The sequence below is a fragment of the Nonomuraea sp. NPDC050783 genome, from assembly GCF_040802095.1.
Taxonomy (GTDB): domain Bacteria; phylum Actinomycetota; class Actinomycetes; order Streptosporangiales; family Streptosporangiaceae; genus Nonomuraea.
Genome location: NZ_JBFAHK010000002.1, coordinates 1 through 111259, shown reverse-complemented (window position 1 = coordinate 111259; position 111259 = coordinate 1). Strand labels below are relative to the sequence as shown.

Sequence of the window (111259 nt, the reverse complement as noted above, 5' to 3'; positions counted from 1 at the left end):
TGACCAGGGAGCCGACCGCCGAGGAGCGGCGCGTCCTCGGCCTGCTCGACCCCGGGCGGGCCCGCGAGCGCGAGGTGCCGGCGTGAGGACCGCCCTGACGGCCCTGGTGGGCTGCCGGCACCCCATCGTGCAGACCGGCATGGGCTACGTCGCGGGCGCCCGGCTGGCGGCGGCCGCCTCGCAGGCCGGCGCGCTCGGCGTGATCGGCGCGGCCACCCTGTCGGTCGCCGAGATGACCGCGGCCATCCGCCGCGTCAAGGAGCGCACCGACCAGCCCTTCGGCGTCAACCTGCGCGCCGACGCCGACGACGCCGCCGAGCGGGTCGAGGTGCTGGTGCGCGAGGGCGTGCGGGTGGCCTCCTTCGCCCAGGCGCCCCGGCGGGACCTGATCGCCCGCCTCAAGGACGCGGGCGTGGTCACGATCCCGTCGGTGGGCGCCCGGCGGCACGCCGAGAAGGTGGCCGCGTGGGGCGTGGACGCCGTCATCGTGCAGGGCGGCGAGGGCGGCGGCCACACCGGCCCGCTCGCCACCACCCTGCTGCTCCCCCAGGTCGTGGACGCCGTGGACATCCCGGTGATCGCGGCCGGCGGCTTCTTCGACGGGCGCGGCCTGGTGGCGGCGCTGGCCTACGGCGCCTGCGGCGTGGCGATGGGCACCCGCTTCCTGCTCACCAGCGACTCGCCGGTGCCCGCCGAGGTGAAGGAGTTCTACCTGGCCGCGCGGGAGACCGTGGTGACCACGAAGGTGGACGGGGTGCCGCACCGGGTGCTGGCCACGCCGTTCGTGGCCGGGCTCGAACGCTCCCGCCTGGCCCGCGCCGTGCTGAACGGCGCCCGCTTCAAGCGGCTGTCGGGGCTGTCGTGGGCGGCGCTGCTGCGCGAGGGCCGCCGCATGCGCCGCGGCCGGGAGCTGACCTGGGCGCAGGTGCTCCAGGCGGCGAACACGCCGGTGCTGCTGCGCGCGGCCATGGTGGAGGGGCGCGTGGATCTCGGGGTGATGGCCTCGGGACAGGTGGTGGGCGTGATCGACGACCTGCCGTCGTGCCGGGAGCTGGTGGAGCGCGTCATGGCCGAGGCGGCGCGGACGCTGGCCCGGCTCACAGGACCGTGATGCCGCGGGCGGCGAGGATGGCGTGGGCCTGCGCCTGGTTGATGATCGCGCCGGCGAGGGCGCGCAGCTTGGCGTCGTCGGGCTGCCCGAGGTCGGCGCCCCGCAGGTCGGCCCTCGTGAAGGTGGTGCCGAGCAGGCGGGTGCCGAGGAGCCGGCAGTCGCTGAAGGTGGCCTCGGTGAAGTCGCAGCCCGACAGGTCGGCGTCGTCGAAGCGCACGCCCTCGACGAGCTGCTTGCGCAGGGAGCAGCCGCCCAGGTTGGCCAGGGTCAGGTTGGAGCGGGCGAGCCGGAAGCCGGTGCCGCGCGAGGCGGTCAGCGAGGCGCCGATCATGCGGCAGCCGGTGAAGGCGGCGTCGGTGAGCAGCGCCCCGGCGAACTGGGCCGAGGACAGGTCCACGTCGGTGAAGGAGGCGTCGATGAGGTCGGCGTCGTTGAAGCGGGTGCGCATCCCGCCCCCGCCCCTGAACACCGCCCCGTCGAGGTCGGCCCTGCGGAAGTCGGTGCCGTCGAGGACGCACGCCTCGAACGTGGCCCCGCCCAGCGAGGCGCCCCACAGGTCGGCCTCCGTCAGGTCGCAGCCCCGGAAGGCGTGCGTCTCGCCGGGCGGCAGCCGGTCGCCCAGCGCCTTGTGGGAGAGGTCCTCGCCGTCGAATTCCACGGCCTAGAGCCTACCGGTGAGCACCTCCGCGGCCGCCTGCCCGCAGACCCGGGCCGAGCCGTACGTGGCGATGTGCACCGCGCCGAGGTCGGAGCGGGCGGGCAGGCCCATCTCGACCACGACCGCGTCCGGGCGGGCGCACAGCAGGTGCCGCAGCGCCTCGCCCTGCCAGGGGTGGCGGTGCGCGTCGCGGACCACGACCACCAGCGGCCGGCCGGTGGCGGCGGCGATCAGGCGCTCCAGCTCCGCGCCGGTCGTCTCGCCGGCGGTCAGGCGGGTGACCTCGGTGCCGGGCAGCAGGCGCGCCAGCGGCTCGCCGACGCCCCAGGGGGTGCCGCCGTCGATGGCGAGGTTCATCTCGGGCGACAGCTCCACCACGCGCGCGGGGCCGGACAGCGGCAGCACCGGCGCCGTGGAGCGGCGGGTGACGCGCACCGCCCGCCGCGCGGCGACCAGCCCGAGGCCGAAACCCGGCCCGCCGCTACCGTCCGGGGCCGCCGGGCCGGAGCGGGCGTCCCGCGCGCCCGGCCCGCGCGGATCGTCCAGGGCCGCCGGGCTGCCCGAGGAAGCGGACCAGGCGGCCAGCTCGCGGACCCGGCGGGCGGCGTCGGCCAGGCGCTCCTCGGGCAGCAGCCCCTCGGTCACGGCGGCGGCGATGGCGTCGCGGATCCCGGCGGCGGTCGCCTCGTCGGCCCGCTCGCCGCCCACGCAGATCGCGTCCGCGCCGGCGGCGATGGCGCGGGCGGAGGCGCCGCCGATCCCGTACGCCGCCGTCACCGCCGCCATCTCGATGCCGTCCGTGACGATCAGCCCGTCGAAGCCCAGCTCCTCGCGCAGCAGCCCGGTGAGGAGCTTGGGGCTGAGCGTGGCGGGCAGCTCGGCGTCGTACGACGGCACGAGCAGGTGCCCGGTCATGACCGCCTTGACGCCCTCCCTGATCGCCTCGCGGAAGGGCAGCAGCGCCTCCTCGACCCTGTCGCCGGCGACCACGGGCACGCCGTGGTGCGAGTCGACCGAGGTGTCCCCGTGCCCGGGGAAGTGCTTGACGCAGGCCGCCACGCCGGCCGCCTGGAGCCCGCGCACGAACGCCCGGGTGTGCCGGGCGACCAGCGCCGGGTCCGCGCCGAAGGCCCGCAGCCCGATGACCGGGTTGTCCGGGTTGGAGTTGACGTCGGCGGACGGGGCGAAGTCGATCGTGATCCCGGCGCGGGCCAGGTCCGTGCCGAGGTCGCAGGCCACGGCCTCGGTCAGCGCCGGGTCGTCCACGACGCCGAGGGCGTAGCCGCCGGGGCGGCTGCTGCCGCTCGCCACCTCCAGGCGGGTGACCTCGCCGGACTCCTCGTCGGTGCCGACCAGCACGGCGGGGTTCTCGGCGCGCAGCGCGGCGGTCAGCCGGGCGACCTGCTCGGGGCTCTCGATGTTGCGCGAGAAGAGCACCACGCCCGCCAGCCCCTGCCCGAGCCGGCGGCGCAACCAGTCGGGAGGCGTGCGGCCGGCGAATCCGGGGAGGAGCACGGCGTCGGCGAGGCGAAGCAGGTCACCGCTCTGTGGCATGCTCCAGAATCTAATAGGAAAGTTTCTTATTTTCTAGAGCCGTTTTCTGACGTCAGCCCGTTGCCCTCGGTGAGGCGTTCGATGACGGTGACGTTCGCCTGGCCGCCGCCCTCGCACATCGTCTGCAGGCCGTACCTGCCGCCGGTCCGCTCCAGCTCGTGCAGCAGCTTGACGGCGAGCACCGCGCCGGTCGCGCCGAGCGGGTGGCCGAGCGCGATCGCGCCGCCGTTCGGGTTGACCCGGGCCGGGTCGGCGCCGGTCTCCTTGATCCAGGCCAGCACGACCGGCGCGAACGCCTCGTTGACCTCGACGGCGTCGAAGTCGTCGATCGACATGCCGGTCCTGCCGAGGGCGTGCGCGGTGGCCGGGATGGGCGCGGTGAGCATGGTGATCGGGTCGTCGCCGCGGGCCGAGAGGTGGTGGACGCGGGCACGCGGGGTCAGACCGTGGTCGCGTACCGCGCGCGGGGAGGCGACGAGCAGCGCCGCGGCGCCGTCGGAGAGCTGCGAGGCCAGCGCGGCGGTCAGCCGGCCGCCCTCGGTGAGGGGCCTCAGCGCGGCCATCTTCGCGGGCGTGGTGTCGCGGCGCGGGCCCTCGTCGTCGGCCACGCCGGCGCAGGGGACGATCTCGCGCCGGAAGTACCCGGCGTCGATGGCGCGCAGGGCGCGCCGGTGCGACTCGTGGGCGTAGCGCTCCATCTCCTCCCGCGACAGGCCCCAGCGCTCGGCGATCCGCTCCGCGCCGGCGAACTGGGAGACCTCCCCCGTGCCGTACCGCGCGCGCCAGCCCGCCGAGCCGGTGAACGGGTCGGGGTGCCCGAGCGGCCGCCCGGCGAGCATGGCCGAGGAGATGGGGACCATGCTCATGCTCTGCACACCGCCCGCCACGACCAGGTCGCTCGTGCCCGACAGCACGGCCTGGGCGGCGAAGTGCAGCGCCTGCTGGGAGGAGCCGCACTGGCGGTCCACCGTGACGCCGGGCACCTGCTCGGGCAGCCCGGCCGCCAGCCAGCAGGTACGCGCCACGTCCCCGGCCTGCGGCCCGACGGTGTCCACGCAGCCGAGGATGACGTCCTCGACGGCCGAGGGGTCGGCGTCCACGCCGTCCATCAGCGCCCTGAGCACGTGGGCGCCGAGGTCGGCGGGGTGGACACGGGCCAGGCCGCCGCCGCGCCGCCCGACGGGGGCGCGGACGGCGCCGACGATGTACGCCTCGCTCATCCCCGTATCGTAGCAAGCGCTTGGTAGAGTAAGGAACGCCCGATGAGCTGCGCTCGTCACGCGAACAAGCGATTGTGCGAGGGCTCATAATGGGAACGTGACCACGCGAAAGAACTCCGGCACCACCACACCGGCGAAGCGCCAGCGGGCGGCCGCCTCCGGGGCGGCGTCCGAGCGCCGTGACCACCTCGTCAAGCTCGCCGCGGAGCTCTTCGCGCGCAAGGGCTTCCAGGCCACGACCGTACGCGAGATCGCCGACGAGGCGGGCATCCTCTCCGGAAGTCTGTACCACCACTTCGACTCCAAGGAGACGATCGTCGACGAGGTGCTGTCCACCTTCCTCGACGACCTCATCGCCCGCTACCGCGCCGCCGTCGACACCAGCGCCGACCCCCGCACGGTGCTGTCGGAGATGGTCCGCATCGGCTTCGGCACCCTGGAGCCCCACCGTGCCGCCATCACCGTCATGCAGAACGACTGGAACTACCTGCGGCAGTTCGAGCGCTTCAACTACCTCGTCAAGGCCGAGGACGAGGTCGAGCAGATCTGGGTCACCCAGATCAAGGCCGGCCAGGCGGCCGGGCAGTTCCGCGCCGACGTCGATCCCAAGCTGACCTACCGCATGATCCGCGACACCATCTGGGTCGCGGTCCGCTGGTTCCGCCCGGGCGGCAGGCTCAACACCAACGGCCTGGCCGAGCACTACATCACGGTGTTGTTCGACGGCCTCGCCACCGGCGAGCGGACGACCCAGCCCCAGGGATGAGCCTGGGCAAGGCGGTCCGGCTGGCCCTGCGGGAGGCGGCCGAGCCGGACAAGGCCGAGACGATGCGGGCGTACATGAAGTCCGACATGCCCTTCCTGGGCGTGCAGGCGGTGCCCCGGCGGGCCGTGCTGCGGCGCGTCTTCGCCGAGCACCGCATCGACAGCGCGCCCGAGTGGCGGCGGGCCGTGCTTGCGCTGTGGCGCGAGGCCGAGTACCGCGAGGAGCGCTACGCCGCCATCGACCTGTCCGGTCACCACTTCTACCGGCGCTTCCAGTCCCTCTACACGCTGCCGATGTACGAGGAGATGATCGTCACCGGCGCCTGGTGGGACCTCGTGGACGAGCTGGCCACCCACCGCATCGGCGGACTCCTGGCCGCCTACCCCGACGCGATGCGCCCCCTGGTGCTGCAATGGGCGCACGACCCCGACCTGTGGAAGCGCCGCACCGCCATCCTCTGCCAGAACCGCTTCAAGAAGCGCACCGACACGGCCCTGCTGTACGCCTGCATCGAGCCCAGCCTGTCCGACAACGACTTCTTCGCCCGCAAGGCCATCGGCTGGGCCTTACGCGAGTACGCCAAGACCAACCCGGCCGAGGTCCTGCGCTACGTCAGGGCCAAGGGCATCTCGGGCCTGAGCCGCCGCGAGGCGCTCAAGAACCTGCCGGCGAGCTGACTCCGGAGCACGACGTCCCGGCCACGGCACCGCGGGCGGCTGGGGCTCACCGCGTCCACAGGGCGTCCTGGACGGCCTGCACCAGGGCCATCAGCTCGGGCGTGACCCGCTCCCTCGACCACGCCAGCGCGTAGGTGATCCGCAGCTCCCCCGCCTCCAGCGGCACGAACCGCACGTCCTCCCGGCGCACGGCCCGGACCAGGAGCTGCGGGATCGGCAGCAGGCCGGCGCCGGCGGCGACCTGGTCGAGGGCGGCGGCGAAGTCGTCGTCGGGGACCAGCCGCGAGCGGCCCGGCAGCCCGGCCCACGGGCGGCCGTACGGGGTGAGCAGCACCTGTCCGGCCAGGTCGTCCGGGGCCAGCCGGGCGCGGGCGGCGAGGCGGTGACCGGCGGGGACGGCCAGGTGGTCCACGGTGACGTGGAAGCGGGCGGCGGTGACGAAGGCGGCCGGGGCGGGGGTGGCGAGGATGGCCGCCGAGACCTCGCCCGCGGCCAGCGCCCGCGCGGCCTCCCCGCGCCCGGCGGCGCGCAGCTCCACCCCGATCGACGGGCTGCGGCCGGCCAGGCGGCGCACGACGCGGGCGGCGAGCGTGCCCACGAGCGGTGGATAAGCGAGGTGAATGGTCGGGCGGGCGAGCCGGGCCGCTTCGGCGGTGAAGGCGGCGGCCGACTCCAGCGCCTGCTCGGCGTAGGGCAGCAGGGCCTTGCCCTCGGCGGTGAGCCGCACCTCGCGGGCGGTGCGCTCGAAGAGCCGGAGCCCGGTGGCGCGTTCGAGCCGGGTGATGGCCTGGCTCATGGCGGGCTGCGACATGCCCAGGTCGGCGGCGGCGGCCGAGAAGCTCAGCCGGGCGGCGACCCGCGTGAAGCAGTGGATCTCCCTGAGCATAAGCAGCATCGATCCATGGTGCACGACTCCGCCGCCCGTCGGCATGATCACAGCCGATCAGTCGTCCACCTGACAGGAGTCGATGAGATGTTTCCCGCATCCACCGTGCTGGGGTATCCGCGGATCGGGCCGCGGCGGGAGCTGAAGCGGGCGCTGGAGTCGTACTGGGACGGGCGCTCGACGCGGGCCGAGCTGGAGCGGGCCGGGGCCGGGCTGCGGGCGCGGACCTGGCGCCGGCTGGCCGAGCTGGGGCTGGAGGGCCTGCCGTCGAACACGTTCTCCCTCTACGACCACGTGCTCGACACGGCGGTGCTGCTGGGCGCGGTGCCGGAGCGCTACCGGGAGGCCGCCGACCCCTACTTCGCGATGGCCCGGGGCACCCAGGGGCTGGCGCCGCTGCGGATGACGAAGTGGTTCGACACGAACTACCACCACCTCGTCCCGGAGATCGGCCCGGACACGGTGTTCAAGCTGGACGCCGCCAAGCCGCTCGGCGAGGTGCGGGAGGCGCGGGCGCTCGGGTACGACACCCGCCCGGTGCTCCTCGGCCCGGTGACGTTCCTGCTGCTGGCCTCGGCCCTCGACCGGCTGGACGACGTGCTCGGCTGCTACGAGGAGCTGCTGGGCGAGCTGGCCGCCGAGGGCGTGGCCTGGGTGCAGCTCGACGAGCCCGCGCTGGTGGCCGACCGGACGCCGGAGGAGCTGGCCGCGGTGCGCGCCGCCTACGACCGGCTGGGCGGGGCGCGGGCACGGCCCGGGCTGTTCGTGGCGTCGTACTTCGGCGACCTCGGCGAGGCGCTGCCGGTGCTGGCCGCCACGCCGGTGGAGGCGATCGGCCTGGACCTGGTGCGCGGCGGCCTGCCCGCCGCCGACCTGACGGGCAAGACGGTGGTCGCGGGCGTGGTGTCCGGGCGGGACGTGTGGCGCACCCCGCCGGAGCGGGCGCTCGCCACGCTGGCGGCGATCCGGGCGGACCGGGTGGCGGTGAGCACGTCGTGCTCGCTGCTGCACGTGCCCTACGACGTGGACGCCGAGCCGGAGCTGGACCCGGCGCTGCGGGCGCGGCTGGCCTTCGCCGAGCAGAAGGTGGCCGAGGTGGTGGCGCTGGCCGGCGCCCTGGCCGGGGGCGGGCTTCCCGCGAGCGCCCCGGCGGCGCCGTCGGTGGCGCTGCCGGGGCCGGTGCCGGCCGAGGGCCGCTCCCCGTACCCGGTGCGGGCCGCGGCGCAGGCCGCCCACCTCGGCCTGCCGCCGCTGCCGACCACCACGATCGGCTCGTTCCCGCAGACCGGCGAGCTGCGCGCGGCGCGGGCGGCCGTGGCGGCCGGGACGCTGGCCCCCGAGGAGTACGACCGGCGCGTCGAGGCCGAGATCGAGCGGGTGATCCGGTTGCAGGAGCGGCTCGGCCTGGACGTCCTCGTCCACGGCGAGCCCGAGCGCAACGACATGGTGCAGTACTTTGCCGAGCACCTCGACGGCTTCGCGGTCACCAGGAACGGCTGGGTCCAGTCGTACGGCTCGCGCTGCACCCGCCCGCCGATCCTGCACGGCGACGTGCGCCGGCCGGAGCCGATCACGGTGCGGTGGGCCTCCTACGCGCGCTCGCTGACGGACAAGCCGGTCAAGGGCATGCTGACCGGACCGGTGACGATCGTGGCCTGGTCGTTCCGCCGCGACGACCTGCCGCTGCGAGACGTGGTGTTCCAGGTCGCGGAGGCCGTCAGGGCGGAAGTGGCCGACCTGGAGGCCGCCGGGGTGCCGATCGTCCAGGTGGACGAGCCGGCGCTGCGCGAGCTGCTGCCGCTGCGGCGGGCGGCGCAGGAGGAGTACCTGGAGTGGGCGGTGGCGGCCTACCGGCGGGCCACCTCGGGGGCCGGGGACCGCACGCAGATCCACACGCACCTGTGCTACTCGGACGCCGACCAGATCCTGGCCGCGATCGACGGGCTGGACGCCGACGTGACCACCATCGAGTCGGCCCGCTCGGGGGCGCGCATCCTGGGGGCGGTGGCGGGGTTCGGGCGCGGGCTCGGGCCGGGCGTCTACGACATCCACTCGCCGCGGGTGCCCTCGGCGGAGGAGGTCGAGGAGCTGCTGCGGCGGGCGCTGCGGGCGCTGCCGGCCGGGCGGGTCTGGGTCAACCCGGACTGCGGGCTGAAGACGCGTACGTACGAGCAGGTAGAGGCGGCGCTGGCCAACGTGGTCACGGCCGCCCGCCGGCTGCGTGCCGAGCTGCCCAGGCCGTAGAAGCGGATGCGCTCACGGTCGTCGCGGTCCAGCGGGAAGGCGTAGTGGGCGACGACCAGGTCGAGGACGTCGGGGCCGAGGTCGCGCAGGAGGCGGGCGAAGTCGTGGGCCGGGTCGGTGACGGCGGCGTCGCTCCAGCCGATGACGCCGGTCACCGCGCCGCTCGCCGGGTGCTCGTTGAGCGGCTCGCCGGCGACCGCCAGGCGGGCGGCCTCCATATGGGGCTATTTGACCGCTCCGGCCGTCAGCCCGGCCTGGATCTGGCGCTGGAAGACCGTGTAGACGACCAGCATCGGCAGGATGGCCAGCGTCAGGGCCGCGAACAGGGCCGACCAGTCCTGGTCGTAGCCGGCGGCGGTGGAGATGTCGGCGATGCCCTGCGGCAGCACCCACTTGTTCCGGTCCTGCAGCAGCACCAGCGGGAGCTGGTACTGGTTCCACTGGCCGAGCACGTTGAAGATCGTGATGCTGACGATGCCGGGCCGCGCCATCGGCAGCATGATCTGGAAGAACACCCGCGTGTGCGAGGCCCCGTCCACCATGGCGGCCTCCCCCACCGCCGTCGGCAGCGTGCGGAAGAAGGCCGACAGGAAGAAGACGGTGAACGGCATCGAGTACGCGATGTAGACCAGCACCAGCCCGGCGTGCGTGTCGAGCCCGATGAGGGGGCCGACGACCGGCAGGTTCCCCATGTTCTGGACGACGAAGAACAGCGGGGTCAGCGCCAGGTAGACGGGGAAGGCCAGGCCCGAGACGAACAGCAGGTAGACGGCCCGGTTGCCGCGAAAGGGGTAGCGGGCCAGCACGTACGCCGCCATCGACCCGATGAGCATCGTCCCGAACGTGCTGAACGCCACCACGACGACGCTGTTGAGCATGTACTGCCCGATGTGCGCCTGCTCCCAGGCCCGCCCGAAGTTGTCCCAGCGCAGCGCGGCGGGCAGCGACCAGGCCGCGCCGAAGATCTCGTCCTCGCTCTTGACCGAGGCCAGGAACGTCCACAGGATCGGCACGACCACCAGCAGGGTCCAGATCGCCAGCGCCACGTGCGTGAGCACGCCGAGCGGGCCGAGCCGCCGGCGGCGCTCCCGGCGGGCCGTTGTGCGGGAGTCCATCAGTACTCGATTCGTTCGCGCCGCGACACGCGCAGCGACAGGATGGCGAAACCGACGGTGAAGAAGAACATGACGACGCCGAGGGCGGAGGCGTAGCCGAAGCGGAAGTACTGGAAGGCGTTGCGGTAGATCTCGGCGGCCATGACCGTGGTCGAGAAGTCGGGGCCGCCGTGCTGGTCGGTCATCACCCACACGATCGCGAACACGTCCAGCGCGAGGATGCCGAGGTAGACCCAGGCGACCTGCACGGTGTCCCAGAGCAGCGGGAGCGTGATGCGGAAGAAGAGGCTGAGCCGGCCGGCGCCGTCGATCTGGGCGGCCTCGAACATGTCGCGCGGGATGCCCGCCAGGCCCGCCGAGAACAGCACCACGTAGAAGCCGACCGCCTGCCACACCAGCACGCCGAGCACCGACCAGAACGCCACGCCCGGGTCCGACAGGAACCCGACCGGCCTGATGCCCAGCGCCATGAGCGGCCCGTTGAGCATGCCGCTGCCGTCCGGCCGGAACACCTGCTGGAACAGCACCGCCACCACGGTGACGGCCAGGACCTGCGGGAAGAAGAACACCACCCGGTAGAACCTGGACCCGCGTACCCCGCTCACGCCGTGCGCGCCGCCCACGTTGAGCAGGAAGGCGAACAGCAGCGCGAGCACGATCGTGATCAGCGGCAGCAGCACAAGCAGCGCCAGGTTGTGGGTGACGGCCTTCCAGAAGATGCCGTCGCCGAAGAGCCGGACGAAGTTGTCCAGGCCGATGAAGGCGGGCGTGGCCGTCACGCCGCGCCAGTCGGTCGTCGCGATGTAGAACGCCTGGGCGTACGGGGCGATGACGTAGACCAGGTAGAGAACCACCGGGGCTGCCAGGAACGAGGCGATGAACAGCCCGCGGCGATACCTGTTGAAGAGCATCAGCGCTTGTACTTCTTGATCGAGGAGTCGTTCTTGATCTCGTCGGCCTTCTTCTGGATGCGTTCGAGGTACTGGTCGGCGGTGAGGTTGCCGGACATGAGCTGGCCGGTGGCGGCGATGGCCTCGTCCTTGAGCGGGCCGTACCAGTTGTTCCAGCGGTAGTAGACGGCGTTGGCGCCGGCCGCGGTGACGGCCTGGCTCGCGCTGGTGACGCCCGGGGAGATGTCGCGGCCCTCGGTGGCGCCCTTGACGACGGTCAGGGTGCGGACGAGCTGGCTGAACTCGCCGGCCGCCTTCTTCGACAGCATGGCCCGCAGGTACTCCATGCCGGCCTGCGGGTTGGGGCTCTTGGCGGAGACGATGAAGTTCTCGCCCGGCTGGGTGTGCAGGGTGCCGTACGGCAGCTTGTCGGAGCCGGTGACGTCGGGGATGGGGAACATGCCGTACGCGAAGTCGGGCGGGGTGGTGGTCTTCTGCTCGTTCTCCAGCCAGGAGCCGGAGGGCAGCATGGCGACCTTGTACTTGTTCTGGGCGGTCTGGGTCTGCACGTGGTCCAGGCCGGTGGTGCCCTCCATGAGGTACTTGGCGCCGACCTCGGCCCAGGCCGCGGCGGCGGTCTTCACCGGCTCGGCGGTCCAGGCGCCGTCCTCCAGGTTGTCGATGTTGACCAGCACCTCGTTGCCGCCGATCTTGGCGGCCATCGTGAGCAGCGGCTCGTAGAGGTACTGGGGGAACTTGCCGGCGTAGGTGAAGGGGGCCATCTTGCCGGACTTCTTGATCGTCTCGCAGAGCTTGAGGAAGTCGTCCCAGGTCTTGGGGACCTGCCAGCCGTTGTCGCGGAAGACCTTCTGCGAGTACCAGATGCCGTGGATGTAGTTGACGTAGCCGAGGACGCTGAACTTGCCGTCGTAGGTGCCGATCTCCACCACCGACGGGTCGATGGTGTCCCTGACCTTGACGTTGGGGTCGTCCCAGCTCGGCGCGTCGAGCAGCGGGGTCAGGTCCTGGAGCTGGCCGTCCTGGGAGAGGGCGCCGAAGTCCATGAAGTTGGCGCCGGAGTTGTCGATCACCTCGGGCGGGTTGCCGCCGGCGAAGCGGGGCTGGAGGACCTTGGTGATCTCCTTGGTGGCGTTGTGCTTGATCTCGACGCCGGAGTACTTGCTCTTGAACAGCGGCTCGTGGATGTTCTTGGCGTAGTCCTGGCCGAAGCCGCCGTCGAAGATCCACACCTCCAGCGGCTTCTTGCCGTCCACGCCGAACGGGTTGGCGGCGCTGGTGGCGACCGGCGCCGCCGAGCCGGACGCGCCGGGCCGGGCGGCGGGGGTGGCGCACGCGGCGAGCGCGCCGGCCACGGGCACGAGGGCCGCGCCGCGGAGGAGTTCACGCCTGCTGATATGGGGGGTGGTAGGCATAACGACTACTCCTGACTTTTCATGATCTGCGGATTGTTGTCATGATCCGCGGCGGATACGCCCCTGGTAGCGGCTCTCCAGCGCCTGGTTGTGCTCGTCGCCGCCGGTCACGTTGACCGACAGGTAGACGGGCGGGGTCTCCCCCAGGGCCACGAGCTCGTCCACCGCCTCGGTGACCACCATCTGCGCCAGCAGCGCCGAGGTGATCGTGGAGACCGCACCGTAGCTGCCGCCGCCGGGCAGGTCGAGGATCGCGTCCCCGTACGGCGCGCCGTTGTCCAGCACGACGTCGGCCAGGTCCATGAGCTTGGCCCCCGACGGGTGGCGCGAGGCCATCCGGGTGCTGTGCCCGACCGAGGTCAGCGCGACGAGCGGATGGCCGCGCTCCTTGACGAGCCCGGCCAGCTCGACGACCGCGCCGTTGACGCCGGAGCTGGAGATCAGCACGAACACGTCCTGCGGCTCGACCGGCGCGAGCGCGTAGACCTCGTGCGCGACGGCCGGGTCCCGCTCCAACTCGGGGGTGAGCACGCTCGGCGGGCGGCCGCCGTACAGGACCAGGTCGCGCGGCGACAGGCGGTTGCTCGGGACCAGCCCGCCGGCCCGCCCGGCGATCTCCATGGCGATGGCCTCGGAGTGGCCCGAGCCGAAGGCGTTGACCACCCCTCCGGCCCTGAGCGAGGCCACCACCAGCGCGGCGGCCCGCCGGACCGGCCCGGCCTGGCTCTCGGCCACCCGGCGGGCCAGCTCCAGGACCTCGTTCACGTACGACATTCAGCCTCTCTCCACCCGGTGGCTCTCCACGGCGCTGATCGTGCGCTCGAACGCCTCGTTCGTGCGCTCGTAGGTGCGCTGGGCGACCGCCACGTACACGGCGTCCAGCACGAAGACCTGCGAGTGGACGGCGGCCAGCCCGCCCAGCCGGAACGTCGTCTCCCTGCTGGCGGTGGTCAGCACCAGGTCGGCCAGCTCGGCCAGCGGGCTGCGCGGGAAGGAGGTCACCGCGACCGTCAGCGCGCCGTGGCTGCCGGCCTCGGCCAGCGCCTCCATGACCTCGCGGGTGCGGCCCCGGTGGCTGATGCCGATGGCCACGTCGCCCTCCTTGAGCAGCGCCGCCTCCGACAGGGCCACGTGGGCGTCACCGGCGCTCCAGCCGGGGATGCCGATGCGGCGCAGCCGCCCCTCCAGCATGGTGGCGACGTCCCCGCTGGTGGAGACGCCGACCAGGAGCACCCGCGAGGCGGCCACGACGGCGTCGGCGACCCGGGCGACCACGTCGAGGTCGAGCTGGGCGGCGGTGTCGGCGATGAGCCGGGTGTCGGCGGCGGCCATCACCTCGATGGCGGTGTCGAGCGGGTCCTCGGGACCGATCTCGTGGCCCACGCCCGCGCCCCAGCCCGCCTGGGCGGCGCGGCCGGTCTCGGTGGCCAGCGCGACGCGCAGCTCGGCGTAGCCGGAGAAGCCGAAGGCGCGGCAGAACCTGGTGACGGTCGCGGGCGAGCTGCCGGCCCGCTCGGCCAGCGCGATGATGGTCGACCGCGCGGCCTCGGCGGGGTCGCCGAGGATCACCTCGCCGACCCTGCGCAACGCCTCCGGCAAACCGGGTAGTTCCGTCTCGACGCGCCCGAGCGCTCCTGAAGTCACGAATATTCCTTCCGAATACCCGGTCTTGCGGCGAAAATTATTCTTGCTTTCGGACGGAGTCAACCCCCAGACTCGGACCGTGACGAAATCGCTGGCGACCGGATCACTGGTGATCGGCGTCGACGCCGGCGCCACCTCGACACGGGTGGCCGTCCACACGCTCGACGGCACGCGGGTGGGCTACGCGCGGGCCGGGGCGGGCAACCCCACCGCGCACGGGCTGGCCAAGGCCGTCGCGGCCGTGCGGCAGGCCCTCGCCGCCGCGCTGACCGGTCACGACGGCACGCGGGTCGTGGCGTCGCTGGCGGGGGTGGCCGGCCTGGCCGCCGAGACGGAGCCGGAGCTGGCGAAGGTCTGGGCCGAGCACGGCATCGCCGAGGGGCCGCGTTGCGAGGGCGACCTGCTCATCGCCTACGCCGCCGGATCGGCCGAGCCCGACGGGGCGCTGCTGCTGTCCGGCACGGGCGCGGCGGCGGCCAGGATCGCCGGCCTGCGGCTCGACGCGGTCGCCGACGCGCTGGGCTGGCTGCTGGCCGACGCGGGCTCCGGGTTCTGGATCGGGCGCGCGGCGGCGATGGCCGTGGTGGACGCCTTCGACCGCGGCCTGCCGGTCACGGCGCTCGACGAGCCCGCCGACGGGCTGGTGGCGCTGGTGGGCCGGAGCTTCCTGGGCGACGAGCGGCCCGGCACGCCGCGCGCGGTCGCCTCGCGCATCGTGCGGCTGGCGCAAGCCGACCACATGCGGCTGGCGGCCCTGTCCCCGCTGGTCGGCAGGGCCGCGACGGCGGGCGACCCGGCGGCGGAGAAGATCGTCGCCGAGGCCGCCGACCGGCTGGCCGCCACCCTGGGCCGCGTCTACACCTCCGGCCCGGTGGTGCTCGCCGGCAGCGTGCTGACCAGCGACGGCCCAGTGCGCCGCGCCGTGACCGCCCGCCTGCCCGCCGGCACGGCCGTCATGACGGCCCGCGACGCGGCGGGCGCGGCGGCCTGGCTGGCGGCCCGCTCCGTGCTCCCCGAGGAGGTGGCGAGGGCGCGGCACGGCACGTTCGTCACCGCCGGCGAGGCCACCTCCTGACCGCTCCCGCCGGCGTCACCCCTTGGCCGCTCCCGCCGGCGTCACCCCTTGACCGCTCCCGCCGTCATCCCGGTGCCCACCCGGCGCTGCAGGAACAGGAAGAGCAGCAGCGCGGGCAGCGCGAACAGGCTGGCCGCCGCCATCGTGGCCCCCCAGTCGGTGCCGAAGACGTCGCGGAACGACGACAGCCACACCGGCAGCGTGCGCTTGTCCTGGTCCTTGATGATGAGCACGTTGACGAAGGCGAACTCGTTCCAGGCCGTGATGAACCCGAACAGCGAGGTCGCCATGAGCCCCGGCGCCAGCAGCGGGAACACCACCCGCCGGAAGGCCGCCGGCCGCGAGCAGCCGTCCACCTGCGCCGCCTCCTCCAGCTCCAGCGGGATCGCGGCCAGGAACCCGCGCAGCGTCACGATCGTGAACGGCAGCGTGATCATGAAGTAGACGCCGGTCAGCATGGCCAGCGAGTCCAGCAGGTCGCTGTCCCTGGCGATGATGAACACCGGCACCAGCAGCGCCTCCCACGGCGCCATCTGCGCGGCGAACACCGCGACCACGAACCCCGCCCGCCCCCGCCACCGCATCCTGGCCACCGCGAACGCCGCCAGCAGCGCCACGACCAGCGCGAGCGCCACCGCCGCGACGGTCACCACGAGGCTGTTGCGCCAGTAGGTCCAGAAGCCCGGCGCGTTGACGGCGGTCACGAAGTGCTCCAGCGTCGGGTGCTCCGGCCAGAACGACGGGGTGGCCGCCTGGATGTCCCTGGTCGGCTTGAACGCGGTCAGGAACATCCAGTAGACCGGGAAGATCGTCGTCACGAGCACGGCGAGCGCCGCCGCGTTGAGCAGCAGCCGCCGCACCGGCCGTCCCATTGGTCCTCTCACTGGCGCACCATCCTTCGCAGGTTGCTGACCAGGGCGACGGCCAGGATGACGACCGTGACCATGGCGACCGCCGAGCCGAGGTCGTAGCGGTGCAGCACGCGGGCGACCTTGAAGGCGTACACCGGCAGGGTGGTGGTGGCGCCGTCCGGGCCGCCCTGGCTGAGCACCCAGATCTGCGGGAAGCACTTGGCCACCCAGATCACCTCCAGCGAGGCGACCAGGGCGAAGAGCTGCCGGAGCATGGGGAAGGTGACCTTCGTGAAGATCTGCCGGCCGGTGCCGCCGTCGATGCGGGCCGACTCGTACAACTCGGCCGGGATCGTGGTGAGCCCGGCGTAGAGGGTGAGGGCGGCGAACGGCACCGACTGCCACACGACGAGCACCACCAGCACCGCGAACGTGGCCGTGCCGTCGGCGAACCACGTGTAGCCCCGGAAGGAGTCGAGGCCGAGCGTGACCAGCAGCCAGTTGACCACGCCCAGCTCCGACTGGAACAGCCACTGGAAGACGGTCGTGGCCGCGATGATCGGGGTGGCCCAGGCCAGGGCCAGCGCGCTCATCAGGGCCAGCCGCAGGCCGCGCCGCAGCCGCTCCAGCATGAGGGCCACGCCGGTGGACAGCGTCACGATGAGCACCACGTTGATCGCGGTCCAGGCGGCGGTGCGGCCCAGCACCCGCCAGAACTCCTCGCCGGCCAGCAGCTCGGCGTAGTTGTCCAGGCCGGCCAGGACCGCGCCGCCCCGGATCAGCTCGCCCATCCGGAAGTGCTGGAAGGAGATCACCGCCGCCTTGAGCAGCGGATACAGCAGGAGGAAGGCCCCGCCTGCCACCGCGGGCGCGATGAGCAGGTAGGGCCAGAGGGCACTCGTCCTTCCTCGCATCAGGATCCGCTGTTCAGCGTCGCGGTGATGGACGCGGAGGTCTTCTTCGCCTCCGTCGCCGGGTCGGCGCCGGTCAGCACGGCGGTCATGTACTGCTTGATCACGGAGGTGGCCTCGACCGCCGCCCAGTTGGGGGTGTTGGGGGTGGCGCGGCCGTTGGCGGCGGCCCTGGCCATGGCGGCGGTGCCCGCGTCGCCGGAGAGCACGCCGGCCAGCGAGGTGCGGTTGGGCACGAAGCTCATCGCCTTGGCCAGCTCGGTCTGGAACTTCTCCCCGGCCAGGGCCTTGACCAGCTCGTACGCCTCCTCCTGCCGCTTGGAGGCGGCCGGGATGACGAGGTCGGAGCCGCCGGTGAAGACCGTGCCCGGCTTGTCGGGGGTCTTGCCCGGGATCGGGAAGAAGCCCATCTTGCCCTTCATCGCCGGCTCCACCTCCAGCACCCGGGCGGCGACGCCGGGCACGGCGATGATCTGGGCGACCTTGCCCTGCGCGAACACCTCGTGCTGCGGCGGGTTGGCCTCGTCGGCGTCCTTCGGGCCCCTGCCGAGGGCCTGGAGGCGCTTGTAGAAGTCCATGCCGGCCAGGGCCTGCGGGGTGTCGAGGGCGCCCTTCCACTTGCCGCCCTCCTGGACGGCGAGGTCGCCGCCCTCGTCCCAGATGAAGCCGGCCAGGGCGTACCAGGTCTGGCCGGTCAGGTAGATGCCCTGGTCGCCGCCCTTGTTCAGCTTGGCGGTGACCTCCAGCCACTCCTCGCGGGTCTTCGGCGGCTCCTTGACGCCGGCCTTGGCCCACAGGTCCTTGTTGTAGACGACGACGCGGTTGGCGGCGTACCACGGGACGCCGTACTGCCGGCCGCCGATGTTGCCCGGCTGGGCCAGGCCCGGCAGCCAGTCCTCGCCCTTGAGGTCGGCGATCTTGCCGGTCAGGTCGGTGACGCCGCCGCTGGCGGAGTACTGGGCGACCTGGGTGTTGCCGACCTCGATCACGTCGGGGGCGTCGGTGCTGGCCAGGGCGGCGGTGACGCGCTCGCCGATGCCGTCCCACGCCTGGATCTGGATGTCGAGGTCCACGCCCTTGTGGGCGGTCTCGTACTCGGTCTCGAACGACTTCAGCAGGTCCTGGGTGACGCTGCCGTCCATGATCCAGACGGTCAGCCTGACGGGGCCGGAGGAAGCCTGGGGCTGCTCCGAGGCGCCACAGGCGGCCAGCGCGAACACGGCCGCCAGCGCCAGGATGCGGTTGTTCATGGCGTTCTCTCAGGGATCGGGGCTCAGGAGGTGGGGACGGTGTCGCGGAAGGCGGTGCCGGCCGAGCGCAGGGCGCCGACCCGGCTCACCACGTCGGCGGGGGTGACGACCTCGTTCTTGCTGTAGTAGAGCCAGTCCACCTGCTGGCGGTAGGTACGGGTGCCCGTGGCGCCCTGGAGATCGATGAACCACTGGTTGAACATGATCCACATCGGCGTCTCGGGGTAGTAGATGTCGCCGTGGTCGGCGAACAGCCGGCCGTCCACGTAGTACCTCATCCGGCCGCCGGAGACCTGGATCACCAGGTCGTGCCAGCCGGCGAAGCTCGCCCGCTCCTCGGTGTGGGTGTTGACGGCCTGCCAGGGGTCGGCCTGGTAGGTCTCCCAGCTCGTGGTGTAGAGGATGTTCGACGGCTCGCCCCAGCCGCCGTTGGGCAGGTACTCGAAGTCCAGCTCGCCGTAGTCGGGGTCGAGGTTGTAGCGCAGCGGGGTGATGGTGAAGAACGTCTGCACCACGTGCTCGCCGTCCGGGCCGCTCGTCGGCGCGTCGCTGAAGCGGACGCGGGCGGCGTAGGTGCCCTCGAAGAACTTGCGGTTGGCGGTGGACAGCTCGGTCTGGACGGTGCCGGCGGCGGTGCCGTTCGTCGAGGAGTCGAGCGTCAGCAGGCCGCCGGGGAACGAGACCGCCGACGGCGACCAGGTCGCGCCGGGCACGCCGGGGCCGCCCGAGCTGGAGCGGACGGTCCAGCCGCGCTGGGCGAGCAGCGGGTCGGCCGGGCCGGAGTAGCTGAAGTCGTCGAACAGGACACCCGCCGAGCCGGTCGGGGTGCCGGTCGGGGTGCCGGTGGGGCTGGTGGTCGGGGTCGGCTCCGTGCCGTTGGGCTTGCCCCAGGCGAGCGTGCCGTTGACGTGCACGGTCACCTTGTCCCAGTTCGCGTACGACGTGCCGGGGCCGTAGGAGTAGTCGTCGCTCTGGGTGAAGCTCTGCCAGTCGGCGCGGTAGAAGCGCAGTTGCAGGTCACCGGTGTTCGCGCCGGGGGCCAGGCCGCCGGCGGTGAAGCCGACCTCCAGGTACTGGTCGGCGCCCGACTGGCGGACGAACTGGCCGGTCACCGTCGAGCAGCCCACCACCGCCCAGGAGCAGGCGAAGCGGTAGGTCTCGGTGCCGGTCAGGTAGTAGCGGATCTTGACCTGGTTGAGCGGGATGGTGGTGGTGCCGTCGTTGAAGAGCTTGAACCAGGGCTCGGCCTGGGCGGTGGTCGGGCCGGGGGCGCTGGTGCGGTACTGGAGGCGTACGGCCTGGGCGGCGCCGGCCGGGGCGACCAGGGCGCCGATGACGAGGGCGAGGGGAAGGGCTACCGCAAGGACGATTTTCACGACATTTCTGGACATGGGGGGTGTCTCCTTGCATGCCGAACCGGCCCGATGGCGGCCGGCGGGGCGAAGGGGTGATCAGGCGCCGCGCCGGATGCGGCCGACGTAACGCGCTTCGAGCCGGAGATTGTGGGCGTCGCCCTCCGGGACGTTGGCGGACAGGTACACCGGCGGGGTCTCGCCCGCGTCGAGCAGGTTGCGCACGGTGCGGGCCACGACGAGCTGAGCCAGCAACGCGGAGGTGATGGTGGACACGGCCCCGACGGCGCCGCCGCCGGGCAGGGGGAGCACGGCGTCGCCGTAGGGCGCGCGGTTGTCCAGGACGACGTCGGCCAGGTCGATGAGCCGGTGGCCCGAGGGGTGGCGGGAGGGGACGGCCTCGCTGTGGGCGCGTGAGGTGATCGCGACCAGGTCGTGGCCGCGCTGCTTGACCAGCGTGGCCAGCTCCACGACCACGCCGTTGACGCCCGAGTTGGAGATGACGACGAACAGGTCGTGCGGATGGACGGGGGCCAGGTCGAGGATCGTGCGGGCGACGGCCGGGTCGCGTTCGAGGTCGTAGCGGTCCAGCTCGGCGCGGGGCGCGTCGCCGTACAGGACGATGTCCCTGAGCGCGAGCCGGTTGGTGGGGACGAGGCCGCCGGCCCGGCCGGCGATCTCCATGGCGACGGCCTCGGAGTGGCCGGAGCCGAACGCCTGGATCACGCCGCCGGCGGTGAGGGCCTTGGTGAACAGGTCGGCGGCGCGGTCGAGCTCGGGGTCGGCGGGGACGGCGCGGACGAGCTCGGCGACGTGGTTGGCGAAGTCCTCTGGATTTATTGTCATAAGTCCCCTTCGGGTAGGCGGTGTCCGGCGACCGCGCGGACGGTGACGTCGAACGCCTGCCGGGTGCGCTCGTACGTGCGCTGCGCCACCGACACGTACACGACGTCGAGCACCAGGAGCTGCGAGTGGATCGCGGCGAACCCCTCCGACCGGAAGCTCGTCGCCCGGCTGGCCGTGGTGAGCACCAGCTCGGCGACCTCCGCCAGCGGCGAGCGTGGCTGCGAGGTGACCGCCACGGTGATCGCGCCGTGGCTGCTCGCCTCGGCCAGCACCTCGATGACCTCGCGGGTACGGCCGCTGTGCGAGATGCCGATCGCCACGTCGCCCTGGCCGAGCAGCGCGGCGTCGGTCAGCGCGCTGTGGGCGTCGGACCTGCTCCAGGTCGGCACCCGCATGCGCTGCAACCGGTACTCCATCTCGCTGGCCACGGCCGCGCTGCTCGACACGCCGAACAGCAGCACCCGCCCCGCCCTGGCCACCGCCTGCGCCACCTTGTCCACCACGGCCAGGTCGAGCTGGTCGGCGGTCTCCTGGATCAGGCGGATGTCGTTGCCGGAGACGACGCCGAGCACCTTGTCGAGGCTGTCGTCGGGCAGGATCTCCTGGCCGATGTCGGTCTGCCAGGTCTGCCGCGCCCGGCGGCCGGTCTCGGTGGCGACGGCCACGCGCAGCTCGGCGTAACCGGCGAAGCCGAGGGCCCGGCAGAAGCGGGTGATGGTGGCCGTGGAGGTCCCGCTCCGCTCGGCGAGGTCCACGATGGTCAGCCGGGCGGCCTCAGCCGGGGCGGCGAGGATGGCCTCGGCGACCTTGCGGAGGGCGTCGGGCATGTCGGGGCGCTCGGCCTGGATGCGGGCGAGAAGTTCCACGCCGTGAAAATTATGCACGGGATCTGGCGCCGTCAAGAGGTTTGGGCAATAATTTTTTACATGAGTGATGGGCTGGTGCTCGGGGTGGACGCGGGCGGCACGGCGTCGCGGGCCGCGCTCCTCACCCTCGACGGGACGGCGGTGGGGCGCGGGCGGGCCCCCGGGGCGAACCCGGTGACGCTCGGCCGGGACGCCGCCCGCGCGCATCTGGCGGCGGCGGTGCGCGAGGCGCTGGGAGGGGTGTCCGCCCAGGTGAACGGGGTCGTGGTCGGGCTGGCCGGGGATCCGGGGCGCTGCCGGGAGCTGGCGGTGGAGGTGCTGGCCGCGCTGCTGCCCTGCGGGCCGCCGGTGCGGGTGGTCGGCGACGTCGTGACCGCCTTCGCCGCCGGCACGCCCGCCCCCTCGGGGACGGTGCTCATCTCGGGGACGGGGGCCATCGCGGCAAAAATTACCGGCCACGCGGTGGCGGCGACGGCCGACGGCTACGGCTGGCTGCTGGGCGACGAGGGCTCCGCCTTCTGGCTCGGCCGCGCCGCCGCCCGCCACACCCTCCGCGCCCTCGACGCCCGGCACCCGGCCGGCCCTCTCGCCTCGCTGGTCACCGCCCACCTGCTCTCCTGGACCGGGGAGCCGGACCGGACGGCGGGGGCGGGGGTGGAGACGGGAGCGGGAGCGGGGGCGGGAGCGGGGGTGAGGGCGGAGACGGGAGCGGGGGTGGAGGCGCGGGTGGAAGCGGAGGCAGGCGCGAGGGTGGCGGAGCTGGCGGCGGCGGTGTACGGGCGGGCGCCGCTCGCGCTGGCCGAGCTGGCACCGCTGGTGAGCCGCGCCGCCGAGGCGGGGGACCCGGCGGCGCTGGCCATCGTCGCCGAGGCCGCACGCCGGCTCGCCCGGACCGCCGCCGAGGTACGCGAGCCCGGCCTGCCCGTGGTCCTGGCCGGCGGCGTGCTCACGGCGGACGGCCCGATCCGGCGCGCGGTCCAGGCCCTCCTGCGCACCCCGCCGAGCGACACGGCGGACCACCCCCAACGCGACACGGACACACCCGTGACGGACCGGCCGGAAGTGGGAGCGGGGGACCCGGCGGGGACAGGGGACGCGGTAAGGAGTGGAGACGCGACGTGGACAAGGGACGTAGTGAGGACGAGGGACGTGGCGAGGACGAGGGACCCAGTGGTGGCGAGGGACGTGGCGGGGACGAGGGACGTGGCGGGGACAAGGGGCGTGGCGGGGACGAGGGACGTGGTGGTGGCGGGGGACGCGGCGGGGGCCGCCGCGTGGCTGGCCGCGCTTCCCCTGGTCGGCCCCGAACGGGCGGCCCGAACACACGTCCGCTTCACCACCCCGCCGCCCTGACCACCCACCGCCCTCGGCCACCCGCCGCTCCGGGCCACCCGCCGCTCCGGGCCACCCACCGCTCCGGGCCACCCACCGCCCCGGACCACCGTCACCCCGAGACCATCCCGTCACCCTGAGACCATCCCGACGCCCCGGGGCCGTCGGGCGTCCTTCGGCCGTGCCCGGCCCTGGGTGCCGTTCAGGCGGTGAGGAGGGCCGCGCTTCCGTAGCTGCCGCCGAACCCCGTCACCAGCGCCACCTCGTGCCGTCCCGTCCGCAGTTCCCGTACCGCCTGGGCCACGTTGTTGAGGCCGTGCACGTAGCCCTCCGACAGCAGGCCGCCGTGCGGGTTGAGCCAGGCGTGGCGGCGCTCCAGCAGGTACGCCCCCAGCTCCCCCCGCCGGACCAGCCCGAAGTCCTCGAGCTGCCGGGGCACCAGCCACGAGTACGCGTCGTAGGGCAACATCACGTCCACGTCCGCCGGCCGCAGGCCGGAGGCGTCCCAGAGCATGGGCGCCACGTACGCGGAGAACACGGCCGTGACGTCGGCCGACCGGTCCATGGACGAGCAGCCGGGCCCGCCGCCGCGCACGGCGGCCCGGATCCTGGGCCCGTCCAGCACGCCGCTGACCAGCAGCGCGCAGGCCCCGTCGGTCTCCTGACAGCAGTCCACGGTGCGCAGCGGCGTGGCGACGTACGGCCGGGCGAGGTAGTCGGCCAGCCCCAGCGGCTCGCGGCGCAGCGCCCGGGGGTTGGTCGCGGCGTTGTGCCGGGACTGGGCGACGACCGCGTGCAGGTGCTCCTCGGTCAGGCCGGTGTCGTGCAGGTAGCGGGTGGCGGCCAGGGCGAACAGCGGGACGGGCCCGGCCAGCCCGTAGGTGAAGCGTTCCTGCGGGCCGGTGGAGACGGTGTTCATGCGCCGGCCCGAGCGGCCGTTGAGCGCGCGGTAGATCAGGACGTGCCGCGCGATCCCGGCGGAGATCAGCAGGGCCGCGTCCCCCAGGACGGAGGCGGCCTGGGTGCCGCCGCCCGCGATGTCGTTGTGCCAGCCGAGCCGTTCCATGCCGAGGGCCCGCGCGACCTGGACGACGGGCGCGGAGTCGCCGAGGTGGTAGCTGAGCACGGCGTCCACCTCGCCCGGCCGCAGGCCCGCGTCGGCGCAGGCCGCCCGGCACGCCTCGGCGGCGAGCTCCAGCTCCGTGCGCCCGGAGCGCCGGGTCAGCGCCGTCATGCCGATCCCGGCGACGGCGGCCCGCCCGGCGAACGCCTGCGTCCCCACCCGCCCACGCTAGCACACGGCCAAGCGCTTGCTAGGTTACCGGCCCGCCATAAGGGCCGCCCGCAACCCCACCGCCCGCCGCCCCGAAACCAGCCGCCCGCGCCGGCGCGGAACTCCGGGCACCCCCGCCACCAGCCCTTTCTCCCGCCTCCCGCGCAGCACTCTCCCGTCTTGGTGACTGAGCGTCTTCACGGGAGCTGTCCCGTCTTGTAATACGGAGGTGCGATCTCCCGACAGCCCATCACCATCACCCCGAGGTGAGCGATGGATCTACGCTACGTCCGGTACGCCATGGCCATCGCGCGGGCAGGCAGCCTGCGCCGGGCCGCCGCCGCCCTGCACATAGCCCAGCCCACGCTGTCGGAGCAGCTCCGGGCGCTGGAGAAGGAGGTCGGGGTCGAGCTGTTCAGCCGCTCCTCCAGCGGCGTGCAGCTCACCGAGGCGGGCGAGGCGTTCCTGGCCCAGGCCACGGTCGCGGTGGACGCCTTCGAGCGGGCGGTGTCCGCGGCCAGGAGCACGGGCAGGGACGCCCGTCTGGGCGTGGCCGACGGGCTGGCCGACGTGGTCGCCCGCGTGCTCTGCCAGCTCCAGGGCCTGCGGCTGCGCGTGGCCCCGATGAGCACCGCCGAGCAGATCGTCTCCATCGTGGACGGCACCCTGCACGCCGGCCTGGGGTACGCGCCCGGCTCGCTGCCGCGGGGCGTGGCCCGGATGCTGGTCCACCGCTTCCCCGTGCGCGCGCTGCTGCACCGCGACCACCCGCTGGCCGGCGCGGAGGCGGTGTCGCTGGCGGACCTGGCGGCCGAGCCGCTGGTGATGCCGGAGTCCGACGCGGTGGCGGGCGCGCGGCGCTTCCTGGAGGGCTTCGTCCGCCACCGGCTCCATCCGCGCCTGGGCCAGGCCGCGGCCACCCACGACCTGGCGATCACGATGGTGGAGCGGGGCGCCGGTTATACGCTCTGCGTGCACGAGGGAACGCCGGTGCCGGACAGCCTGGTCTTCCTGCCGATCAAGGAGGACGTCCCGCCGCTGGAGGTGGTGTTCCTCTGGAACCGGCAGGTGGACATCCCGGAGCTGGTCAGCGCGGCGCGCCACGTGGCACGTACTGGATAGCGATAGTATCCAATAATGCGCATCTCGGAACTCAGCTCCCGCTCCGGCGTGGCCATCCCCACGATCAAGTACTACCTGCGCGAAGGGCTGCTGCACCAGGGCGAGCAGACGTCCGCGACCCGGGCCGAGTACGACGGGTCGCACCTGCGCAGGCTCCGCATGATCCGGGCGCTGCTGGAGGTGGGCAAGGTGCCGGTGGCCTCGATCAAGAAGATCATCGACGCCGTGGACGACGAGTCGCTGCCCATGCACGAGATGCTGGGCACCGCCCACTACGCCCTCGGCCCCACGGTCGAGCCGGAGCCCACCGAGGAGTGGCGGGCCGCCCGCGCCCAGGTGGACACCCTCATCGACGAGCTGGGCTGGCACATCCACCCCGAGGCCCCGACCCGCGACGAGCTGGCCCAGACGCTGGTGCGCATGCGCCAGCTCGGCGTGCCGGTCGACCTGCGGCCGTACGTGGAGGCGGCGAACGAGCTGGTCACGGAGGTCGAGATGGACACCATCCCCTTCGACGGGCCGCGCGACGCCGCCGTGGAGGCCCTGGTGCTGGGCTCGGTCCTGTACGGCAAGGCGTTCGACGCGCTGCGCCGCATGGCCCAGGAGTCGGAGTCCGCCGAGCGGCTCAAATGACCCGGGGCTCGAAGGACCCGCCTCGAAGGACCCGGCTCGCACGACCCGGCTCAGATGACGCCGTTGGCCCGCAGGACGCGCACCGCCCGCACGGTGGCCGCGCCGCGCCACTCCAGCGCCCCGGCGGGCGAGACCGGCGCGAAGTCCACCGTCCAGCCGCCGTCCTCCCGCTGCTCACCGGCCAGCCGCGCCAGGTCGGCGGCGACCACCTCGGGCGCCAGCAGCTCGCGGACCGGCCGGCCCGGGAACGGCGCCAGGTCCAGGGGCCGCAGCGCCTCCTCCGCCGTGCCGCCCTCGACCGGCACCCGGCCGTCCGCCGGGACGTACGCCGCGAGCTTCTTCAGCAGGCCCGCCGCGCGGGGCTCGGTGTCGTGCACGGAGTCGAGGAAGCCGCACGCGAACGCCAGCACGTACGCGTGCGGCCGCTCCTCCAGCGCCTCGATCGTGTCCAGGCAGTACCGCGTGGCCCGGGACAACCACGGGTGGGCGGCCACGGCCGGGTCGTGGGCGGCCACGGCACGGGCGGCGGCCGCCGACACGGCGGTGATCTGGAGGGACGACACGCCGGGGTCGCTCCCCGCCCACCAGGGCGCGGTGCCCTCGGCCACGGTCAGCGGCAGCGCGAACGGCAGCCCGCCGTCGGGCAGCGTGACCGACTCCAGCCAGTCGCACAGCGCCGCGGCACGGGGGGAGGTGTGCGGGGCGATGTCCTCGAACACCTCGAAGGCGTGCAGCGCGGCGCCGGGCTGGCTCTCCGGCGAGCGCAGGTCGGGCTCCAGCCCCCACCCGTAGCCGCCGTCGGGGTTGCGGTAGCCCTCCAGGGCGGCCAGCACGCTCTCCGCGTCGCCGCCGCCCGCCACGAGGTCGTAGCGGCGCCGGTCGAGCAGGCGGCCGTGGGTGGCCAGGAAGGCCGGGATCACGTCGAGGTTCACGTTCATGAGGCCATCGTGCCCACGGCCGCGAGGAGCGGTCTTGTACGTTCCGGACGCCGGGCAGGACGCGGGGCGGCTGTCACTCCCTGACGGTGACCGGCCGCTTGAGCAGCCAGAGCGCGGCCCGCTGGAGCAGCGTGCGGTGCACCTCGTTGTCGTAGGAGCGGGTGTCGTGGCCGAGCGCGTCGTAGAGCACCCGGCCGCGCCGCACCGGCCGCGCCCAGACCAGCGGCTGGCCGTTGGCCGAGGCCAGCGGCCGGACGTCGGGCAGGATGTCGAGATCGCTGTAGACCTCGTCCACCACGTCGAAGTCGCGCAGGCCGTCCACCACCGGATGCCCGCCGTGGACGCGGACGCTCGTCCAGCCGAGCGGCGGGTGGTGCGACTTGGGCCAGGTCCAGCAGCCGCCCAGCACGCGCGGCCAGCCCTGCCAGTCGTCGAAGCAGATGGACGCCGCGTGCATGCACAGCAGCCCGCCGCCCCGGTCCAGATGGTCGAGGATCGTGGTGCGGGCCCCGGCCGGCAGCTCGAAGCGCCACTGCTCGCGCAGGTCGGCGAAGCGGTCCTGGGTCATCCGCCAGCGCAGCGCGTTGACGGTGATGAGCTGGACCTCCGGCGGCTCGCTGAGCGCGCCCGCGATGTCCTCGGTGATCTCGGACTCGACCCCCACCTCGGCCAGCACCTCCGCCAGGGCGGCCGACGTGGCGGCGAAGTCGTGGAACACGCCTCCCGACAGGATCAGATTTCTTGCCACTTCCCCAGCTCATCACGGCCGTCACCGCTTTTCCACCCGGAACTGTCACCTCCGGCCCCGGCATTCCTCGTGCTTCGGGGAGGCGGCATGATTCCTACCGTGGACGTGAGGACAGAGGCCGAGGCGGGCTTCGAGGAGCACCGGCCGATGTTGCTCGGCCTGGCCTACCGGCTGCTCGGCAGCATGTGGGACGCCGAGGACGTGGTGCAGGAGGCGTGGCTGCGCTGGCAGGGCACCGACCGCTCCCAGGTCAGGGAGCCGCGGGCGTTCCTGGTGACCGTGGTGTCGCGGCTGGCGCTGGACCAGCTCCGCTCGGCCCGGGTGAAGCGGGAGGCGTACACGGGGCCGTGGTTGCCCGAGCCGGTCGCGACGGCGGAGGCGGGGCCGCTGGACACCGCCGAGCTGCGCGACACCGTCTCGTTCGCGACGCTGCACCTGATGGAGCGGCTGTCGCCGCCGGAGCGGGCGGTGTTCGTGCTGCGGGAGGCGTTCGAGCTGCCGTACGAGCAGGTCGCCGAGATCGTCGGCACGTCGGTGGCCAACGCCCGCCAGCTCCACCGCCGGGCCTCGGTGCGGCTGGCGGAGGGCCGCGACCGGTTCGCGCCCTCGCGGGAGGACCACTCCAGGCTGCTGACGCGGTTCATGGCGGCCGCGGCGGGCGGCGACCTGGACGCGCTCAAGGACCTCCTCCACGAGGACGTCGTCGCCTGGAACGACGGCGGCGGCAAGGTGCGGGCGGCGCTGCGCCCGGTCCTCGGCCGGCGCAAGGTGGCGGCGTTCATGGGCGGCCTGCTGGACCGCTACGACTTCTCGGACGCGCGCCTGCTGGACGTCAACGGCGAGGCCGCGATCTGGACGCGCGTCGCGGGCCACCGCCAGCTCATCATGATCGACGTACGGGACGGCCGGATCCACGACATCTACGCCGTGCTCAACCCGGACAAACTTGCCCGCGTCCGCCCGGAGAGCTCGGACGATCTATAGTCGCCCCATGGATCTCGGCATCGCGGGCAAGGTCGCCCTGGTCACCGGAGGCAGCGCGGGCATCGGACTGGCCGCCGCCAAGAGCCTGGCGCGGGAGGGTTGCGACGTGTGCGTGGCCGGCCGCAGCCCGGAGCGGCTTGCGGACGCGGTGGTGGAGCTGCAGGAGTTCGGCAAGGTCGTGCACGCCGTGCTGGCCGACGTGGAGGACCCCGCGGCCGCCCGGCGCGTCGTCGAGGAGACCCGCGACGTGCTCGGCCCGGTGGACATCCTGGTGGCCAACGCGGGCGGCCCGCCGCCGGGGCGGTTCACCGACCTGTCCCTGGCCGACTGGGACGTCGCCGTGCAGCGCAACCTGCTCGGCACCGTACGCCTGATCCACGCCGTGCTGCCCGAGATGCGCTCGCGCGGCTGGGGCCGGATCGTGACGATCACCAGCCGCTCCGTGCGCGAGGCGCTGGACGGCCTGGCGCTGTCCAACGCCACCCGCTCCGCCGTGGCCGGCGTCGTGCGCACGCTGGCCCGCGAGGTCGGCGGCGACGGCGTGCTGGTCAACAACGTGTTGCCCGGCCCCATCGACACCGACCGGCTGCGTGAGACCTCCGGCGGCGAGCACAACCTGGCCGAGCGGGGCAGGGCGGTGCCGGTGGGCCGGATCGGGCGTCCCGAGGAGGTGGGGGACGTGGTGGCGTTCCTCGCCAGCGAGCGGGCGTCGTTCGTCAACGGGGTGTCGCTGCTGGTGGACGGCGGCGAGAGCCGGGTCATCGCCTGAGCAGCGTGCCGACCACGGCCTTGGCCCAGGTGGCGTCGTCGTCGGGCGGGTCCACGTAGTAGGACAGGTTCGCCCGGTGGAAGCAGGCTCCCATGAGCATGGCCGCCGCGGCGCCGGCGTCGATCCCGCGGTCGATGCGGTCGCGGTGCTGCTCGGCCGCGATGATCTCGGCGAGCGCCAGGACGGGCAGGTGGGGGCCGGACCCGCTCCTGGCCAGCATGGCGCGGAACCCGCGCAGGAGCGACGGGTCGGCCAGCACGCCCGAGGCGATGCCCGCGGCCCGCTTGTAGAACTCCAGGGCGGCCAGCGTGAACGTGGTCAGCTCGGCGACCAGGCCGCCGCCACCGCCACCACCACCGCCATCACCGCCGTCGCCGCCCCCGTCGCCCGTGGCCAGCCGCAGCCGGGTCAGGGCCGGGCCGAGCGCGGGCAGCCGCTCCAGCAGCACCGCGAGCAGCAGCTTCTCCTTGCCGGGGAAGTGCTTGTAGAGCAGGGCCTCGGAGCAGCCGGCCGCCGCCGCGATCCGCTTGGTGGTCGCGCCGGCGATGCCGAACTCGCGGATGACCTGCTCAGCGGCGTCGATGAGACGGTCGCGGGTGCCCATCCGCCCATGATATGAGCGCCGGTACGGGTGCTGGTATGAGCGCGTTCCCGGCCACTTGCCCGCCCATGACATCCTTCCTGTAAGACCATTGGGGAGAAGGTAGGGGCATGGACAAGCCGGTCATCGTGACGGTGGACGACGACCCGGGCGTGTCGCGGGCGGTGGCTCGCGACCTGAGACGCCGCTATGGCCAGGAATACCGGATTGTTCGCGCCGAGACGGCCAGGGACGGCATCGAGGCGGTCAGGGAGATGCGGCTGCGCGGCGACGACGTGGCGGCCATCCTGGCCGACTACCGGATGCCGCAGATGAACGGCGTGCAGTTCCTGGAAGCCGCCATGGACATGTATCCGTACGCGCGGCGCGTGCTGCTGACCGCCTACGCCGACACCGACGCGGCCATCCAGGCGATCAACGTGGTGGATCTCGACCATTACCTGCTCAAGCCGTGGGACCCGCCGGAGGAGAAGTTCTACCCGGTCATCGACGGGCAGCTCGACGCCTGGCTGCGTACCGACCGGATCGAGCGGGCGGAGCTGCGCGTGGTGGGCGACCGGTGGTCGGCGCCGTCCTACAAGGTGCGCGACTTCCTGGCCCGCAACCACGTGCCCTATCAGTGGATGCTGGCCGACGACCCGGAGGGCGCGCAGCTCGTACGGGCGGCCGGCGAAGGCTGTCACCTGCCGCTGGTGGTGACCGCCGACGGCACCACGCTGGAGTCGCCCGACCAGGCCACGCTGGCCACGGCCGTGGGCCTGTCCACGACCCCGGCCACCGACTTCTACGACCTGATCGTGGTCGGCGGCGGCCCGGCCGGGCTGGGCGCGGCCGTCTACGGCGCCTCCGAGGGGCTCAACACCGTGCTGGTCGAGGCGCATGCCTCGGGCGGCCAGGCGGGCCAGAGCTCCCGCATCGAGAACTACCTGGGCTTCCCCGACGGCGTCTCCGGCCAGCAGCTCGCCGACCGGGCGCGCAGGCAGGCGCTGAAGTTCGGGGCCGAGCTGCTGACCGCGCGCAAGGTGACCCTGCTGGAGCCGCGCGGCCAGGCCCGGGTGATCGGGTTCAAGGACGGCGGCGAGATCGCCGCGCACGCCGTGATCCTGGCCACCGGCGTCACCTACCGGCGCCTGGAGGCCCCGGGCCTCGACGAGTTCGTGAGCCGGGGCGTCTACTACGGCGCCGCGCTCACCGAGGCGCCCGCGTGCGCCGACACCGACGTCTACATCGTGGGCGCGGCCAACTCGGCCGGGCAGGCCGCGGTCTACCTGTCGGGATTCGCGAGCAAGGTCCATTTGTTGGTGAGGAGTGATGGTTTGGAGAAGTCCATGTCCTACTACCTCATCGAGCAGATCGCCGCGATCCCCAACATCGAGGTGCACCTCCAGACGGAGGTCACCGGCGGTGGCGGCACGGGGCACCTGGAGCGGCTGACGCTGTCGACCAAGGGCGAGGAGCGCACGGTCGACGCCCAGTGGCTGTTCGTGTTCATCGGCGCGGAGCCGTTCACCTCGTGGCTGGGCGACACGGTCGAGCGGGACGCGCGCGGGTTCGTCCTGACCGGTCCCGACCTGGTCCAGGGCGGTAAGCGGCCGCGCAACTGGCCGCTGCGGCGCGAGCCGTACTATCTGGAGACCAACGTGCCCGGGGTGTTCGCCGCGGGCGACGTGCGCGCCGAATCGATCAAGAGGGTGGCCTCCGCCGTCGGGGAGGGCGCGATGGCCGTCGCGCTCGTGCACCGCTACCTGGAGAAGCAATGACCGAGTCAGACGTCCGGATTGACATCGACGAGCTGCGCAAACTCTTCCTGTTCGAGCGATTGGAGGACGTGCAGCTCGCCAAGCTGGCCGACAGCGGCCGGGTGTGCACGTTCGCGGCGGAGGAGGACATCGTCCGCCAGGGCGAGCCGGCCGAGTGCTTCGTCGTGCTGATCGAGGGCGAGATCCAGATGATCAGCGAGACGGTCAGCGCCGGCACGGTCGCCATGCCCCGCGTCTCGCAGCCCGGCGTGTACGGCGGCGCCACCAGCGCCTACCTCGGCGACCGCGCCCCGCAGACCTACCAGCACACGCTGCGCGCCACCGCCCCGTCGCGGGTGTTCGTCCTGCCGGCCAAGAAGTTCGCCTACATCGTGGCCGAGTGGTTCCCGATGGCGATGCACCTGCTCGACGGCATGCTGTCGGGCGGGCGCATGCAGCGCGAGATCATCGACCGGCGCCAGCGGCTGACCGCGCTCGGCACGATCACCGCCGGCCTCACCCACGAGCTCAACAACCCGGCCGCGGCGGCCGTGCGCGCCGTGGGCGAGCTGCGCCAGCTCATCAAGAACTCCCGGCTCCAGCTCGCCCAGCTCGCCGAGGACGGCATCCCGCCGGAGAAGCTGCGCGCGCTCATCGATGCGCAGGAGGCGTGCACGAGCAAGCTGGGCAAGCAGCCGCAGCGCTCGCCGCTGGAGATCTCCGACGCCGAGGACGAGCTGGGCGAGGCGCTGGACGAGCTGGGCGTCGAGGACGCCTGGGACCTCGCTCCCGCGCTGGTCCAGGTCGAGTTCTCGACGAAGGACCTGGAGAAGATCCGCGCCAAGGTGGGCGAGGAGCACGCCCCGGCGGCGGTGCGCTGGCTGGCCGAGGCCGTGGAGATCTCGCAGATGCTGAGCGAGGTGGGCGAGGCGACCGAGCGCATCACCACGCTGATCCGCTCGGCCAAGCAGTACTCCCAGATGGACCGTGCCCCGTTCCAGCAGGTGGACGTGCACGACCTGCTGGACAGCACGCTCGCCATCTTCCGCGGCAAGATCCCGCCCGGCATCACGGTGGTCACCGACTACGACCGCACGCTGCCGGACATCCCCTGCTACGCCGGCGAGCTCAACCAGGTGTGGACCAACCTCATCCACAACGCGCTCGACGCGATGGGCGAGGAGGGCACGCTCACCGTCCGCACGGCGTACGACGAGGACGAGGCGATCGTCGAGATCGGTGACACCGGCCACGGCGTCCCCGAGGCGATCCTCGACCGCATCTTCGAGCCGTTCTTCACGACCAAGAGCGTGGGCGAGGGCACGGGCCTCGGCCTGGACATCTCCTACCGGATCGTGGCGGGGCGGCACGGCGGCGAGATCAAGGTGCGCTCGGTGCCCGGCGAGACGTGGTTCGAGGTGCGCCTGCCCCTGCGGGAGCCGGTCCCTGCCGCCTGACCGCGCGGCGACGGCGCCGCGCCCGGTCGAGGCGGGGGCTCAGGCGCCGTCGCCGAAGGTGATGACGATGTCGCGGCCGTTGGCGTAGCTGACCACCGGCTGCCGCAGCGTCTCTCCCGCCCTGCGGGCGACCGTCTGCCACAGCTCCACCATCTCCGGGCTGTCGGCGGTGATCCTGAACCGGCCGCTCGCGCGCAGGTGCTCGGTCACCAGGGGGAGGAAGCCCGCCTCGGCCCTGGCTCGCTCGTCGTTGGTCAAGGGGGTACGCCGGGGGGCGGGGTGGGTCATCGCGGATCTCCTCGTGATCGCCGTCCGTCCAGCATGCCACGCCGCCGGGTGAGCTACGCCCGGACCCGGGAGCACTGCCCGGGCCCGGGAGCACTGCCCGGGCCCGGGAGCACTGCCCGGCCGTCAGCCGAAGATCCGGTCGCGGGTCAGGTCGAGAGCCGTCAGGACCGCGCCCTGCAACACGGCGTTGCCCTCCACCGTGCTCGCCCGCACCTGCGCGGGCGCGGGCGCGAGCTCGCGCAGCCGCGCCGACACCGCGGCGGCCAGCTCGTCGCCGCCCTCGTGCCCCATCTCGCCGCCGAGCACCACCAGGCCGGGATCGAGCAGCGTCACGAACGCCGCCGCCCCCCTGGCCACCCGGTCGGCCAGCTCCGCCCGCCCGAGCCGGCCGGCCGTCCGCGCGGCGAGCTGGTCGCAGAACGGCTTCCCGTCCACCTCCAGGAACCCGACCTCGCCCGCGCCCCCGGACGCACCCCGCCGCACCCGCCCGCCGAGCACGACCGCCGCGCCGACCCCGTCGTCCAGCCAGAGCAGCACGAAGTCCTCGCTCCCCTGGGCCGCGCCGGTACGCAGCTCGGCGACGGCGGCGAGGTTGACCTCGTTCTCCAGGACGGCGGGCACGCCGCCGAGGCGTCCGGCCAGCGCCCGCACCACGCCGCGCCGCCACCCCGGCACGTCGCTCCCCGAGACCAACTCGCCGTCGCGCGGGTCCACCAGCCCGGGGGCGCCGATCACCACGCTGTCGAGCGCGTGCCCGCCGGCCGCCTCCCGCAGGACGCCCTCGATCAGCTCCTCCAGGGGCGTGCCGTCGCGCAGCGGCGCGCTCGCGGTGCCGGTGACCGCTCCGGTGATGTCGGCGACGGTGGCGTTGACGGCGTCGCGCCGCAGGTCCACGCCCGCCACGTGGGCGCGGTCGGCCACCAGGCCGTAGAGCCGGGCGTTCGGCCCGCGCCGGTCCTCGCCGTACTCGCCGGTCACCTCGATGAGGCCGCCCTCCTTGAGCCGCTCGATGAGGTCGGACACCGTGGGCCGGGACAGCCCGGTCAGCGTGCGCAACTGGGGGGCGGTGAGCGGCCCGCGCTCCAGCAGCAGGTCGAGGGCCAGCCGGTCGTTGATGGCCCGGGCCATGGCGGGGGTCGCGGTCTTCACGGTTCCCATAATAAGCAGGCTTCCTGCCTGAAACCTCTTTTCATCAGGAAGCCTGCCTGTTAATTTTGAGGTCATGACGCCTCACCGCGCGATCGCGACCGTCTTCGCCGCCCACGGCGCCGTGGCCGGCTCGCTGTCCACCCGCCTGCCCTGGATCCAGGAGCACCTGCACCTCAGCCCCGGCACCCTCGGCATGGCCCTGCTGTGCCCGTCGATCGGCGCCTTCCTCGGCATGCCGGTGGCCGCCCGCCTCGCCCACCGACGGGGCAGCCGCGCCGCCACCCGCGCGCTCATCGCCCTGTGGTGCGCGGGCCTGGCCCTGCCGGCCCTCTCCCCCGCGCCCGCCGCGCTCTTCGCCGCGTTCCTGCTGTTCGGCTGCGCGGCCGGCATGTCCGACGTCGTCATGAACGCCCACGCCGTCGAGCTCGAACAGCACCTCGACCGCCCGATCATGTCCGGCCTGCACGGCATGTGGAGCGCCGGCAGCCTGGGCGCGGCCGGGCTCGGCGCCCTGGCCGCCCAGGCGGGCGTCGACGCCCGGCTGCACCTCGCCGGGACGGCCCTCGTCCTGCTCGCCGTGGCCGCGGCGGCCGGCCGCAGCCTGCTCCCCGACCGCGTGAGCGCCGCCCGGCGGCCGGCCGGCGCGCCGGCGCCCCGCCGCTTCGCCCTTCCCGCGCGCGGCGTCCTCGTCATCGGCCTGGTCGGCTTCTGCGCGACGTTCGCCGAGGGCGCCGGCGCGAACTGGTCCGCCGTCTACCTCACCAAGGTCACCGACGCGGGTCCCGGCCTGGCCGCCGCGGCCTACACCGTCCTCATGCTCTGCATGGCCGGCACCCGGCTGCTCGGCGACCACGTCGTCCGCCGGCTCGGCCCGGTGACCTGCGTCCGCGCGGGCGGCCTCCTCGCCGTCGCCGGCGGGGTCCTCGTGGTCGCCGCCCGCGTCCCCGCCCTCGCCATCGCCGGCTTCGCGCTGCTCGGGCTGGGCCTCGCGGTGATCATGCCGCTCGCGCTGGCGGCGGCGGGCAACGCCGGCCGGACGCCGGGCGAGGGCGTGGCGGGCGTGGCCTCGGTCACGTACCTGTCGGGCCTGACCGCGCCGGCGGTGACGGGCTGGCTCGCCGGCGCCTTCGGCTACCCGGCCGCCTTCGCCTTCGTCACCGCCGTCGTCCTCCTCCTGCCGTTCCTCGCCCCGGCCCTGCGCCCGGCGCCGCCCGCGCCGCTCCCGCTCCCGCGGGACGACCACGCCGGCGACAGGCAAACGGCGGCGAACCCGTCGCGCTAGAGGAGCTTCGCGGCGATGCGCTCGTGCGCCTCGATGGTCCGGGGCAGCCGGGAGACGGGGGTCGACTCCACCCACAGCCCGAAGGCCAGCAGCCCGATCACCCGGGGGTGCCGCCGTGCCAGATCCACGTAGTCCCACTGCAACTCGGCCAGGTCGGCGTCGCTCTGGTAGCCGGCCTTGCTCCCGCACGCCTTGAGCGGCGCCGCCTGGGGCATCAGGAAGAGCTTCTGCTCCGGCCCGGTGACCGATTCCAGGGTCCGCAGCATCGGCTCGATCTCGGCCCCGGTACGGCAGTACCAGTCGAAGCCCACCCAGTCCACCTCCGGCGGCACCCGCAGGGCGGAGTTCACCTTGGTCGAGGCCTCCACCATCATGACCGGCGCGTCCGGGAACGTCGCCTTGACGGCCTGCGCCGAGGTCCTGAGGTCCTGGTACGACGCGCCCTTGTGGAAGGGCTCGTCCTTCAGGTAGAAGCCGGCCACCTTGTCCATGTGCGGCTTGACCTTGTCCGCCAGGCGCCGCCACCGTTCGCGGTGATCGGGGTGGAGACGGCAGGTGGGACTGCCGGCCGCGTCGCAGCCTGAGAAGAACTCGTGCCCGGTGTAGACCAGGCACGAGCGCGGCGCGCACGATTCGAGCACCTCGGCCGCGTAGCGGGAGTAGTCGCTGATGTTGACCCAGTTGAGGTTGGAGCGGCCCCGCACCTCCGGCAGGTGGTTTCCGCCCGCCTCGGTGATGCGTGCCGCGAAGTATCCCAGGTACCTGAGCGAGCCGACGTCGCCCGGCTCCGGGGCGACGGCCGCGATCGCCAGGTCGTCGAAGGTGGTCGTCGTCCTGTCGTCGTCGATGTACGCGCCCAGATGCAGCGTGCTCCTGGCCGGGAACGCCTTCTTCAGCGCGACCTGCGCCGTGACGCCGTTCACGGAGACGGTGGCGGTGTCCGCGCCGGGCCGCACGCCGACCTTCAGGCGGTAACGGCCACGCGCGTCCGGCGTGGCCGCGCCCGGACGGTCGAGGACCATCGTGCCGTGCGAGAACGCCTGGACGCCGCCGTCGCTGCGGACGAGCAGCGCCAGTGACACGCCCGCCTCGGAGACGTACCCCGTGACGGCCGGGTCCGCGGAGAGCACGAGCGAGCTCCACGCCCCGTCGGACTCGTCGCCCACGACCGGATCGGTGGTCACCTGGGCCGCGACCCGTCCGTCGGCCCCGGCGACGACGGGGGCCTCCAAGCGCACGGCGGAGGTGCCGAGCCAGAACGACAGGGTGCCGGGGTGCTTCGCGTGGTTCACCTGGGAGTACCACGGCCGCGGAGCCGGGGACTTGTACCAGAGCCCGGGCGTCCGGCTGTAGGCGACGCCGCGCTGGGCGCCCTCCTGGCGGACGGCGAGAGCGTCGTTCAGGCCGTAGGTCGGATCCTTGTCGACCGCGTGATCGAAGGAGTCGGTGAAGCCAAAGGTGGTGTCGGCCGCCGAGGAGGGTGCCGGTACACCGGCGAGCAGGGCGGCGGCCGCCGCCACGACGATCATGCGGGCAGGTGGGAGCATGGGCGCCAGGTATACCAAGCCGTGGCCGGAACAGCCGGAGGACCTGTAGTGATGGCCGTATTTCCACCGTGAATGGCAGATATCCGCCGACCGGCCGCGGCTCGTCGCCGCGCTCCCTAAAAAGGGATGAAGCTCCGCAGGTCCGGATGTCAAGCTGGGCTGGTGATCGACGCGCGAACAACCACGGTGGTCCTGGTCGAGGGGATCAGTGACAAGTCGGCTGTCGAGGCGCTGGCCGAGCGCCGCGGCCGGGACCTGGCGGCCGAGGGTGTCCGCCTGGTGGCGATGGGCGGCGCCACGAACATCGGGACGTACCTCGGCAGGTTCGGCCCTTCCGGGAGCGATCTCCGGCTGGCCGGCCTGTGCGACGCCGGGGAGGAGGAGGACTTCCGGCGGGCACTCGAACGCGCCGGCCTCGGGTCCGGGCTCGGCCGCGACGACCTGGAGGCGCTCGGCTTCTTCGTGTGCGTCGCCGACCTGGAGGACGAGCTGATCCGCGCCCTCGGCACCGACGCGGTCGAGCGGGTCATCGAGGCCGAGGGCGAGCTGGGCTCGTTCCGCACCCTGCAGAAGCAGCCCGTGTGGCGGGGGCGCCGCACGCACGACCAGTTGCGCCGGTTCATGGGGTCGGGCGGTGGCCGCAAGATCCGCTACTCCGCCCTGCTCGTCGCGGCGCTCGACCTCGACCGCGTGCCCCGGCCGCTGGACCTGCTGCTGTCGCACCTGTAGGACCGGCGGAGGCCGGAGGGGGGCCGGTCGCGTCACTATTCTGGTCCGTCATGGACGCACGCGTGAGCCAGATCGTGGTGGATTGCCGGGACCCGCGGAGCCTGGTGCGCTTCTGGGCGGCCCTGCTCGGCGGCGACCCGGTGGACCGGGCCCGCGGCTGGTCCCACGTCGAACCGCCCGGGGGCGTGCGCATGGCGTTCCAGCCGGTCGCCGAGGACAAGGCGGTGAAGAACCGGCTGCACCTGGACATCGAGGCCGGCCCGCTGGAGCCGGCCGTCACCCGCGCGCTGGAGCTGGGCGCCACCCGCGTCGGCAAGCCGGTCACCGACGACCAGGGGTCCTTCCAGCTCATGGCCGACCCGGAGGGCAACGAGTTCTGCCTCGTCTCCGCCGGGACCGCTCCCGAGTGACCCTCCGCCCCGCCCCGCCCCCGGCGCCGGGCGGCGGACGGCGTCCGGGCGTGATACGCTCCCAAGCGAGCGCTTGGTTTACCCGAGGGGCCGCCGCATGAAGTTCTCGACCTTCCACCTCTTCCACCGCTTCGACGGCCAGAGCTTCAAGGACGTCTACGACTACCACCTGGAGCTCATCGAGCTGGCCGAGGAGCTGGGGTTCGACGGGGTGCGGCTGGCCGAGCACCACTTCCGCGACTACGGCGTCGTCCCCAACCTGTTCACCATGCTCGCCCACGCCGCCGCCCGCACCGAGCGGCTGAGGCTCGGCACCGGGATCGTCGTCCTGCCCCTCCACAACCCCGTCCACGTGGCCGAGGAGGCCGCGCAGGTGGACGTGCTGTCCGGCGGGCGGCTGGAGCTGGGGATCGGGCGGGGGTACCAGAGCTTCGAGTTCGAGGGGTTCGGGATCGATCTGGCCGAGGCGCGGGACCGGTTCAACGAGGCGCTGGAGATGATCGTCGGGCTGTGGACGCGGGAGGCGTACCGGCACGAGGGGAAGTTCTACCGGACCGGCACCGAGATCTCGCTGGTGCCCAGGCCGTTGCAGGCGCCCCACCCGCCGCTGCACGTCGCGGCGGTCTCGCCGGAGACCGTCACCATGTACGCCGAGCGCGGCCTGCCCATCCTGGCCGATCCGGCGGCGCCGTTCAGTAAGGTCGTCAAGGCGGCCGAGACGTGGCGGGAGACCGCGGCGCGGGCCGGGCACCCGGACGGGGCCGAGCTGGTCGTCGCGCGCAGCGTCCACGTCGCCCCCACCCTGGAGCGGGCCCGCGCGGACCAGGCGCGCTTCGAGGCGTCCTTCGACCGCTCGCGCATCTTCAACGAGCGGAGCGCCCCCATCGACCCCAGAACCGGCCGGGCCGCCCAGGGCTTCGAGTACTACCAGGACCGCTACCTCAAGGGCGGCGCGCTGTCGGCCGACTTCCGCTGGGAGCAGCTGGAGGTCATCGGCGACCCGGCGCGGGTCGTCGAGCAGGTCGCGCTGCTCAGGGACGCCGGGTTCACGAACCTGCTCTGCGACTTCGGCAGCACCCGCCCGATGCCGCTGGAGGACATGAAGCGGGTCATGCGCTTCTTCGCGGCCGAGGTCATGCCCGCCTTCCAGCACCCCTCATGACGGAGCCGACGATGATCCACAACCTGTCCCTGTCCGACGTCCTCGCCGAGCACGCCCGCAGCCGCCCGCGCACGACGGCGGTGGTGGACGGGGACCTGCGGCTCACCTACCCCGAGCTGGACGCCCGCGTGACCCGGCTGGCCGACGCGCTGGCCGGGCGCGGCGTCGGCGGCGGCGACCGGGTGGTGTGGCTCGGCCGCAACGCGCACGCCGTGCTGGAGCTGCTGCTCGCCTGCGCCCGCCTGGGCGCGGTCTGCTGCCCGGCGAACTGGCGGCAGTCGGCGGACGAGCTGCGCTTCGTGCTCCAGGACCTCGCCCCGGCCGCCGTGGTCTGGGAGCACTCCGACACCGTCGAGCCCCTGCGCGAGGAGAGCTGGGTGCGGGCAGGGGCGGAGTACGAGGAGCTGGTGGCGGGCGGGTCGCTCAGGGACTTCCCGCCGGTCGCCGACACCGAGCCGGTGCTCGCGCTCTACACCGCCGCCTTCGACGGCCGCCCCAACGCGGCCCTGCTCAGCAGCGCCGCGCTGGTCGCGCACGCCACGTCGCTGCTGGTGGTCCGCCAGATGGAGCCGGACTTCACCTTCCTCAACAGCGGGCCGCTCTTCCACGTCGGCACGATGATGTTCTGCCTGGCCACCCTCCAGATCGGCGGCACGAACGTCTTCACCCCCGCCTTCGACCCGGAGGAGGTGTGCCGGCTGGTGGACGCCGAGCGCGTCACGCAGGCGTTCCTGTTCGGGCCGATGATCGACGCGGTGGTGAAGGCGAACGCGGGCGGCACGTACGACCTGTCCTCGCTCAGGTTCGTTGCCGCCTCCGACGAGTGGAACTCCATGATCACGGTGGACGACTCGCCGTGGTGCCGGTCCGGGATGGGCGGGTACGGGCAGACCGAGGTGGGCGGGATGCTGACCTTCCTCGGGCTGGCGGAGGGCGGGGCCGGGCTCGCGGGGCGGCCGTCGCCGCTGGCGCAGGTGCGGATCATGGGGCCGGACGGGGCGGAGCTGCCGGTGGGCGAGGTGGGCGAGATCTGCGCCCGCGGCAAGACCCTCTTTTCCGGATATTTCGCCCGGCCCGACTTAAATGCAGAAAAGTCGCGGAACGGCTGGCACCACACCGGCGACCTCGGCCGCCGCGAGCCCGACGGCACGATCACCTTCATCGGCCCCAAGCTCCGCATGATCAAGTCCGGCGCCGAGAACGTCTACCCGGCGGAGGTCGAGCGCGCGCTCAGGTCCCACCCGGCGGTGGCCGACGCCGCGGTGATCGGCGTCCCCGACCCGGCCTGGCACCAGGCGGTCAAGGCCGTCGTGGTGCTGCGGCCCGGCGCCACGGCCACCGGGGACGAGCTGGCCGGGCACGTCAGGGCGCGGGTGGCGGCGTACAAGAGGCCCAGGGAGGTGGTGTTCGTGGAGGAGATCCCGAAGCGCGGCTTCACCCCCGACTACGACGCCCTCGACGCCGCCCACGGCGGCGGCAACTACCCGGGCTCCCCGCCCCCCTGACGGGCGATCGGCAGGCCCGCGTCCAGGTGGGCGAGGGCCTGGTCGAACGCGGCGAGCACGTCCATCCCGGGATCGGCGGCCCAGTCGAACCACAGCGCGACCAGCACGCCGGTGACCGCACCCGTGACGTTGCGGATCTCCGGGTCGCCGGGGGCGCGGCCCTCGCGGGCGGCCAGCTCGTCGCGCAGGTCGGCGAGGACGCGGCGGATGTTCTCCTGGCTCGCCGTCCACAGCTCGGGGACGGTGAACATGAGCCGCTCCCGCTCCAGGCCGTCGGCGCGTTCCTGTGGCGTCTGCGTGTCCAGCACCTGCTTCAGCGCGGCGCGTACGGCCTGGACGGGGCCGAGCTCGGGCGGGGCGGCGCGGAGCGCCTCGGCGAAAGGCGGATACTGGTCGATCAGCACCAGATCCTCCTTCGTCGCGAAATAGCGGAACACGGTGCTGGGCGCGACCTCCGCCGCCTCCGCGATCTGCTCGACGGTCGTCGCCGTGTACCCCTGCTCGCGGAACAGCCGCAGCGCCTCCTTCTGGATCAACGCCCTGGTCCTGGCCTTCTTCCGCTCCCGCAGGCCGCCTGGCTCGCTCATGCTCGCATTCTGGCCGCGCGCCACCACGATCGTCCACTCGGCGGAATCCGCTGCGAACGCCACCCGCGACGCCCCGCCCCGCGCGGCCCGCCGTCCATGACCCGCCTGGGGATGGCCGCCGGTCACAGGATCGCCAGCGGGGTGAGCGGGCTGGCGGTGCCGCCCTCGATGCGGAGCGGGGCCGCGACGAAGACGAACTCCGTGCGGCCGGTCGCCGCCAGCTCCTCCAGCCACAACATCTCGATCAGGTGGATGCCGTGCCGGTGGAGCAGGATGAGGTGCAGGTCGTCGGCCAGGGACTCGTCGGCCGTGCCGCGCGCGTTCAGGCCGCCCACGGCGGCGTTGTCCGCGGCCACCACCGCGACGTCGCGCGCCGCCAGCCACCGCCCGGCCTCCGCCGACAGGCCCGGCTGGCCGGACCAGTACTCCTCCCGCGAGCGCTCCCACACCCGCGGCCAGCCGGTACGGATCACCGCCACGTCCCCCGGCCGCGGCTCGGCGATCTCCGCCAGCGCCGCGGCCGGGATCCGGTGCCCGGCGGGCAGGTGGTCGAGGCCGAGCCGCCGGGGCACGTCGAACAGGACGCCCCTGGCGACCACGCCGCCCACCTGCTCGATGCCGCAGCGGCCGGCCCCGTACGAGCGGACGCGGGCCGCCGGATGGCCGTTGTAGACCTGGTCGCCGGACCACATGTGGCACAGGGCGTCCATGTGGGTGGTGGTGCCGTGCGGGGTGACGACCAGGGCGTCGTCGGCCACCCGCAGGCCCTCGCCGATCGGCCGCGCGCCGGCGGCGTAGTCGCCGCCGTCCACGGACATGAAGTGCTGCGGCAGCGGGCGGTCCCGCAGGTGGGGCACCGTGGTGGGCGCGGGCGAGGAGGTCGCGCCGCGGATCGGCAGGGCCAGGCTCAGCACCTCGCCGGTGGTGGCGGCGCCCAGGGCGGCGAGGACCGCGGACGGGGACAGGAGGTTCAGGGTGCCGCGTTGATCGTCTGGGCCGAATCGTCCCCAGTTGTTAGGCTCGTGGACCACGTAAGCGTTCCCTTTCTCGTCTTCGTGGAGGCCCCGATGTACTGCGATCCGCGTTTCTCCCGCGTCCGCGAGGTCTTCGAGCGGCACTTCGCCGACGGCGAGGAGCTGGGGGCGGCCTTCGCCGTCTACCTGGACGGCGAGCTGGTCGTGGACCTGTGGGACGGCGTCGCCGACCGGCACACCGGGCGGCCCTGGGAGCGCGACACCCCGGCCTTCGCCTACTCCTGCACCAAGGCGGTCACCGCCACCGTGCTGCTGCAGCTCGCCGAGCGCGGGCTGGTGGACGTGACGGCGCCGGTGGCCGAGGTCTGGCCGGAGTTCGCGGCGCGGGGCAAGGCGGCGGTCACCGTCGAGCACCTGCTCACCCACCAGGCGGGGCTGCCGGTGGTGGAGGAGCCGGTGCCGGTGGAGGAGTTCGAGGACCAGCCCGCCATCGCGGCGCGGCTGGCCGGGCAGGAGCCGCTGTGGGAGCCGGGCTCGGCGCACGGCTACCACGCGCTGACGTACGGGTTCCTGGTGGGCGAGGTGGTCCGGCGGGTGACCGGCAAGCCGGTGGGCGAGCTGGTGGCGGCCGAGATCGCCGGGCCGCTGGGCCTGGAGATGTGGGTGGGCGCGCCGGACGACGTGATCGCCAGGACGGCCCGGCTGAAGGCGGGCGAGCGTCCCCAGGGCCTCAAGGTCACCGAGGTCGGCGCGGCCCGGCCCACGGGGGAGGGCGCCACGGGAGGGGGCCCCGCCGGGGGAGGCGCCGCCGGGCGCCCCGGCGACCTGGTGGCCGAGATGACCAGGGCCGCGCTCGACCCGCGGAGCCTCATGAACCGCGCCCTCGGCAACCCCGGCATGCACCGCGTCCGGGGCGGCGCGAACAACCCGGTCATCCTGCGCGCCGGCTGGCCCGCCGCCGGCCTGGTGACGACGGCCCGGGGCCTGGCGGGCTTCTACCGCTCCCTCGTGGCCGGCGAGGTCCTGCGTCCCGAGACGCTGCGGGACGCCCTGCGCGCCCGGGTGAACGGCCCCGACCGCGTCCTGCTGCTGGACACCGCGTTCGGCCTGGGCTACATGCGGCCGTCGCTGACGTTCCTGATGCCGTCGCGGAGCGCGTTCGGGCACAGCGGCATGGGCGGCTCCATCGGGCTGGGCGATCCGGAGCGCGGGCTGGGCGTCGCGTACGTGATGAACAGGATGGCCGACGCGATCTCCGGCAACCTGCGCGGCCTCCGCCTGGTGCAGGCCGTCTACGACTCGCTCTGACCCGTTCACCGCCCCGCTCCTCACTGCATCGTCACTGCATCGTCACGCCGCCGCTCACCGACAGGGTCTGGCCGGTGATGTACGCCGCCCGCTCCGTGCAGAGGAAGGCGACGAGCCCGGACACGTCGGCGGGGACGCCGAGGCGGCGCAGCGGGATGCCGCGCGCGATCCTGTCGACCAGCCCCGGCTCGGCCGCCGACACCCGGCGCAACATCGGCGTGTCGGTCGGGCCGGGGCAGACCACGTTCGAGGTGACCCGGCCCCTGGCGGCCTCCCTGGCGAGGGTCTTGGCCAGCCCGAACAGGCCGGCCTTGGTGGCCGCGTACGCGCCCTCGCCGCCCGAGCCCGCGCGGGCGCCGTCGCTGGAGACGAAGACCAGCCGCCCCCAGCCCCGGGCGATCATCCCGGGCAGCAGCAGCTTGGTCAGCAGCATGGGGCCGCGCAGGTTGACCTGCCACATGAGGTCCCACGAGGCCGGGTCGCTCTCGGTGAACGGCCCCACCACCGCGACCCCGGCGTTGTGGACCAGCACGTCCACGTCCCCGGCCGCGCCCGCGAACGCCTCGACCGACGGCGGGTCGGCCAGGTCCAGCCGCGCGGCCCGCGCGCCCGGCAGGGCCGCGGCGGCGCGCCCGGCGCCCGCCTCGTCCACGTCGGCGAGCACGACCCGGGCGCCGAGCGCGGCCAGGTCGGCGCCGATGGCCGCGCCGATCGCGCCCGCGCCTCCGGTCACCACCGCCGTGCGGCCTTCCAGGCGCAGGCCGTCCATCATCGCCACGCCTCCACCAGGTCGGCGGCGGTGACCCGGGTGGCGAGCAGGGCGACCGTGTTCCGCAGGACGGCCCGCGCGTAGTCCTCCGGGACGCCCGCCACCGCGTCGGTGACGACCGTGACCCGGTAGCCGAGGTTGACCGCCTCCAGCGCCAGCCCGGGGATGCCGAGGTTGAGCGAGACCCCGGCGGCGACCACGGTGGAGACGCCCAGCGAGCGCAGCGTCATGTCGAGCGACGTGCCCGTGAACGGCGAGAAGCCGTGGTGGCGGCGGCTCTCCAGGTCCCCGGGGCCGCGCAGCTCGGGCAGCACCTCGGTGGCGGGAGTGCCCTCCAGCATGTGGGCGGGGTCCTTGAGGAGGCTGACGATGAACGGGCAGTTCGCGGTGTGGGAGCCGGCCCGGTCGGCGCGGAAGGCGGCCGTGCAGTGCACGACCGGGATCGCGGCGGCGCGGGCGGCCGCGAGGAGCCGGGCGGTGGCGGGGACGACGGAGTGCCGCTCGCAGGCCGCCACCAGGTCCGGAAATTTCGTGAGATCACCGACGACGCCCCGCTGCATCTCCATGACGAGCACCGCCACGCCCTCCACCCGGCCACCCCCTCACTCTCTTACCCGAGCGCTTGCTTGGCACAAGGAGCGTACCACCCCCACTCCCCCTCAATTCCCGGCGAACCCGGCGCACTCGTGACAACCCGCACCCCGAATGAGACCGTCGAACCGAAGACCGCCGCCTCCCGGGAGTAGGACTTGGTCCCTGGTTACCGCGACGTACGCCAGCTCGGCGCCGGCCGCACCGGCCGCGTGTTCCTCGCCACCTACCAACCCACCGGCGCCCACGTGGCGATCAAGTACCTGAACGCCACGCTGCGCAGGGACGCCGAGTTCATGGAACGCTTCCGATCGGACACCCACCACCTGGTCGAGCTCGACGACCCCCACGTGGTCCGCCTCCACGAGTACGTCGAGACCCCCACCAGGGCCGCCGTCGTCATGGAGCTGGTGGACGGCGTGTCGCTGCGGACGCTGCTGGCCGAGCACGGCCCCCTTCCGCCGGAGGCCGCGCTGGCGGCGCTCAAGAGCGTCCTGCTGGCCCTGGCCGCCGCACACGAGCGCGGGGTGGCGCACCGCGACGTCAAGCCGGACAACGTCCTGGTCCAGGCGGACGGCGCCGGCCGGCTCGCCGACTTCGGCGTCGTGGTGCACGCCGAGGAGCCGGGCGTGCCGGCCGGCAGTCCCGCGTACATGGCGCCGGAGCTGTGGACGCGGCACCAGGCGGGGCCGGCCGCCGACCTGTACGCCGCCGCCTGCACCCTGTTCGAGGCGGTCCGGGGCCGGGCGCCGTTCCAGGCGTACAAGGAGGGCGAGCCGGAGGTCCTGGACGTCCCGGCCGTCCGGGACCGGCACCTGGTCGAGCCGGTGCCGGTGGAGGTCGTGCCGGACGCGCTGCGCGGCCTGCTCCGGCGGGGCCTGGCCAAGGACCCGGCCGCCCGGTACGCCTCCGCCCGCCAGTTCGCCGCCGAGCTGGAGGCGGACGCCGCCGCCGGGTACGGCCCCGACTGGGAGCAGCGCGGCCGCCGCCGGCTGGCCGAGCTGGCCACCCTGCTGGCCCTGCGCTTCCCGCTGGCCAGGACGACCCCCGCCACGGGCGGCGGCGGCGCGGCGGCGGCCCTCCGCGACCGGGTCTCGCGCATGCCGCGCCTCCCGCCGCACCTGTGGGTGACCGGCGCGCTGGTCGTGGCGGCGCTGGTCGGGGTGGCGCTGTCGGGCGGGCGGCTGCCGTCCGGGCCGGGGGCGATCCTCGTGCCGCCGCCCGAGGGGAGGTCCGGCCCCGCGCCCTCCCCCGCCGACGCCACGACCGCCGCCGCCCCGCCCCGCGGCACGTCCACCGCCGCCCCGCCCCGCGCGACCGCCGCCGCCCCGCCCAGGACCGCCGCCCCGAGGAACACGCCCCCGCCGCCCCCGCCGCCGCAGCCCACCGGCGGCCAGGCGGGCAGCGGCGTCCCGCGTCCCGCCGTGCAGGCGGCCACCATCCTGCGCTGGAGCGGGCGGGCCGGCTCGATCCGGGTCGCGGCGAGCGGGCCGGAGCGGGTGCGGCTGCGGGTGACGTACACGCGGCGCGACGGCGACGGCGCCCCCGCCGCCACGCTCCACAGGGAGACCCGCGTCCTGTCCGGCCGCACGCGCTACACCAGCACGATCGGCCACGACCCCGGGGCGGTGGCGTGCGGCCGGCGCGCCTACCTCGGCGTCCTGGTGATGACCGAGCCGCCGAGCGGCAACGGGCCGCAGGTCAGCGAGGCCGTGGTGGACGGCCCCGCCTGCCCCGCCCCGTCCCCCTCCCCCACCCGCTCCACCCCGCCGCCGCCACCGCCCACCGGCCCGCCCACCGGCCCGAGCGCCCGCCCGTCCACCGGTCCGGCCATCGGTCCTGGCGGCACTTCCGGCGACCCCACCGGCAGCCTTGCCGGGCAACCAAGCGTGCGCTAGCTTGGCAAGCGATGAGCGCCGCCGACACCCCCGCCGACCGGCCCGCCGACCCGCCCGGCTACCTGTCCGACTATTGGGCCGCCTGCCGGCGTGGTGAGCTGGTCGTCCAGCGTTGCGCGGACTGCGGCCGGTGGGTGCAGCTCCCGGAGGCGGCCTGCCCGTGGTGCGGCGGCGCGGAGCCGGCGTTCGAGCCCGTGTCCGGCGCGGGCGTGGTGCACACGTTCACGGTCGTGCACCGCTCGTTCGCGCCCGCCTACCGGGGGCGGGAGCCGTACGTGATGGCGTGGGTGGACCTGCCGGAGGGCGTGCGGGCGTTCGGGCACGTGGTGGGGTGCGCGCCGGAGGAGGTACGCATCGGGATGCCGGTGCGGGTGACGTTCGTGGCCGACCTACCGCATTGGAGGCCCGCGTGAAGCTGGGCAACGTGCTCATCCCCGTGGCCGACCTGGACGAGGCGATCGCCTTCTACGGGCTGCCGGTGAAGTTCCGCGACGGCGACCGGTTCGCCGCGCTGGACGGGGGCGGGGTCACCGTGGCGCTGGCCGGGCCCGCCGAGCACGTCACCGCGGGGGTGGCGCCGTCGTACAAGGTGGACGACGTGCGGGAGAGCGTGCGGGAGCTGGTGGCGCGCGGGGCCGCGGTGGTGCGGGAGCCCGAGGACGGGCCGCACGAGCGGCGGGCGGTGCTGCGCGACCCCTCGGGAAACGTCTTCGTGCTCTATTCGCCCCTCTGACCTGGAGGCACCCCCATGGCACGATCACCGTACGGCAACTACGGCCACGCGGTCCTGACCGCCGGCGCCATGCGCACGCCCGACCGGGTGGCGCTGACCTACTGCGGCGAGCAGAGCCTCACCTACGACCAGCTCAACAGGAGCGTCAACCGCCGCGCCGACGCCCTGCTCGCCGCCGGCATCGGCCCCGGCCGGCGGGTGGCGGCGCTGCTCAACGAGACGCTGCTGGTGGCCGAGGTCTACCTGGCGCAGGCCAAGATCGGGGCGGTGACGGCGGCGCTGAACCCGTACTGGCCGGCGGAGACGCTGCGGAACGTGGTCGCGGCCTCGGGCTGCACGGCGTTCGTGTACGACCCGACGGTGGCCGGCACGGTGGCGCGCATCAGGGACGGGCTGCCGCACGTCACCCGCTGGATCGACGCCCGCGAGCTGGCCGGCGGCTCCGACGACGAGCCGCCCCTCGCCGGGTTCCACGACGACCCGCTGGCGCTCTACTACACCTCCGGGACCACCGGGCTGCCGAAGGCGGTCGTCCACACGCACGCCTCCTCGCTGGCCACCGCGCAGATCTGGCTGGACGTGCCGCGCGGCCCCGACGCGGTGTTCGGCACCGGCGCGATCATCTGGGGCATCGGCTTCCCCGCCATCGCCGGCCCCGCCCTGTACGCCGGGATGCGCCTGGTGCTGGAGCAGGACTGGGGGCCGGCGAACTTCCTGCGCGTCGTCCCGCGCGAGCGGGTCACCCACCTGTCGCAGATCCCGTCGTTCTACGCGGCGCTGCTGGGCTCGCCGGAGCACGAGGGCGTGGACCTGTCGTCCGTCCAGGTCGTCATGCTGGGCGGCGAGCCGCTGACCGCCACCATGCTGGAGCGGATCAAGGCCAGGCTGCCGCAGGCGGCCGTGTACGCCTACTACGGGCAGACCGAGGCCCCGTACACCTGCATGGGGCGGGTGGACGACGGCTCGACGCCGCTCGGCTCCTCCGGCCGGGCCCGCACCGGCAACGCCGTGCGGGTCACCGACCCGCGGGGCCGCCGGGTGCTCGACGAGGTCGGCGAGATCAACCTGGCCGGCCCCCACCGCATGGCCGGCTACGACGGCCTGCCGGAGCGGACGGCGGAGGTGTTGCGCGGCGAGTGGTACGTCGGCGGCGACCTCGGCGTCGTCTCCGCCGACGGCGTGCTGCGGGTGCTGGGCCGGCGCGAGGACTCGATACTCAAGGGCGGCGTGTGGACGCAGCCGGCCACGGTGGAGGAGGCCGCGGCGGCGCTGGACGGCGTGGCCGAGGCCGGCGCCGTCGGGGTGCCCGAGGGGGCCGCCGAGCAGCGCGTCCTGCTGGCCGTCGTGCCGCGCGCCGGGCACTCCCTGGACGCCGCCAAGCTCGCCCTGGCCCTGTCCGACCGCCTGCCCGCCCACCAGCGTCCGGACCACGTCGTGGTGGCCGAGGAGCTGCCGCACTCCCAGGACGCCTCGGGCGGCCCCGGCAAGCTGCTGCGCAAGCAGATCCGCGACCAGTACGGGCACCTGCTCGCATGAGGGCGGACCCGCGGGAGCACGTCCACGAGCACGAGGTCAAGGAGCTGCTGCGCGCGGCCGGAGTGCCGGTGCCGCGCGGCGTGGTGGTCCCGTGCGGCGCCGAGGGCCCGCGGGGCGGCTTCCCGGTCCCCGGGGAGCTGGCCGAGCCGCTGGTGCTGAAGGCGTACGGGCCGGGGCTGGTGCACAAGTCGGAGGCCGGGGCGGTCGTGCTGGGGCTGCGTGCGGCCGACCTGCCGGCGGCGGCCGGCGAGATGCGCGCGAGGGTGCCCGGCCTCGCCGGGTTCCTCGTGGAGGAGCAGGCCGCGGCCGGGGTCGAGCTGATCGTGGGCCTGGTACGCGACCCGGCGTTCGGCCCGGTGCTGCTCGCCGGGCTGGGCGGCGTGTGGGCCGAGGCGCTGCGGGACACCGCGCTGCGGCTGTGCCCGGTGTCGGAGCGGGACGCGCGGCGCATGCTCGGCTCGCTGCGCGCGGCGCCGCTGCTCGGCGGGGTCCGCGGCCGGCCGCCGGTGGACCTGGAGGCGCTGGTCGGGCTGCTGGTGGCAGTGGGCGGGCCCGGCGGGTTGTGGGAGCGGCTGGAGCTGGGCGAGTTCGAGCTGAACCCGGTGATCGCCACCCCGGACGGTGTGACGGCGGTGGACGCCCGCTACCTGCCCGGCGGCCCCGCCACGCCGCCCGGGGACGGGAGCACGGGCGGGAACACGGGCGGGAGCACGGGCGGGAGCACGGCCGACTTCCTGCCGCTGTTCGAGCCGCGGGCGGTGGCCGTGGCCGGGGCCTCCACGGCCCGGCCGAACTTCGGGAACATGTTCCTCGGCTTCTACCGGGCCGCCGGGGTGCCGCTGGTCGCCGTGCACCCGCAGGCGGAGGAGGTGGCGGGCGTGCCGGCCGCGCGCTCGCTGGCGGAAGCGGGCGGGCGCGTGGGCACGGGCGTCGACTACGCGCTGGTCGCCGTACCCGCCGAGCGCTGCGCCGAGGTGGTACGGCAGGCGGCGGGCGTGCCGTTCGTCCAGGTGATGAGCGGCGGCTTCGGGGAGGCGGGCCACGCCGAGCTGGAGGCGGAGCTGGTGGCCGCCGCCCGCGCGGCCGGCACCCGCCTGCTCGGGCCGAACTGCATGGGCGTCTACTGCCCGCGCGGGCGGCAGACGTTCGTGGGCGGCGGGCTGGGACCGCCGGGCCCGGTGGCGCTGGTCTCGCAGAGCGGTGGGCTGGCCGGCGAGGTGATCAAGGTCGGGGAGCGGCGCGGCCTGGCGTTCAGCCGGGTGGTCACCATCGGGAACGCCGCCGACGTCACCCCGGCCGAGCTGGTGCGCTGGCTGGCCGGCGACCCGGAGACGCGGGCCGTCGGCCTGTACCTGGAGGACCCGCGCGACGGCCGGGAGCTGTACGAGGCGCTGCGCGCGCTGGACCGGCCGGCCGTGCTGCTGGTGGGCGGGCGCACCGGGCAGGGCCGGGCGGCGGCCGCCTCGCACACCGGCGGGCTGGTGAGCGACCGGCGCCTGTGGGAGGCGGTCGCCGAGCAGGCCGGCGCGGCGCTGGTGTCCAGCCAGGACGACCTCATCGGCGTGCTGGCCTTCTTCCAGGCCCACGGCTCCCGCCCCGCCGCCGGGGACGGGGTGCTGGTGGTGGGCCCGAGCGGCGGCGCGAGCGTGCTGGCGGCCGACGCGTTCGACGCCGCCGGGGTGCGCCTGGACCCGCTGCCCGAGGGCGTGGCCGGCGAGCTGCGCGGGCTCGGCGTGGCGGCCTCCGGCAACCCGCTGGAGGTCCCGGTGGGCCCGCTCGGCCGCCCCGGGCTGGTGCCGGACGTGGTGCGGGCGATCCTGCGGCGGCGGCCGTACCGGGACGTGGTGGCGCACGTCAACGTGCCGGCCTTCTTCACCTACGGGGACGCGCCGCAGGCCCTGTACGCCTGCGTGCGGGCGCTGGCCGCCGCCCAGGACGCGCTGCCGCGGACCCGGGTCACGCTGGTCACCAGGAACGGCGAGTGCGCGCCCGCGGGCGTCGAGGACGAGGTCCGGCGCGTCGCGGCGGCGGCGGGCATCCCGGTCTACCGATCCATGGAGGCGGCCGCCGCGGCCGTCGCGGCAGGAGGGCGTCATGGGGCTGCTTGACGGCAAGGTCGCGCTGGTCACGGGCGGCGCGCGGGGCATGGGGGCGGCGCACGTGCGGCTGTTCCTGGCCGAGGGCGCGCGGGTGGTGTTCGGGGACGTGCTGGACGAGGAGGGCAAGGCGCTGGCCGAGGAGACCGGAGCCGCCTACGTCCGGCACGACGTGCGGGCCGAGGCCGGGTGGGAGCGGGCCGTGGGCGCCGCGCTGGAGCTGCACGGCAGGCTGGACGTGCTGGTCAACAACGCCGGCGTCCTGACCTACGGCCGGATCGCCGACATGCCGGTCGAGGACTTCGACCGGGTCGTCGGCGTCAACCTCAAGGGCGCCTGGCTGGGGATCAGGGCGGTGATCGAGCCCATGAGGGCGGCCGGCGGCGGCTCGATCGTCAACATCTCCTCCATCGAGGGGTTCATCGGCGCGGAGGGGCTGTCGGCGTACGCGGCCTCGAAGTTCGGGCTGCGCGGGGTCACGAAGTCGGCGGCGCGGGAGCTGGCCCGGTTCGGGATCCGGGTGAACTCGGTGCATCCCGGCGCGATCAACACCTCGATGATGCGGGATCCGGACCTGGTGCGGGAGGTGGACGGGGAGGCGTTCGTCAAGGCGATGGTGATCAAGCGGTTCGCCCGGCCGGTGGAGGTCTCGCACGTGGTGGCGTTCCTGGCCTCGGACCGGTCCAGTTACTGCACGGGCAGCGAGTTCACCGTGGACGGCGGGCTGCTGACGGGCGCGGGGTACTGAGTCCTAACCGTTACGACAGGTAGATCTTTTAGTGTTAAACAGCGCACCTTCCGACATATCTGGCAACATCCTGACCTGCGATTTCGTTGCCAGACAGGCTTGATGGTCTCTTTACGGATGCTTGACCTGCGATTACGGCACGGTAACCTCACTGCATCACGGTAGACGACAAGCCTCCGGTTTCGTCACACCAGTCACAGGTGGCTCCTTTACCCGGTGCTGTGTGGATAAAACCGGCCTTGCCCGGAAGGTGCCCTCATACTTCCATGACGCCAGAGACGCAGAAGTTCCTGGAGCTGCTCCACAGCCAGCTCGGCTACTCCGAGAAGGCCGGCGCGTACACCAAGTTCGGTGACTGGTACGGCAAGAACGTCGAGTTCGACGCCGACTACACCTCCGCCCCCTGGTGTGACATGTTCCTCTCCTGGGCCGCGCACAAGCTCGGCTACGAGGAGTGGATGGGGCAGTTCGCCTGGACCGTCGAGCATGCCAAGTGGTTCAAGGAGCAGGGCGCCTGGGGCAAGAAGCCCAAGCCCGGAGCCTTCGTCTTCTACGACTGGAGCGGGTCCGACAGCATCGACCGCATCGACCACGTCGGCGTGGTCGTCCGGGTCGAGGGCGACCGGATCATCACCATCGAGGGCAACATCGACGGTGGCGTCGCCAAGCGCAAGGAACGTGACACCAGCAAGGTCGTCGGGTACGGCTACCCCGACGTGATCAAGGCCCGCCTCGACGCGAAGGCCGCCAAGAGGAAGACCGAGGTCGAGGGGACGCTGCCGCCCGACGCCGGTCCCGCCACGGGCGTGCTGCACCTGCCGGACGGCTCGCTCAGCGCGATGATCCCGCAGTCCCCCGAGCAGGAGAGCGGCGCCCGGCCGCCGCTCGCCGCCCGGCAGGCGACCCCCGAGGGCAAGACCCGGCAGCCCGCGTCCCCGAAGAAGGCCGAGCAGGTCACCTCCCAGAAGAAGACGACCGGGCAGAAGACCGAGCAGAAGACCGGCCAGAAGACGGGGCAGGCCACCGGCACGGCCGCCTCCCCCGCGCCCTCGCCCGCCGCCTCCGCCGCCGCCGCGCCGGGGCAGGGCGCCAGGCAGGGCAAGCACGCCAAGCCGGCGACCGCCGACACGACCGCGGCCACCGCCGAGCCCCTGCCGACGCACGCCGACGCCTCCGCCACCGGACCGCTCCCGGCCATCTCCTCGCCGACGCTGGTCGGCTCCACCCTCGTGGCCGCCCTGGCGCTGCTCGCCGTCGCCAAGACCCGCCAGAACCGCCAGCGCGCCGCCGTGGCCGCCGCCCCGCCCGCTCCGCGCCCGGCGCCGTCCCACCGGGGCCGCCGCCGCAAGCGCCGCGGCTCCGCCAAGCCCGCCGGGGCGCCGCTGTGGACCCGCCCGCTCGCCGGCGCGCCCGCTCGCCACGCCGAGCTGGTCGTGACGAGCGCCGAGACCGAGCTGGTCACGGCGGTCACCGACGGCGAGCTCATCGCCACCGGGACCGCGGCCGTCACCACCGGGCCCGAGCTCACCACCACGGGCGCCGGGCTCACCACCGGGGCCGAGCTCACCACTGGGCCCGAGCTCACCACGGGTGCTGAGCTCACCACGGGTGCCGAGCTGATCGCGGCCGAGGCGGAGCTCATCGCGGCCGAGACCCCCTTCGTCCGGGGCGACGCCGACCTGGTGGCCGCCGCGACCGCGCCCACGGGCACGGCGGACGCCGAGCTGGTCGCCCGCGCCGAGGCCGAGCTGGCCGCGGCGGGCGGCCGGGGCAGCGGCGCCTCCCCGGCCGAGCAGGTGCGGCGCATCCTGGACGCCAGGCCCTTCGACCCGTTCGCGGACGCCGCGCCGCTGCGCCGCTCCCGGGCCCGCCGCGCCGCCGAGCCCGACCCCCGCACGCGCATCGCCGTCGAGCCCCCGTACCAGGCGGCGGGCGGCCCGCCGTCCTCCGGGGACGACCACCGGGCGCCCGCTCCCGGGAGCGACCGGTACGCGCCCGCCTCCGGGACCGGCCGGTACGCGCCCGCCGACGCCCTCGGCGACCCGATCGACGTCGGCCCGTTCGAGCCCTGCTGGGACACCGGCCCGATGCAGCGCATCCGCGACACCGACCCGTACCCCCCGAGCCCGCACACCACCGGCGGGCACGGCACCGGCGGGCACGGCACGGGCAGGCACGGCACCGGTTCCCGCGACACGGGCGCGTTCGTCTTCGAGACCGGCCCGTTCCAGCGGATCGTCATCCCCGAGGCGACCAGCGCGTTCGACGCCTTCGCCCCGACCTGGACGGGCGACGTCCTCGACGCCCCGGCCCCCGTCCCCGCCCCCGCCGGCTACCGGGGCCGCCGCCGCCGCGAGGACCCGCCGGTGGAGGAGCGCTTCGTGGACCTGATGCCGCGCGGCCGCCGCCACCGCGGCGTCTCCCACGGCTCCCGCCCCGCCGCCCAGACCCCGTTCCGCGACGAGGAGCGCGAGCTGGTGGGCGCGATCAGCGCCACCTCGACCGGCCAGCGCCGCAGGGGCCGCCACCGCGCCTGACCCGCCCGGAGCGCCGCGCCGGCACGGGCACAAGCCGTGCCCCGCCCGGAGCACCGTGCCGGAGCACCGCGCCCGAGCACCACGCCCGAGCACCGCGCCCGAGCACAGCGCCCGAGCACAGCGCCCGAGCACAGCGCCCGAGCGGGCTCAGCCGTCGCCGACCCCGTACCGCCCGGCGAAGGCGGACAGGGCGGCGACGGCGTCCCGGCCGCGCGTCCACGGCCGGACGATCAGCCGCTCCACGCCCAGCGCCGCCCAGGCCGGCACCTCCTCGGGCGGGCCCAGCGCGTACGCGTGCGCGGTCACCGACACCGCGCCGCCCAGCCGGTCGAGCTGCGGCTTGATCGACTCAAGGGTGTGCGGCATGCTGATCCACCCGTCGCAGAGCCGGGCCGCCCGCCGCAGCGCCGCCGCCGACTCCCCGCCCGCGAGCACCGGCAGCCGGCGCTGCACCGGCTTCGGCTCGAAGGCGACCTCCTGGAAGGAGTAGAACCTGCCGGTATGGGCGACCACCGGCTCGCTCCACAGCCGCCGCACCACCGCGATCGCCTCGTCCAGCCGGGCCCCGCGCGTCTCGAACGGGATCCCGGCCGCGTCCCACTCGCCCCGGTACCACCCGGCCCCCACCCCGCACACGGCCCGCCCGCCCGACACCACGTCCAGGGTGGCGAAGGCGCGCGCTGAGACGAAGGGATGGCGCAGGGCGAGGAGCTGCACGGCCGTGCCGAGCCTGACCCGGGTGGTGAGCGCGGCCAGCCAGCACAGGTAGGCGGGCGCGTCGAACAGCGGCGTCGCGGGCCTGATCCCCGGGGCGGAGGTCCCCGGGTAGCGCGCGAGCGACAGGTCGGTGGCGAACACCAGGTGCTCGGGCACCCACACCGACTCGAAGCCCAGCTCGTCGGCGGCCACGGCCACGTCCCGCCACGCGGCCGGGTGCAGCAGCCCCAGCGGCACGCCGAACTTCACGGCCACCTCCCCGGGCCGCCGTCGCCGAGCAGCGCGGCGCGCACGCGCTCCCGGTGGGCGGCGCTGGTCCCGTAGGCCGCCGCCAGCGACCAGGCGCGGGCCAGCCAGAACCGCAGGTCCAGCTCGTCGGTGTACCCGACGGCCCCGTGGACCTGGAGCGCGGCGCCGGCGGCGAGCACCGCGGCCTCCCCGGCGGCGGCCTTGGCGGCACCGGCGTCCCGCCCGGCGGTGGGCGCGCCGGCGTCCAGGGCCAGGGCGGCCCGCCACACCAGCGGCGCCGCGAACTCCACGGCCACCGCCACGTCCGCGAGCCGGTGCTTGACCGCCTGGAAGGAGCCGATGGGCGCGCCGAACTGCGTACGGACCCGGGCGTAGGCCACCGAGCGCGCCAGCAGCTCCCTGGCGACCCCGACGAGCTGCGCGGCGGTCGCCACCGTGATCCGGTGCAGCGCGGGCGCGAGCGGCACGTCCAGGGGCTCGGACTCGTCGTACGCGACGGCGAACAGCGGCCGGGCCGGATCGACGCCGGGCCGGGGCGTGAGCCGCGCCGCCCGCCTGGTGACCAGCCGCGCCCCGTCCGCCCCGGCCACCACGATGAGGTCGGCCAGGTCGGCGTCGGCCGCGTACGCCTGCCCCGGCGGCAGCACGCTCACGCACACCTCGCCCGTGGCCAGCTTCGGCACGCCCGCCACCAGGAACGGCGCCGCCACGGCGGTCTCCGCGACCGGCCCGGGCAGGCAGGCCCGCCCGGTCTCCTCCAGCGCGGGCAGCACGTCGGCCAGCCCGAGCCCCAGCCCGTCGCCGCCGGGCGGCAGCAGCAGCCCGAAGAAGCCCAGCTCGGCCAGGTGCCGCCAGCCGGGCCGCCGCTCGCCGCGCAGCGCGGACGGCGGGCAGTGCGCCCGCAGCACCTCGCGGACGGTCGCGCCGAGCGCGAGCTGCTCGCGCGTGAAGCCGAAGTTCATCGCGGCAGCCCCAGGAGGCGTTCGGCGACGATGGAGCGCTGGATCTCGTTCGTGCCCGCGTAGATGGGCCCGGCCAGCGCGAACAGGAAGCCGTCCAACCACGGCGTCTCCCCCGCCCGCTCGCCCAGCAGCTCCATCGCCAGGGCGTGCATGCGCAGGTCCAGCTCGGACCAGAAGAGCTTGCCGAGGCTGGCCGCCGCCCCGATCTCCTCCCCCGCCATGATCCGGCGGGCGGTCGCGAACGTGTGCAGCCGGTACGCCTCCGCCTCCGTCCAGCACCGCGCCGCCCGGTCGGCCGCCGCCGGGTCACCGCCCTCGCGGGCCAGCGCCAGCAGCCGGTCGGCGGTGGCCAGGAAGCGGCCGGGGCTGCGCAGGGTGAGGCCGCGCTCGGAGGAGGTGGTGGCCATGGCGACGCGCCAGCCCTCGCCGACCCCGCCCAGCACCATCGACCCGCCGGTGAACACGCCGTCGAGGTGCAGCTCGGCGAAGCCCGGCAGCCCGTCGAGCTGCGCGATCGGCCGGACCGCGACCTCGTCCAGGGGGAACATGAAGTAGGTCAGGCCCCGGTGGCGCTCTCCCGAGGTGCGGAAGAGGCCGAAGCCGTGGGTGGCGTGGGCGGCCCGCGAGCTCCACGTCTTGTGCCCGTACAGCCGCCAGCCGCCGGGGGCGGGCTCGGCGCGGGAGGTGATGGCCGCCAGGTCGCTGCCCGCCTCCGGCTCCGACCACGCCTGCGCCCACACGTCCGCGCCGCGGGCCATCCGGGGCAGCCAGCGCTCGCGCTGCCCCGGGGTGCCGAAGCGCATCAGGGACGGGGCCAGCAGGAAGATGCCGTTCTGGGTGACGCGGGCGGGGGCGCCGGCGGCCCAGTACTCCTCCTCGAAGATCAGCCAGTCGATCAGGGAGGCGCCGCGGCCGCCGTACTCCTCGGGCCAGGAGACCGCCGACAGCCGGGCGCCGGCCAGGCGCGCCTCCCACGCGCGGTGCGCCGCGAAGCCCTCGGGGGTGTCCATCGGGGGCGGCGGCGGATCGGGGACGTTCGCACGCAGCCAGCCGCGAGCCTCGGCGCGGAAGGCCCGCTCGGCCGGGGAGAAGTCGAGATCCACGCAACCAAACTAGCGCACGCTTGGTTTAATCACCAGGCTAGGCTGGTGGCCGTGCAGGGACTGCTGCTGCGGCTGTCCACGCTGGACACCGACGCCGAGAGCGCCGTACGGGTCATCGCCTACTTCGACTCGCTGCTGCGCGACCACGTGAGCGTGCCCACGCTGGTGGCCGCCACCGCGCGGCTCACGCAGTGCCCCGTCGGCCTGTACGACGCCGCCACCGGCCACCGCGTCCGCGCCTTCCCCGACGGGTCCGCCGACGCGCCCGCCGCCACGCCCGCGCGGGCCAGGGAGCTGAGCTCCGGCCTCGGCGCGGTCTGGACCGAGCGCGACGGCCCCGCGCACGGGCTCGACGAGATCGTGCTCGAACGCTACGCGGCCGCCGCCGAGGTCACCCTCGAACGGGCCGCCGCCCTCGCCCGCGAGGGGCAGGACCCCGCGCTGGTCGAGCTGGTCCTGTCGGCCGAGACCGGCGAGGCCGAGCGCGCCCGCGCCCTGCGCCTGCTCGGCTTCACCCCGGCCGCCCCGCTCCAGGCCCTCGCCATCGCCCTGCCCGCCCACCCCGCTCACCCCGGCCACCCCGCCCACCCCGGCCACGGGTCCGGCGAGGGGACGACCGCGGGGACGGCCGCAGGGACGGCCGCAGGGACGGCCGCGGGGCTGCGGGCGATGGGGCACCGGGTGCGGGCGGCCAGGATCGGCGGCACCGAGGCCGTGCTCGTGGCGACGACCCTCGTCGACCCGGCCCTGCCCGCCGGCTCCCGGGTCGGGATCGGCCCCGAGCTGCCGGGGGCGCGGGCGGCCGAGTCGTGGGCCGGCGCCCGTACGGCACTGCTCTTCACCGGCCCCCACGACCCGGTCGTGCGCCACGGCGACCTGGGCGCGCTGGCGCTCTTCGCCGGCCTGCCGGAGGCGGCGATCGCGGAGCTGGCCGACGTGCGGGCGATGGCCAGGCTCGGCGCGGAGGCCCTGGCCGCGGTGCGGGCGCTGTGCCTGGCCGGCTCGGTCCGCGGCGCGGCCACCGCCGTGCACCTGCACCACAGCTCGATGGCCGCCCGCATCGCCCGCGCCGAGGCCGTGCTGGGCTTCACGCTCGCCGACGCGCCGGGCCGCCTGCGCGCCCACCTGGCGCTGGCCCTGCTCCGCCTGCTCGCCAACCTCCGGTCGTCCGGACGCCCCTGACGCCCGGCCCTGGAGTCAGCCCTGGAGCCCGTACGCCCGCCGGAGCGCCGCCACCCGGGCCTCCCTGGCCCGCCGGCTCAGCGCCGCGTCCGGCACCATCATGTCGAACCCGTGGAAGGCCCCCGGGTACAGGTGGAACTCGGTGGACACCCCGGCCCGCGCCAGCCGCAGCGCGTAGTCCATGTCCTCGTCCCTGAACACCTCCAGCTCCCCCACGTCCACGAACGCCGGCGGCAGCCCCGACAGGTCCCCGGCCCGGGCCGGAGCCGCGTACGGGGACACGTCCGCGCCGCCCACCCGGTCGCCGAGCAGCGCCCGCCATCCGTACCGGTTGGCGTCCCGGTTCCAGACCACGGCGTCGGCGTGCTGGACGGTGGAGGGGGTGGCGTCGCGGTCGTCCAGCATGGGGCAGATCAGGAGCTGGAAGGCCACCTCGGGGCCGCCGCGGTCGCGGGCCAGCAGCACGGTCGCCGCCGCGAGCCCGCCGCCCGCGCTGGCGCCGCCCACGGCCAGCCGCGCGGGGTCGATGCCCAGCTCGCCGGCGGCCTTGGCGGTCCACGCCAGCCCGGCGTAGCAGTCCTCGACGGGCGCGGGGTGCGGGTGCTCCGGCGCCAGCCGGTAGTCCACGGAGACCACCACCAGGCCGAGGCGCTCGACGTAGTCGATCATCATGGCGTCGTCGATCCTGGGCGTGCCCATGACCATGCCACCACCGTGGATCCAGTAGAGCCCGGGCCGGTCGCGGCCGTCGCCGGCTGGGCGGTAGATCCGCACCCCCACCTCCGGCGCGCCGTCCGGCCCCGGCACGTGCCGGTCCTCGACGGTCACGTCGGTCTCGATCCTGGGCGCGGCGGCCATGATCGCGTTGGCCTGCGCGCGCATGCGCTGGAGCTGCTCCAGCGTCATGGACGCCAGGTCGGTGACGGGCATGGGCACGGCTTCGATCGCGGCCCTGAGCTCGGGGTCCAGGTTGGGGTGGTAGGCCATGCGGTCAACCTTCCGTGGGAGGCGGCGTGCTACTCCCCCGATCGTCCGGGGACGGGCCCGCCCCGCACAACCGCCATCCGGCGGCGATCGGCCGCCTCAGGCCCGCCGTTCGGCGAGCAGCTCCACGACGCGCTCGGCGAGGGGGGCCGCGCTGGCCGGGTTCTGGCCGGTGACCAGGCGGCCGTCCGCCACGACCCGCGCCTGCCAGACGGGGCCGGGCTCGTGCCGCGCGCCCCGCTCGGCCAGCTTGTCGGCCAGCAGGAACGGCACCACGCGCGCCACGCCCCGCAGCTCCTCCTCCTCGTTGGTGAAGGCCGCCACCCGCTTGCCCGCCACCAGGTACGACCCGTCGGACAGCGTGAGGTTCACCAGCGCGGCCGGGCCGTGGCAGACGGCCGCCACCACCCCGCCGCGCTCGTAGACCTCCCTGCCGAGCCGCAGTACGCCGGGGTCGTCGGGAAAGTCCCACATGGTGCCGTGGCCGCCGGCGTACAGGACGGCGTCGTAGCGGGCGGGGTCGAGGTCGGCCAGGCGGGGGGTGCCGTGGGCCTCCGGGGCCGCCAGGAAGGCCGCCTGGACGGGGTCGGCGGGATCGAAGCCGTCCTGGGGCGGCTCGCCGCCGCGCACGCTGGCGACCTCCACGGTGTGGCCGGCCTTGCGGAAGACCTCCCAGGGGTGGGCCGCCTCCGGCACGTAGTATCCGGTCCTCTCCACGCCGCCGAGGTCGTCGTGGCTGGTCAGTGCGATGAGAATGCGCTTGTTCACGCCTGCCAGGATGGCGCGCGCCCGCCATCAGCGACAAATAACCGCAGGCCGGTCGAGCCATCAGAATATTGATGTGACGGCTCTCTCGCTCGACCTGCTCAGGACGTTCCTCGCGGTGTACAGGACCGGCTCCATCACGGCGGCCGCGCAGACGCTCGGCCTCTCGCAGCCCGCCGTGACCGCGCAGGTCAGGGCGCTGGAGACGGCGCTGGACCGGCCGCTGTTCGACCGGCTGCCCCGGGGCGTCGCGCCCACGCCCGCCGCCGACGAGCTGGCCCGCAGGGTGGCCGGCGCGCTGGACGCGCTGGACGCCGTGGTGGCCGCCGAGCTGCCCGCGGACGAGGCCGTGCACCTGGGCGGCCCGGCCGAGTTCCTGTGCGAGGTGGTGCTGCCGATGCTCGCGCCGCTGGTGCGCGACGGGCTGCGCCTGCGCACGACGCTCGGCCTGGCCGACGACCTGCTCGCCGGCCTCGCCGCCGGCCGCCTGGACCTGGTGGTGTCCACGATCCGCCCCCGCCTGCGCGGCGTCCAGGCCGACCCGCTGTACGACGAGGAGTTCCTGCTGGTCGCGGCACCCGGGCTGGTCGCGGTGCCCGATCCGGCCGGGGCGCCCGATCCGGCCGGGGCGCCCGATCCGGTCGCGGCGCCCGAAACGGCCTCGCGGGCGGGCGCGGACGGGGGTGCCGCGCGGCAGGTGCCGCCCGCCGGGCTGCCGCTGGTGGCCTACGCCGAGGACCTGCCGATCGTGCGCCGCTACTGGCGCGGCGTGTTCGGCCGGCGGGCGGCGATGACGGCCCAGGTCGTCGTCCCGGACCTGCGGGGCGTGCTGGCCGCCGTCCGGGCGGGTCTGGGGATGTCCGTCCTGCCCGCCTACCTGTGCCGCGCGGACCTGGCGGCGGGCACGCTGGTGACGCTGGCCGACCCCGAGGTGCCACCGATCAACACCGGCTACCTGGCGGTCCGCTCGGGCGCGCGGGTGCGGCCCGCCGTGGCCCGCGTCCGGGCCCACCTCGTCGCGGCCTTCCGCCGGGCTCCGCGGTTCTAGGCGCGGCCCGGCAGGCCCGGATCCCCCCGGTTCGTCCGCGATCGCCCTGGGCATGCTGACGGGCATGTGCCATTCCACCGACAGCAGGCCGCCCGCGCCGCCCGTCCAGGGCGAGGTGGCCTCCAGCGAGCGGATCGAGCTGACCGCCGCCGACGGCAACCGCTTGCTGGCCTTCCGGGCCGAGCCGGCCGAGCCGAACGGCCGCAGCGTCGTCATCATGCCCGACGTACGCGGGCTGCACCCGTTCTACCGGGACCTCGCGCTGCGCTTCGCCGAGGCGGGCTTCCGCACGATCGCGATCGACTACTTCGGCCGCACGGCGGGCATCGGCGAGCGCGGCGACGACTTCGACTTCATGACGCACGTCAGGCAGCTCAGCGCCGACGGCGTCCGCGCCGACGTGCGGGCCGCCACCGACGCGCTGCCCGGCCCGGTCTTCACGGTGGGCTTCTGCATGGGCGGCGCGCACTCCTGGCGGCAGGCCCACGAGGGCACCAACGGCATCGCCGGCGGCATCGGCTTCTACGGCGCCCTGCGGGCCGTCCAGGCTCCCGAGAGCGGTCCGGGCGCGCCGATCCTGCTGCTGCGGGGCGGCGCGGACACCGTCTCGACGCCGGAGGAGTTCGCCGCGTACGAGGCCGCGCTGGACCGGGTCGGCACCCCGTACGAGGAGCACGTCTACGAGGGCGCGCCGCACTCGTTCTTCGACCGCTCGTACAAGGAGTGGGAGGACGCCTGCCAGGACGCCTGGCGGCGCATCCTGTCCTTCACCGAGCGGCACGCGTAGGGCTCAGCCCAGGTAGGCCGCCCGCACCACCGGGTCCTCCCGCACCCGCGCCGGGGTGCCGGTGGCGATGACCCGGCCGAGGTCGAGCACCACGACCCGGTCGCAGACGTCCGCGACGAACCCCATGTCGTGCTCGACCAGCAGCACGGTCGTGTCGAGCCCGCGGACAACGGCGCCGAGCCGCGCCGTCTGGGCGGCGTCCAGGCCGGAGGTGGGCTCGTCGAGCAGCAGCAGCGCGGGCCGGTCGGCGAGCGCCCTGGCCAGCTCGACGAGCCGGCGCTGGCCGGCCGGCAGCGCGGCGGCGTACGCCTGCCGCAGCGCGGTGAGCCCGCACAGCTCCAGCACCTCGGCCACGCGCTCGCGCCGCTCCCGCTCGCGCCGCCGCCGGCCTGGCCACCCGGCCAGGTCGGCGACGAGCCCGCCGCCGCCCCCGTGCCAGTCCAGGGCGGCCAGCACGTTGTCGGCCACGGTGAGCCGGCCGAAGACCTGGGTGCGCTGGAACGTGCGGCGCAGCCCGGCCCTGGCCCGCCGCGCCGGCGGCGTCCTGGTCAGGTCGCGGCCGGCCACGCGGATCCGGCCCGCGTCCGGCCGCCGCAGCCCGGACACGACGTCGAACAGCGTGGTCTTGCCCGCGCCGTTCGGCCCGATCACCCCGCACACCTGGCCCTCGGCGACCTCGAACGACACCCCGTCGAGCGCCCGCACCCCGCCGAACGCCACCGACACGCCCGCCACGCTCAGCATCGTCACCGCGCCCCCAGGTACGCGGCGGTCAGCCGCTCGCTGTCCACCTCCGAGCGCGGCCCCGCCCAGGTGATCCGGCCGAGCCGCATGAACGCCACCCGGTCGGCGATCGCCAGCGCCTCGGTGGCCTTCTCCTCCACCAGCAGCAGCGCCACGCCGCGCTCGCGCAGCTCGGCGAAGACCTCGAAGACCTGCCGCACGACCAGCGGCGCGAGCCCGAGCGACGGCTCGTCGGCGATCAGCACGCGGGGCGGCAGGACCAGCGCCGGGGCGAGCGCGAGGAGCTGCTGCTCGCCGCCGGACAGCGCGCCGGCGGGCACGTCGCGGCGCGCGGCCAGGTGCGGCAGCCGCTCGTAGACGGGCCGGAGGTCGGGCAGCCGGGTCCGCAGGTTCTCCTCGACGGTGAGGCCGGGGAAGACGCCGCGGCCCTCGGGGGCCAGCAGGATCCCGGCCCGGGCGCGGCGGTGGGCGGGCCAGGCGGTGACGTCCTCGCCGTCGAGCAGGACGCGCCCGCCGGTGACCGGCAGGTCCCCGGCGGCGGCCGCGCAGGCGGTGGACTTGCCCGCGCCGTTCGCACCGAGCAGCGCGACGACCTCGCCGGGGCGGACGGCCAGGTCCACGCCGCGCAGCACGACGCAGTCCGCGTACCCGGCGACGACGCCGTCCAGCCGGAACACCGCGCCCCCGACCGGCTGCGCGGGCCCGGCCGGTCCGCCCGGCTCGGCGGCGGGTAGCGGCGGCGGGCGGCGGTGGCGCACCTCGGCGAGCTGGGCGAGCACCCCGTCCGGGTGCCTGGCCAGGATCACGCCGCCGAGCCCGAACAGGATGGCTCCGACGTGCGCGGAGACGTCCCAGGTGGCCAGCAGCTCGGGAACGGCGACCGCGACGAGCCCGCCGAGCACCGCGCCGCCGATCCGGCGCACGCCCTGGAGCACCGCCACGGCCAGCCACACGAACCCGGAGAACGCCGGCAGGTCGGTGGCGGTGATCGAGCCCTTGGCGACCGCGTACAGCACCCCGCCGAGCCCGGCGACGGCGGACGCCAGCACGAACAGCGTGATCTTGGCTCGGGTGGGCGACAACCCGCAGGTGAGGGCCGCGGCCGGGGCCGAGCGCACGGCCAGGACGGCCCGCCCGGACGCCGACCGCTCCAGGTTGCGCACCAGCACCGCGACGGCGCCGATGAGCACCAGCAGCACGGCCACCAGCACCCGCGGGTCGGAGGTGTCGGCCAGCCCGAGCCCGAGCGCGGGCAGCGGCCAGCCGATGGTGCCGTTGCTGAAGGAGTCCACCTGGAACACCACCTGGTCGGCCAGCAGCGCCAGCGCGAGCGTGGCCAGCGTCAGCACCCGCCCGCCGAGGCGCAGCGCGGGCAGCGCCACGAGCAGCCCGGCGGCGGCCGCCGCGAGCACGCCCAGCCCGATGGCCACCACGAACGGCAACCCGGAGGCGAACGCCCATCCGCAGGTCAGCGCGGCCATCGCGGCGAAGGCGGCCTGCGCCAGGTTGACCATGCCGCCGATCCCGGTCACCACCACGAACGAGCAGAAGATCAGCGCCAGCACCAGCCCCTGCGCGGCCACGCCCACGTAGTAGGCGGGCGCGGCCAGCGCGAAGGCGGCCAGCGCGGCCGGCCCGGCCACCCACGGCAGGCGGCGGCGCCACGGCGGCAGCCCGGCCAGGTGGTCCGGCGGCGGCACGTCCTCGGCGGCGCTGCCGGCCACCCGCTCGCGCGAGCGGTTGAGCAGCACCAGCCCGGCGAACAGCAGGATGACCGGCACCGCCGTGCGCAGTCCGGTGACCTCCTGGAGGAAGCCGGCGTACCCGGCGACCAGGTTCTGGACCACGCCGAGCGCGAGCCCGGCGGCGAACGTCCACGGGATCGAGCGCAGCCGCCCGAACACCGCCGCCGTGGCCGAGGCGAACAGCAGCACCGTGTACGCGCTCGCGTCCAGCCCGACCACCGGCACCGCCAGCACCCCGGCGAGCCCGGCCAGGCCGGAGCCGAGCATCCAGGCCAGCGCGGAGGTCGCGTCGGCGTCGATGCCGCGCAGCCGGGCCAGGCCGCGCCGGTCCACGCAGGCCCGCATGCGCAGCCCGTACGGGGTGTGCCGCATGAACGCCCACAGCCCGCCCGCCGTCACCGCCGCGAAGCCGAACGTGATGAGCTGGTCGGTGTCGAGCCGCACGCCCAGCACGCCGACCACGGCGGCCGGGTGCGGGCCGACGCCGCGCGGCAGCGAGGTGGCGTCCGCGGGCGGCAGCCCGGCCAGGTCCACCACCAGCAGGCCGAGCGCGGGCAGCGCGATGGTCAGCCCGATCGTGGCGACGATCTGCGCGGTCTCCCCGGCCTGGGCGAGCCCCCGGAACATGGTCCGGTGCAGCAGGTAGCCGAGGGCGGGCGCGAACAGCCCGGCCGCGACCGGCGCCGAGAGCCACGCGGGCAGCCCGGCGGCCGCGGTGAGCTCGTGGAACAGCAGGGCGGCCAGGAAGCCGAGCGCGCCGTGGGCGAAGTTGAACACCCCGGTCGCGGCGTAGGAGAGCGTCAGGCCCGATCCCATGATCGCGAAGATGCCGCCGGTGACCAGGCCGCTGAGGACGTAGCCGAGGATCATCTGAGCGGCACGTCACTTGAGCGGCACGTTGTCGAAGCACTTCATGCTCCTGGCCACCCGGAAGGCGCCGCCCTCCAGCCTGACCAGGGCGCCGCAGCCGTTCGGCTCGGCGTGGTCCTTGGGGTACTCGACGCGGCCGAAGCCCGGGTTCTCGTACCGGTAGGAGCCGTCGTTGGCGGTGGACAGGAGCTTCTCCCTGGTGAGGTCCCGGCCGGTCTTGTCCAGCAGGTCGAGGAAGATGTCGGCGGCCCAGTAGCCGATCGCCAGGTGCTGGGTGAGCCGGGTGCCGGGGGCGGCCTTCTCGACGTCCTGCCTGAGCCGGGCGATCTCGGGGGCGGTGGACTCGAAGGGCTCGAACATGGGGGCGGCGATCACGCCGTCGAGCGCCTTCGCGCTGGCGGGGTCCTCCAGAACGGCGGCGTCGTAGCTGGTGGCGTCGGTGAGGACGCCCTGGTAGCCGGCCCGCTTGAGCGCGGCGTAGAGGCCGACGTTGAACTTGGTGCCGGCGATGACCGACACCACCACGTCGGGCGGGCCGCCGCCGTCCGCGGTCATGATCTTGTTGACGTACGGGAGCCAGTCGGGGGGCGGGGCGGCGGCCGGCAGCCCGGAGTCGACGCCGGCCAGCTCGAAACCGGCGGCGGTGAAGGACTGGGAGATGGTGGTGCCGCCGTACTTGCTGCCGCTGGAGTCACTGGTCTGGACGTAGACGCTCCTGCCCGCGGCGCCGCCGAGCAGCTCGGCCATCTGCCGGCCCCACCAGGTCTGGGAGCCGTCGCCGCGTTTGGGCGCCAGGCAGCCGTTGTAGCCGAAACCGGTCCTGGTGCCGCACCACTGGGGGCCGGTGGCCCAGCCGAACCACGGCACCCCCTGCTGCTCCAGGAAGGCCGCGCCGCCGAAGTTCGGGGCGTGTACCGGCACCAGGGCGAAGACCTGGTCCTTCTGGACGAGCTTCTTGGCGGCCGCGTCGCCCTTGGCCGCGTCCTGGCCGTCGTCCTCGGCGCCGACGAAGTCGATCCTCCGGCCGTGCACGCCGCCCTCGGCGTTGGCCCGCTCGAAGCGGGCCCTGGCTCCGATCTCGGCGTCCCTGGTCGAGTAACCGCTGGCGCTGGTCTTGGTGAGCACGCCGCCGACCTTGACCGCCGTGCCGGTGACGCCCGGCACGGCGCCGCCCTCCTGCCGGGCCGCGCCCCTCTGCCGGGCGGCGCAGCCGGCCGTCGCCACCGCCCCCGTGAGCAGCGCCGCCGCGAGCGCCGCCGCCGTCGCACCCCGCCGTACGATCATGGTTTCCTCACGATTTGGCCTAGCGCTCGCTTGGTTTTCCGGAAGCGTAGATTCGCCCGGAAAGGGTGTCAACGGGCTACCTAGCAACCGCTTGCTCGAATTTCTCGGCCCGGTTACCGTGAGGCCCATGCTGATGCGCGCGGCCGTGCTGACCGGTTTCCACGACCCTCTGGAGATCCGCGAGGTGGAGATCGACGATCCCGGCCCCGGCGAGGTCCGCGTGCGCGTCAGGGCGTCCGGCGTGTGCGGCTCCGACCTCAAGGCCATCGACGGCAAGAGCCCCGTGGTGCGCGAGCCGCCGTTCGTCCTGGGGCACGAGAGCGCCGGCGAGGTGGAGAGCGTCGGCGCGGGCGTCACGACGGTCGAGCCGGGCGACCGCGTCATCATCGCCATGAACGGCCCCTGCGGTCACTGCCGGCACTGCGGCGCGGGCCGCTTCCACCTGTGCTCCGATCCGGCCAGGCTGCGGGCCGTCATGGGCGGCGAGCCCCGCCTCCGGCTGGCCGGGCGGGAGGTCCGCCGCTTCATCGGCATCGGCTCCTTCGCCGAGTACGCCGTCGTCGCCGAGACCATGTGCGTGAAGGTCCCCGGCACCGCCCCCTTCGCCGCGCTGTGCCTGCTGGCCTGCGGCGTGGTCACCGGCGTCGGCGCGGTGCTCAACGTCGCGCGGGTCCGGCCCGGCTCCTCGGTCCTGGTCGTGGGCTGCGGCGGCGTGGGGCTCAACGTGATCCAGGGCGCGGTGCTGGCGGGCGCGACCACGATCGTCGCGGCCGACGTGGCCGAGCGGAAGCTCAAGCTCGCCGAGCGCTTCGGCGCCACGCACACGCTGCTCGCCGCCGACCTGCCCCGCCAGGTGGGCGAGCTGGTGCGCGGCGGGACGGACTACGCCTTCGACGTGACCGGCGTCCCCGGCGTCCTGACGGAGGCGTTCGCCGCCACCCAGCCGGGCGGCACGACGGTCATGGTCGGCAGCCCGCCGGCGGGCCGCCCGGTGGAGCTGGACCCGGGGCTGCTGTTCGCCTCGCGCCGCCTCATGGGCACCCAGGGCGGCGACGCCGCGCCGCACCGCGACCTGCCCATGCTGGCGGGCCTCTACCTGCGGGGCCGCCTCGACCTGGACGGCCTGGTCTCCGAGCGCCTGCCGCTCGACGCCGTCAACGAGGCGGTGACCCACGCCAGGGAAGGCGCCGTGGCTCGCACGGTCATCACGTTCTAGGCTAATCTAAGCTTCCTTAGAAAGTTAGAAGGAGGCGGAATGTCCTATCCCCCGATCCGTTACCACGACGAGCAGGGCCGGCACAGCGGCGTCCTGCGTCCTGGCGACCTGCCGCCCGACCTGCGGATAGGCGAGAAGGGCACCCGGGTCCACTACCTCGGCACCGGCGGCACCACGAACGGCGCGTTCGGCCTGTACCGGTGGGAGATGGGCCCCGGCCCGTCCGGCCCGGACCCGCACTTCCACCGCACCATGACCGAGTCGTTCTACGTCCTGGACGGCGAGATCCGCCTCTTCAACGGCGACACGTGGGCCACCGGCCGCCCCGGCGACTTCCTGTTCGTGCCGGAGGGCGGCGTGCACGCCTTCCGCAACGAGTCCGGCGAGCCCGCCTCGATGCTCATCCTGTTCACCCCGGGCGCGCCCCGCGAGGCGTACTTCGAGGAGCTGGCCGACATCGCCACCACCGGCCGCCGGCTCACCCCGGAGGAGTGGACCGAGCTCTACCTGCGGCACGACCAGTACATGGTGTGATGGCCGACTTCCCCGAGGAGCCGATCTACGAGCAGCTCGCCCGCGTCGCCAAGGCCCTGGCCAGCCCGGTGCGGCTGCGCCTGCTGGACGTGCTCGACCAGCGCGAGCGCACGGTCGAGGAGCTGGCCCAGGCGGCGGGGGTGGCGCTCAAGAACACCTCGGCCCAGCTCCAGCAGCTCCGCGCCGCCCACCTGGTGACCAGCAGGAAGGACGGCCCGCGCGTCTACTACCGGCTGGCCGACGAGCGGGTCTCGCGCTTCCTCGGCGAGCTGGAGGGCTTCGCCCACGACCGGCTGGCCGACCTGCGCGACGCCGTACGGGACCGGCTCGGCGCCCTGGAGGGCGTCACCGCCGACGAGCTGGCCGACCGCCTGTCCGACCCCGGGACGCTCGTCCTGGACGTGCGCCCGGCCGCCGACTACGCGGCCGGCCACGTCCCGGGGGCGGTCTCGGTGCCGATGGCCGAGCTGCGCGAGCGGCTGGCCGGCCTGCCACGGGACGCCGCGATCGTGGCCTACTGCGGCGGGCCCTACTGCGTGGTCTCGCCCGAGGCGGTGCGCGTGCTGCGCGCGCACGGCTACGACGCCCGCCCGCTGGACGGCGGCTTCCTCGGCTGGCGACGCGCCGAGAAACCACTGGAACGCTGAGCGACGCACCCCCTACTCTGAGCGACGGCCACAGAGGAGGCAGGATGCGCATCACCCACGTCGTCACGGCCGGGCTGCTCGGGGCCACGGCCCTGGGCGGCCCGGTCGCGGTCCCGGCCGCGCGGGCCGCGCGGGTCTACGACTACGCCGTTCCCGGCGTCATCATCTGGAGCCGCCCGGCGGCGGGCTCCGGCCGCAACGGCCTGGGCCACCCCGGCCAGGGCTTCGAGTCCGACCGCTCCGAGGAGCACGGGCCCTACCGGTGCGGCCCGTTCGAGACCGTCCTGTGGCACCACGGCCGCAACGCCACCACCGGCGTCGTCGGCTGGGTGCCCGCCTGCAACCTGGCCGACCCCGACTGACGCGCGCCCCGTCCGCCCGCGCCCGCCGGGCCCCTACACCCCGACGGGCTCGCGGTGGCGCGGGGCGTGCTCCGCCGGCTCCTCGCCGTCCTCCTCGTGGCCCTCCACCGACAGGTTCGGCAGGAGGCGGTCCAGCCAGCGCGGGCACCACCAGTTGGCCCGGCCGAGCAGCACCATCGTGGCCGGCACCAGGAAACCTCGGATGATCGTGGCGTCCACCGCGATCGCCACCGCCAGCCCCACGCCGAACGTCTTGACCAGCGCGTCCGGATAGGCGATGAACGCCACGAAGACGGCCACCATGATCAGCGCGGCGGACGTGATGACCCGCCCGGTCGAGCCCAGCCCCTCGGCCACCGCCCGCGCGTTGCGACCGTGCCGCGCGTACGACTGCCGCACCGCCGTCAGCAGGAACACCTCGTAGTCCATCGACAGCCCGAACAGCACCGCGAACAACATCAGCGGCACGTAGCTCTCGATCGGCACGGTGAAGAAGACGGTCTGCAGGTAGGAGGAGCTGACCGGCGGGTCCATGCCCACCAGGCCGCTGCCGAGGCCGATGGAGAACACCAGCGCCAGCGCGCCGAACGCGGCGCCGAGCGAGACCAGGTTCATCACCGCGGCCTTGATCGCGACCACCGGCGCGCGGAAGGCGAGCAGCAGGAGCAGCGCGCTGAGCAGCACCACCACGCCGATGACCAGCGGGGTGCGCTCGGCCATCCGGTCCCCGGAGTCCGTCAGGCCGGCGACCTTGCCGCCGACGTGCACGTCCACGCCGGGGATCGCGATCCTCCTGACCTCGTGGACGACGTCCACGGTCCTGCTGTCGCTGGGCGCGTACTCGGGGATGGCCTGCACCAGCACCGAGCGGCCCGAGTCGTTGACCTTGGGGTCGCTGACGTGGGCGACGCCCTCGACGTCCGCGATCGCGCTCTTCAGCCGCTCGACCAGCGGGTCCTTGGCGTCCTCGACCTGCTCGGGCAGCTCGGCGACCACGATGAGCGGGCCGTTGGAGCCGGGGCCGAAGGCGGTGGCCATCAGCTCGTACGCCCGCCGCGAGTCCGACCCCTGCGTGCCGTACCCCTCGTCGAGCGGCCCGAGCTTGAGCGCGAGCGCCGGGGCGGCGAGGGCGCCCAGCACCAGCGCGCTGGCCAGCAGCACCCGCCACGGCCGGCGCGCCACCCACGAGCCGAGCCCGGCCCAGCCGGAGCCGGCCGCGCCGCCGCGGCCCAGGCCGGGGACCTTGAGCGCGTTGACGCGGTGGCCGAGCAGCCCGAGCAGGGCGGGGACGAGCGTGATCGAGGTCAGCACGGCGGCCACGACGGAGATGCCGGTGACCCAGCCGAGCGTGGCCAGCAGCGGGAACCCCGCCAGCAGCAGCGCGCTCAACGCGATGATCACGGTGCCGCCGGCGAAGACGACCGCGCCGCCGGAGCCGGCGACGGTGCGCCGCACCGACTCGGCCACCGGCACGCCCTGGGCCAGCAGCCGGCGGTGGCGCGAGAGCAGGAACAACGCGTAGTCGATGCCGACGCCGAGCCCGATCATCGTGGCCATGATGCCGGCCTGCTTGGGCATGTCCACGACCCAGCCGAGCAGCCCGATCAGGCCGAGCCCCGAGGCCACGCTGACCAGCGCCGCGAAGATCGGCACGAGCGCCGCGACCAGCGTCCCGAACGCGAAGACCAGCACCAGCAGCGCGCACACCACGCCGATGACCTCGCTGGGGCCGGTCTTGATCTCCTTGTCGGCGGGGTTGGAGGCGGCGGCGGGGACGACTTCGAGCCCGGCGGCGCGGGCCGGGTCGGCGGCCTTGGACAGGGTCTCGGTGGTCTCGGCGAGCTTGTTCGGGTCCTGGCCCTGGAGGCGGATGCCGATGAGGCCGATCTGGAGGTTGGAGGAGATGCCGCCGCGGCGGAAGGGGGTGTCCACCTGCTCGACGTGCGGCACGCCCTCGATCCGCTCGATCGCGTCCTCGACGGCCTTCTTGCGCCGCTCCTCCAGCAGGGGGCCGTCGGGCGAGTACACCAGGAGCTGGACGCTGCCGCCCTGGTCGTAGCCGGGCCCGAAGCCCTGCTTCATCAGATCGTGGGCCCGCTGGGCGTCGGTGCCGGGGATGCTCGCGTCGTTGCTGGTCGGGCCGGGGAAGGCGAGGCTGGCCCCCATGAGGGCGGCCGCGACCACCACCCATGACGCCAGTACGATCTTCCCGTGGCGCGCGCACCAGCCGCCCAGCCGTCCCAGTAACCGCGTCATCGCTCAGCCCCCACCTCGACGCCCGTCCTGTACGGTCGTACAGGACATACGATAAGACGGAACCATCCGGAAGGCCGTCTCCCGCAGGGAAATGAGACGATGACCACAGCCGACGACACGCGCACCCGGATCCTGGCGGCCGCCAGAGAGCTGTTCGCCGAGCGCGGCTACGCGGCCACCTCCCTCGCCGACATCGCCGCGGCCGTCGGGCTCACCAAGACCGCCGTCGCCTACCACTTCCACCCGAAGGACCGGCTGGCCTCGGAGCTGCTGTCCCCGGCGGCCGGCGACATGCTGGCGCTGCTCGGCGGCGACCACGCCGACCGGCGGGAGTTCGTGGTGGCGCTGGTCGGGTTCGCGGTGCGCTACCGGTCGGTGATCCGGCTGTTCATGGAGGACCTGGCGGGCGACGACGCGGTCTCGCCCGTGTCGCCCGACTCCGAGGCGGCGGCCATCCGGACCTTCCGCGACGGCATCTTCGCCAAGCTGGCCGGCGAGGACCCCGACCCCGCCACGAAGGTACGCTGCTGGGCGCTGCTCGGCGCGCTCCAGTGGGGCGTCGCCAGGACGATGGACCTGCCGGAGGACGAGGTCAGGGCGGTGCTGCTGCGGGCCACCGAAGCCCTCTGACCGCGGGCTCCCGACCGGCTCCAGAACCTCCCGGCCGCGGCCCGGTCACGTGCGGGACCCTTTCCCCCGACTCCCCCTTGCCGGCCACTGGCCGGATCACAGCATGGCGACATACGTGTGTGTCAGCCGGTTACCCGAGTGGAGGCCGTCATGGTCACCCTGGCTCTCGTCGGCGCCGGCGCGCGGGGCGCCGCCTACGCCCGCCACGCCGCCGCGTCGGGCCGCGGCCGCGTGGTCGCCGTGGCCGACCCGCTGGCCGGCCGCCGGGCCCGCTTCCCCGGGGCCGCCCCCTACGCCGGCTGGCGCGAGCCGGCCGCGCTGCGCTACACGCCGTACACGCGGGTGTTGAAGGCGCTGCTCGACTCCGGCCGCGTCGGCGAGATCGTCAGCATCCAGCACCTGGAGCCGGTCGGCTGGTGGCACCAGGCGCACTCGTACGTGCGGGGCAACTGGCGGCGCACCGACGAGGCCACGTTCATGCTGCTCGCCAAGTCCTGCCACGACCTCGACTGGCTGGTCCACCTGACCGGCAGGCGGGTCACCCGCGTCTCCTCCTTCGGCGGCCTGAAGCACTTCCGCCCCGAGAACCGGCCCGCCGGCGCGGCCGAGCGCTGCCTCGACTGCGCGGCGGAACCCGGCTGCCCGTACTCGGCCAAGCGCCTCCACCTGCCGCTGGCCGGCAGGGACGCCTGGCCGGTGTCGGTGCTCACCGACGACGTCTCGGAGGAGGGCGTGCTGGCGGCCCTGCGCACCCACGGCTCCATCGACGGCGACGGCGAGATCGTCACCCTGGAGGGAACCCCCCGGCCGTGAAGGCGGCCCGACCCCCGGTCAGGTGGACTCCTCGCTGCCGCCCGACGGGGCGGTGGGGGTGCTGGACGGCTCGCCGGGGCCGGGGCTGGGCTGGCCCTGCGACCCGACGGTGAGCACGATCGCGGCGCCGGTCCTGGCGCAGGTGCCCGGCTGGACGCTCTGGGCGAGGACGGTGCCCACCCGGGCCGGGTCGCTCACCACCTGGCCCTGCACGCGCACGGTGAACCCAGCCGACTGCAGGACGGCGCGGCCGGAGTCGCGGGACCGGCCGACCACCGACGGGACGGCCGCGCCCCTGCGGGACAACGTCAGCGCGACTGCGGTGCCGCCCGCCACGCGGGTGCCGGGCCCGGGCCGGGCGGCGACGACGCGGCCGTCCGGCTGGGCCGAGCACGTACGGGTGACCGCGCCGGCCCTGAGACCTGCCGCGACCAGGGCGGACGCGGCGGCCTCGCGCCGCAGGCCCACCACGGCCGGTACGGGCAGGCCGGCCGACACCTGGAGCGCGACCCTGGTGCCCTTCGCCGCCCGCGTGCCGGCGGCCGGCCGGCTGGACAGGACCTGGCCGATCCTGCGCGGCGAGTCGGCCTGGGTGACGGCTCCCGGGACCAGACCGGCCCGCTTGATGGCCCTGATCGCGCCGGCCCGGTCGAGGCCGGCCAGCGGCGGGACGGTGACCCCGCCGGGGAGCGCGGTGGCGGGATCGGTGCCCGGCTGCGCCGCGGTGGGCGGGTCGGCGGCCGGGTTCTGGAGGTTCTGATGGCTGTGCCGGGGCCGGGTGGCGGAGCCGATCGGCACCGTGCCGCCCGGCTGCGTCGGCGCGGGCCGGGACGGGGCGGGCGGGCCGGCCACCTGCGCGGCCTGGCCGTTCCTGGCGAGGGTGGGGACGAGGACGGCCAGCAGGACGGCGGCGGTCGCCAGGAGGGCGACGCAGACGGCGAGAGCCGCCCGCAGCCAGCCGGCCCTCCTGGCCGGGTCCCCTCGGGTGACGACGCTCCGGCCGTCGCGGTCGCGGGGAGGGCCGGTCACCGTGCTGCCGTGGCGCCCGCCCGCGCCGCCGCTCCCGCCACCCGCGCCGCCGCCCGCCAGGGCCGTCTCGCGCGAGGCGTCGCCGCCCGGCAGCAGGTAGCCGCCGGGCGTGCCGGTGGCCTCCGGCTCGGCGACCGGCCCGGCGATCGGCCCGGCGATCGGCCCGGCGGCCGGCTCGGCGGCCGGCTCGGCGATCGGCCCGGCGGCCGGCTCGGCGACCGGCCCGGCGGCCGGCTCGGCGGCTGGGGAGCGCTGCTCGGGCACCAGGGACACCGGCGGGGACGCGGCCCGCAGGAGGTGCGGGGGCGGCGTCGCGAGCACCTCGGGCGGCAGCCCGGCCGAGGAGTCCCCCAGCAGCTCGAACAGCAGCTCCCTGCTTCCCGGCCGGTTCCTGGCGTCCTTGTCCAGGCACGCCTCGACCAGCGCCCGCAGCCGCCCCTCCAGCCGGCCCAGCTCGGGCGGCGCGGTGAGGATGCGGTGCAGCACCGGGGCCACGGAGTCCTGGCCGAAGGGGGCGGTGGCGTTCGCGGCGAAGCACATCGTCGCGGCCCACGCGAAGACGTCCGCCTTGCCGGTGACGGCGGAGGCCGTGATCTGCTCGGGGGCCATGTACGCCGGCGTGCCCACGCCCCTGCCGCTCACCGTGGCCGCCGCGTCCAGCGCGCGGGCCAGGCCGAAGTCGATCACGCGGGGGCCGTCCGAGCCGAGCAGCACGTTCTGGGGCTTGAAGTCGCGGTGGACGATGCCCGCCCGGTGGATCGCGGTGATCGCGGTCGCCGTGCCGACCGCCAGCCGCTCCAGCGCGCCGCCGCGCCGCGGCCCGGTCAGCGCGACCTCGCGCGCCAGGGACGGCCCGTCCACGTACTCGCTCACGATGTAGGGCCGGCCGTCGTCGAACCCGGCGTCGACCACCTGCGCCGTGCAGAACCTCGCGACGTGCTTGGCCAGCTCGACCTCCCGCAGGAACGCCGCCCGCTCGTCCCCCACGGGGCCGTGCAGCAGCTTGACCGCGTACGTCTCGCCGTTCCTCGACCCGAGGAACACCACGCCCTGGCCGCCCTCGCCCAGGCGCCCGGACAGCTCGTACTCGCCCAGTCGCAGCGGGTCCCCCGTCCTGAGCGGCCGTGCCGTTGGCACCGGGTGCCTCCCCTCGCCGCCACCCGTTCCTGCCCTCCAGTGGAAGCAACCGGCCGCCCGGCGTCAACCGCGCGCCGGACAATGCTGCCTGAACGTGACACTGAGCGTCAGGAAGTGCGGGTCACCGTGCCGGAATACGTCACTTCTTCCTGACCTGCGCGTGTCACCTTGATGGCCATCTGGTCGGCGTAGGAGGTGGGGAGCAGGCGCAGCGTCCCCGGGTGGCACTCGTCCCCCTCGACCCGGTCCAGCGTGTACACCGCCGCACCGTCGCGGGCGCGGCCGAGGCGGCCGGAGCAATGCAGGTCGGCGCCCCAGCGCATGGTGCCGGCGCCGTCGGCCCCGAGGCGCAGCTCCACCGGGAACACCCGCTCGGCCCTGGGGTGCTCGGCCGAGCCGGTCCACGTCCCCTCCAGGCCGGGGCCGTCCGCGCCGCGCAGCCAGAGCACGAACCCGGCCGTCCCCATCGCCAGCCCGGCCAGGGCGACGACCATCTGCCAGGGCCGGACCCGCCACCCGCGGGCCGGCCGGGGGCCGCCAGGGGTGCCGGTGGAGGTAAGGGTGGGGGTAATGGTGGGGGTGACGGCGGAGGTCACGGCCGGGAAGCTGGTCGTGGGGTCGGGGTCGGTGACCGCGCCGGCCGGCACGGCGGACGCCGCGGGGCGGGGAGAAAGGGCCGCCATGGCGCCGCTGGTCAGGACATCGGTGCCGGCCGTGGCCTGGCCCAGCAGCCGCCGCAGCACCTCCTCCGCGTCCGGCCGCTCCCCCGGCTCGGGAGCCAGGCACGCCTCGACGATCTCCCGCAGCCGCCCGCTCAGCGGCCCCAGGTCCGGCTTGCCGTACAGGATCCGGGCCAGCACCTCCTGGTAGGTGTCCGCCGTGTACGCGTGCCGCCCGCTCGCCGTGTAGGCGACCGTCAGCCCCCACGCCCACAGGTCGCCCGCGGGCCCGGCCCCCTCGCCCTTGATCTGCTCGGGCGGCAGGTACGCGGGCGTGCCGACGGGCGACAGGCCGGTGGTGACGGTGGCGTCCACCAGCCGCGACACCCCGAAGTCGATCACCCGGGGCCCGTCGATGCCGAGCAGCACGTTGCCGGGCTTGAAGTCCCGGTGCACCACCCCGGCCCGGTGGATGGCCCCGAGCGCGGTGGCGGTGCCGATGGCCAGCCGTTCCAGCGAGCCGCCCAGCCGCGGCCCCCGGGCGGCGACGTGCTCGCGCAGCGACGGGCCCTCGACGTACTCGCTGACCAGGTAGGGCCGGTCGCCTTCGAGGTCGGCGTCCAGGAGCTGGGCGGTGCAGAAGGCGGCCACCCGCCGCACGGCCTCGACCTCGCCCAGGAAGCGCCGGCGCACCGCGCTGTCGCCGGACAGGCTGGCGTGCAGGAGCTTGACCGCGACCTGCGCCCCCTGCGGGGAGTGGCCGAGGTAGACGACGCCCTGGCCGCCCTGCCCGAGCCGCCGCGACAACCGGTACGACCCCAGCTGCCGGGGGTCATCGGGGCGTAGCTCGGACATAGTCCGGCATTATGCCGTCTTCGTGATCAAAGTGGCGTAATGGTCGAGAATCGGCAGCACCTGATCGGCCGGGGCGCTCGGCAGCGTGGCCACGACCTCCTCGACGCCGAGCCCGGCGTAGTAGTCGAGCTTCTCCCCGGTCGGCAGGGTGCCGAACGGGATGACGCGGGCCATCGGCCGGCCCGCCCGCTCGCACGCCTCGCGCAGCGCGGGCAGCGCGGCCTTGATCCCCTTGCCGCCGATCGGCATCCAGCCGTCGGCGTACTCGGCGACGTGGGCGAACAGCTTCGGCCCCGCGGCGCCGCCGACGTACACGGGCGGGACGCGCCGCGGCTTGGGCCAGGACCAGGCCGGCTCGACCCCGTCCAGCAGGCCGTCGAAGGAGGCCACCTCCTCGCGCCACAGGGCCCGCATCGCCAGGACGTGGCGCCGGGCGACCTCGCGCCGGCCCGCGTACGGGACGCCGTGGTTCTCGATCTCCTCGACGTTCCAGCCGAACCCGACGCCGACCACCGTCCGCCCGCCGGACAGGTGGTCGAGCGACGCGATCGCCTTGGCCGTGACGATGGGGTCGCGCTGGGCGGCGAGCAGGATGCCGGTGCCGACCTCCAGCGTGCGCGTCGCCGCCGCCGCGAAGGAGAGGGCCACGAGCGGGTCGAGGGTGCGCCGGTACTCCTCGGGCAGCTCGCCGCCGCCCGGGTACGGCGTGCGCCGCGAGCGCGGGATGTGCGTGTGCTCGGGCACGTACAGGGAGGAGAACCCCCGCTCCTCGGCCGCCCTGGCCAGCTCGTCGATCGGCATGGCCAGGTCGGTGGCGAACATCGTGACGCCCAGCCGCATGGGGAGCCTCCTCGCAGTTAACCAAGCGATTGCTCGGCCAAGATTTCCAGAGTACCTTGCGTAGGAACACTCCGCGGAAAGAGGTCCCCGGTGAAGTTTTCCATCTTCCTTAACCCGCAGATTCCAGGCTCCGGATACGCGGCCGAGGAGAACGCCAAGGCCCGGCGCCCGATCGGGCGGGACACGGAGTCGTACCAGAATCTGCTGCGCGAGGTGCGGGAGATAGCGGTGCACGCCGACCGGCTGGGATTCGACGCGCTGATGATGACCGAGCACCACTTCCATTCCGAGGGCATGGAGTTCTCGGTCAATCCGCTGATGTTCCTGACCGACCTCGCCGCCCGCACCGAGCGCATCCTGCTCGCGCCGCTCGGCCTGGTGCTGCCCGCCTGGGACCCGATCAGGGCGGCCGAGGACGTGGCGCTGCTGGACCAGTTCTGCCGGGGCCGGCTGCGCCTCGGCGTGGCCCGCGGCTACCAGAACCGCTGGATGAACGTGCTCGGCCAGCGCTGGCACGCCGCCGCCGCCCGCTCCGACGGCTCGGCCTCCGACACCCGCAACTTCGACGTCTTCGGCGAGGTGCTGAAGATCATGAAGATGGCGTGGACGCAGGAGACGCTGCGCTACAGGTCCGACGTGCTGGACTACCAGGTGCCCTACCCGTACGAGGGCATCGAGGGCTGGCCCGCCCAGGAGTGGACGAGGACCTTCGGCGCGCCCGCCGAGCTGGACGACGACGGCAAGGTGGTCGCGGTCTCCGTCTGCCCCCGGCCGTACCAGGACCCGCATCCGGAGCTGTGGCAGCCGTTCACCATCTCGGACCGGTCGGTGATCAGGGCCGCGCAGGAGAACATCCTGCCGTGGATGTTCACCCCCAACCCCGACGACCACGCCGCCAAGGCCAAGCTCTACCAGGAGGAGTCCGCCCGCCAGGGCCGCCGCTACAAGCTGGGCGAGCACACCGGCATCCTCAAGATCGTCGGCATCGCGGACACCACCCAGCAGGCGATCGACACCTTCGGCCGCAGCATCCCCAAGGACTTCGCCGCCTTCTTCGGCCCCTTCGGCTACCTGGAGGTGCTGCGCAAGAAGGAGGACGAGAAGCACGAGCCGATCTCCCCGGAGAAGGGCGACGCCAAGCGCATGAACGACGTCGAGATGGCGCTGTTCGGCACCCCCGACGACGTCAAGCGCGGCATCCAGCGCATGCTCGACCGCATGCCGGACCTGGAGTGGTTCGGCCTCTACATGCAGGGCCAGCAGGGCGTGCTGCCGCTGGACGTCGTCAAGCGCAACCTGGAGCTGTTCGCGACCAAAGTGGCGCCGGAGTTCCGGTGAAGATCTGGCTGGCGGCCTCCTTCGCCGACACCGACCAGTTCCTGGAGCTGGCGCGCGCGGCCGAGCGGTGCGGGTTCGACACGCTGACGCTGTCGGACCACCTGTTCTACGCCGACTTCGCCACGCCGTACCCGTACTCCCGCTCGGGCCGCCCCCGCTGGGACGCCACGACGCACTGGCCGGACGTGTGGGTCACGATCGGGGCGATGGCCGCGGTCACCAGCACGCTGCGCTTCTCCCCCAACGTGTACGTCGCCCCCGCCCGCGACCTGTTCACCGTGGCCAAGCAGGTGTCCACGGCGGCGGTGCTGTCGCGCGACCGGGTGACCTTCGGGGTCGGGGTGGGCTGGTGCGCGGAGGAGTTCGCCGGCACCGGCCAGGACTTCCACACGCGCGGCCGCCGCCTGGACGCCATGCTGCCGACGCTGCGGGCGCTGTGGTCGGGCGGGCGCGTCACGCTCGACGGCCTGCCGGAGCTGTCGATCTCGCCGGTCCCGGCCGCGCCGATCCCGGTGTACGTCGGCGGCGACAGCGAGGCGGCCCTGCGGCGCGCGGCCCGGCTGGGCGACGGCTGGATCGGCAACCGCATCTACACCGAGGAGCAGCTCGATCCGGTGCTGGCCACCCTGCGCCGGCTCCTGGACGAGAACGGCAGGAGCGGCGAGCCGTTCGACGTCATCGCCCCGCTGGCCGAGCTGCCGGACGCCGCGACCTACCGCCGCTACGCCGCCAAGGGCGTGACCGGCACGCTGGCCGCCCCCTGGTGGCTGGCCACGCCGGAGGAGAAGGCCCGGCACGGCGCGGGCACGCTGGAGCTGAAGCTCGCCACGATGGAGCGCTTCGCCGAGCAGGTCCTCGCCAAGCTCTGACCGCCCCTACGCCGGTGGCGGTGGCGGCTCGGCGAGGTTGCGCAGCATGCGCCGCAGCAGGTCCGTCATGCACTCCAGCTCCCCGGCCGAGAACCCGTCGAAGACCTGCCTGCTGACCTGCCCGAAGACCGGCGGCAGGCGGGGCACCAGCGCCCGCCCCCCGGCGGTCAGCTCCACGACGACCGAGCGCCGGTCGTGCGGGTGCCTGGCCCGCCGCAGCAGCCCCTTGGCCTGCAACCGGTCCAGCAGCCTGGTCATGCCGGCCGTGTCGGTGCCCACCAGGTCCTTCAGCCGGCTGGGCGTGGCGGCCCCGCCGGCGGCGTGCAGCAGCAGCGCGGCCTGCTGCGCGGTCAGCCCCAGGGGGCCAGGCGGCGCTCGGTCTCGCCCAGGGCCTGCGCCGGGCGGGCCTCGACGTCACCGTGTACGAACGCGACCCCTCGGCCGCGCACCGCCCCCAGGGCTCCCGCGTCAGCCTGAGGCGGACCGGCGTCCAGGCACTGCGGGCCTGCCTGCCGGCCCACCTGTTCGACGCGGTCCACAGCATGGGCCCGGGCCGCGGCGAGGGTGCGGCCTACGAGCACGCGATGCTCGGCTACGCCTTCGCCGCCGTCGCGGCCTCCCGCGACCATCCGTTCGCCCCGTCCGCGGCCCGGCCGGGAAAGCTGTGACGCCGGGGACGAAAGTATGCCCGATGGGCGATAGCCTCATGTCGTGCTGGATAGGATCGCAGCCACCCGTTACGTGACCCCGCTGCGGGAGGGCGGTTCGCTGCCCGGCGTCGTCGAGGCCGACGACCTGGGCACGTACGTCGTGAAGTTCCGCGAGGCGGGCCAGGGCAGGCGGGTGCTGGTCGCCGAGATCATCGCCGGCGAGCTGGCCCGCAGGCTGGGCCTGCGGACCCCCGAGCTCAAGCTCATCGACATCGACCCGCAGCTCGGCATCCGCGAGCCCGACGAGGAGGTCCAGGACCTCCTCAAGGCCAGCACCGGGCTCAACCTGGCGGTCGACTTCCTGCCGGGCGCGCTCGGGTTCGAGCCGCTGACGTGGGTGGCCGACCCGGTGTTCGCGGCCCGGGTGGTGTGGTTCGACGGCCTGATCCACAACATCGACCGGAGCTGGCGCAACCCCAACCTGCTCGTCTGGCACCGCGACACCTGGCTGATCGACCACGGCGCGTCCCTGTGGTTCCACCACAACTGGCCGTCGGCCGACCCGCAGCGGCCCTTCGACGCCGCCGACCACGTGCTGGCGCCGTACGCGGGCGACGTGACGGCCGCCGGCGCCGGCTTGGCCGGCCGGATCAGCCGCGAGCTGCTGGAGAGCGTGACGGCGCTGGTCCCCGACGAGTGGCTGGACGGCGAGCCCGGCTTCGACGGGCCGCCCGCCGTGCGGCAGGCGTACGTGGAGCATCTGCTGGCCCGGGCCCACGGGCCCGGCGGGTGGCTGGTGCGCGGCGAGCCTCGGCGGCACCGCTCCGGGCCGGGGTCGGTCGGCGAGTTCTGGCGGGGAGGCGGCCGGTGACCAGGGACGTCTACGAGTACGCGGTGATCCGCGTCGTCCCCAGGGTGGAGCGGGGCGAGCTGATCAACGCGGGCGTGCTGCTGTACTGCCAGCCGCGCGGCTACCTGTGCGCCCGGGTCGAGCTGGACCCGGCCCGGCTGCGGGCGCTCGACCCGGCGGCCGACGTCGACGCGGTGCGGCGGGCGCTGACCGCGTACGAGCTGGCCTGCGGCGAGCGGCCGGGCCCGCTGGAGGCCGAGCCGCTGGGCGGCCGGTTCCGCTGGCTGACCGCGCCGCGCAGCACGATCGTGCAGGCCGGCCCCGTGCACGCCGGCCTCACCGCCGACCCCGACACCGAGCTGGCCCGCCTGTTCGACAAGCTGGTGCGCCTCTGAGGAGGCTCAGAACCGGCTCGCGTTGGCCGCCGCCCACTGCTCGAACGTGCGCGGCGGCCGGCCGGTCACCCGCTCCACCGTGGGCAGCACCTCCGACTCGTCCAGCTCGCCGCGGGCGAAGAAGCCCATGAACGCCTCGACGTACGGCTCGGGCATCCCCTCGGCGACCATCCGCGCCCTGGCCTCCTCGTCGGACAGCCCCTCGAAGCGCAGCTCGCGGCCGAGCGCCGCGCCCAGGACGCGCAGCCGGTCGGCGGGCCGCAGCGGCTCCGGCCCGGTCAGCCCGTAGACCTGCCCGTCGTGCCCCTTCTCGGTGAGGGCCGCGGCGGCGACCGCGGCGATGTCGAGGGGGTCGACGGTGGCCACGGCGACGTCGGGGAAGGAGTCCCGGACGACGTCACCCGCCTTGAGCTGGTCGGCCCAGCGCAGCGTGTTGGACATGAACGTGCGCGGCCGCAGGATCGTCCAGGGGACGCCCGACTCCCGCACCAGCCGCTCGGACTCCACGTGGTAGGCCGAGACCGGGTTGCTCACGTCGGCGGCCTCGGCCGCGCTGGCCGACAGCAGCACGACGTGCTCGACCCCGGCCCGCGCGAGCGCGGCCAGCGTCTCGTCCATGCGGGCGTAGCCGGCCAGCAGGAACACGCCGCGCACGCCCTCCAGGGCGCCGGCGACCGACGCGGGGTCGTTGAGATCGCCCAGCGCCTGCTCGACCGGCCCGCCGGCCGGCTGCCCCGCCAGGTGCTCGACCGGCCGCCGCACCAGGGCGCGTACCGGCGTGCCCGTCCCGGCGAGCGTCCGCACCAGCGCGCCGCCCGCGTTCCCCGTGGCTCCCGTGACTAAGATCATGGAGCCAGGCTAGAACACCGCCGGGCTGGAACAACACCGAGCTGGAACAACACCGGGCTAGAACAACACCGACATGAAGGTGTCGACCTCGGTGAAGCCGACCTTCCTGTAGACGGCGCGGGCCGAGCGGTTGTAGTCGTTGACGTAGAGGCTGACCACAGGGGCGAAGCACTCCCGCGCCGCCTCCACGACCGCCGCCATGCCGGCCGCCGCGTGGCCGCGCCCGCGCAGCTCCGGGTGCACCCACACGCCCTGGATCTGGCAGGCCTGCGGGGTGACCGCCCCCACCTCCGCCTTGAAGACGACCCTGCCGTCCTCGATGCGCGCGTACGAGCGGCCGATCCTGATCAGCTCGGCCACCCGCGTGCGGTACAGCGCGCCGCCGTCGCCCAGGTTGGGCGAGACGCCGACCTCTTCGGTGAACATGGCCACGCACGCCGGCAGCAGGACGTCGAACTCCTCCGGCCGCACCCGCCGCACCAGCGGGTCGGGCGGCACGGACGGCTTGCGTGAGATCGCCATGACGGGCTGCGCCCACCGGATGGCCCGCGCCCGCCCCCAGTGCGGCTCCAGCCGCTCCCACAGCAGGGAGACCGCGTCCACCGGCCCTACGATGGACGAGCAGCGCCGCCCCTGCTTGCGGGCACGGTCGGCGAACGCGTGGACCGCCTCGGGCCCGGCGTTGACCGGCACCATGTTGGCTCCCGCGTAACAGAGTGACACGAGGGCACCGCGCGGCCCGAACCCCCACATCTGCCCGCCGAGCCTGGCCGGGTTGAGTCCGACGGCCCGCACCCTGGAGGAGACGAAGACGTTGGCGACCGGATCGGTGTCCAGCAGGGCGATGACCTCGTCCCGGTCGCTGTCGTCCAGCACGCGCGACGCCGATGTACGCAGCATCACATGGTCAGACTACGCGAAGGGTCACCGATTAGCTCATCCGGCGCAGCCCACAGTGACCCATTCTTGACGTCGGAGCGGTTACCTCAGCCCAGCTTCGGCAGCCCGAGCATGCCGAGGACGCCCAGGAGGCCGCCCGCGCCCAGCGGCAGCGGCGTGCGCTGCGCCTGGCGCGCCGGGGCCCGCTCGCCGGACCCGGCCGGAAGGGGGTCGGGCAGCGCGTCGCACACCGCGTCGCGCCGCGGCAGCGTGCCGTTGCGCAGGTAGGCGGCCAGGTGCCGGTCCACGCACTGGTTGCCGCCCAGCGCCACCCCGTGGTTGCCGCCCTGGTCCACCACCATCCTGGCCTGCGGGAAGAGCCGCCGCATCCGCAGCGCCCCCTCGTACGGCGTCGCCGCGTCGTCGCGGGACTGCAGCATGAGGATCGGCGGCAGCTTCGCCGGCCCGCGCACGTCCACCGGGGTGCCGCCCTGCACCGGCCAGAACATGCAGGGAGCGTTGAACCAGGCGTTCGGCCAGGTCAGGAAGGGCGCCTTGCGGTGCGCCTCGGACATGTCGGCGCGCCACTCGGCCCACCGGCGCGGCCAGCGCGCGTCGCGGCACTGGACGCCGAGGTAGACGGCGTAGCCGTTCTCGTCGGCGGTGTCGTTCTTGCCGTGCTTGTTGTAGAGGGCGATGAGGTTCCTGGCGTCGCCGCGCCGGACGTAGGCGGACCACGCCTCGGCGAACTGCGGCCAGACCCGGTTGCTGTAGCCGGCGATGGTGAAGGTGTCGTCCAGCTCGCTCGGGCCCACGATGCCGCCCGCGGGCCTGGTGCGCAGCCGGTCGCGCATCGCGTAGTAGGCGAACTGCGTCTGCCTGAGCGAGCCGCCGAGCTTGTAGACGTCGTGGTGCTTGGCGGTCCAGGCGAGGAACTGGCGGTGGCGGTGCTCGAAGGAGTAGTCCTGGGCCAGGTTCGAGCGGTACCAGACCGCGGTCGGGTCCACGGTGCTGTCCATGACCAGGCGCCTGACCCGCTTGGGGAACAGCGTGGCGTAGACGGCGCCCAGGTAGGTGCCGTACGAGAAGCCGAGGTAGCTGATCCGCTCCTCGCCGAGGGCGGCGCGGATCACGTCCATGTCCCTGGCCGCGTTCTCGGTGGTGAGGTGCGGCAGCAGCCAGGAGTACTTCTCGCCGCAGCGGCGGGCGTACTCGGCGGCCCGGCCCAGCAGCGTCCGCTCGTCGGCGGCGGTGTGCGGCACGGCGTCGGGACGCGGCGCCCGGTAGAAGACGTCCGGATCGACGCAGTGCAGCGCCGGCTCGCTGGCGCCGACGCCGCGCGGGTCGAAGCCGACGATGTCGTAACGCGCGCTCACGTCGGCCGGCAGCCCGGCGGCGACGTACTGGGTCAGCGCCCGCCCGGAGGCCCCCGGGCCGCCCGGGTTGACCAGCAGCGCGCCCAGGCGGTCGGCGCTCCTGGACGTTCTGGCCTTGATCCGGTTGATCGCCACCTTGATCGACCGGCCCCCGGGGTGGTGGTAGTCGAGCGGCACCCGTACGGTGGCGCACTCCAGGGCGGGCCGGGCCGCCCGCCCGTCCGCCACCTGCTCGCCCGCCGCCTGCTTGGCCCCCGTAGCGGGGCAGGCTCCCCAGACCACCGGCGTCACCGGCACCGCCTGCGCCGCGTTCCCCGCCGCCGCCCCGGCCGCCGCGCCCCCGGCCAACGCCGGCTCGTCCACGCTCGCGACCAACGCGACCAGCACCGCCATCCCGGCGACGACCCCCATGACCCGTTTCACCCGGCCCCCTTCCTGTCGTAGGCCCTGCGATGCTCCCGTGCGTGGCCGGGTGGTGACGGCGGGTATGGGGAAAAGCTTGCCAACCCGTAATCGTCCTATGCCTGGGCGTGTCCGCGGGTCAGCCGCGCCGGGCGGTGTCGAACAGGGCCCTGGCGATGGCGCCGAAGTAGGGGCCGTACATGGTGCGCGGGTCGTCGGTGTACTTGAAGCTGCTCAGCGACGTGATCCGGCCCCGGCCGGAGGCCGGGTCGAAGCCGGTCAGCCAGGGGCCGCCACTGGAGCCGGCCGTCATGGCGCAGCCCAGGCCCTGGTCGCGGCTCTGCTTGTACGGGTCGTCGCGCAGCCGCCCGGCGCAGTAGACCAGGCGGTCGCCCCGGTACGGCGGGTCCGCCGGGTAGCCGAAGCCGTACGCCTGCCCGCCGCGCGGCGCGTTGAAGGCGATGTCCTGGCCGCCCACCACGTCGGTCACGTGCCGGCCGCCCCAGGTGGCCAGCGCGACCATGCCGATGTCGTAGTCGTCGTCGGCGCGGCGCGCCCACGGGCCGGTGACGAACATGCGGCGGGCGGCGTAGCGGCCGTACGGGTGGCTGCCGCGCGTGCCGTAACCCGGCACGAACGTCCAGTTCTGGGCCCATTGGCCGGTGCCGTCCTTGACGCAGTGGCCGGCGGTGACGACCACGTCCCTGCTGGCGCTCCTGACGGTGCTGGCCGAGCAGACGAAGTCGGCGCCGTTCACCGTCATGAACACCCGCCCGGTGGTCCTGGCCACCGCGCCGCCCGCCCCCCAGCGGGCGCCGACCGTGCCGGACCTCGGCGCGCGGGCCGCCTGCGGGCCGCGCGGCGCGGAGGCGGCGAGGGCGGGCACGACCGGCACCGCGCCCAGCCGGGGGAACGCGGCCGCGGGCCGGGGGCGGCCGGTCAGCCCGCCCAGCAGGTCGCCGCCCGTCACGAGGTCGAGCAGGCCGATGGGCAGGGCGTTGGCCATGCGCTCCGGCGTCCAGTAGTCGAGCACGCGGCGTTGCTCGGCGGTGGTGCGCGCGGCCACGTGCTCGACGACGTGCCCGGACGCGGGCCCCGGCGGCGGGGATGCGGGCCCGGACGAGGTGCGGCCGGCGAGCGGGCCCGCGGCCGGGCGCCGGGTCTGGTAGTGGTGGACGGGCGGGCCGGCCGGAGCTGGGGCGGCCTGCCACGGGCCGGGGGCCGCCGCGCCGATGAGGGCGGGCCCCATCAGCCCTGCCAGCAGCGGAGCCGCCGCAAGCAGGGGGGTGCTCAGGGTCATGCCCCCCAAGTCTGCACCACCGCTCGTGTCGTTGTGACTACTATCGGTAAATTGCTCGGAGTGCGCCGCTGGTCAGCGCGGCCCGGGCGTATTACGTACCCACCGGAACCGGATTTGGGGCCGGGAAAGTAATCGGCACAATATCCGGCTTTCTTGGGATATGTGCATACCGATAGTGCGATATTCGGCGGTAAAACCGCTCCCTCATCTCCCACCCCTCACATGGGCGGATCCCGGACGTCCCGCACCGCGTGCCCGGACACGCTCCGCACCAGGGACAATGGACTGGTGCATGCAGAGACCCTCCGCCCCCCGGCCAGGTCCGTCGTCCTGCTCGGCTCCACCGGCTCCATCGGCACCCAGGCCCTCGACGTCGCCGCCGCCGGCGGCTTCCGGGTCGCGGCGCTGGCCGCCGGCGGTGCCAGGATCGAGCTGCTGGCCGGGCAGGCGGCCGAGTTCGGCGTCGAGGCGGTGGCGGTGGCCGACCCGGCGGCGGTGCCCGCGCTGCGCGAGGCGCTGGCCGCGCGCGGCGCCCGGCCCAAGGTGCTGGCCGGTCCCGAAGGGGTCGCCGAGGTGGCGGCCTGGCAGTGCGACATCGTGCTCAACGGCATCACCGGCGCGCTCGGGCTGACCTCCACGCTGGTCGCGCTGGAGGCGGGCCGCACGCTGGCCCTCGCCAACAAGGAGTCCCTGATCATCGGCGGCCCGCTGGTCAAGCGGCTGGCCGCCCCCGGGCAGATCCTGCCCGTCGACTCCGAGCACTCGGCGCTGCAGCAGTGCCTGTGGGCGGCGGGGCCGCGGGCTTACGACCCGGCGAGCGTGCGGCGGCTCGTGGTCACCGCCAGCGGCGGCCCGTTCCGCGGGCGGCGGCGCGAGGAGATGGCCGAGGTCACCCCCGAGATGGCGCTGGCCCATCCCACCTGGTCCATGGGCCCGGTCATCACCATCAACTCCGCCACCCTGGTCAACAAGGGGCTGGAGGTGATCGAGGCGCACCTGCTGTTCGACCTCGACTTCGACCGCATCGAGGTGGTGGTCCACCCCCAGTCGATCATCCACTCCATGGTCGAGTACGTCGACGGCTCCACCATCGCCCAGGCCAGCCCGCCCGACATGCGCCTGCCGATCGCGCTCGCGCTCGGCCATCCGCACCGCGTTCCGGGCGCGGCCAGGGCCGTCGACTGGACCAAGGCCCACACGTGGACGTTCGAGCCCCTCGACGACGTGGCGTTCCCCTCGGTCGCCCTGGCCCGGCACGTCGGCGCCGAGGGCGGCACCGCGCCCGCCGTCTACAACGCCGCCAACGAGGTCTGCGTGGCGGCGTTCATGCGCGGCGGGCTGCCGTTCCTGGCGATCGTCGACACCGTGGCCCGGGTGGTCGAGGAGCACCAGGTCACCGCCGCCGAGTCCCTCGACGAGGTGCTGGCGGCCGACGCCTGGGCCCGCGCGCGTGCGGCGGAACTCACAGCCGGACAGTCCCGCTAGCTACATAAACTTGAAACCGTCGTCACAGTAAGGGTTGAAATGTCTTCCGTAGCTCTCGGCATCCCGACGATCCGCCCCAAGCCGCTCGCCGAACGCCGCCACTCCCGCCAGATCATGGTCGGCAACGTGCCCGTGGGCGGCGACGCGCCCGTCTCGGTGCAGTCGATGACGACCACGGTGACCGCCGACGTCAACTCCACCCTGCAGCAGATCGCGGAGCTGACCGCGTCCGGCTGCCAGATCGTGCGCGTGGCCGTGCCGTCCCAAGACGACGCGGACGCCCTGCCCCTCATCGCCAAGAAGTCGCAGATCCCCGTCATCGCCGACATCCACTTCCAGCCGAAGTACGTGTTCGCGGCCATCGAGGCGGGCTGCGCCGCCGTCCGGGTCAACCCGGGCAACATCAAGAAGTTCGACGACAAGGTCGGCGAGATCGCCAGGGCCGCCGCCGACCACGGCGTGCCCATCCGCATCGGCGTCAACGCCGGCTCCCTCGACCCCCGCCTGCTCCAGAAGTACGGCAAGGCCACCCCCGAGGCGCTGGTCGAGTCCGCGTTGTGGGAGTGCTCGCTGTTCGAGGAGCACGGCTTCCGCGACATCAAGATCTCGGTCAAGCACAACGACCCCGTCGTCATGATCAACGCCTACCGCCTGCTGGCCGCCAAGTGCGACTACCCGCTGCACCTGGGCGTGACGGAGGCGGGCCCGGCCTTCCAGGGCACCATCAAGTCCGCCGTCGCCTTCGGCGCCCTGCTCGCCGAGGGCATCGGCGACACCATCCGTGTCTCCCTGTCCGCGCCGCCGGTCGAGGAGGTCAAGGTCGGCATCCAGATCCTGGAGTCCCTGGGGCTGCGCGAGCGCGGCCTGGAGATCGTCTCCTGCCCGTCCTGCGGCCGCGCCCAGGTCGACGTCTACACCCTGGCCGAGCAGGTGCAGGCCGGCCTGGAGGGCCTGAAGGTGCCGCTGCGGGTGGCCGTGATGGGCTGCGTCGTCAACGGCCCCGGCGAGGCCCGCGAGGCCGACCTGGGCGTCGCCTCCGGCAACGGCAAGGGCCAGATCTTCGTCAAGGGCGAGGTCATCAAGACCGTCCCCGAGTCCCAGATCGTGGAGACCCTGATCGAGGAGGCCCTGCGGCTGGCCGAGGAGATGGGCGTCGAGATCGACCTCGACGACGACTCCCCCGCCACCTCCGGCCCGGTCGTCACGGTGAGCTGAGCCCCAGGGGGCGCCCGGGCACGACTCGCCCGGGCACGGCGGCCCGTCGCCGCGCCGATTTCCGGTTGCGCGGCGGGAACGCCGAAGGTCATGATCGATCCGATGACGACGACTACCCGAGACGGCCGTGCCGGGATCGACGCCGCGCTGGTGAGGCGGCTGATCGCGGCCCAGTTCCCGCAGTGGGCCGAGCTGCCCGTGACGCCGGTCGAGATCGACGGCTGGGACAACCGGACCTACCGGCTGGGCACGGAGCTGACCGTCCGGCTGCCCACCGCCGCCGGTTACGTGCCCGCCGTCGAGAAGGAGCACCGGTGGTTGCCCCGGCTGGCGCCGTCGCTGCCGGTCGCCGTCCCGGAGATCGTGGCCCAGGGCGAGCCCGGCGAGGGTTACCCGTTCCCCTGGTCGGTCCGTCGCTGGATCGAGGGCGAGACGGCGGCCCGGGGGCGCGTCGGCGACCTGACGCGGTTCGCGGTCGCGGTGGCGGAGTTCGTCCTCGCGCTGCGGCGGTGCGACGCGACCGGCGGGCCGCTCGCGGGCGCGCACAGCTTCTACCGGGGAGCGCCGCCCGCCCACTACGACGAGGAGACCCGCCGCTGCCTGAAGGAGCTCAAGGGCGTGGTCGACACCGGGCGGGCCACCGCCGTCTGGGACGCCGCCCTGGCCGCGGAGTGGCGTGGCGAGCCGGTGTGGTTCCACGGCGACATCGCCCCCGGCAACCTGCTGGTCTCCGGGGGCGAGCTGACCGCCGTCATCGACTTCGGCACCTCGGGCGTCGGCGATCCGGCCTGCGACCTGGTGATCGCGTGGACGACGTTCGGCGGCGCGAGCCGTGAGGCGTTCCGGGAGACTTTCCGGGAGGCGGGCGGCCATGACGACGGCGCCTGGGCGCGCGCGAGGGGCTGGGCGCTGTGGAAGGCCCTGCTGGTGTTGTCGCAGTCCCTCGACTCCGGCGACGAGGAGCAGGCCGCCGACTCCCGGCGCGTGATCAATGAGGTCCTGGCCGACCACGACCGCTTCGCCCAGCGGGGTTAGGATGCGGGTCATGGAGTGCTTCGCCGCGGGGTTCGTCCGCCGCTGAGGGCCGGTTCGCGGCCGGTGACAGGCCGTGAGCGGGCCTGCCGCTGCCCGTTTCCAAGCCCTCAGCCGAAAGGCGCACCTCCATGCGTATCCGCCCCTTCGTCCAGGACGACCTGGCCCGCGTCACCGAGCTGACCATCGAGACGTTCGGCCCCTTCTACGAGGAGCACTTCCGCCCGCTGGTCGGCGAGGCCGTCTTCGCCAACCAGCACGGCGACTGGCGCGGCGACTGGCGCGGCGACTACCACCGGCAGCTGGCCGGGCTGCACGACCCGGCCCGGCACAAGCACGTCGCGGTGGCCGAGCCAGAGCCCGGGTCCGAGCCCGCCCCCGGCTCCGGGATCGCCGGCTACGTGGCCTGGAGCGTCGATCCTGCGCGCAGGAACGGCGTCATCAGCCACCTCGCCGTCGGCTCCGCGCGCCGCCGGCACGGTCTCGGCACCGCGCTGTGCGAGCACGCCTTCGGCGCCCTGCGGGAGCACGGCGCCGAGGTGGTCGAGATCGGCACCGGCGGCGATCCCTTCCACGCGCCCGCCCGTGCCCTGTACGACCGGCTCGGGTGCGTCGCGCTCCCGGTCGTGGTCTACTACCGCCGGCTCTGACCCGGCCGCCCCGCCCTCGGGACGGCCGGTCCCGGGAGCGGGGTTCCGCTCAGAGCGTCAGGCCGGTCAGGACCATGACCTTCTCGTACGTCAGGTCCTCCATCGCCGCCTGCAGCCCCTCGCGCCCGACGCCGGAGTCCTTCACCCCGCCGTACGGCATCTGGTCGGCCCGGTAGGAGGGCACGTCGCCGATGATGACGCCGCCCACCTCCAGCTCCCGGTTCGCCCGGAAGGCGGCGTCCAGCGAGCGGGTGAACACGCCGGCCTGAAGCCCGTACCTGGAGTCGTTGACCATCGCGTACGCCTCGTCGATCGAGTCGGCCGGCTGCAGGATCATGACGGGCCCGAAGACCTCCTCGCAGGCGACCTTGGCGTCGTGCGGGACGTCGGCGAGCACCGTCGGGGCGATCGTGGCGCCCTCCCGGGTGCCGCCGGTCAGCACGCGGGCCCCGGCGGAGACGGCCTCCCGCACCCACTGCTCGACCCGCTCGGCGGCGGCCTCCGACACCAGCGGGCCGACCTGCGTCTTCTCGTCGGCCGGGTCTCCGGTGACGAGGGCGTCCACGGCGGGCAGCAGGCGCTCGACGAAGGCGTCGTAGACGGGCCGCTCGACGATCACCCGCTGGACGGCGATGCAGCTCTGCCCGGCCTGGTAGTTGGAGTAGAGGGCGATGCGCTGCGCGGCCCAGTCGAGGTCGGCGTCGGCCAGCACGACGGCCGCCGCGTTGCCGCCCAGCTCCAGGGTGACGTGCTTGCGCGGCACCTGGTCGGCGATGGCGTACCCGACGGGGGCGGAGCCGGTGAACGACACCACCGGCAGGCGCGGGTCGGTGACGAGGGCGGCGGCGCGCTCGTTGGGGAGGGGCAGCACCGAGAACATGCCGGCGGGCAGGTCGGTCTCGGCCAGGATCTCGCCGAGCAGCAGCGCCGACAGGGGCGTGGCGGGGGCGGGCTTGACGACGACCGGCGCGCCGACCGCGATGGCCGGGGCGACCTTGTGCGCGACGAGGTTCAGCGGGAAGTTGAACGGGGTGATCGCCAGCACCGGGCCCTTGGGCACGCGCGAGACGTACGCGAGCCGCCCGGCCGCGGCCGGCTCGGTGTCGAGCCGCTGGACCTCGCCCGACCAGCGGCGGGTCTCCTCGGCGGCGAAGCGGAACGTGGCCACGGCCCGCGAGACCTCGCCACGCGCCCAGAGGATCGGCTTGCCGTTCTCGGCGGTGATGAGGTGGGCGATCTCGTCGGCCCGCTCGGCCAGCCGGCGCGAGACGTGGGCCAGGGCCTCGGCCCGTACGTGCACGGGCAGGGCGGCGGCCTGCCGGGCCACCGCGTGGGCGCCCGCGACGGCCTCCTCCACCTGGGCGTCGGTGGGCACGGAGTGCCGGCCGACCTCCCGGCCGTCGTGGGGGTTGGTGACAGTGAGCTCGGAGTCCCCGGCCGCCGGGCGGCCGTTCAGCCAGAAGGTACGCACGTCCATACGACGACGTTATGCCAAGGCGGTGATAGGGGATCTACACCACGATGCACAAGAGCCTCGGGAGCGCTCACCGTTAAGTACAAGCTCCGTTGTATACCCAACATGTAACAGAAGTAGACCTAATTCGGGATGTTTACCATGCGGAGGGGTTTGAGGGATCTCCGCCTTGGCTAAGTCATCGGGAGCGGGTCTCCAAGCGCGGCGGGCCCCCGATCAGAAAGGCGTGGGCCCCGTGACCGAACAACGTGAGGTCACAAGGACGCAGAGCTCCTTGGCGATGAGGGAGGTCGCATGACCTCCGTGCCGCTGGGGCTGCAGGGCGCCTACCTCCTGGGCGAGCGCGCCAGCCACGACGAGCTGCGCTCGCGCCTGCTCGACGTGGCGGTCAACCTGCTCGGGACGGACGGGGCGGAGAGCCTGACCATGCGCCGCATCGCCGCCGAGGCGGGATGCACCACGACGGTGATCTACACGATGTTCGGCAACCGGGAAGGGCTGGCGGAGGCGCTCTATCTGGAGGGGTTCGAGCGTTTCCGCCGCTTCCTGGAGGCCGTGCCGCAGCGGCGCAACCCGCTGGAGCACCTGTACGCCCTGGGTCCTGCGTACCGGCAGGCGTGCCTGTCGGAGCCGGGCTACTACAGCCTGATGTTCGAGCGCGCGATCCCCGGCTTCGAGCCGAGCGAGCGGGCCCGCACGCTGGCCCGCGCCGCGCTCAACATCCTCGACCGGGTGATCGCCGACTGCATCTCGGCCGGCCACCTGGCACCCACGCAGCCACGCAAGATCGCCGACGCGCTGTGGGCCGCCGCCCAGGGCGCGATCAGCCTGGAGCGGGCCGGGCACCTGCGCGACGGGCGGACGTACGAGGCCGTGACCACGGCCGTCATCAGCTGCTATCTGCAGGAGAAGAAGAAGCAGCAGTAGCGGGATGGCGGCGGGCCGCCTCCAGGGCCAGCCACAGCTCGGCCCGCACGCCGGGATCGTCGAGGTCGCGGCCCAGCAGCTCGCCCACCCGGCGCATGCGGTAGCGCAGGGTGTGGCGGTGCACGCCGAGCCGCTGGGCGGCGGCGTCCCAGTGGCCGTTGCACTCCAGGTACGCGCGCAGCGACCCGATCAGGTCGGCCCGGGAGCCGTACGCGGCCAGCGGGGCCAGCAGCGCGGTGGCGAACGCCTGGGCCGTGGCCGGGTCCAGCAGCCCCAGCAGGCCCTGCCCGGCCAGCTCCCCGAACCGGACCACCCGGCCCCGCTCCCCCTGCCGCTCCCCCTGCCGCTCCCCCTGCCCGCCGGGGCCGGACGGCCGGGTGGCGGCGGCCAGCGCGCGGCGGGCCTGGTCGATGGCGGTGGTGAGGGCGGCCGGCCGGTACGTCGCGGGCAGGCTCACCCCGCAGGGCGCGCCGCCCGCCTCCCGCGCCACGTCGTCGGCCGCCGCCTCGGGCACCAGGGCGAGGGCGGTGCCGTCCGCGGCGGGGGCGGTGAAGGCGTGGGGCTCCAGGGCGTCGAGGGCGTCGGCCGGCGCGGCGAGGACCAGCAGCGGCGGGTCGGGCAGCCGCCCGCCGAGCGCGGCCAGCACGCCGCGCGCCTGCTCGGCGGCCCCGGACAGCAGCAGGTCCAGCACCGCCGCGCGGACCCGGCGCTCGGCCGCCGCCTGGGCGCGGCCCTGCTCCATCGCGAGCGTGAGGAGGGAGCCCGCGGCGTTGATCACGGTGTGGGTGACCGGCGGGAACGGCTTCCCGGCCCCCACGGCGAAGAACCCGCGCGGCCGCGCGCCGCCCCCGCCTCCGCCCCCGCCCAGCGGCTGCACCACGATGTGCTCTCCCGGCCCGGACAACGCCAGACTCGCGAGGGCCCGCCCGCCGTCCTCCACCGGTCGCGGATCCTGGAGGCGGGCCAGCTCGGCCGCGACCGCTCCGGTGCGCGCGCCGGGCGTGGCGTGCCGGACGCCGCCGCTCTCGTCGAGCAGCGCCGCCCAGCCGCCGACCTCCTTGGCCAGCCGGTCGATGACCGCGTGCATGCCCTCGGGCCGCAGCGCCGCCCGGGTCAGCCGGCCCTGCGCGGCGAAGGCCCGGGTGATCTCCTCGTACTGCTCGGCGGCCAGCAGCTCGCTGACGGCCTTGCCGATCGCGATGAACGGCGTCTCCCTGGGCACCTCCAGCAGCGGCAGCCCCGCCCGCCGCGCGGCCTCGACGAGCGCGCCGGGCACCCCTTCGTGCGACACCCCGACGCCGAAGCCGAGCCCGGCGACCCCGCGCGCCACGAGCCGCCCGACATATCCCTCCAGATCGCCCGCCAGCCGCAGCCCGGTGGTCAGCAGCAGCTCGTCCCCCTCCAGGTACGGCGTGGGATCGGCCAGCTCGCTCACCGCCACCCAGCGCACCACCACCCCGTCCAGCGCGGCGGGCCCGGCCAGCGGCCGCAGGCCCATCCGGCGCACGACGGTCTGCAGCGTAGGCGGCATGCGGGTTTTGTCCATTCCGGCGAAGACGGGCACCCCCAGTGTGCCATATCGACGTATCGGCCCAGGTGGGAGGCGGTCGTAGCGTCGAAGACATGAGCATTCCGCAGGAGCGGCGCGTCGTGACCGCGATCCCCGGCCCCAAGTCCCAGGAGCTGCTGGCCCGCAAGCAGGCCGCCGTCCCGCCCGGCATCGGCACCACGCTGCCGGTCTTCGTCACCCGCGCCGGCGGCGGCGTGGTGCAGGACGCCGACGGCAACTCGCTGATCGACTTCGGCTCCGGCATCGCCGTGACGAACGTCGGCAACGCCGCTCCCAAGGTCGTCGAGCGGGTACGCAAGCAGGTGGCGGACTTCACCCACACCTGCTTCATGGTGACCCCGTACGAGTCGTACGTCCGGGTCTGCGAGAAGCTGAACGAGCTGACCCCCGGCGACCACGAGAAGCGCACGTTCCTGGTGAACACGGGCGCCGAGGCCGTCGAGAACGCCGTCAAGGTCGCCCGGCACGCCACCGGCCGCCCGGCGGTCGTCGTCTTCGACCACGGCTACCACGGCCGCACGCTGCTGACGATGACGCTGACCGCCAAGAACATGCCCTACAAGCACCGCTTCGGGCCGTTCGCACCGGAGGTGTACCGGGTGCCGCTGGCCTACCCGTTCCGCTGGCCGACGGGCCCGGAGAACTGCGCCGAGGAGGCCGCCGCGCAGGCCATCGACGCGATCACCAAGCAGATCGGCGCCGAGAACGTGGCCGCCGTGGTCATCGAGCCGATCGCCGGCGAGGGCGGCTTCATCGTGCCGGCCCGGGGCTTCCTGCCGCGCATCGCCGAGTTCTGCCGGGCCAACGGCATCGTGTTCGTGGCCGACGAGGTGCAGACCGGCTTCGCGCGTACCGGGCACCTGTTCGCCTGCGAGGATGAGGGCGTCGTGCCCGACATCATCGCCACCGCCAAGGGCATCGCGGGCGGCCTGCCGCTGGCCGCCGTGACCGGCCGCGCGGAGCTGATGGACGCGGTCCACGTGGGCGGGCTCGGCGGCACCTACGGCGGCAACCCGCTGGCCTGCGAGGCCGCGCTCGGCGTCCTGGAGACCATCGAGGAGGAGGACCTGGTCGCCAGGGCCCGGCGCGTCGGCGAGATCATGCTCCCCCGCCTGGAGGCGATGAAGGAGCGCTTCGACGTGATCGGCGACGTCCGCGGCCGGGGCGCGATGATCGCGATCGAGCTGGTCGAGCCCGGCACCAAGGAGCCGAACCCCACCGCCGTCCAGGCCGTCGTCAAGCGCTGCCACGCCGAGGGCCTGCTGGTGCTGACCGCCGGCACGTACGGCAACGTGCTGCGCTTCCTGCCCCCGCTGGTGATCCCCGAGCACCTGCTGGAAGAGGGCCTGGGGATCCTTGAGAAAGCCATCGCCGAACTGTAGATATCCCTCGATCTCGGGCATCCAACTTGTGGTTGGATGCCCGATTTTGTTGGTGTAAAGCCGGTCAGGTGGGTAGAGAATTCACCCTGACTTGACGCTCAGCTGGACGCCCCTGGCCTCGACCAGGGTTATAACGGATCCGACATACGGATGGGCGATGGCTGCTGGGAACGTGATGAACTGGGCTCCGACAAGAACGGCGCGGAACATGTTGACGTTCGATCCTGAGGGCCTGAGCTGGGCTCAGCGCGAGGGTGACGCGTGTGTCGTCTGCCACAAGCGCTGGCCGCGGCCCCGCGTGCGCGTCGGCCGGCTGCCGGACGACGCTCCGGTGCTGGCCTGCGCCGACTGCGCCGAAGCGCTCGTCCCCACCCCGCTGGCCACCGTGGTGGCCTTTCCCCACCGCTAGGCAGACCCGGCCCGGCGAGCCCGCCTACTTCGTGGCCAGCTTGCTCCACCGCCCGGCCCAGACGTCGTAGCCGGGGCACCCGCCGTCCTGCGCCTCCTCGCAGTCCGCCGGCGGCCGCTCGGCGAAGGCCACGCGGCTCAGCCGCTTGGCGTCGCCCACCCCGTACGCCCGGCAGACCTCCCGCGCCCGCCCCTTGCACGCCTTGGCGCCGGCGGGTGCCAGCCCCACCCACACGGCCGCGTCACGCTGGGTGCCGGGCGCCGACATCCAGCTGAGCCAGCGGTAGGCGCAGGTCGTGTCGGGGACGCCGGCGCCGAGCATCCAGGAGTCGGCCCATCCCGTGACCCGCCTGGCGGGGACGGTCGCGATCCGCTGGCCGGCGTCCTGAAGCAGCACCCGGTAGTAGGGCGTGACCTGGGCGTAGTCGAGCGATCCCGTCGCGAACCCCTTGACCAGCTCGATCGGGTTGGTCCAGTAGGTGCGCTCCCTGGCCCCCTCCAGCAGCTTCACGGCGCCGTCGAGCTGCCCGCCGGTCAGCGCGAACGGGTCGTCGCCGCCCTCGCCGGCGGCCAGCGCGGCGTCGGCGATGGTCATCGGGCTGTTGCGCAGCGCGGCGCGGCCGGAGGAGAACGCCTCCTTCAGCTCGCCCCTGACCCTGGCAGGGTCGTAGACGAACTCGTGGTAGCCCCACAGGTAGGGCACGCCGTAGACCTTGCCGGAGACGGTCGTCAGGTCACGCAGGCGCTTGTCGAGGTCTTCGTAGCCGTCGACCTTGGCCGGGTCGATGGGCTGCACCCGCTTGGTCGCGACGAGGTCGCCGGCGAGCGCGGGACCGGCCGAGACCAGGTCGTAGGGGCGGCTGCCGAACTGGGCGATCATCTCCTCGGCGGTCTGCACCGTGTCGATCTTGGCGATGCGGCAGCCGGTCTCCTTCTCGAAGTCGCCGATCCAGTTGAAGCGGGGGCTGACGCCGCCGCCCTCCGCGTAGCCGCGGTAGGTGAGGATCTGCAGCGTGCCGTCGCTCTGCGTGGCGCTCGCCGTGGGCGTGGGCGAGGAGGTGGGGAGGGGGGTGGGGCTCGCCGCGCCCGTGCCGGCCGCCAGCGCCGTCGCGGCGAGCGCCAGGCCAAAAGTACGTCGGCGATGCACGGTGTCCCCCTCCGTCCGGTTCCCAGAGCTTACCGGTACGCGGCCGGGAAGGACGCGGGCCCTTCCCGGCCGGGGACGGGGTCACCGGTTGGTGGGGAACCCCAGGTTGACGCCGCCGTGCGAGGGGTCGAGCCAGCGCGAGGTGACCACCTTGCCGCGGGTGTAGAAGTGCACGCCCTCCGTGCCGTGGACGTGCGTGTCGCCGAACAGCGACGCCTTCCAGCCGCCGAAGCTGTAGAAGGCCATCGGCACCGGGATCGGCACGTTGATGCCGATCATGCCGACCTCCACCTCGTTCTGGAAGCGCCGGGCCGCGCCGCCGTCGTTGGTGAAGATCGCGGTGCCGTTGCCGTACCGGCCGCTGTTGATCAGCTCCAGGCCCTCCTCGTACGAGCTCACCCGCACGATCGACAACACCGGGCCGAAGATCTCCTCGGTGTGGGTGCGCGAGCCGGGCGGCACCCGGTCCAGGACGGTCGGGCCGAGCCAGAAGCCCGGGGTGTCGGCCGCGGTGCCGCCGCCCAGGATCGGGGCGCGCCGGCCGTCCACGACCAGCTCGGCGCCCTCCTCGACGCCGAGGTCGAGGTAGGAGGCGACCTTGTCGCGGTGCTCGGCGGTGACCAGCGGGCCCATCTCGGCGGCGGGGTCGTCGCCGGGGCCGACGACGAGCCGGTCCACCCGCTCGGTGATCTTCTTGACCAGGTCGTCGCCGACGGGGTCCACGGCCAGCACGACGGAGATCGCCATGCACCGCTCCCCCGCCGAGCCGAACCCGGCCGAGACCGCCGAGTCCGCCGTCAGGTCGAGGTCGGCGTCCGGGAGCACCAGCATGTGGTTCTTGGCGCCGCCGAGGGCCTGCACCCGCTTGCCGTGGGCGGTGCCGGTCTCGTAGACGTACTGGGCGATCGGGGTGGAGCCGACGAACGACACGGCCTGGACGACGGGGTGCTCCAGCAGCCGGTCCACCGCGACCTTGTCGCCCTGCACGACGTTGAACACGCCGTCGGGCAGCCCGGCCTCCTGCCACAGCCGCGCCATCAGCAGCGACGCCGACGGGTCCTTCTCCGACGGCTTGAGCACGAAGGTGTTGCCGCAGGCGATGGCGAGCGGGAACATCCACATCGGCACCATGGCCGGGAAGTTGAACGGGGTGATCCCGGCCACCACGCCGAGCGGCTGGCGGATCGAGTACGAGTCCACGCGGGTCGAGACGCCCTCGCTGAAACCGCCCTTGAGCAGGTGCGGAATGCCACAGGCGAACTCGACGACCTCCAGGCCGCGGGCGATCTCGCCGAGCGCGTCGGTGTGCACCTTGCCGTGCTCGGCGGTGATCAGCCCGGCCAGCTCGTCGCGGTGGGCGACCATCAGCTCGCGGAAGCGGAACAGCACCTGGGTGCGCCTGGTCAGCGAGGCGTCCCGCCAGGCGGGGAAGGCCGCGGCGGCCGCGGCGACGGCGGCGTCCACGTCGGCCGCCGCGGCGAGCGCGACGTGGCCGGAGACCGCGCCGGTGGCCGGGTCGAACAGGTCGGCGGCGCGGCCGGAGGAGCCCTCCGCGGGAGCGCCGTTGATCCAGTGGGTGACCGACTTCACTGCCGCGCCGCCTCCGCGTCGATGGTCTCCAGGGCGCTGACGATGATCCCCAGGCCCTCGACGGCCTCCTCCACCGTGAGGGTGAGCGGCGGGGCCATGCGGATGGCGGTGCCGTACAGGCCGCCCTTGCCCGCCAGCAGGCCCGCCTTCTTCGTCTCCTCCATGAAGCGGGCCGCCTGGGCGGGGCTCTCCAGCTCGACGGCGAACATCAGGCCCTTGCCGCGCACGTCCTTGACGCAGGACAGGCGCTTGGCGGCCTCCTTGAGCCCGTCGATGATGATGGCGCCGGTGCGGGCGGCGTTGGCCTGGAGGTCGTGGTCGAGCACGTAGTCGAGGGTGGCGTTGGCGGCGGCCATGGAGATCGGGTTGCCGCCGAAGGTGGACAGGCCCACGGCGTGCGGGCCGTCCATGAGGTCGCCGCGCGCCACGATGCCGCCCACCGCGAAGCCGTTGCCGAGGCCCTTGGCGAAAGTGATCATGTCGGGGGTGACGCCGTGGTTCTGGATGCCGAAGAACGCGCTGCCGGTGCGGCCCCAGCCGGTCTGCACCTCGTCGGAGATGAACAGGATGCCCTGCTCGTCCAGGACCTCCTTGTAAGCCGCGAACAGCCCGTCGGGCGGCATGGTGAACCCGCCCACGCCCTGGATCGGCTCGGCGATGAGCGCCGCCACGTCGTCGGAGACGGTCGTGGCCAGGACGTGGCGCAGGTCGTCCACGCACGCCGCGAGGTAGTCGGCGTCCGACAGGCCCTTGAACTGGGTCAGGTGCCGGTCGGTGCCGTGCAGGAAGTGCACGTTGAGCGGGGAGAGCGAGTTGTTCTTCCAGGAGCGGTTGGAGGTGACGCTGATCGCGCCGAAGCTGCGGCCGTGGTAGCTCTGCCGCATGGCGAGCACCTGGTCGCTCTTACGCGCGTACGTGGCCAGCAGCAGCGCCGTCTCGTTGGCCTCGGTGCCGGAGTTGGTAAAGAAGACCTTGGCGTCCGGGATGCCGGACAGCCTGGCGATCTTCTCGGCCAGCTCGATCTGGCCGCGGAGCAGGTAGACCGTGCTGGTGTGGACGACGCCGGTGGCGAGCTGGCGCTCGACGGCCTCGCGCACCTCCGGCACGTCGTAGCCGATCATGTTGGTCAGGATGCCGGCGAAGAAGTCGAGGTAGCTCTTGCCGTCGGCGTCGACGACCCGGTTGCCTTTGCCGCTGACGATCTCGATGGGCTCGGTGTAGTTGAGCGCCAGCCAGTTCGGCATCACTGCCCGGTGGCGCGCGAGTAGCTCCGACATGGTATCGAGTATCCCGTCCCGCTCCGCGCCCTCCTACCCCCAACCTGTCGGCCTGGAAGGAAATCGGGTTACGACGTGTAAACCGGCTCCGAGGTGGTCGCCGTGGGCCTGGCGGGGCGCAGGACCGACACCGCGAGCAGCGCCGCCGCCACGCAGAAGCCCGCGCCCACCCACGAGCCGAGGTGCATCGCCGAGGTGAAGGCCGCGTCGGCGGGGGCGGCCAGGCCCATGAGGTGGGCCGCGCCGACCGACTCCCTGGCGGCGGCGGGCAGGCCGGCGGGCATCCCGGCGGTGTAGCGCCCGGCCAGCACGCTGCCCAGGATCGCGATGCTCAGCGCCACGCCCACCTGCTGGACGGTGTCGTTGAGCGCCGAGCCCACCCCGGCGTGCTCGACGGGGATGGCGTTCATCAGCGAGGCGTAGGCCGACGGGCCGGCCAGGCCGCCGCCGACGCCCATGACGACCAGCCCGGCGAGCAGGCCCGCGTACCCGGCGGTCAGGGCCATGACGACGAAGCCGCCGGCCATGAGCAGCAGCCCGGCGCCCACCAGCACCCGGTTGCTCACCCGCCGCCCGAGCCCCGCGCCCACGCCGTTGAAGACGGCGGCGGCCACGGCGTAGGGCAGCAGGGCGAGGCCGGCCTGGATCTCGTTGTAGCCCAGCACGTACTGCAGGTACTGGGTGAGCATCAGCATCACGGCGCCCGCGCCGAACGACATGAGCAGGATCGAGAACGACGCGCCGCTGAAGTTGCGGTCGGCGAACAGGTGCAGCGGCAACATCGGCTGCGTCTGCCGGCGCTCCCACACCACGAAGGCGGCCAGGGCCAGCACGGCGACCGCGATGACCGGGATGTTCCACTCCCGCTCGATGATCACGTAGACGGCGGCGGTGAGGCCGACGATCGACAGCACCACGCCCACGGGGTCGATCCTGCGCCCCTCGCTGCGGCTCTCGGGCATGAGGGTCACGGCGGCCACGACGGCGACCGCCGCGATCGGCACGTTCAGCAGGAAGACCGAGCCCCACCAGTAGTGCTGGAGCAGGAAGCCGCCCAGCGTCGGGCCGGACACCAGGCCGACCAGCGCCACGGCGCTCCAGGCGGCCATGGCCTTGCGCCGCTCCTCCTCGTCGAAGACGGTCAGCAGGATCGACAGCGTGGACGGCATGACCAGCGAGCCGCCGACCCCCATCAGCGCGCGGGCGGCGATGAGCTGCCAGGGCTCCGAGACCAGCACGGCCAGCAGCGAGGCGCCGCCGAAGAACACCAGGCCGATGATCAGCAGGCGGCGGCGGCCGTACCGGTCGGACAGGGAGCCGGAGGTCAGCAGGAGGCCGGCGTAGACCAGCACGTAGGCGTCGATGATCCACTGGATGTCCGACGGGGTGGCGCCCAGCTCCTGGTTGAGGGAGGGGATCGCCAGGTTCAGCACGGTGTTGTCCACGACCAGCACCAGCAGGGCCAGGCACAGGACGAGGAGGATCCACCAGCGACGGGGGTCTCGCACAGTGTTCGAGTTCACTCGCACACTGTACGACAACTCTCGCACACTGTGCGAGGAGATTTATCCTGGAGGCATGAGCAGGCAGTTCACCTCCGTCTGGACGCGCGAGCCGCGCAAGCCGGCCGGCCCGGGCCGCAGCCGCGAGGAGATCGTCAAGGCGGCCGTCGAGCTGCTCGACGCCGAAGGGCTGGCCGGGCTGAGCATGCGCAAGCTCGGCGCCAAGCTGATGGCCGGCGCCACCAGCCTCTACTGGTACGTCGCCACCAAGGACGAGCTGCTGGAGCTGGCCTACGACCAGGTGTGGGCCGAGATGAGCGTCCCCGACCCCGACGAGGTGCACTGGCGTGAGGTCGCCTCCGTGCTGGCCCACAGCATGCGCCAGGCGATGCTGCACCACCCGTGGGCCGCCGACCTCGTCGGCCGGCTGCCCGCGCTCGGCCCCAACGCCCTGCACGTGAGCGACCGGATGCGCCGCACCTTCCGGCTGGCCGGTTTCCGCAAGGACGACCTCGACTTCGCCGGGGCCACGCTCACCGCCTTCGTCCTCGGCATGACCATCCCCCAGATCGCCTGGAACACCACGATGGGCGAGGCGTGGGAAGGCGAGGAGGCGCGCGAGCTGGTCAGGAAGGTCGCCGCCGACTATCCCGACCTCGCCGACGCCGTCGGCGCCGACCACCCCGACGATCCGCGCGTCCTGCGCGCGATGGCCTTCGACTTCGGCCTGGTCTCCGTGCTCGACGGCCTTGAGCGGCGGCTGGCGACGTAGCAGGATCCCGGCATGAGCAGTTTCCGCGCCGCCCGTGACTTCCTCCTCGACGCCGACCCCGCCACCGCCCGGCGCGACTTCCGCTGGCCCGAGCCGGCCGAGTTCAACTGGGCGCTCGACTGGTTCGACGGGGTCCTGGCCGCCGAGACCCCCGACGCCGTCGCGCTCAAGATCGTCGGTGACCATCCCGCGGTCCTGACCTTCGCCGAGCTGTCCGCCCGCTCCAGCCAGGTCGCCAACTGGCTGCGCGCCCAGGGGGTGCGCCGGGGCGAGCGGATCCTGCTCATGCTGGGCAACCAGGCCGAGCTGTGGGAGGCGCTGCTGGCCGCGATGAAGCTGGGCGCGGTCGTCATCCCGGCCACCACCCTGCTCACCGCCAAGGACGTCGCCGAGCGCGTCGAGCGCGGCGGCGTCACGCACGTCATCGCGAACGCGGCCGACGCCGGCAAGTTCGGCCCCGGCGGGTTCACCCGCATCGCCGTGGGCGACGCCTACAACTGGCTGCCCTACCACGAGGCGTACGAGGCGCCCGCCGCCTTCACCCCCGACGGCCCGACCCGGGCGGGCGACACGCTGCTGCTCTACTTCACCTCCGGCACGACCTCCCAGCCCAAGCTGGTCGAGCACACGCACGCCTCCTACCCGGCCGGGCACCTGTCCACGATGTTCTGGATCGGGGTGCGGCCCGGCGAGGTGCACCTCAACGTCTCCTCCCCCGGGTGGGCCAAGCACGCCTGGAGCAACGTGTTCGCGCCGTGGAACGCCGGAGCCACCGTGCTGGTCCACGACTACCGCCGCTTCTCCGCCCCTGCGCTGCTGGAGGTGCTGCGCGACGAGCGGGTCAGCACGTTCTGCGCCCCGCCGACCGTCTGGCGGATGCTCATCCAGGAGGACCTGGCGGCCTGGAAGCTGCCGCTGCGCGCCGCCGTGGCCGCCGGCGAGCCGCTCAACCCGGAGATCATCGACCAGGTGCGGCAGGCGTGGGGCATCACGATCCGGGACGGCTACGGCCAGACCGAGACCACCGCCCAGATCGGCAACGCCCCGGACGAGCCGGTCAAGCCCGGCTCGATGGGCCGCCCGCTGCCCGGCTACGAGGTCGTGCTGCTCGACCCGCAGACCGGCGAGGAGAGCGACGACGGCGAGATCTGCCTGCCGCTCGACGGCCGCCGCCCCCTGGGCCTCATGGCCGGCTACGTGGGCGGCTCCGCCGACGCCATGCGCGACGGCTACTACCACACCGGCGACGTCGCCACCCGGGACGCCGACGGCTACATCACGTACGTGGGCCGCACCGACGACGTCTTCAAGGCCTCCGACTACCGCATCTCGCCGTTCGAGCTGGAGAGCGTGCTGCTGGAGCACGAGGCGGTGGCCGAGGCGGCCGTGGTGCCCGCCCCCGATCCGGTGCGGCTGGCGGTGCCGAAGGCGTACGTGACGCTCGCCCCGGGGTTCGAGCCCGGCGAGGAGGTCGCCCGGTCGATCTTCGAGCACTGCCGGCGGGAGCTGGCGCCCTACAAGCGGGTGCGGCGGCTGGAGTTCGGCGAGCTGCCCAAGACGATCTCCGGCAAGATCCGTCGGGTCGAGCTGCGGGTGCGCGAGCCCCAGCGGGAGTACCGCGAGAACCCCCTCAATTCATAACAAACCGTAAATGGTCATATAGCCGTTCTTACAGATTGATCAGCTAGGCTCTGCCCCGTGCTCCCCACCATCGCCGACGTCCTCGACCTCGAAGCCGTGCGCCGGGGCGACCCGCGCGTGGTCGCGGGCGCCGACCGGCTCGACACGAGGGTGCGGTGGGTGCACGTCGGCGAGATCGCCGACATCGCCGGGCTGCTGCGGGGCGGCGAGCTCGTGCTGACCACGGGCGTCGCGCTGCCCGAGGACCCGGAGAAGCTGGCCGACTACATCGCCGCGCTGGCCGCCGTCGGCGTGTCCGGGCTGGTGGTGGAGCTGGGCCGCCGGTTCGTCCGGGAGCTGCCGCGCCCGGTGGTCAAGGCCGCCGAGGACAACGGGCTGCCGGTCATCGTGCTGACCAGGGAGACCCCGTTCGTGCAGATCACCGAGTCGGTGCACGAGCGGATCATCGACATCCAGCTGGAGGAGCTGCGGGCCTCCGAGCAGCTGCACGAGGTCTTCACCGAGCTGTCGGTCGAAGGGGCCTCGCCGGCCGAGGTGCTCGCCCAGGTCGCCCGCCTGGCCGGCCGGCCCGTGCTGCTGGAGAACCTGGCCCACCAGGTGCTGGCCTGCGAGTCCGCCGGCAAGGACGCGGGCACCCTGCTGGCCGGCTGGGAGATGCGGTCGCGGGCGGTGGCGCCGGCCGGGCGGACCGCGTACGATCCGGCCTCCGGCTGGCTGGTCACCACCGTCGGGGCGCGCGGGCAGGACTGGGGCCGGCTCATCCTGGTCTGCGACGCGCCGCCGTCGCCGCGCGACCTGGTGCTGGCCGAGCGCGCCGCCACCACGCTCGCCCTCGGCCGCCTGCTCGAACGCCACCAGGAGTCGCTGGAGCGCCAGGCCCACGGCACGATCATCACCGGCATCCTCACCCACGCCTACGCCGACCCCGACGAGGCCGCCGCCCGCGCCCGCGCCGTCGGCGTGCCGCTGACCGGCCGCAAGCTGGTCAGCGTCGTCATCAGGCCGACCGACCCCACCGACCAGGCTCTCGACGGCCAGGCGCAGCTCGGCGAGCTGGCCGAGGCCACCGCCGCGGCCTGCCGCGACGCCCGCCTGCCCGCCCTGGTCGGCGCGCTCGACCAGGAGCGGGTCGGCATCCTGCTGCCGCTGCCGCCGCGCGCCCAGGCCGAGGCCGCGCTGACCACGCTGGCCGAGCGGCTGCGCGTGCTGTGGCGGCCCGGAGCGGCGTTCGTCCTGGCCGCCGGGTCGGTGGTCGACTCCATCCGGGACGTGCGCCGCAGCTTCCTGGAGGCCGAGCAGGTGGCCGACGTGGCGGTCCGCCAGCCCGACGGCCGCCCCTTCTACCGTCTGCCCGACCTGCGCCTGCGCGGGCTGCTGCACCTGTTGCGCGACGACGCCCGGCTGCAGACCTTCGCCGAGCGGGAGCTGGGGCCGCTGCTGGCGCACGACGCGCAGCGGGGCGGCGACCTGACCCGCATCCTGCGCATCTACCTGGACGCCGGGCGCAACAAGGCGGTCGCCGCGCAGAAGGCGCACCTGTCCAGGCCCGCCTTCTACGACCGGCTGCGGCGCCTGGAGCGCATCCTCGACACCGACCTCGACGACGTCGAGTCGTGCCTGTCGCTGCACGTCGCGCTGCTGGCCCTGGAGTCCTTCCGCCGCGAGAACCACCGGGTCTGACCGGCACCCGCGCCCAGAAGCCCGTCATCCCGCGCCCGCCCACGCCCAGAAACCCGTTACCCCGCGCCCGCCCACGCCTCAGAAACCCATCGCCTCGCGCACCTCCCGCAGCGTGTCCACCGCCCGCCCGCGGGCGCGCTCGTTCCCCTCCGCCAGGATCCGCCGCACGTCGGCCGCCGCGTGCTCCCGCCGCCGCGCCCTGATCGGCCGCAGGAAGTCGTTGACCGCCTCGGTGACCAGGCCCTTGAGCGCCGTCGCGCCACCGTCGCCGATCTCGCCGGCCAGCTCGCGGGGCGGCCGGCCGAGGCAGAGGCCGGCCAGGGTGAGCAGGTTCGCCACCTCGGGGCGTCGCTCCTCGTCGAACGTGATCGTCCGGTCGGCGTCGGTGCGGGCCTTCCTGATGAGCGCGGCCGTCTCGTCCTCGGTGGCCCCAAGCGCGATCGCGTTGCCGCGGCTCTTGCTCATCTTGCCGCCGTCGAGCCCCTTCAGCAGGGGACGCTCCCCCATGACGGCCTCCGGCAGCGGGAACACCTCGCCGTAGCGCTCGTTGAACCGGCGCGCCACCAGCCGCGTCACCTCCACGTGCGGCAGCTGGTCACGGCCGACCGGCACCAGCGTGCCCTTGCAGAACAGGATGTCGGCCGCCTGGTGCACCGGATAGGTGAACATCAGCCCGCTCACCGCCCGCTGCGAGCTGTGCGCGATCTCGTCCTTCACCGTGGGGTTGCGGCTCAGCTCGGCCACCGACACCAGGCTCAGGAACGGCAGCAGGAGCTGGTTGAGCTCGGGGATCGCGCTGTGCTGGAAGATCGTCACCTTGGCCGGGTCCAGCCCGACGGCCAGGTAGTCGAGCAGCAGCTCGGTGATGTTGGCCTGGATGTGGCCGGGCCGGTCGCGGTCGGTGATGACCTGGTAGTCGGCGATCAGGACGTACATGTGGTGCTCGTCCTGCATCCGCACCCGGTTGGCCAGCGAGCCGAAGTAGTGGCCGAGGTGCAACGGCCCGGTCGGGCGGTCACCGGTGAGTACGACGTGCTCCATCGGGGGTCCTCTCCTGGGTCAACGCCGTCCCCGGAGAGGCACCGTACGCATCGTCAGCGGGCCGCCCGGAGACGGCCCATGCATCAAGGATCAGCGGCCGTCCGTCGGCCGCCACCACAGGCAGATGCGCTTCATACACGAATTGTATCCACAATGGATGTCGATTCCGTAACCTCTTCGGCTGATTCGCGTGTTCGCCTGCCCCGGACGTCATGATCTCGCAACTATGGTGCGGTCCCTTTTCCGCCCTCTGGAGAGTTCATGTCTCGACGCACCATCGCCGGCGGCCTGGCCATAGCCGCGGCGATCACTGTCACCACCCTGCCCGCAGCCTCGGTGGCCGCGGAGCAGGCGGCGGTGGCGTTCCCGGCGGCCAGGTTCCCCCTGGGCGCCAGGTCCGCACCCACCAAGACGATGACCGCCGTCACGCGAGGCATCGACCTCTACCACGTGAAGGCCGGCCGCTCCACCGACGGCTACACGGTGACCGTCCTGATGCCGAGCGGGCGCGACTACGGGATGCGGCCGACGGCCGAGAGCGTGGCCGCCGAGGTGGAGGCCGCCGGCGAGACCCCCAGCATCCAGCAGGTGATCCGGCCGAGCGTGGCCGACGCCCCCTCCCAGACCGTCTACATGGTCCGGGTGGGCCTGTGGACGCTCAAGGACAAGAAGAAGGCCGACGAGACGGCCAAGGCGCTCAAGGACGCGGGCCTGAAGGTCAAGGTCGACTACCTGGGCGACGACGGGCTGAAGACCACCGGCCCGTGGGACGTCAAGGTCGTCATGATCGACTCCAGGACGTTCCGCGGCTCGTACGCCGCCTCCCTCGGCACCAGCGTCGCCAAGCGCGAGACCGTCTCGTCGATGGCCAAGGCCGCGGGCGCGGTCGTCGGCGTCAACGGCGGCTTCTTCAACATCCACACCGCCAAGAACCTGCGCGGCGAGCCGGTCGGCGCGTCCGTGGTGGGCGGCAGGCTGCTCAGCGAGGCCGTCCCCGGCCGCACGGCGGTCGTCCTGCGGGGCCGCACCGCCAAGATCACCGAGATCGACACCACCGTGACCGCGATCTCCCAAGACGGCGAGAAGGTCCGGATCAACGGCGTCAACCGGGCAGCCGCCACGGACGAGCTGGTGCTCTACACCGAGGAGTACGGCGCCAAGACCCCCACGGGCGGCACCGACGCCGTCCTCGACGCGAACGGCAAGATCCTGGGTCTGCGCGCCTCGGGCGCCGCCGTCGCCAAGGGCACCCGGGTGCTGCACGGCAACGGCGTGGCCGCCGACTGGCTCAACCAGCACGCCTGGCAGGGCTGGACCGTCCGCGTGGACACCAAGGTCGTGGACCTGCGCACCAGGAAGGCCATCCCGCTGACCCCCGACCTGCACGTCATCGCGGGCAGCGTCGGCCTGGTCCGCAACGGCCAGGTCAAGATCACGGCCAAGCGGGACGGCCACGACTCGATCAACATGATCCTGCGCCGCCACCCCCGCACCCTGCTCGGCGTCACCAAGAACGGCAGCCTCATCCTGGCCACCATCGACGGCCGGCAGCCCGGCGCCACCATCGGCGCGAACTTCCACGAGGCCGCCCAGTTCATGCGCTGGCTCGGCGCCCGCCAGGCCGTCAACCTGGACGGCGGCGGCTCCACGGCGATGGTCGTGAACAACAAGCTGGTCAACAGGCCGTCGGACGGGGTGGAGCGCGGCGTCGGCGACTCCCTGCTGGTCCTGCCCCGGTAATCGGATCCGGTAATCGGACCCAAGTAATCGGATCCAGATTGATCCGGCCCGCGCCGGGCTTCCTCTCCGTCAGAGGGGAAGCCCGGCGTCCGCTTTGATGGCCTTCATCGCCAGGTGCGAGGTCACCTGCGCCACCCCCGGCAGCCCCGACAACGTCTCGGAGTAGAAGCGCTCGTAGGCGGCCAGATCCGCCACCGCCACGCGCAGCAGGAAGTCGGGATCGCCGAACAGCCGGTGCGCCTCCACGACCTCCGGCATCCCGGCCACCCGCTGCTCGAACTCGGCCACCGTGCCGTGGTCCTCGTACCTCATCACCACCGTCACGAAAGCCTGGAACCCCCGCCCCACCGCGTCCCCGTCGAGCAGCGCCCGGTAACCGCGGATGACCCCCGACTCCTCCAGCTGCCGCACCCGGCGCAGGCAGGGTGACGGCGTGAGGCCGACCCGGTCGGCCAGCTCGGTGTTGCTGAGCCGCCCGTCCCGCTGCAACTCGCGCAGAATCATGCGATCGATCCGATCCACAAAGCAATATCCTGCCATGTCCGGCCTGCTACCGGCACGAATCCGCCATCGCCTGCCAGCCCTCCTCGGCTACCGTCGCGAGGGAACCCAGGAGGCGAATCGACTCATGGACGCCGGACTGCTGCTGCTCTTCCTTGGCATGGACCTGCTGCTGATCTGCACCCCCGGGCCCGACATGCTGTACGTCACGGCCCGCTCGCTCGGCCAGGGCCGGCGCACCGGACTCATGGCGGTGGCGGGCATCTGCTGCGGCTACCTCACACACACCGCGCTGGCCGCGGCCGGGCTGGCGGCGGCGCTGCGCGCCGTACCGGCCGCGCTGCCCCTGATGCGGTACGCCGGCGCCGCGTACCTGGTCTTCCTGGCGATACGGACGCTGGTCTCCCTACGCCGCCCCTCACGGCTCGCCGCGCTGTCGTCCGAGCCTGCGCCGATGCCTCCGGGGGCGGTGCTGCGGCAGAGCATGCTGACCGCCCTGCTCAACCCGAAGGGCCTGCTGCTCTACGTGTCGCTGATGCCGCAGTTCATCGCCCCTGGCACCGGAGCCCCGCTGGCCGTGCAGCTCACCGTCCTGGGCCTCCTGCACGTCACCGGCTGCGCCCTGCTGTACGGGCTGATCGCCCTGGCCGCCGCCCGCGCCGGCCGAACGCTGACCCGCACCCCGAAGGCCGCGCGCCGGCTCTCCGCCGTGTCAGGAACCATGCTGCTGCTCGTGGCAGCGGCCACCCTCACCACGCACTGACAGCCCGGAAATGCAGAAGGGCCCCGACGCTAAACGTCGAGGCCCTCCACAAAGATTGTCCGGCGGTGACCTACTCTCCCACACCCTCCCGAGTGCAGTACCATCGGCGCAGAGAAGCTTAACTTCCGGGTTCGGAATGTAACCGGGTGTTTCCTTCCCGCCATAACCGCCGTAACCCTCCGAAACAACCACACACACACGGCGTGTTTGCTGTCTCAGAATTGCCTAGTGGACGCGAGCAAGAAAAACTTTATGGTCAAGTCCTCGGCCTATTAGTACCGGTCAGCTCCACACGTTACCGCGCTTCCACCTCCGGCCTATCAACCCCATCATCTCTAGGGA

The 111259-nt window shown here is 74.0% G+C and carries 103 protein-coding genes, 2 rRNA genes and 1 pseudogene (1 of these 106 cut by a window edge); 52 read left to right on the top strand and 54 right to left on the bottom strand.

All coding sequences use genetic code 11. From position 1 onward, the window contains the following. Both AB0H75_RS05450 and AB0H75_RS05445 read left to right on the top strand, forming a co-directional pair. A protein-coding gene (locus tag AB0H75_RS05450; RefSeq protein ID WP_367790815.1) for a CoA-transferase subunit beta crosses the window boundary here: on the top strand, positions 1-86 show its end. It extends 634 nt beyond the left edge of the window; 86 of the gene's 720 nt are visible here — the last part of the coding sequence; the start codon falls outside the window, past its left edge; the stop codon is at positions 84-86. Then, on the top strand, positions 83-1111 hold the full coding sequence (locus tag AB0H75_RS05445) for an NAD(P)H-dependent flavin oxidoreductase (RefSeq protein ID WP_367790812.1): 1029 nt from the start codon (positions 83-85) through the stop codon (positions 1109-1111). Before AB0H75_RS05450 ends, AB0H75_RS05445 begins: the two co-directional genes overlap by 4 nt. Here the strand turns inward: AB0H75_RS05445 and AB0H75_RS05440 are convergent. Genes AB0H75_RS05440 through AB0H75_RS05430 form a run of 3 tightly spaced genes read right to left on the bottom strand, consistent with a single transcriptional unit; the run spans position 1098 to position 4543 of the window. Continuing rightward, positions 1098-1769: a pentapeptide repeat-containing protein gene (locus AB0H75_RS05440; RefSeq protein ID WP_367790809.1), complete on the bottom strand. Its 672-nt coding sequence runs from the start codon at positions 1767-1769 to the stop codon at positions 1098-1100. The two genes, AB0H75_RS05445 and AB0H75_RS05440, sit on opposite strands and share 14 nt — an antisense overlap. A gap of 3 nt (positions 1770-1772) precedes the next feature. Then, complete coding sequence (locus AB0H75_RS05435) at positions 1773-3323, bottom strand: glycoside hydrolase family 3 protein (protein ID WP_367790806.1); 1551 nt, start codon at positions 3321-3323, stop codon at positions 1773-1775. A 26-nt stretch (positions 3324-3349) separates the two neighbouring features. Then, positions 3350-4543 (bottom strand): acetyl-CoA C-acetyltransferase, encoded by a 1194-nt coding sequence (locus AB0H75_RS05430; RefSeq protein WP_367790803.1) that lies wholly within the window; start codon positions 4541-4543, stop codon positions 3350-3352. 97 nt (positions 4544-4640) lie between these two features. On the opposite strand from AB0H75_RS05430, the gene AB0H75_RS05425 reads away from it, so the two are divergent. Both AB0H75_RS05425 and AB0H75_RS05420 read left to right on the top strand, forming a co-directional pair. Next, positions 4641-5309, top strand: coding sequence for a TetR/AcrR family transcriptional regulator (locus tag AB0H75_RS05425; RefSeq protein ID WP_367790800.1), 669 nt, complete (start codon positions 4641-4643; stop codon positions 5307-5309). Beyond that, positions 5306-5986, top strand: coding sequence for a DNA alkylation repair protein (locus AB0H75_RS05420; protein WP_367790797.1), 681 nt, complete (start codon positions 5306-5308; stop codon positions 5984-5986). Before AB0H75_RS05425 ends, AB0H75_RS05420 begins: the two co-directional genes overlap by 4 nt. Positions 5987-6032: 46 nt before the next feature. Here AB0H75_RS05420 and AB0H75_RS05415 read toward each other — a convergent pair whose 3' ends face one another. Further along, a complete protein-coding gene (locus tag AB0H75_RS05415; RefSeq protein WP_367790794.1) occupies positions 6033-6881 on the bottom strand; it encodes a LysR family transcriptional regulator in 849 nt (282 codons plus the stop codon). Positions 6882-6959: 78 nt separating this feature from the next. Here AB0H75_RS05415 and metE point away from each other — a divergent pair, with 78 nt between their 5' ends. After that, complete coding sequence (gene metE, locus AB0H75_RS05410; RefSeq protein WP_367790792.1) at positions 6960-9116, top strand: 5-methyltetrahydropteroyltriglutamate--homocysteine S-methyltransferase; 2157 nt, start codon at positions 6960-6962, stop codon at positions 9114-9116. Between the two features lie 56 nt (positions 9117-9172). Here metE and AB0H75_RS05405 read toward each other — a convergent pair. From AB0H75_RS05405 to AB0H75_RS05380, 6 genes and pseudogenes are all read right to left on the bottom strand, one after another. Continuing rightward, positions 9173-9334, bottom strand: a pseudogene (locus tag AB0H75_RS05405) (phosphotransferase); the annotation flags it as partial. 6 nt (positions 9335-9340) lie between these two features. Continuing rightward, positions 9341-10231, bottom strand: coding sequence for a carbohydrate ABC transporter permease (locus AB0H75_RS05400; protein WP_367790789.1), 891 nt, complete (start codon positions 10229-10231; stop codon positions 9341-9343). Then, complete coding sequence (locus AB0H75_RS05395; RefSeq protein WP_367790786.1) at positions 10231-11142, bottom strand: carbohydrate ABC transporter permease; 912 nt, start codon at positions 11140-11142, stop codon at positions 10231-10233. Before AB0H75_RS05395 ends, AB0H75_RS05400 begins: the two co-directional genes overlap by 1 nt. Then, entirely contained in the window at positions 11142-12554 is a 1413-nt protein-coding gene (ngcE, locus tag AB0H75_RS05390) for an N-acetylglucosamine/diacetylchitobiose ABC transporter substrate-binding protein (RefSeq protein ID WP_367790783.1), read from the bottom strand. The genes AB0H75_RS05395 and ngcE overlap by 1 nt, the downstream gene beginning before the upstream one ends. Before the next feature lie 39 nt (positions 12555-12593). Next, a complete protein-coding gene (locus tag AB0H75_RS05385) occupies positions 12594-13328 on the bottom strand; it encodes a sugar isomerase domain-containing protein (RefSeq protein WP_367790780.1) in 735 nt (244 codons plus the stop codon). Further along, positions 13329-14198 (bottom strand): MurR/RpiR family transcriptional regulator, encoded by an 870-nt coding sequence (locus AB0H75_RS05380; protein WP_367790777.1) that lies wholly within the window; start codon positions 14196-14198, stop codon positions 13329-13331. Positions 14199-14277: 79 nt separating this feature from the next. Here AB0H75_RS05380 and AB0H75_RS05375 point away from each other — a divergent pair, with 79 nt between their 5' ends. Next, positions 14278-15273 (top strand): N-acetylglucosamine kinase, encoded by a 996-nt coding sequence (locus AB0H75_RS05375; RefSeq protein WP_367790774.1) that lies wholly within the window; start codon positions 14278-14280, stop codon positions 15271-15273. A gap of 41 nt (positions 15274-15314) precedes the next feature. Here AB0H75_RS05375 and AB0H75_RS05370 read toward each other — a convergent pair whose 3' ends face one another. From AB0H75_RS05370 to AB0H75_RS05345, 6 genes are read right to left on the bottom strand one after another with little or no spacing between them, the layout of a single operon-like run. After that, positions 15315-16145: a carbohydrate ABC transporter permease gene (locus tag AB0H75_RS05370; RefSeq protein WP_367790771.1), complete on the bottom strand. Its 831-nt coding sequence runs from the start codon at positions 16143-16145 to the stop codon at positions 15315-15317. An 8-nt stretch (positions 16146-16153) separates the two neighbouring features. Further along, a complete protein-coding gene (locus AB0H75_RS05365; RefSeq protein ID WP_367790768.1) occupies positions 16154-17038 on the bottom strand; it encodes a carbohydrate ABC transporter permease in 885 nt (294 codons plus the stop codon). Next, positions 17038-18285 (bottom strand): extracellular solute-binding protein, encoded by a 1248-nt coding sequence (locus AB0H75_RS05360; protein WP_367790766.1) that lies wholly within the window; start codon positions 18283-18285, stop codon positions 17038-17040. Before AB0H75_RS05360 ends, AB0H75_RS05365 begins: the two co-directional genes overlap by 1 nt. A gap of 23 nt (positions 18286-18308) precedes the next feature. Continuing rightward, positions 18309-19676: a cellulose binding domain-containing protein gene (locus tag AB0H75_RS05355; RefSeq protein ID WP_367790763.1), complete on the bottom strand. Its 1368-nt coding sequence runs from the start codon at positions 19674-19676 to the stop codon at positions 18309-18311. A 60-nt stretch (positions 19677-19736) separates the two neighbouring features. After that, positions 19737-20483: a sugar isomerase domain-containing protein gene (locus AB0H75_RS05350; protein ID WP_367790760.1), complete on the bottom strand. Its 747-nt coding sequence runs from the start codon at positions 20481-20483 to the stop codon at positions 19737-19739. Continuing rightward, the gene (locus AB0H75_RS05345) at positions 20480-21349 is read right to left on the bottom strand and encodes a MurR/RpiR family transcriptional regulator (protein ID WP_367790757.1); all 870 of its coding nucleotides are present in this window, start codon (positions 21347-21349) and stop codon (positions 20480-20482) included. The genes AB0H75_RS05350 and AB0H75_RS05345 overlap by 4 nt, the downstream gene beginning before the upstream one ends. Positions 21350-21409: 60 nt before the next feature. Here AB0H75_RS05345 and AB0H75_RS05340 point away from each other — a divergent pair, with 60 nt between their 5' ends. Further along, positions 21410-22702, top strand: a complete 1293-nt coding sequence (locus tag AB0H75_RS05340; RefSeq protein WP_367790753.1) for an N-acetylglucosamine kinase — start codon at positions 21410-21412, stop codon at positions 22700-22702. Positions 22703-22883: 181 nt separating this feature from the next. Here the strand turns inward: AB0H75_RS05340 and AB0H75_RS05335 are convergent, their stop codons facing one another. Then, on the bottom strand, positions 22884-23915 hold the full coding sequence (locus AB0H75_RS05335; protein ID WP_367792336.1) for an acetyl-CoA acetyltransferase: 1032 nt from the start codon (positions 23913-23915) through the stop codon (positions 22884-22886). A gap of 312 nt (positions 23916-24227) precedes the next feature. Here AB0H75_RS05335 and AB0H75_RS05330 point away from each other — a divergent pair, with 312 nt between their 5' ends. After that, positions 24228-25076 carry a LysR family transcriptional regulator gene (locus tag AB0H75_RS05330; RefSeq protein ID WP_367790749.1) on the top strand — a complete coding sequence of 283 codons (849 nt, stop codon included), beginning with the start codon at positions 24228-24230 and terminating at the stop codon, positions 25074-25076. Between the two features lie 15 nt (positions 25077-25091). Beyond that, entirely contained in the window at positions 25092-25709 is a 618-nt protein-coding gene (locus tag AB0H75_RS05325) for a MerR family transcriptional regulator (protein ID WP_367790746.1), read from the top strand. A 50-nt stretch (positions 25710-25759) separates the two neighbouring features. Here AB0H75_RS05325 and AB0H75_RS05320 read toward each other — a convergent pair whose 3' ends face one another. Together AB0H75_RS05320 and AB0H75_RS05315 are read right to left on the bottom strand one after the other, a co-directional pair. Continuing rightward, a complete protein-coding gene (locus AB0H75_RS05320; protein WP_367790743.1) occupies positions 25760-26647 on the bottom strand; it encodes a hypothetical protein in 888 nt (295 codons plus the stop codon). 73 nt (positions 26648-26720) lie between these two features. Then, positions 26721-27395, bottom strand: a complete 675-nt coding sequence (locus AB0H75_RS05315) for a ThuA domain-containing protein (protein ID WP_367790740.1) — start codon at positions 27393-27395, stop codon at positions 26721-26723. 99 nt (positions 27396-27494) lie between these two features. On the opposite strand from AB0H75_RS05315, the gene AB0H75_RS05310 reads away from it, so the two are divergent. Both AB0H75_RS05310 and AB0H75_RS05305 read left to right on the top strand, forming a co-directional pair. Further along, complete coding sequence (locus tag AB0H75_RS05310) at positions 27495-28379, top strand: RNA polymerase sigma-70 factor (protein WP_367790736.1); 885 nt, start codon at positions 27495-27497, stop codon at positions 28377-28379. Positions 28380-28386: 7 nt separating this feature from the next. Then, the gene (locus AB0H75_RS05305; RefSeq protein WP_367790733.1) at positions 28387-29148 is read left to right on the top strand and encodes an SDR family NAD(P)-dependent oxidoreductase; all 762 of its coding nucleotides are present in this window, start codon (positions 28387-28389) and stop codon (positions 29146-29148) included. On the opposite strand, the gene AB0H75_RS05300 is transcribed toward AB0H75_RS05305, so the two are convergent. Then, positions 29138-29752 carry a TetR/AcrR family transcriptional regulator gene (locus AB0H75_RS05300; protein ID WP_367790730.1) on the bottom strand — a complete coding sequence of 205 codons (615 nt, stop codon included), beginning with the start codon at positions 29750-29752 and terminating at the stop codon, positions 29138-29140. The two genes, AB0H75_RS05305 and AB0H75_RS05300, sit on opposite strands and share 11 nt — an antisense overlap. Positions 29753-29859: 107 nt before the next feature. Here AB0H75_RS05300 and AB0H75_RS05295 point away from each other — a divergent pair, with 107 nt between their 5' ends. Together AB0H75_RS05295 and AB0H75_RS05290 are read left to right on the top strand one after the other, a co-directional pair. Continuing rightward, positions 29860-31509, top strand: coding sequence for an FAD-dependent oxidoreductase (locus AB0H75_RS05295; RefSeq protein WP_367790726.1), 1650 nt, complete (start codon positions 29860-29862; stop codon positions 31507-31509). Beyond that, a complete protein-coding gene (locus AB0H75_RS05290) occupies positions 31506-32945 on the top strand; it encodes an ATP-binding protein (RefSeq protein ID WP_367790723.1) in 1440 nt (479 codons plus the stop codon). The genes AB0H75_RS05295 and AB0H75_RS05290 overlap by 4 nt, the downstream gene beginning before the upstream one ends. Positions 32946-32984: 39 nt before the next feature. Here the strand turns inward: AB0H75_RS05290 and AB0H75_RS05285 are convergent, their stop codons facing one another. Together AB0H75_RS05285 and AB0H75_RS05280 are read right to left on the bottom strand one after the other, a co-directional pair. Further along, a complete protein-coding gene (locus AB0H75_RS05285; protein ID WP_367790720.1) occupies positions 32985-33233 on the bottom strand; it encodes a hypothetical protein in 249 nt (82 codons plus the stop codon). 123 nt (positions 33234-33356) lie between these two features. Continuing rightward, on the bottom strand, positions 33357-34382 hold the full coding sequence (locus AB0H75_RS05280; RefSeq protein WP_367790717.1) for an ROK family transcriptional regulator: 1026 nt from the start codon (positions 34380-34382) through the stop codon (positions 33357-33359). A 73-nt stretch (positions 34383-34455) separates the two neighbouring features. On the opposite strand from AB0H75_RS05280, the gene AB0H75_RS05275 reads away from it, so the two are divergent. Next, positions 34456-35664, top strand: coding sequence for an MFS transporter (locus AB0H75_RS05275; RefSeq protein WP_367790714.1), 1209 nt, complete (start codon positions 34456-34458; stop codon positions 35662-35664). Here the strand turns inward: AB0H75_RS05275 and AB0H75_RS05270 are convergent. Continuing rightward, a complete protein-coding gene (locus tag AB0H75_RS05270) occupies positions 35661-37211 on the bottom strand; it encodes a hypothetical protein (RefSeq protein WP_367790711.1) in 1551 nt (516 codons plus the stop codon). The genes AB0H75_RS05275 and AB0H75_RS05270 overlap by 4 nt on opposite strands. A 162-nt stretch (positions 37212-37373) precedes the next feature. Here AB0H75_RS05270 and AB0H75_RS05265 point away from each other — a divergent pair, with 162 nt between their 5' ends. The 4 genes from AB0H75_RS05265 (at position 37374) to AB0H75_RS05250 (ending at position 41017) form a co-directional block, all read left to right on the top strand. Continuing rightward, on the top strand, positions 37374-37940 hold the full coding sequence (locus AB0H75_RS05265; RefSeq protein ID WP_367790708.1) for a TOPRIM nucleotidyl transferase/hydrolase domain-containing protein: 567 nt from the start codon (positions 37374-37376) through the stop codon (positions 37938-37940). A 50-nt stretch (positions 37941-37990) separates the two neighbouring features. Continuing rightward, positions 37991-38350: a VOC family protein gene (locus AB0H75_RS05260; RefSeq protein ID WP_367790705.1), complete on the top strand. Its 360-nt coding sequence runs from the start codon at positions 37991-37993 to the stop codon at positions 38348-38350. 97 nt (positions 38351-38447) lie between these two features. Beyond that, positions 38448-39512, top strand: coding sequence for an LLM class flavin-dependent oxidoreductase (locus AB0H75_RS05255; protein ID WP_367790702.1), 1065 nt, complete (start codon positions 38448-38450; stop codon positions 39510-39512). Between the two features lie 11 nt (positions 39513-39523). Next, positions 39524-41017 (top strand): AMP-binding protein, encoded by a 1494-nt coding sequence (locus tag AB0H75_RS05250; protein WP_367790699.1) that lies wholly within the window; start codon positions 39524-39526, stop codon positions 41015-41017. On the opposite strand, the gene AB0H75_RS05245 is transcribed toward AB0H75_RS05250, so the two are convergent. Both AB0H75_RS05245 and AB0H75_RS05240 read right to left on the bottom strand, forming a co-directional pair. Then, positions 40993-41604: a TetR/AcrR family transcriptional regulator gene (locus AB0H75_RS05245; protein ID WP_367790696.1), complete on the bottom strand. Its 612-nt coding sequence runs from the start codon at positions 41602-41604 to the stop codon at positions 40993-40995. The genes AB0H75_RS05250 and AB0H75_RS05245 overlap by 25 nt on opposite strands. A 122-nt stretch (positions 41605-41726) precedes the next feature. Then, positions 41727-42635 carry a cyclase family protein gene (locus AB0H75_RS05240; protein WP_367790693.1) on the bottom strand — a complete coding sequence of 303 codons (909 nt, stop codon included), beginning with the start codon at positions 42633-42635 and terminating at the stop codon, positions 41727-41729. A gap of 36 nt (positions 42636-42671) precedes the next feature. Between AB0H75_RS05240 and AB0H75_RS05235 the strand changes: the two genes are divergently transcribed. Then, positions 42672-43886: a serine hydrolase domain-containing protein gene (locus AB0H75_RS05235; RefSeq protein WP_367790691.1), complete on the top strand. Its 1215-nt coding sequence runs from the start codon at positions 42672-42674 to the stop codon at positions 43884-43886. 31 nt (positions 43887-43917) lie between these two features. Here the strand turns inward: AB0H75_RS05235 and AB0H75_RS05230 are convergent, their stop codons facing one another. Next, the gene (locus AB0H75_RS05230; RefSeq protein ID WP_367792333.1) at positions 43918-44655 is read right to left on the bottom strand and encodes an SDR family NAD(P)-dependent oxidoreductase; all 738 of its coding nucleotides are present in this window, start codon (positions 44653-44655) and stop codon (positions 43918-43920) included. Further along, positions 44655-45245: an isochorismatase family protein gene (locus AB0H75_RS05225; protein WP_367790688.1), complete on the bottom strand. Its 591-nt coding sequence runs from the start codon at positions 45243-45245 to the stop codon at positions 44655-44657. Before AB0H75_RS05225 ends, AB0H75_RS05230 begins: the two co-directional genes overlap by 1 nt. A gap of 159 nt (positions 45246-45404) precedes the next feature. Here AB0H75_RS05225 and AB0H75_RS05220 point away from each other — a divergent pair, with 159 nt between their 5' ends. From AB0H75_RS05220 to AB0H75_RS05190, 7 genes are all read left to right on the top strand, one after another. Then, the gene (locus AB0H75_RS05220; protein WP_367790685.1) at positions 45405-47144 is read left to right on the top strand and encodes a serine/threonine-protein kinase; all 1740 of its coding nucleotides are present in this window, start codon (positions 45405-45407) and stop codon (positions 47142-47144) included. Between the two features lie 11 nt (positions 47145-47155). Continuing rightward, positions 47156-47557, top strand: a complete 402-nt coding sequence (locus AB0H75_RS05215) for a Zn-ribbon domain-containing OB-fold protein (protein ID WP_367790682.1) — start codon at positions 47156-47158, stop codon at positions 47555-47557. Further along, positions 47554-47877: a VOC family protein gene (locus tag AB0H75_RS05210; protein ID WP_367790679.1), complete on the top strand. Its 324-nt coding sequence runs from the start codon at positions 47554-47556 to the stop codon at positions 47875-47877. Before AB0H75_RS05215 ends, AB0H75_RS05210 begins: the two co-directional genes overlap by 4 nt. Positions 47878-47892: 15 nt before the next feature. Continuing rightward, positions 47893-49413 carry a class I adenylate-forming enzyme family protein gene (locus AB0H75_RS05205; protein WP_367790676.1) on the top strand — a complete coding sequence of 507 codons (1521 nt, stop codon included), beginning with the start codon at positions 47893-47895 and terminating at the stop codon, positions 49411-49413. Continuing rightward, complete coding sequence (locus AB0H75_RS05200) at positions 49410-51521, top strand: acetate--CoA ligase family protein (protein ID WP_367790673.1); 2112 nt, start codon at positions 49410-49412, stop codon at positions 51519-51521. Before AB0H75_RS05205 ends, AB0H75_RS05200 begins: the two co-directional genes overlap by 4 nt. After that, positions 51508-52257 (top strand): glucose 1-dehydrogenase, encoded by a 750-nt coding sequence (locus AB0H75_RS05195; protein WP_367790670.1) that lies wholly within the window; start codon positions 51508-51510, stop codon positions 52255-52257. The genes AB0H75_RS05200 and AB0H75_RS05195 overlap by 14 nt, the downstream gene beginning before the upstream one ends. Positions 52258-52523: 266 nt before the next feature. Continuing rightward, positions 52524-54794: a CHAP domain-containing protein gene (locus AB0H75_RS05190; protein ID WP_367790667.1), complete on the top strand. Its 2271-nt coding sequence runs from the start codon at positions 52524-52526 to the stop codon at positions 54792-54794. 147 nt (positions 54795-54941) lie between these two features. Here the strand turns inward: AB0H75_RS05190 and AB0H75_RS05185 are convergent, their stop codons facing one another. Genes AB0H75_RS05185 through AB0H75_RS05175 form a run of 3 tightly spaced genes read right to left on the bottom strand, consistent with a single transcriptional unit; the run spans position 54942 to position 57825 of the window. Further along, positions 54942-55760, bottom strand: coding sequence for a TIGR03619 family F420-dependent LLM class oxidoreductase (locus tag AB0H75_RS05185; RefSeq protein WP_367790664.1), 819 nt, complete (start codon positions 55758-55760; stop codon positions 54942-54944). After that, positions 55757-56722, bottom strand: a complete 966-nt coding sequence (locus AB0H75_RS05180; RefSeq protein WP_367790661.1) for an acyl-CoA dehydrogenase family protein — start codon at positions 56720-56722, stop codon at positions 55757-55759. The genes AB0H75_RS05185 and AB0H75_RS05180 overlap by 4 nt, the downstream gene beginning before the upstream one ends. Continuing rightward, positions 56719-57825, bottom strand: coding sequence for an acyl-CoA dehydrogenase family protein (locus AB0H75_RS05175; RefSeq protein WP_367790658.1), 1107 nt, complete (start codon positions 57823-57825; stop codon positions 56719-56721). Before AB0H75_RS05175 ends, AB0H75_RS05180 begins: the two co-directional genes overlap by 4 nt. 45 nt (positions 57826-57870) lie before the next feature. Here AB0H75_RS05175 and AB0H75_RS05170 point away from each other — a divergent pair, with 45 nt between their 5' ends. Then, on the top strand, positions 57871-59007 hold the full coding sequence (locus tag AB0H75_RS05170) for a helix-turn-helix domain-containing protein (protein WP_367790655.1): 1137 nt from the start codon (positions 57871-57873) through the stop codon (positions 59005-59007). 15 nt (positions 59008-59022) lie between these two features. Here the strand turns inward: AB0H75_RS05170 and AB0H75_RS05165 are convergent, their stop codons facing one another. Together AB0H75_RS05165 and AB0H75_RS05160 are read right to left on the bottom strand one after the other, a co-directional pair. Further along, positions 59023-59994 (bottom strand): alpha/beta hydrolase, encoded by a 972-nt coding sequence (locus tag AB0H75_RS05165; protein WP_367790652.1) that lies wholly within the window; start codon positions 59992-59994, stop codon positions 59023-59025. A gap of 96 nt (positions 59995-60090) precedes the next feature. Beyond that, entirely contained in the window at positions 60091-60759 is a 669-nt protein-coding gene (locus AB0H75_RS05160; RefSeq protein ID WP_367790649.1) for a type 1 glutamine amidotransferase domain-containing protein, read from the bottom strand. Positions 60760-60832: 73 nt separating this feature from the next. On the opposite strand from AB0H75_RS05160, the gene AB0H75_RS05155 reads away from it, so the two are divergent. Together AB0H75_RS05155 and AB0H75_RS05150 are read left to right on the top strand one after the other, a co-directional pair. Continuing rightward, positions 60833-61804, top strand: a complete 972-nt coding sequence (locus AB0H75_RS05155) for a LysR family transcriptional regulator (RefSeq protein WP_367790646.1) — start codon at positions 60833-60835, stop codon at positions 61802-61804. A gap of 64 nt (positions 61805-61868) precedes the next feature. Next, complete coding sequence (locus tag AB0H75_RS05150; protein ID WP_367790643.1) at positions 61869-62591, top strand: dienelactone hydrolase family protein; 723 nt, start codon at positions 61869-61871, stop codon at positions 62589-62591. Positions 62592-62594: 3 nt separating this feature from the next. Here AB0H75_RS05150 and AB0H75_RS05145 read toward each other — a convergent pair whose 3' ends face one another. The 3 genes from AB0H75_RS05145 to AB0H75_RS05135 are packed head-to-tail and all read right to left on the bottom strand — an operon-like array spanning position 62595 to position 67234. Beyond that, positions 62595-63335, bottom strand: a complete 741-nt coding sequence (locus tag AB0H75_RS05145; RefSeq protein ID WP_367792330.1) for an ABC transporter ATP-binding protein — start codon at positions 63333-63335, stop codon at positions 62595-62597. Between the two features lie 2 nt (positions 63336-63337). Then, a complete protein-coding gene (locus tag AB0H75_RS05140) occupies positions 63338-65950 on the bottom strand; it encodes an ATP-binding cassette domain-containing protein (protein ID WP_367790640.1) in 2613 nt (870 codons plus the stop codon). Positions 65951-65962: 12 nt separating this feature from the next. Further along, positions 65963-67234, bottom strand: coding sequence for an ABC transporter substrate-binding protein (locus AB0H75_RS05135; protein ID WP_367790637.1), 1272 nt, complete (start codon positions 67232-67234; stop codon positions 65963-65965). Positions 67235-67361: 127 nt separating this feature from the next. On the opposite strand from AB0H75_RS05135, the gene AB0H75_RS05130 reads away from it, so the two are divergent. The 4 genes from AB0H75_RS05130 to AB0H75_RS05115 are packed head-to-tail and all read left to right on the top strand — an operon-like array spanning position 67362 to position 69993. Beyond that, positions 67362-68450: an alcohol dehydrogenase catalytic domain-containing protein gene (locus AB0H75_RS05130; RefSeq protein WP_367790634.1), complete on the top strand. Its 1089-nt coding sequence runs from the start codon at positions 67362-67364 to the stop codon at positions 68448-68450. Between the two features lie 39 nt (positions 68451-68489). Further along, positions 68490-68984 carry a cupin domain-containing protein gene (locus AB0H75_RS05125; RefSeq protein WP_367790631.1) on the top strand — a complete coding sequence of 165 codons (495 nt, stop codon included), beginning with the start codon at positions 68490-68492 and terminating at the stop codon, positions 68982-68984. Continuing rightward, positions 68984-69631, top strand: coding sequence for an ArsR/SmtB family transcription factor (locus tag AB0H75_RS05120; protein WP_367790628.1), 648 nt, complete (start codon positions 68984-68986; stop codon positions 69629-69631). Before AB0H75_RS05125 ends, AB0H75_RS05120 begins: the two co-directional genes overlap by 1 nt. 44 nt (positions 69632-69675) lie before the next feature. Continuing rightward, on the top strand, positions 69676-69993 hold the full coding sequence (locus tag AB0H75_RS05115; RefSeq protein ID WP_367790625.1) for a hypothetical protein: 318 nt from the start codon (positions 69676-69678) through the stop codon (positions 69991-69993). A gap of 33 nt (positions 69994-70026) precedes the next feature. Here the strand turns inward: AB0H75_RS05115 and AB0H75_RS05110 are convergent, their stop codons facing one another. After that, the gene (locus AB0H75_RS05110; protein ID WP_367790623.1) at positions 70027-72249 is read right to left on the bottom strand and encodes an MMPL family transporter; all 2223 of its coding nucleotides are present in this window, start codon (positions 72247-72249) and stop codon (positions 70027-70029) included. Between the two features lie 99 nt (positions 72250-72348). Here AB0H75_RS05110 and AB0H75_RS05105 point away from each other — a divergent pair, with 99 nt between their 5' ends. Then, positions 72349-72879: a TetR/AcrR family transcriptional regulator gene (locus tag AB0H75_RS05105; protein WP_367790620.1), complete on the top strand. Its 531-nt coding sequence runs from the start codon at positions 72349-72351 to the stop codon at positions 72877-72879. Positions 72880-73029: 150 nt separating this feature from the next. Continuing rightward, positions 73030-73692, top strand: a complete 663-nt coding sequence (locus AB0H75_RS05100; RefSeq protein WP_367790617.1) for a Gfo/Idh/MocA family oxidoreductase — start codon at positions 73030-73032, stop codon at positions 73690-73692. A gap of 18 nt (positions 73693-73710) precedes the next feature. On the opposite strand, the gene AB0H75_RS05095 is transcribed toward AB0H75_RS05100, so the two are convergent. From AB0H75_RS05095 to AB0H75_RS05085, 3 genes are all read right to left on the bottom strand, one after another. Continuing rightward, positions 73711-75858 carry a PASTA domain-containing protein gene (locus AB0H75_RS05095; protein WP_367790613.1) on the bottom strand — a complete coding sequence of 716 codons (2148 nt, stop codon included), beginning with the start codon at positions 75856-75858 and terminating at the stop codon, positions 73711-73713. Between the two features lie 107 nt (positions 75859-75965). Beyond that, entirely contained in the window at positions 75966-77372 is a 1407-nt protein-coding gene (locus AB0H75_RS05090) for a protein kinase (RefSeq protein WP_367790610.1), read from the bottom strand. A gap of 9 nt (positions 77373-77381) precedes the next feature. Then, entirely contained in the window at positions 77382-78212 is an 831-nt protein-coding gene (locus AB0H75_RS05085) for an LLM class F420-dependent oxidoreductase (RefSeq protein WP_367790607.1), read from the bottom strand. 90 nt (positions 78213-78302) lie between these two features. On the opposite strand from AB0H75_RS05085, the gene AB0H75_RS05080 reads away from it, so the two are divergent. Both AB0H75_RS05080 and AB0H75_RS05075 read left to right on the top strand, forming a co-directional pair. Then, positions 78303-79550: an LLM class flavin-dependent oxidoreductase gene (locus tag AB0H75_RS05080; protein WP_367790604.1), complete on the top strand. Its 1248-nt coding sequence runs from the start codon at positions 78303-78305 to the stop codon at positions 79548-79550. After that, a complete protein-coding gene (locus AB0H75_RS05075; RefSeq protein WP_367790602.1) occupies positions 79547-80419 on the top strand; it encodes a TIGR03619 family F420-dependent LLM class oxidoreductase in 873 nt (290 codons plus the stop codon). Before AB0H75_RS05080 ends, AB0H75_RS05075 begins: the two co-directional genes overlap by 4 nt. Positions 80420-80425: 6 nt before the next feature. On the opposite strand, the gene AB0H75_RS05070 is transcribed toward AB0H75_RS05075, so the two are convergent. Beyond that, positions 80426-80773, bottom strand: a complete 348-nt coding sequence (locus tag AB0H75_RS05070; protein ID WP_367792327.1) for a MarR family winged helix-turn-helix transcriptional regulator — start codon at positions 80771-80773, stop codon at positions 80426-80428. Between the two features lie 65 nt (positions 80774-80838). Between AB0H75_RS05070 and AB0H75_RS05065 the strand changes: the two genes are divergently transcribed. From AB0H75_RS05065 to AB0H75_RS05055, 3 genes are read left to right on the top strand one after another with little or no spacing between them, the layout of a single operon-like run. After that, a complete protein-coding gene (locus AB0H75_RS05065) occupies positions 80839-81087 on the top strand; it encodes a hypothetical protein (RefSeq protein ID WP_367790599.1) in 249 nt (82 codons plus the stop codon). A 43-nt stretch (positions 81088-81130) separates the two neighbouring features. Further along, the gene (locus tag AB0H75_RS05060; RefSeq protein ID WP_367790596.1) at positions 81131-81940 is read left to right on the top strand and encodes a HipA family kinase; all 810 of its coding nucleotides are present in this window, start codon (positions 81131-81133) and stop codon (positions 81938-81940) included. Next, entirely contained in the window at positions 81937-82314 is a 378-nt protein-coding gene (locus tag AB0H75_RS05055) for a DUF3037 domain-containing protein (RefSeq protein WP_367790593.1), read from the top strand. Before AB0H75_RS05060 ends, AB0H75_RS05055 begins: the two co-directional genes overlap by 4 nt. Positions 82315-82320: 6 nt before the next feature. On the opposite strand, the gene AB0H75_RS05050 is transcribed toward AB0H75_RS05055, so the two are convergent. The 4 genes from AB0H75_RS05050 to AB0H75_RS05035 all read right to left on the bottom strand — a co-directional run bounded on the left by AB0H75_RS05050 (position 82321) and on the right by AB0H75_RS05035 (position 87120). After that, on the bottom strand, positions 82321-83163 hold the full coding sequence (locus AB0H75_RS05050) for an NmrA family NAD(P)-binding protein (RefSeq protein WP_367790590.1): 843 nt from the start codon (positions 83161-83163) through the stop codon (positions 82321-82323). A 57-nt stretch (positions 83164-83220) separates the two neighbouring features. Further along, positions 83221-84063: a GNAT family N-acetyltransferase gene (locus AB0H75_RS05045; RefSeq protein ID WP_367792324.1), complete on the bottom strand. Its 843-nt coding sequence runs from the start codon at positions 84061-84063 to the stop codon at positions 83221-83223. 86 nt (positions 84064-84149) lie between these two features. Continuing rightward, positions 84150-85841, bottom strand: a complete 1692-nt coding sequence (locus AB0H75_RS05040) for an alpha/beta hydrolase (protein WP_367790587.1) — start codon at positions 85839-85841, stop codon at positions 84150-84152. 118 nt (positions 85842-85959) lie between these two features. Next, on the bottom strand, positions 85960-87120 hold the full coding sequence (locus tag AB0H75_RS05035; protein WP_367790584.1) for a serine protease: 1161 nt from the start codon (positions 87118-87120) through the stop codon (positions 85960-85962). A 288-nt stretch (positions 87121-87408) separates the two neighbouring features. Here AB0H75_RS05035 and dxr point away from each other — a divergent pair, with 288 nt between their 5' ends. From dxr to AB0H75_RS05015, 4 genes are all read left to right on the top strand, one after another. After that, on the top strand, positions 87409-88605 hold the full coding sequence (gene dxr / locus AB0H75_RS05030; RefSeq protein WP_367790581.1) for a 1-deoxy-D-xylulose-5-phosphate reductoisomerase: 1197 nt from the start codon (positions 87409-87411) through the stop codon (positions 88603-88605). Between the two features lie 39 nt (positions 88606-88644). Beyond that, entirely contained in the window at positions 88645-89820 is a 1176-nt protein-coding gene (gene ispG, locus AB0H75_RS05025) for a flavodoxin-dependent (E)-4-hydroxy-3-methylbut-2-enyl-diphosphate synthase (RefSeq protein WP_367790578.1), read from the top strand. 102 nt (positions 89821-89922) lie between these two features. Further along, complete coding sequence (locus AB0H75_RS05020) at positions 89923-90855, top strand: aminoglycoside phosphotransferase family protein (RefSeq protein WP_367790575.1); 933 nt, start codon at positions 89923-89925, stop codon at positions 90853-90855. A 128-nt stretch (positions 90856-90983) separates the two neighbouring features. Next, entirely contained in the window at positions 90984-91502 is a 519-nt protein-coding gene (locus tag AB0H75_RS05015; protein WP_367790572.1) for a GNAT family N-acetyltransferase, read from the top strand. A gap of 49 nt (positions 91503-91551) precedes the next feature. On the opposite strand, the gene AB0H75_RS05010 is transcribed toward AB0H75_RS05015, so the two are convergent. Continuing rightward, positions 91552-92979 carry an aldehyde dehydrogenase family protein gene (locus AB0H75_RS05010; RefSeq protein WP_367790569.1) on the bottom strand — a complete coding sequence of 476 codons (1428 nt, stop codon included), beginning with the start codon at positions 92977-92979 and terminating at the stop codon, positions 91552-91554. A 291-nt stretch (positions 92980-93270) separates the two neighbouring features. Between AB0H75_RS05010 and AB0H75_RS05005 the strand changes: the two genes are divergently transcribed. Beyond that, positions 93271-93903 (top strand): TetR/AcrR family transcriptional regulator, encoded by a 633-nt coding sequence (locus tag AB0H75_RS05005; RefSeq protein WP_367790567.1) that lies wholly within the window; start codon positions 93271-93273, stop codon positions 93901-93903. On the opposite strand, the gene AB0H75_RS05000 is transcribed toward AB0H75_RS05005, so the two are convergent. Beyond that, on the bottom strand, positions 93866-95434 hold the full coding sequence (locus AB0H75_RS05000; protein ID WP_367790564.1) for a PucR family transcriptional regulator: 1569 nt from the start codon (positions 95432-95434) through the stop codon (positions 93866-93868). The genes AB0H75_RS05005 and AB0H75_RS05000 overlap by 38 nt on opposite strands. A gap of 92 nt (positions 95435-95526) precedes the next feature. Here AB0H75_RS05000 and gabT point away from each other — a divergent pair, with 92 nt between their 5' ends. Beyond that, entirely contained in the window at positions 95527-96855 is a 1329-nt protein-coding gene (gene gabT / locus AB0H75_RS04995) for a 4-aminobutyrate--2-oxoglutarate transaminase (protein ID WP_367790561.1), read from the top strand. A gap of 208 nt (positions 96856-97063) precedes the next feature. Then, positions 97064-97264: a hypothetical protein gene (locus tag AB0H75_RS04990; protein ID WP_367790558.1), complete on the top strand. Its 201-nt coding sequence runs from the start codon at positions 97064-97066 to the stop codon at positions 97262-97264. Between the two features lie 24 nt (positions 97265-97288). Here AB0H75_RS04990 and AB0H75_RS04985 read toward each other — a convergent pair whose 3' ends face one another. From AB0H75_RS04985 to AB0H75_RS04970, 4 genes are all read right to left on the bottom strand, one after another. Next, complete coding sequence (locus AB0H75_RS04985) at positions 97289-98410, bottom strand: extracellular solute-binding protein (RefSeq protein ID WP_367790555.1); 1122 nt, start codon at positions 98408-98410, stop codon at positions 97289-97291. A gap of 81 nt (positions 98411-98491) precedes the next feature. Beyond that, the gene (locus tag AB0H75_RS04980; RefSeq protein WP_367790552.1) at positions 98492-100000 is read right to left on the bottom strand and encodes a CoA-acylating methylmalonate-semialdehyde dehydrogenase; all 1509 of its coding nucleotides are present in this window, start codon (positions 99998-100000) and stop codon (positions 98492-98494) included. Then, complete coding sequence (locus AB0H75_RS04975) at positions 99997-101277, bottom strand: aspartate aminotransferase family protein (RefSeq protein ID WP_367790550.1); 1281 nt, start codon at positions 101275-101277, stop codon at positions 99997-99999. Before AB0H75_RS04975 ends, AB0H75_RS04980 begins: the two co-directional genes overlap by 4 nt. A gap of 68 nt (positions 101278-101345) precedes the next feature. After that, a complete protein-coding gene (locus AB0H75_RS04970; RefSeq protein WP_367790547.1) occupies positions 101346-102785 on the bottom strand; it encodes an MFS transporter in 1440 nt (479 codons plus the stop codon). A gap of 70 nt (positions 102786-102855) precedes the next feature. On the opposite strand from AB0H75_RS04970, the gene AB0H75_RS04965 reads away from it, so the two are divergent. From AB0H75_RS04965 to AB0H75_RS04955, 3 genes are read left to right on the top strand one after another with little or no spacing between them, the layout of a single operon-like run. After that, entirely contained in the window at positions 102856-103551 is a 696-nt protein-coding gene (locus tag AB0H75_RS04965; protein ID WP_367790544.1) for a TetR/AcrR family transcriptional regulator, read from the top strand. Between the two features lie 12 nt (positions 103552-103563). Continuing rightward, on the top strand, positions 103564-105192 hold the full coding sequence (locus AB0H75_RS04960; RefSeq protein WP_367790542.1) for an AMP-binding protein: 1629 nt from the start codon (positions 103564-103566) through the stop codon (positions 105190-105192). Between the two features lie 57 nt (positions 105193-105249). Continuing rightward, complete coding sequence (locus tag AB0H75_RS04955) at positions 105250-106872, top strand: PucR family transcriptional regulator (protein WP_367790539.1); 1623 nt, start codon at positions 105250-105252, stop codon at positions 106870-106872. Between the two features lie 78 nt (positions 106873-106950). Here the strand turns inward: AB0H75_RS04955 and trpS are convergent, their stop codons facing one another. Further along, a complete protein-coding gene (gene trpS, locus AB0H75_RS04950) occupies positions 106951-107913 on the bottom strand; it encodes a tryptophan--tRNA ligase (protein ID WP_367790536.1) in 963 nt (320 codons plus the stop codon). A gap of 261 nt (positions 107914-108174) precedes the next feature. On the opposite strand from trpS, the gene AB0H75_RS04945 reads away from it, so the two are divergent. Beyond that, on the top strand, positions 108175-109653 hold the full coding sequence (locus AB0H75_RS04945) for a phosphodiester glycosidase family protein (RefSeq protein WP_367790532.1): 1479 nt from the start codon (positions 108175-108177) through the stop codon (positions 109651-109653). 69 nt (positions 109654-109722) lie between these two features. Here AB0H75_RS04945 and AB0H75_RS04940 read toward each other — a convergent pair whose 3' ends face one another. Next, on the bottom strand, positions 109723-110175 hold the full coding sequence (locus tag AB0H75_RS04940; RefSeq protein WP_367790529.1) for an Lrp/AsnC family transcriptional regulator: 453 nt from the start codon (positions 110173-110175) through the stop codon (positions 109723-109725). Positions 110176-110281: 106 nt separating this feature from the next. On the opposite strand from AB0H75_RS04940, the gene AB0H75_RS04935 reads away from it, so the two are divergent. Next, a complete protein-coding gene (locus AB0H75_RS04935) occupies positions 110282-110917 on the top strand; it encodes a LysE family translocator (RefSeq protein ID WP_367790526.1) in 636 nt (211 codons plus the stop codon). Positions 110918-110974: 57 nt separating this feature from the next. Here the strand turns inward: AB0H75_RS04935 and rrf are convergent. Then, positions 110975-111091, bottom strand: a 5S ribosomal RNA gene (rrf, locus tag AB0H75_RS04930). 78 nt (positions 111092-111169) lie between these two features. Further along, a 23S ribosomal RNA gene (locus AB0H75_RS04925) occupies positions 111170-111259 on the bottom strand; the annotation flags it as partial.

Excerpts from the sequence above, each read along its gene's own strand:
- AB0H75_RS05435 (WP_367790806.1), bottom strand. The coding sequence starts at position 3,323 with ATGCCACAGAGCGGTGACCTGCTTCGCCTCGCCGACGCCGTGCTCCTC.
- AB0H75_RS05430 (WP_367790803.1), bottom strand. The coding sequence starts at position 4,543 with ATGAGCGAGGCGTACATCGTCGGCGCCGTCCGCGCCCCCGTCGGGCGG.
- AB0H75_RS05420 (WP_367790797.1), top strand. The coding sequence starts at position 5,306 with ATGAGCCTGGGCAAGGCGGTCCGGCTGGCCCTGCGGGAGGCGGCCGAG.
- AB0H75_RS05415 (WP_367790794.1), bottom strand. The coding sequence starts at position 6,881 with ATGCTGCTTATGCTCAGGGAGATCCACTGCTTCACGCGGGTCGCCGCC.
- metE (WP_367790792.1), top strand. The coding sequence starts at position 6,960 with ATGTTTCCCGCATCCACCGTGCTGGGGTATCCGCGGATCGGGCCGCGG.
- AB0H75_RS05400 (WP_367790789.1), bottom strand. The coding sequence starts at position 10,231 with ATGGACTCCCGCACAACGGCCCGCCGGGAGCGCCGCCGGCGGCTCGGC.
- AB0H75_RS05395 (WP_367790786.1), bottom strand. The coding sequence starts at position 11,142 with ATGCTCTTCAACAGGTATCGCCGCGGGCTGTTCATCGCCTCGTTCCTG.
- ngcE (WP_367790783.1), bottom strand. The coding sequence starts at position 12,554 with ATGCCTACCACCCCCCATATCAGCAGGCGTGAACTCCTCCGCGGCGCG.
- AB0H75_RS05385 (WP_367790780.1), bottom strand. The coding sequence starts at position 13,328 with ATGTCGTACGTGAACGAGGTCCTGGAGCTGGCCCGCCGGGTGGCCGAG.
- AB0H75_RS05370 (WP_367790771.1), bottom strand. The coding sequence starts at position 16,145 with ATGGGACGGCCGGTGCGGCGGCTGCTGCTCAACGCGGCGGCGCTCGCC.
- AB0H75_RS05365 (WP_367790768.1), bottom strand. The coding sequence starts at position 17,038 with ATGCGAGGAAGGACGAGTGCCCTCTGGCCCTACCTGCTCATCGCGCCC.
- AB0H75_RS05360 (WP_367790766.1), bottom strand. The coding sequence starts at position 18,285 with ATGAACAACCGCATCCTGGCGCTGGCGGCCGTGTTCGCGCTGGCCGCC.
- AB0H75_RS05355 (WP_367790763.1), bottom strand. The coding sequence starts at position 19,676 with ATGTCCAGAAATGTCGTGAAAATCGTCCTTGCGGTAGCCCTTCCCCTC.
- AB0H75_RS05350 (WP_367790760.1), bottom strand. The coding sequence starts at position 20,483 with ATGACAATAAATCCAGAGGACTTCGCCAACCACGTCGCCGAGCTCGTC.
- AB0H75_RS05340 (WP_367790753.1), top strand. The coding sequence starts at position 21,410 with ATGAGTGATGGGCTGGTGCTCGGGGTGGACGCGGGCGGCACGGCGTCG.
- AB0H75_RS05335 (WP_367792336.1), bottom strand. The coding sequence starts at position 23,915 with ATGACGGCGCTGACCCGGCGCTCCGGGCGCACGGAGCTGGAGCTCGCC.
- AB0H75_RS05330 (WP_367790749.1), top strand. The coding sequence starts at position 24,228 with ATGGATCTACGCTACGTCCGGTACGCCATGGCCATCGCGCGGGCAGGC.
- AB0H75_RS05325 (WP_367790746.1), top strand. The coding sequence starts at position 25,092 with ATGCGCATCTCGGAACTCAGCTCCCGCTCCGGCGTGGCCATCCCCACG.
- AB0H75_RS05320 (WP_367790743.1), bottom strand. The coding sequence starts at position 26,647 with ATGAACGTGAACCTCGACGTGATCCCGGCCTTCCTGGCCACCCACGGC.
- AB0H75_RS05305 (WP_367790733.1), top strand. The coding sequence starts at position 28,387 with ATGGATCTCGGCATCGCGGGCAAGGTCGCCCTGGTCACCGGAGGCAGC.
- AB0H75_RS05300 (WP_367790730.1), bottom strand. The coding sequence starts at position 29,752 with ATGGGCACCCGCGACCGTCTCATCGACGCCGCTGAGCAGGTCATCCGC.
- AB0H75_RS05295 (WP_367790726.1), top strand. The coding sequence starts at position 29,860 with ATGGACAAGCCGGTCATCGTGACGGTGGACGACGACCCGGGCGTGTCG.
- AB0H75_RS05290 (WP_367790723.1), top strand. The coding sequence starts at position 31,506 with ATGACCGAGTCAGACGTCCGGATTGACATCGACGAGCTGCGCAAACTC.
- AB0H75_RS05285 (WP_367790720.1), bottom strand. The coding sequence starts at position 33,233 with ATGACCCACCCCGCCCCCCGGCGTACCCCCTTGACCAACGACGAGCGA.
- AB0H75_RS05275 (WP_367790714.1), top strand. The coding sequence starts at position 34,456 with ATGACGCCTCACCGCGCGATCGCGACCGTCTTCGCCGCCCACGGCGCC.
- AB0H75_RS05270 (WP_367790711.1), bottom strand. The coding sequence starts at position 37,211 with ATGCTCCCACCTGCCCGCATGATCGTCGTGGCGGCGGCCGCCGCCCTG.
- AB0H75_RS05260 (WP_367790705.1), top strand. The coding sequence starts at position 37,991 with ATGGACGCACGCGTGAGCCAGATCGTGGTGGATTGCCGGGACCCGCGG.
- AB0H75_RS05255 (WP_367790702.1), top strand. The coding sequence starts at position 38,448 with ATGAAGTTCTCGACCTTCCACCTCTTCCACCGCTTCGACGGCCAGAGC.
- AB0H75_RS05250 (WP_367790699.1), top strand. The coding sequence starts at position 39,524 with ATGATCCACAACCTGTCCCTGTCCGACGTCCTCGCCGAGCACGCCCGC.
- AB0H75_RS05245 (WP_367790696.1), bottom strand. The coding sequence starts at position 41,604 with ATGAGCGAGCCAGGCGGCCTGCGGGAGCGGAAGAAGGCCAGGACCAGG.
- AB0H75_RS05235 (WP_367790691.1), top strand. The coding sequence starts at position 42,672 with ATGTACTGCGATCCGCGTTTCTCCCGCGTCCGCGAGGTCTTCGAGCGG.
- AB0H75_RS05230 (WP_367792333.1), bottom strand. The coding sequence starts at position 44,655 with ATGGACGGCCTGCGCCTGGAAGGCCGCACGGCGGTGGTGACCGGAGGC.
- AB0H75_RS05215 (WP_367790682.1), top strand. The coding sequence starts at position 47,156 with ATGAGCGCCGCCGACACCCCCGCCGACCGGCCCGCCGACCCGCCCGGC.
- AB0H75_RS05205 (WP_367790676.1), top strand. The coding sequence starts at position 47,893 with ATGGCACGATCACCGTACGGCAACTACGGCCACGCGGTCCTGACCGCC.
- AB0H75_RS05200 (WP_367790673.1), top strand. The coding sequence starts at position 49,410 with ATGAGGGCGGACCCGCGGGAGCACGTCCACGAGCACGAGGTCAAGGAG.
- AB0H75_RS05195 (WP_367790670.1), top strand. The coding sequence starts at position 51,508 with ATGGGGCTGCTTGACGGCAAGGTCGCGCTGGTCACGGGCGGCGCGCGG.
- AB0H75_RS05190 (WP_367790667.1), top strand. The coding sequence starts at position 52,524 with ATGACGCCAGAGACGCAGAAGTTCCTGGAGCTGCTCCACAGCCAGCTC.
- AB0H75_RS05180 (WP_367790661.1), bottom strand. The coding sequence starts at position 56,722 with ATGAACTTCGGCTTCACGCGCGAGCAGCTCGCGCTCGGCGCGACCGTC.
- AB0H75_RS05165 (WP_367790652.1), bottom strand. The coding sequence starts at position 59,994 with ATGGCCTACCACCCCAACCTGGACCCCGAGCTCAGGGCCGCGATCGAA.
- AB0H75_RS05150 (WP_367790643.1), top strand. The coding sequence starts at position 61,869 with ATGTGCCATTCCACCGACAGCAGGCCGCCCGCGCCGCCCGTCCAGGGC.
- AB0H75_RS05145 (WP_367792330.1), bottom strand. The coding sequence starts at position 63,335 with ATGCTGAGCGTGGCGGGCGTGTCGGTGGCGTTCGGCGGGGTGCGGGCG.
- AB0H75_RS05140 (WP_367790640.1), bottom strand. The coding sequence starts at position 65,950 with ATGATCCTCGGCTACGTCCTCAGCGGCCTGGTCACCGGCGGCATCTTC.
- AB0H75_RS05135 (WP_367790637.1), bottom strand. The coding sequence starts at position 67,234 with ATGATCGTACGGCGGGGTGCGACGGCGGCGGCGCTCGCGGCGGCGCTG.
- AB0H75_RS05130 (WP_367790634.1), top strand. The coding sequence starts at position 67,362 with ATGCTGATGCGCGCGGCCGTGCTGACCGGTTTCCACGACCCTCTGGAG.
- AB0H75_RS05125 (WP_367790631.1), top strand. The coding sequence starts at position 68,490 with ATGTCCTATCCCCCGATCCGTTACCACGACGAGCAGGGCCGGCACAGC.
- AB0H75_RS05120 (WP_367790628.1), top strand. The coding sequence starts at position 68,984 with ATGGCCGACTTCCCCGAGGAGCCGATCTACGAGCAGCTCGCCCGCGTC.
- AB0H75_RS05115 (WP_367790625.1), top strand. The coding sequence starts at position 69,676 with ATGCGCATCACCCACGTCGTCACGGCCGGGCTGCTCGGGGCCACGGCC.
- AB0H75_RS05110 (WP_367790623.1), bottom strand. The coding sequence starts at position 72,249 with ATGACGCGGTTACTGGGACGGCTGGGCGGCTGGTGCGCGCGCCACGGG.
- AB0H75_RS05105 (WP_367790620.1), top strand. The coding sequence starts at position 72,349 with ATGACCACAGCCGACGACACGCGCACCCGGATCCTGGCGGCCGCCAGA.
- AB0H75_RS05100 (WP_367790617.1), top strand. The coding sequence starts at position 73,030 with ATGGTCACCCTGGCTCTCGTCGGCGCCGGCGCGCGGGGCGCCGCCTAC.
- AB0H75_RS05090 (WP_367790610.1), bottom strand. The coding sequence starts at position 77,372 with ATGTCCGAGCTACGCCCCGATGACCCCCGGCAGCTGGGGTCGTACCGG.
- AB0H75_RS05085 (WP_367790607.1), bottom strand. The coding sequence starts at position 78,212 with ATGCGGCTGGGCGTCACGATGTTCGCCACCGACCTGGCCATGCCGATC.
- AB0H75_RS05050 (WP_367790590.1), bottom strand. The coding sequence starts at position 83,163 with ATGATCTTAGTCACGGGAGCCACGGGGAACGCGGGCGGCGCGCTGGTG.
- AB0H75_RS05045 (WP_367792324.1), bottom strand. The coding sequence starts at position 84,063 with ATGCTGCGTACATCGGCGTCGCGCGTGCTGGACGACAGCGACCGGGAC.
- AB0H75_RS05035 (WP_367790584.1), bottom strand. The coding sequence starts at position 87,120 with ATGACCCTGAGCACCCCCCTGCTTGCGGCGGCTCCGCTGCTGGCAGGG.
- ispG (WP_367790578.1), top strand. The coding sequence starts at position 88,645 with ATGTCTTCCGTAGCTCTCGGCATCCCGACGATCCGCCCCAAGCCGCTC.
- AB0H75_RS05020 (WP_367790575.1), top strand. The coding sequence starts at position 89,923 with ATGACGACGACTACCCGAGACGGCCGTGCCGGGATCGACGCCGCGCTG.
- AB0H75_RS05015 (WP_367790572.1), top strand. The coding sequence starts at position 90,984 with ATGCGTATCCGCCCCTTCGTCCAGGACGACCTGGCCCGCGTCACCGAG.
- AB0H75_RS05010 (WP_367790569.1), bottom strand. The coding sequence starts at position 92,979 with ATGGACGTGCGTACCTTCTGGCTGAACGGCCGCCCGGCGGCCGGGGAC.
- AB0H75_RS05005 (WP_367790567.1), top strand. The coding sequence starts at position 93,271 with ATGACCTCCGTGCCGCTGGGGCTGCAGGGCGCCTACCTCCTGGGCGAG.
- AB0H75_RS05000 (WP_367790564.1), bottom strand. The coding sequence starts at position 95,434 with ATGCCGCCTACGCTGCAGACCGTCGTGCGCCGGATGGGCCTGCGGCCG.
- gabT (WP_367790561.1), top strand. The coding sequence starts at position 95,527 with ATGAGCATTCCGCAGGAGCGGCGCGTCGTGACCGCGATCCCCGGCCCC.
- AB0H75_RS04990 (WP_367790558.1), top strand. The coding sequence starts at position 97,064 with ATGTTGACGTTCGATCCTGAGGGCCTGAGCTGGGCTCAGCGCGAGGGT.
- AB0H75_RS04975 (WP_367790550.1), bottom strand. The coding sequence starts at position 101,277 with ATGTCGGAGCTACTCGCGCGCCACCGGGCAGTGATGCCGAACTGGCTG.
- AB0H75_RS04965 (WP_367790544.1), top strand. The coding sequence starts at position 102,856 with ATGAGCAGGCAGTTCACCTCCGTCTGGACGCGCGAGCCGCGCAAGCCG.
- AB0H75_RS04960 (WP_367790542.1), top strand. The coding sequence starts at position 103,564 with ATGAGCAGTTTCCGCGCCGCCCGTGACTTCCTCCTCGACGCCGACCCC.
- trpS (WP_367790536.1), bottom strand. The coding sequence starts at position 107,913 with ATGGAGCACGTCGTACTCACCGGTGACCGCCCGACCGGGCCGTTGCAC.
- AB0H75_RS04945 (WP_367790532.1), top strand. The coding sequence starts at position 108,175 with ATGTCTCGACGCACCATCGCCGGCGGCCTGGCCATAGCCGCGGCGATC.
- AB0H75_RS04935 (WP_367790526.1), top strand. The coding sequence starts at position 110,282 with ATGGACGCCGGACTGCTGCTGCTCTTCCTTGGCATGGACCTGCTGCTG.